General features: G+C 38.3%; 89 protein-coding genes and 1 other annotated feature. Of the genes, 41 read left to right on the top strand and 48 right to left on the bottom strand.

Annotated elements, in window-relative coordinates; translation table 11 throughout:
- Positions 1 to 428 precede the first annotated feature (428 nt).
- From DK857_RS15490 to rlmKL, 6 genes are all read right to left on the bottom strand, one after another.
- Positions 429 to 842 carry an ASCH domain-containing protein gene (locus DK857_RS15490; RefSeq protein ID WP_109393573.1) on the bottom strand — a complete coding sequence of 138 codons (414 nt, stop codon included), beginning with the start codon at positions 840 to 842 and terminating at the stop codon, positions 429 to 431.
- Between the two features lie 96 nt (positions 843 to 938).
- On the bottom strand, positions 939 to 1,511 hold the full coding sequence (gene pqiC, locus DK857_RS15485; RefSeq protein WP_109393707.1) for a membrane integrity-associated transporter subunit PqiC: 573 nt from the start codon (positions 1,509 to 1,511) through the stop codon (positions 939 to 941).
- Entirely contained in the window at positions 1,511 to 3,163 is a 1,653-nt protein-coding gene (gene pqiB, locus DK857_RS15480) for an intermembrane transport protein PqiB (protein WP_109393572.1), read from the bottom strand. Before pqiB ends, pqiC begins: the two co-directional genes overlap by 1 nt.
- Positions 3,156 to 4,445: a membrane integrity-associated transporter subunit PqiA gene (pqiA, locus tag DK857_RS15475; protein WP_109402638.1), complete on the bottom strand. Its 1,290-nt coding sequence runs from the start codon at positions 4,443 to 4,445 to the stop codon at positions 3,156 to 3,158. Before pqiA ends, pqiB begins: the two co-directional genes overlap by 8 nt.
- An 85-nt stretch (positions 4,446 to 4,530) precedes the next feature.
- Positions 4,531 to 6,459 (bottom strand): ABC transporter ATP-binding protein, encoded by a 1,929-nt coding sequence (locus tag DK857_RS15470; RefSeq protein ID WP_109402637.1) that lies wholly within the window; start codon positions 6,457 to 6,459, stop codon positions 4,531 to 4,533.
- Positions 6,460 to 6,465: 6 nt separating this feature from the next.
- Positions 6,466 to 8,580 carry a bifunctional 23S rRNA (guanine(2069)-N(7))-methyltransferase RlmK/23S rRNA (guanine(2445)-N(2))-methyltransferase RlmL gene (rlmKL, locus tag DK857_RS15465; protein WP_109402636.1) on the bottom strand — a complete coding sequence of 705 codons (2,115 nt, stop codon included), beginning with the start codon at positions 8,578 to 8,580 and terminating at the stop codon, positions 6,466 to 6,468.
- 107 nt (positions 8,581 to 8,687) lie between these two features.
- Here rlmKL and DK857_RS15460 point away from each other — a divergent pair, with 107 nt between their 5' ends.
- A complete protein-coding gene (locus tag DK857_RS15460; protein ID WP_109402635.1) occupies positions 8,688 to 9,812 on the top strand; it encodes a YcbX family protein in 1,125 nt (374 codons plus the stop codon).
- A 261-nt stretch (positions 9,813 to 10,073) separates the two neighbouring features.
- Here DK857_RS15460 and DK857_RS15455 read toward each other — a convergent pair whose 3' ends face one another.
- From DK857_RS15455 to pepN, 3 genes are all read right to left on the bottom strand, one after another.
- Positions 10,074 to 10,625 carry a cell division protein ZapC gene (locus DK857_RS15455; RefSeq protein ID WP_109393567.1) on the bottom strand — a complete coding sequence of 184 codons (552 nt, stop codon included), beginning with the start codon at positions 10,623 to 10,625 and terminating at the stop codon, positions 10,074 to 10,076.
- A 218-nt stretch (positions 10,626 to 10,843) separates the two neighbouring features.
- Positions 10,844 to 11,854: a quinone-dependent dihydroorotate dehydrogenase gene (gene pyrD, locus DK857_RS15450; protein ID WP_036912193.1), complete on the bottom strand. Its 1,011-nt coding sequence runs from the start codon at positions 11,852 to 11,854 to the stop codon at positions 10,844 to 10,846.
- 205 nt (positions 11,855 to 12,059) lie between these two features.
- Positions 12,060 to 14,675: an aminopeptidase N gene (gene pepN, locus DK857_RS15445; protein ID WP_109402634.1), complete on the bottom strand. Its 2,616-nt coding sequence runs from the start codon at positions 14,673 to 14,675 to the stop codon at positions 12,060 to 12,062.
- Between the two features lie 340 nt (positions 14,676 to 15,015).
- Here pepN and pncB point away from each other — a divergent pair, with 340 nt between their 5' ends.
- The 4 genes from pncB to DK857_RS15425 all read left to right on the top strand — a co-directional run bounded on the left by pncB (position 15,016) and on the right by DK857_RS15425 (position 20,947).
- Positions 15,016 to 16,230 carry a nicotinate phosphoribosyltransferase gene (gene pncB, locus DK857_RS15440; protein ID WP_109402633.1) on the top strand — a complete coding sequence of 405 codons (1,215 nt, stop codon included), beginning with the start codon at positions 15,016 to 15,018 and terminating at the stop codon, positions 16,228 to 16,230.
- A gap of 257 nt (positions 16,231 to 16,487) precedes the next feature.
- A complete protein-coding gene (asnS, locus tag DK857_RS15435) occupies positions 16,488 to 17,888 on the top strand; it encodes an asparagine--tRNA ligase (RefSeq protein ID WP_109402632.1) in 1,401 nt (466 codons plus the stop codon).
- A 340-nt stretch (positions 17,889 to 18,228) separates the two neighbouring features.
- Positions 18,229 to 19,326: a porin gene (locus DK857_RS15430; RefSeq protein ID WP_109402631.1), complete on the top strand. Its 1,098-nt coding sequence runs from the start codon at positions 18,229 to 18,231 to the stop codon at positions 19,324 to 19,326.
- A 430-nt stretch (positions 19,327 to 19,756) separates the two neighbouring features.
- The gene (locus DK857_RS15425; protein WP_075673126.1) at positions 19,757 to 20,947 is read left to right on the top strand and encodes an amino acid aminotransferase; all 1,191 of its coding nucleotides are present in this window, start codon (positions 19,757 to 19,759) and stop codon (positions 20,945 to 20,947) included.
- Positions 20,948 to 21,101: 154 nt separating this feature from the next.
- Here DK857_RS15425 and DK857_RS15420 read toward each other — a convergent pair whose 3' ends face one another.
- The 8 genes from DK857_RS15420 to cmoM form a co-directional block, all read right to left on the bottom strand.
- The gene (locus DK857_RS15420) at positions 21,102 to 21,752 is read right to left on the bottom strand and encodes an MBL fold metallo-hydrolase (protein WP_109402630.1); all 651 of its coding nucleotides are present in this window, start codon (positions 21,750 to 21,752) and stop codon (positions 21,102 to 21,104) included.
- Positions 21,753 to 21,789: 37 nt separating this feature from the next.
- Complete coding sequence (locus DK857_RS15415) at positions 21,790 to 22,338, bottom strand: YcbK family protein (protein ID WP_099659762.1); 549 nt, start codon at positions 22,336 to 22,338, stop codon at positions 21,790 to 21,792.
- A gap of 329 nt (positions 22,339 to 22,667) precedes the next feature.
- Entirely contained in the window at positions 22,668 to 24,395 is a 1,728-nt protein-coding gene (ldtD, locus tag DK857_RS15410) for a L,D-transpeptidase (RefSeq protein WP_109402629.1), read from the bottom strand.
- 352 nt (positions 24,396 to 24,747) lie between these two features.
- Positions 24,748 to 25,461, bottom strand: coding sequence for an acid phosphatase AphA (gene aphA, locus DK857_RS15405; protein WP_023581332.1), 714 nt, complete (start codon positions 25,459 to 25,461; stop codon positions 24,748 to 24,750).
- Positions 25,462 to 25,686: 225 nt separating this feature from the next.
- Positions 25,687 to 30,147: a chromosome partition protein MukB gene (gene mukB / locus DK857_RS15400; RefSeq protein ID WP_109393561.1), complete on the bottom strand. Its 4,461-nt coding sequence runs from the start codon at positions 30,145 to 30,147 to the stop codon at positions 25,687 to 25,689.
- Positions 30,144 to 30,875 carry a chromosome partition protein MukE gene (gene mukE / locus DK857_RS15395; protein ID WP_023581330.1) on the bottom strand — a complete coding sequence of 244 codons (732 nt, stop codon included), beginning with the start codon at positions 30,873 to 30,875 and terminating at the stop codon, positions 30,144 to 30,146. The genes mukB and mukE overlap by 4 nt, the downstream gene beginning before the upstream one ends.
- Complete coding sequence (gene mukF / locus DK857_RS15390; RefSeq protein WP_109402628.1) at positions 30,856 to 32,178, bottom strand: chromosome partition protein MukF; 1,323 nt, start codon at positions 32,176 to 32,178, stop codon at positions 30,856 to 30,858. Before mukF ends, mukE begins: the two co-directional genes overlap by 20 nt.
- Before the next feature lie 9 nt (positions 32,179 to 32,187).
- Positions 32,188 to 32,961, bottom strand: a complete 774-nt coding sequence (gene cmoM / locus DK857_RS15385; protein WP_109393558.1) for a tRNA uridine 5-oxyacetic acid(34) methyltransferase CmoM — start codon at positions 32,959 to 32,961, stop codon at positions 32,188 to 32,190.
- Positions 32,962 to 33,336: 375 nt separating this feature from the next.
- Here cmoM and elyC point away from each other — a divergent pair, with 375 nt between their 5' ends.
- Positions 33,337 to 34,167 carry an envelope biogenesis factor ElyC gene (elyC, locus tag DK857_RS15380; RefSeq protein ID WP_109402627.1) on the top strand — a complete coding sequence of 277 codons (831 nt, stop codon included), beginning with the start codon at positions 33,337 to 33,339 and terminating at the stop codon, positions 34,165 to 34,167.
- 80 nt (positions 34,168 to 34,247) lie between these two features.
- Here elyC and kdsB read toward each other — a convergent pair whose 3' ends face one another.
- From kdsB to serC, 11 genes are all read right to left on the bottom strand, one after another.
- Positions 34,248 to 35,009: a 3-deoxy-manno-octulosonate cytidylyltransferase gene (kdsB, locus tag DK857_RS15375; RefSeq protein ID WP_109402626.1), complete on the bottom strand. Its 762-nt coding sequence runs from the start codon at positions 35,007 to 35,009 to the stop codon at positions 34,248 to 34,250.
- A gap of 4 nt (positions 35,010 to 35,013) precedes the next feature.
- On the bottom strand, positions 35,014 to 35,193 hold the full coding sequence (locus DK857_RS15370) for a Trm112 family protein (RefSeq protein WP_004244593.1): 180 nt from the start codon (positions 35,191 to 35,193) through the stop codon (positions 35,014 to 35,016).
- A gap of 415 nt (positions 35,194 to 35,608) precedes the next feature.
- Complete coding sequence (locus DK857_RS15365) at positions 35,609 to 35,824, bottom strand: cold-shock protein (protein WP_023581324.1); 216 nt, start codon at positions 35,822 to 35,824, stop codon at positions 35,609 to 35,611.
- Between the two features lie 515 nt (positions 35,825 to 36,339).
- A complete protein-coding gene (gene lpxK, locus DK857_RS15360) occupies positions 36,340 to 37,329 on the bottom strand; it encodes a tetraacyldisaccharide 4'-kinase (protein WP_109402625.1) in 990 nt (329 codons plus the stop codon).
- Entirely contained in the window at positions 37,326 to 39,071 is a 1,746-nt protein-coding gene (gene msbA / locus DK857_RS15355; protein WP_109402624.1) for a lipid A ABC transporter ATP-binding protein/permease MsbA, read from the bottom strand. Before msbA ends, lpxK begins: the two co-directional genes overlap by 4 nt.
- 36 nt (positions 39,072 to 39,107) lie before the next feature.
- Entirely contained in the window at positions 39,108 to 41,351 is a 2,244-nt protein-coding gene (locus DK857_RS15350) for a DNA internalization-related competence protein ComEC/Rec2 (protein WP_227003187.1), read from the bottom strand.
- Between the two features lie 547 nt (positions 41,352 to 41,898).
- Positions 41,899 to 42,186: an integration host factor subunit beta gene (gene ihfB, locus DK857_RS15345; protein WP_006537420.1), complete on the bottom strand. Its 288-nt coding sequence runs from the start codon at positions 42,184 to 42,186 to the stop codon at positions 41,899 to 41,901.
- Between the two features lie 64 nt (positions 42,187 to 42,250).
- Positions 42,251 to 43,924: a 30S ribosomal protein S1 gene (gene rpsA / locus DK857_RS15340; protein WP_006537421.1), complete on the bottom strand. Its 1,674-nt coding sequence runs from the start codon at positions 43,922 to 43,924 to the stop codon at positions 42,251 to 42,253.
- 173 nt (positions 43,925 to 44,097) lie between these two features.
- Positions 44,098 to 44,784 (bottom strand): (d)CMP kinase, encoded by a 687-nt coding sequence (cmk, locus tag DK857_RS15335; protein WP_098943727.1) that lies wholly within the window; start codon positions 44,782 to 44,784, stop codon positions 44,098 to 44,100.
- A 311-nt stretch (positions 44,785 to 45,095) separates the two neighbouring features.
- A complete protein-coding gene (gene aroA, locus DK857_RS15330) occupies positions 45,096 to 46,382 on the bottom strand; it encodes a 3-phosphoshikimate 1-carboxyvinyltransferase (protein ID WP_109402622.1) in 1,287 nt (428 codons plus the stop codon).
- Between the two features lie 200 nt (positions 46,383 to 46,582).
- Positions 46,583 to 47,671: a 3-phosphoserine/phosphohydroxythreonine transaminase gene (gene serC, locus DK857_RS15325; protein WP_109393553.1), complete on the bottom strand. Its 1,089-nt coding sequence runs from the start codon at positions 47,669 to 47,671 to the stop codon at positions 46,583 to 46,585.
- 136 nt (positions 47,672 to 47,807) lie between these two features.
- On the opposite strand from serC, the gene DK857_RS15320 reads away from it, so the two are divergent.
- The gene (locus tag DK857_RS15320; RefSeq protein ID WP_109402621.1) at positions 47,808 to 49,238 is read left to right on the top strand and encodes an MFS transporter; all 1,431 of its coding nucleotides are present in this window, start codon (positions 47,808 to 47,810) and stop codon (positions 49,236 to 49,238) included.
- Positions 49,239 to 49,306: 68 nt separating this feature from the next.
- Here DK857_RS15320 and ansB read toward each other — a convergent pair whose 3' ends face one another.
- Complete coding sequence (ansB, locus tag DK857_RS15315) at positions 49,307 to 50,344, bottom strand: L-asparaginase 2 (RefSeq protein ID WP_109393551.1); 1,038 nt, start codon at positions 50,342 to 50,344, stop codon at positions 49,307 to 49,309.
- 228 nt (positions 50,345 to 50,572) lie between these two features.
- Between ansB and ycaO the strand changes: the two genes are divergently transcribed.
- From ycaO to DK857_RS15290, 5 genes are all read left to right on the top strand, one after another.
- Complete coding sequence (ycaO, locus tag DK857_RS15310) at positions 50,573 to 52,330, top strand: 30S ribosomal protein S12 methylthiotransferase accessory factor YcaO (protein ID WP_109402620.1); 1,758 nt, start codon at positions 50,573 to 50,575, stop codon at positions 52,328 to 52,330.
- Positions 52,331 to 53,002: 672 nt separating this feature from the next.
- Complete coding sequence (gene focA / locus DK857_RS15305) at positions 53,003 to 53,857, top strand: formate transporter FocA (RefSeq protein WP_109393549.1); 855 nt, start codon at positions 53,003 to 53,005, stop codon at positions 53,855 to 53,857.
- Positions 53,858 to 53,911: 54 nt separating this feature from the next.
- On the top strand, positions 53,912 to 56,194 hold the full coding sequence (gene pflB, locus DK857_RS15300) for a formate C-acetyltransferase (protein ID WP_109393548.1): 2,283 nt from the start codon (positions 53,912 to 53,914) through the stop codon (positions 56,192 to 56,194).
- Between the two features lie 108 nt (positions 56,195 to 56,302).
- A complete protein-coding gene (gene pflA, locus DK857_RS15295; RefSeq protein ID WP_036938126.1) occupies positions 56,303 to 57,043 on the top strand; it encodes a pyruvate formate lyase 1-activating protein in 741 nt (246 codons plus the stop codon).
- Positions 57,044 to 57,383: 340 nt separating this feature from the next.
- Entirely contained in the window at positions 57,384 to 58,271 is an 888-nt protein-coding gene (locus DK857_RS15290; RefSeq protein ID WP_109402619.1) for a BPSS1780 family membrane protein, read from the top strand.
- An 86-nt stretch (positions 58,272 to 58,357) separates the two neighbouring features.
- Here DK857_RS15290 and allD read toward each other — a convergent pair whose 3' ends face one another.
- Positions 58,358 to 59,407: an ureidoglycolate dehydrogenase gene (gene allD, locus DK857_RS15285; protein ID WP_109402618.1), complete on the bottom strand. Its 1,050-nt coding sequence runs from the start codon at positions 59,405 to 59,407 to the stop codon at positions 58,358 to 58,360.
- A gap of 406 nt (positions 59,408 to 59,813) precedes the next feature.
- Between allD and DK857_RS15280 the strand changes: the two genes are divergently transcribed.
- Positions 59,814 to 60,146: a hypothetical protein gene (locus DK857_RS15280; RefSeq protein WP_109402617.1), complete on the top strand. Its 333-nt coding sequence runs from the start codon at positions 59,814 to 59,816 to the stop codon at positions 60,144 to 60,146.
- 112 nt (positions 60,147 to 60,258) lie between these two features.
- On the opposite strand, the gene serS is transcribed toward DK857_RS15280, so the two are convergent.
- From serS to lrp, 5 genes are all read right to left on the bottom strand, one after another.
- On the bottom strand, positions 60,259 to 61,548 hold the full coding sequence (gene serS / locus DK857_RS15275; protein WP_109393544.1) for a serine--tRNA ligase: 1,290 nt from the start codon (positions 61,546 to 61,548) through the stop codon (positions 60,259 to 60,261).
- Between the two features lie 119 nt (positions 61,549 to 61,667).
- The gene (locus tag DK857_RS15270) at positions 61,668 to 63,017 is read right to left on the bottom strand and encodes a replication-associated recombination protein A (protein ID WP_109402644.1); all 1,350 of its coding nucleotides are present in this window, start codon (positions 63,015 to 63,017) and stop codon (positions 61,668 to 61,670) included.
- Positions 63,018 to 63,024: 7 nt separating this feature from the next.
- A complete protein-coding gene (gene lolA, locus DK857_RS15265; RefSeq protein ID WP_075672453.1) occupies positions 63,025 to 63,633 on the bottom strand; it encodes an outer membrane lipoprotein chaperone LolA in 609 nt (202 codons plus the stop codon).
- A 113-nt stretch (positions 63,634 to 63,746) separates the two neighbouring features.
- Entirely contained in the window at positions 63,747 to 67,439 is a 3,693-nt protein-coding gene (locus DK857_RS15260; RefSeq protein WP_109402616.1) for a DNA translocase FtsK 4TM domain-containing protein, read from the bottom strand.
- Positions 67,440 to 67,571: 132 nt separating this feature from the next.
- Complete coding sequence (gene lrp, locus DK857_RS15255; RefSeq protein ID WP_004244566.1) at positions 67,572 to 68,066, bottom strand: leucine-responsive transcriptional regulator Lrp; 495 nt, start codon at positions 68,064 to 68,066, stop codon at positions 67,572 to 67,574.
- A 543-nt stretch (positions 68,067 to 68,609) separates the two neighbouring features.
- Here lrp and trxB point away from each other — a divergent pair.
- The 5 genes from trxB to infA all read left to right on the top strand — a co-directional run bounded on the left by trxB (position 68,610) and on the right by infA (position 74,486).
- Complete coding sequence (gene trxB / locus DK857_RS15250) at positions 68,610 to 69,569, top strand: thioredoxin-disulfide reductase (protein ID WP_109402615.1); 960 nt, start codon at positions 68,610 to 68,612, stop codon at positions 69,567 to 69,569.
- Positions 69,570 to 69,710: 141 nt separating this feature from the next.
- Positions 69,711 to 71,480 carry a heme ABC transporter permease/ATP-binding protein CydD gene (cydD, locus tag DK857_RS15245; RefSeq protein ID WP_109402614.1) on the top strand — a complete coding sequence of 590 codons (1,770 nt, stop codon included), beginning with the start codon at positions 69,711 to 69,713 and terminating at the stop codon, positions 71,478 to 71,480.
- A gap of 2 nt (positions 71,481 to 71,482) precedes the next feature.
- Complete coding sequence (gene cydC / locus DK857_RS15240; RefSeq protein WP_109393541.1) at positions 71,483 to 73,234, top strand: heme ABC transporter ATP-binding protein/permease CydC; 1,752 nt, start codon at positions 71,483 to 71,485, stop codon at positions 73,232 to 73,234.
- A 1-nt stretch (position 73,235) separates the two neighbouring features.
- Positions 73,236 to 73,928 (top strand): leucyl/phenylalanyl-tRNA--protein transferase, encoded by a 693-nt coding sequence (aat, locus tag DK857_RS15235; protein WP_109402613.1) that lies wholly within the window; start codon positions 73,236 to 73,238, stop codon positions 73,926 to 73,928.
- Between the two features lie 339 nt (positions 73,929 to 74,267).
- Positions 74,268 to 74,486, top strand: a complete 219-nt coding sequence (gene infA, locus DK857_RS15230; RefSeq protein WP_004244560.1) for a translation initiation factor IF-1 — start codon at positions 74,268 to 74,270, stop codon at positions 74,484 to 74,486.
- Positions 74,487 to 74,609: 123 nt separating this feature from the next.
- Here infA and clpA read toward each other — a convergent pair whose 3' ends face one another.
- Both clpA and clpS read right to left on the bottom strand, forming a co-directional pair.
- Positions 74,610 to 76,901, bottom strand: coding sequence for an ATP-dependent Clp protease ATP-binding subunit ClpA (clpA, locus tag DK857_RS15225; RefSeq protein WP_109402612.1), 2,292 nt, complete (start codon positions 76,899 to 76,901; stop codon positions 74,610 to 74,612).
- Between the two features lie 30 nt (positions 76,902 to 76,931).
- On the bottom strand, positions 76,932 to 77,246 hold the full coding sequence (gene clpS, locus DK857_RS15220) for an ATP-dependent Clp protease adapter ClpS (RefSeq protein WP_075672467.1): 315 nt from the start codon (positions 77,244 to 77,246) through the stop codon (positions 76,932 to 76,934).
- Positions 77,247 to 77,534: 288 nt separating this feature from the next.
- Between clpS and cspD the strand changes: the two genes are divergently transcribed.
- On the top strand, positions 77,535 to 77,744 hold the full coding sequence (gene cspD, locus DK857_RS15215) for a cold shock domain-containing protein CspD (protein WP_023581298.1): 210 nt from the start codon (positions 77,535 to 77,537) through the stop codon (positions 77,742 to 77,744).
- 139 nt (positions 77,745 to 77,883) lie between these two features.
- Here cspD and macB read toward each other — a convergent pair whose 3' ends face one another.
- The 3 genes from macB to DK857_RS15200 all read right to left on the bottom strand — a co-directional run bounded on the left by macB (position 77,884) and on the right by DK857_RS15200 (position 82,745).
- Positions 77,884 to 79,830, bottom strand: coding sequence for a macrolide ABC transporter ATP-binding protein/permease MacB (gene macB, locus DK857_RS15210; RefSeq protein ID WP_109402611.1), 1,947 nt, complete (start codon positions 79,828 to 79,830; stop codon positions 77,884 to 77,886).
- Positions 79,830 to 80,939 (bottom strand): macrolide transporter subunit MacA, encoded by a 1,110-nt coding sequence (gene macA / locus DK857_RS15205; protein ID WP_109402610.1) that lies wholly within the window; start codon positions 80,937 to 80,939, stop codon positions 79,830 to 79,832. The genes macB and macA overlap by 1 nt, the downstream gene beginning before the upstream one ends.
- A gap of 129 nt (positions 80,940 to 81,068) precedes the next feature.
- Positions 81,069 to 82,745 (bottom strand): ATP-dependent nuclease, encoded by a 1,677-nt coding sequence (locus DK857_RS15200; RefSeq protein ID WP_109402609.1) that lies wholly within the window; start codon positions 82,743 to 82,745, stop codon positions 81,069 to 81,071.
- A 342-nt stretch (positions 82,746 to 83,087) separates the two neighbouring features.
- On the opposite strand from DK857_RS15200, the gene DK857_RS15195 reads away from it, so the two are divergent.
- The 6 genes from DK857_RS15195 (at position 83,088) to artM (ending at position 88,480) form a co-directional block, all read left to right on the top strand.
- The gene (locus tag DK857_RS15195) at positions 83,088 to 83,990 is read left to right on the top strand and encodes a lysine exporter LysO family protein (protein WP_075672475.1); all 903 of its coding nucleotides are present in this window, start codon (positions 83,088 to 83,090) and stop codon (positions 83,988 to 83,990) included.
- Positions 83,991 to 84,042: 52 nt separating this feature from the next.
- Complete coding sequence (locus tag DK857_RS15190; protein WP_109393537.1) at positions 84,043 to 85,500, top strand: DUF2867 domain-containing protein; 1,458 nt, start codon at positions 84,043 to 84,045, stop codon at positions 85,498 to 85,500.
- Positions 85,501 to 85,612: 112 nt separating this feature from the next.
- A complete protein-coding gene (artP, locus tag DK857_RS15185) occupies positions 85,613 to 86,341 on the top strand; it encodes an arginine ABC transporter ATP-binding protein ArtP (RefSeq protein ID WP_088493315.1) in 729 nt (242 codons plus the stop codon).
- 14 nt (positions 86,342 to 86,355) lie between these two features.
- Positions 86,356 to 87,090 carry an arginine ABC transporter substrate-binding protein gene (gene artJ, locus DK857_RS15180; protein ID WP_023581291.1) on the top strand — a complete coding sequence of 245 codons (735 nt, stop codon included), beginning with the start codon at positions 86,356 to 86,358 and terminating at the stop codon, positions 87,088 to 87,090.
- A gap of 17 nt (positions 87,091 to 87,107) precedes the next feature.
- Positions 87,108 to 87,812 (top strand): arginine ABC transporter permease ArtQ, encoded by a 705-nt coding sequence (artQ, locus tag DK857_RS15175; RefSeq protein WP_075672479.1) that lies wholly within the window; start codon positions 87,108 to 87,110, stop codon positions 87,810 to 87,812.
- On the top strand, positions 87,812 to 88,480 hold the full coding sequence (artM, locus tag DK857_RS15170) for an arginine ABC transporter permease ArtM (protein ID WP_109393536.1): 669 nt from the start codon (positions 87,812 to 87,814) through the stop codon (positions 88,478 to 88,480). The genes artQ and artM overlap by 1 nt, the downstream gene beginning before the upstream one ends.
- Before the next feature lie 93 nt (positions 88,481 to 88,573).
- Here the strand turns inward: artM and DK857_RS15165 are convergent, their stop codons facing one another.
- The 4 genes from DK857_RS15165 to DK857_RS15150 all read right to left on the bottom strand — a co-directional run bounded on the left by DK857_RS15165 (position 88,574) and on the right by DK857_RS15150 (position 92,027).
- The gene (locus DK857_RS15165) at positions 88,574 to 89,773 is read right to left on the bottom strand and encodes a multidrug effflux MFS transporter (RefSeq protein WP_109402608.1); all 1,200 of its coding nucleotides are present in this window, start codon (positions 89,771 to 89,773) and stop codon (positions 88,574 to 88,576) included.
- 105 nt (positions 89,774 to 89,878) lie between these two features.
- Entirely contained in the window at positions 89,879 to 91,012 is a 1,134-nt protein-coding gene (gene rlmC / locus DK857_RS15160; protein WP_109402607.1) for a 23S rRNA (uracil(747)-C(5))-methyltransferase RlmC, read from the bottom strand.
- 29 nt (positions 91,013 to 91,041) lie between these two features.
- The gene (locus DK857_RS15155) at positions 91,042 to 91,560 is read right to left on the bottom strand and encodes a type III secretion system chaperone family protein (RefSeq protein ID WP_109393533.1); all 519 of its coding nucleotides are present in this window, start codon (positions 91,558 to 91,560) and stop codon (positions 91,042 to 91,044) included.
- A 167-nt stretch (positions 91,561 to 91,727) separates the two neighbouring features.
- On the bottom strand, positions 91,728 to 92,027 hold the full coding sequence (locus tag DK857_RS15150; protein ID WP_075672489.1) for a YbjC family protein: 300 nt from the start codon (positions 92,025 to 92,027) through the stop codon (positions 91,728 to 91,730).
- A gap of 171 nt (positions 92,028 to 92,198) precedes the next feature.
- Between DK857_RS15150 and DK857_RS15145 the strand changes: the two genes are divergently transcribed.
- Positions 92,199 to 92,462 carry a GrxA family glutaredoxin gene (locus DK857_RS15145; RefSeq protein ID WP_109393531.1) on the top strand — a complete coding sequence of 88 codons (264 nt, stop codon included), beginning with the start codon at positions 92,199 to 92,201 and terminating at the stop codon, positions 92,460 to 92,462.
- 241 nt (positions 92,463 to 92,703) lie between these two features.
- On the opposite strand, the gene DK857_RS15140 is transcribed toward DK857_RS15145, so the two are convergent.
- Positions 92,704 to 93,129 carry a secondary thiamine-phosphate synthase enzyme YjbQ gene (locus DK857_RS15140; RefSeq protein ID WP_109393530.1) on the bottom strand — a complete coding sequence of 142 codons (426 nt, stop codon included), beginning with the start codon at positions 93,127 to 93,129 and terminating at the stop codon, positions 92,704 to 92,706.
- Positions 93,130 to 93,368: 239 nt separating this feature from the next.
- On the opposite strand from DK857_RS15140, the gene ybjG reads away from it, so the two are divergent.
- From ybjG to DK857_RS15120, 4 genes are all read left to right on the top strand, one after another.
- The gene (gene ybjG, locus DK857_RS15135) at positions 93,369 to 93,980 is read left to right on the top strand and encodes an undecaprenyl-diphosphate phosphatase (RefSeq protein WP_109393529.1); all 612 of its coding nucleotides are present in this window, start codon (positions 93,369 to 93,371) and stop codon (positions 93,978 to 93,980) included.
- 910 nt (positions 93,981 to 94,890) lie between these two features.
- A complete protein-coding gene (locus DK857_RS15130) occupies positions 94,891 to 96,207 on the top strand; it encodes an HAAAP family serine/threonine permease (protein ID WP_109393528.1) in 1,317 nt (438 codons plus the stop codon).
- A 126-nt stretch (positions 96,208 to 96,333) separates the two neighbouring features.
- Positions 96,334 to 97,698, top strand: a complete 1,365-nt coding sequence (locus DK857_RS15125) for an L-serine ammonia-lyase (RefSeq protein ID WP_109393527.1) — start codon at positions 96,334 to 96,336, stop codon at positions 97,696 to 97,698.
- A 364-nt stretch (positions 97,699 to 98,062) separates the two neighbouring features.
- Positions 98,063 to 99,733: a formate--tetrahydrofolate ligase gene (locus tag DK857_RS15120; protein WP_109402606.1), complete on the top strand. Its 1,671-nt coding sequence runs from the start codon at positions 98,063 to 98,065 to the stop codon at positions 99,731 to 99,733.
- A 150-nt stretch (positions 99,734 to 99,883) separates the two neighbouring features.
- On the opposite strand, the gene DK857_RS15115 is transcribed toward DK857_RS15120, so the two are convergent.
- Positions 99,884 to 101,086, bottom strand: a complete 1,203-nt coding sequence (locus DK857_RS15115; RefSeq protein WP_109393525.1) for a serine hydrolase — start codon at positions 101,084 to 101,086, stop codon at positions 99,884 to 99,886.
- Positions 101,087 to 101,243: 157 nt separating this feature from the next.
- On the opposite strand from DK857_RS15115, the gene DK857_RS15110 reads away from it, so the two are divergent.
- A complete protein-coding gene (locus DK857_RS15110) occupies positions 101,244 to 101,864 on the top strand; it encodes a glutathione S-transferase family protein (RefSeq protein ID WP_109393524.1) in 621 nt (206 codons plus the stop codon).
- A 1-nt stretch (position 101,865) separates the two neighbouring features.
- On the opposite strand, the gene DK857_RS15105 is transcribed toward DK857_RS15110, so the two are convergent.
- Positions 101,866 to 102,687, bottom strand: a complete 822-nt coding sequence (locus DK857_RS15105) for an SDR family oxidoreductase (RefSeq protein WP_109393523.1) — start codon at positions 102,685 to 102,687, stop codon at positions 101,866 to 101,868.
- Positions 102,688 to 103,044: 357 nt separating this feature from the next.
- Positions 103,045 to 103,174: a sequence feature (His leader region), on the top strand.
- 44 nt (positions 103,175 to 103,218) lie between these two features.
- On the opposite strand from DK857_RS15105, the gene hisG reads away from it, so the two are divergent.
- From hisG to hisIE, 8 genes are read left to right on the top strand one after another with little or no spacing between them, the layout of a single operon-like run.
- A complete protein-coding gene (gene hisG / locus DK857_RS15100; protein ID WP_109393522.1) occupies positions 103,219 to 104,118 on the top strand; it encodes an ATP phosphoribosyltransferase in 900 nt (299 codons plus the stop codon).
- A gap of 6 nt (positions 104,119 to 104,124) precedes the next feature.
- Positions 104,125 to 105,453 carry a histidinol dehydrogenase gene (hisD, locus tag DK857_RS15095; protein ID WP_109402605.1) on the top strand — a complete coding sequence of 443 codons (1,329 nt, stop codon included), beginning with the start codon at positions 104,125 to 104,127 and terminating at the stop codon, positions 105,451 to 105,453.
- On the top strand, positions 105,443 to 106,525 hold the full coding sequence (gene hisC, locus DK857_RS15090; protein ID WP_109402604.1) for a histidinol-phosphate transaminase: 1,083 nt from the start codon (positions 105,443 to 105,445) through the stop codon (positions 106,523 to 106,525). The genes hisD and hisC overlap by 11 nt, the downstream gene beginning before the upstream one ends.
- Before the next feature lie 49 nt (positions 106,526 to 106,574).
- Positions 106,575 to 107,642, top strand: a complete 1,068-nt coding sequence (gene hisB / locus DK857_RS15085; RefSeq protein WP_109393519.1) for a bifunctional histidinol-phosphatase/imidazoleglycerol-phosphate dehydratase HisB — start codon at positions 106,575 to 106,577, stop codon at positions 107,640 to 107,642.
- Positions 107,642 to 108,232, top strand: coding sequence for an imidazole glycerol phosphate synthase subunit HisH (hisH, locus tag DK857_RS15080; protein WP_109402603.1), 591 nt, complete (start codon positions 107,642 to 107,644; stop codon positions 108,230 to 108,232). The genes hisB and hisH overlap by 1 nt, the downstream gene beginning before the upstream one ends.
- A 6-nt stretch (positions 108,233 to 108,238) precedes the next feature.
- The gene (gene hisA / locus DK857_RS15075; protein WP_109393517.1) at positions 108,239 to 108,976 is read left to right on the top strand and encodes a 1-(5-phosphoribosyl)-5-[(5-phosphoribosylamino)methylideneamino]imidazole-4-carboxamide isomerase; all 738 of its coding nucleotides are present in this window, start codon (positions 108,239 to 108,241) and stop codon (positions 108,974 to 108,976) included.
- Complete coding sequence (gene hisF, locus DK857_RS15070) at positions 108,958 to 109,731, top strand: imidazole glycerol phosphate synthase subunit HisF (RefSeq protein WP_075672521.1); 774 nt, start codon at positions 108,958 to 108,960, stop codon at positions 109,729 to 109,731. Before hisA ends, hisF begins: the two co-directional genes overlap by 19 nt.
- The gene (gene hisIE / locus DK857_RS15065; protein ID WP_098943783.1) at positions 109,731 to 110,348 is read left to right on the top strand and encodes a bifunctional phosphoribosyl-AMP cyclohydrolase/phosphoribosyl-ATP diphosphatase HisIE; all 618 of its coding nucleotides are present in this window, start codon (positions 109,731 to 109,733) and stop codon (positions 110,346 to 110,348) included. Before hisF ends, hisIE begins: the two co-directional genes overlap by 1 nt.
- Before the next feature lie 145 nt (positions 110,349 to 110,493).
- On the opposite strand, the gene yiaY is transcribed toward hisIE, so the two are convergent.
- On the bottom strand, positions 110,494 to 111,645 hold the full coding sequence (gene yiaY, locus DK857_RS15060) for an L-threonine dehydrogenase (protein WP_109393515.1): 1,152 nt from the start codon (positions 111,643 to 111,645) through the stop codon (positions 110,494 to 110,496).
- A 313-nt stretch (positions 111,646 to 111,958) separates the two neighbouring features.
- On the opposite strand from yiaY, the gene DK857_RS15055 reads away from it, so the two are divergent.
- On the top strand, positions 111,959 to 112,456 hold the full coding sequence (locus DK857_RS15055) for a YbaK/prolyl-tRNA synthetase associated domain-containing protein (RefSeq protein ID WP_109393514.1): 498 nt from the start codon (positions 111,959 to 111,961) through the stop codon (positions 112,454 to 112,456).
- Positions 112,457 to 113,357: 901 nt separating this feature from the next.
- Complete coding sequence (locus DK857_RS15050; protein WP_193528606.1) at positions 113,358 to 114,710, top strand: dicarboxylate/amino acid:cation symporter; 1,353 nt, start codon at positions 113,358 to 113,360, stop codon at positions 114,708 to 114,710.
- The last annotated feature ends 633 nt before the right edge of the window (positions 114,711 to 115,343 follow it).

Genomic DNA, 115,343 nt, shown 5'->3' with positions numbered 1-115,343 from the left:
TGTTTTTTCAACAACCACTATAAATTGATACGCTTTATTGAGCATTTAAGCAAGTAAAGAAGTTAATACAAATGTCATATTTGTGATGTTGAGCCAACCGCAAGTTTAATAACAATAGTTATCATTTATTTTATTTAATGTTTTAATTAAAAATATTAGCTACTTCTTTTAATGAGTTATATTGTGGTGATTATAAGTTATTGATATTTTATAAAGATAGAGGAATAAAAAATAACCTTTTTAGGTTTATCTTATGAAACCAATAAATTAAATAAGATAAAATAATGTTTTTATTTAAATTTATGTCAATATAAGGCTTGGTTTATAAATATAACTTTTTGCTCTATTTTTATTTTTTTGTAGAAAACTCGTTTTAATTACCTTTGTTTTATTAAGGAATTAGCTATTATTGAAAATAAAAGAGGCTATTAACACCTCTTACATACTTCTATTAATTCAAACTCTTCAAATACCAACTCCATATCTTCTGAAAAATGGCCTTCTCGATTAAAGAAATCTTTATGCCCTTCTTGCCAATACGCCAAACTTAAATCTCCTTCCCCCTCTCTCTTAGCCAATTCTTCGGTAACTTCATTAAATCGGATTAGCTGCAAAGAACGTGTTCGAATAACACAAACTGGCTCATTTTGACTGTTTAGAATAATACTAAATCCCCCAATAACAGGAATAACGCTGTCACTAAAAAAGCCATTTAATGAGCTACACGTTGCCGTTTTTTTTCCTTCTACCACCAGCATAGCCAACTCATCCGCTAACTGAGCATTATCACCAAATGACCAACTGATCGCAGTGGGATATTTCTTTTTAAGGATTTCTAACATATTGTTTCCTTTATTTTTTAACAAACAAAACCCAATATTCAACTTAGACACAAATTAAGAGAATATTGGGTTTGAATAAACGTAATACTAAGTCAGTTAATATTGAGCTTGAATTGCTTTCGCTATATCAGAAACAACTTGCTCCCATCCCTGTCCTAATGTACGCACTAAAGCTGGATAACCATCTTCTGTTTGCGTTAAAACTAAAGAAAATGGCTGATTAATCACTTTATTGTTTTCAGTATAAATCCAGTCACCCGAAATAATCACCTGCCCATCATAACGACCTTGAAAGTAATTGACCGTGACTGTTAATTTCGCCAAGTTATCTTCAACAGGTTGATTAGCAACCACTGTACCCGGTAAGGCTTTTGTTAAACCTGAAATAAGGTTCTGTTGTAACTGCTGATCAAGTGGGTTAATCCATAGGTGCTGATTAGCCACGGTATAGTTAATATCCGTCGTTTGATAAACAATTCCAGCATTGACTAACATATTAGATAAACGGATCGGCTGAACCCAAATTTGAGGCTTCTTAGCTGATTGTGTTACTGAGACTTGTTCTGGTACGCTGCCTTGATAAACATCAGGCAACTGATAATACGTTTTATTAGTCTGACTTGAACATGCCGTTAACATCAATACAAATATCCCAATGATGTATTTCATCATTTTTCAGCCCTCTTTGGTTCTGGATCTTTACCTTCCTTCGCTTCAAAAATCAATGCGTTGCTCTTATTGTTTAATGTTTTCAATAAAGGCTGCATCTCTCTTAACACTTGATCAAGCTGTTGCATATTATCAATCATTTTTCCGTATGCAGGAGAGCCTGGTTGGAAGCCTTGCATACTACGATTGATCTCTTTCAATGACTGCTGAATATCATTAGGAAGATTTCTAAATTCATCACTACCAATCATGGCATTCAATGACTTCAATGTTTCTTTAGCTTCACTGACGGCTTTTTGGCTTTCAGATAATGTCGCTGTCATCTCTTTAAGCATTGGTTCAACAGGAAGATTGTTGATCTTGTCCAGTGATGTCATCACTTTTTGCTGAATTTGTGCTAAACCAGAGCCAACTGTCGGAATTTGTTGGAAACCGGCAACTTCTTGTGGGCCTTTCCATTGAGTTTCATCAGGATAGAAATCAAGATCAATATAAAGTGCGCCAGTTAAAAGGTTACCTGATTTCAGTGATGCTCTTAATCCATTATTAGAAGCGGAGGCTATTTCTTTAACGAAGTCGAAACTCTCACCAACATCATTGGCGAAACGTTCAGGTTCAACATGGATAAGTACGGGAATACGAAAATCTTTATCCAGCGATTGTTGCATACCTTTAGTGTAATAAGGTACTTGTACAACTGTTCCCATGCGAATTCCACGGAATTCTACTGGAGCTCCTGCTTGTAATCCTCTTACAGAATCAGAGAAGAACATGATGTAGCTACGATAGTCAGTATACAACGAGTTTTGAATACTCTTTTCATTATCGTAGAGCTTAAATTCTGTTTTAGGTGCAATAGGATCACCCGGGATCCATCCCGCAGGAACATCAAAACTAACACCACCACTAAAGAGTGTAGAAAGTGATGCCATTTCAACGCGAACACCCGATGAAGACATATCAAAAGCGATACCAGAATCTTTCCAGAATCGAACATTCGATGTCACCATTTTGTCATAAGGCGCTTTGATAAAGAGTTGATAATGCATGTCTCGGCTATCAATATTAAATTCACTGGTTTCAACAGAACCGACTTGATAACCTCTGAATAAAACAGGATCACCCGCATTTAATTGGCCAGCTCTTTCACTGACTAAATTGATGCGAATACCTTTTGCATCTGGCGAAGCTAACGGCGGCGAGTCGAGAAGATTAAATTCATCTTCTTCTTTACCTTTCAATCCCGGCTGTAACTCTATGTAAGCACCAGAAAGTAAGGTTCCTAAACCCGTTACACCTTCTTTACCAACTTGAGGTCTTACAACCCAAAATGCAGTATCTGCGCGTAATAACTCTTTCATTCCTTTATCAAGGCGAGCCGTAATAATAACGCGACTAAAATTACTATCGAGAGTGACACTTTCAACTAGACCAATATCTACACTGCGACTTTTAATTTTGGTTTTACCCGCTTCAATGCCATCTGCATTATAGGTAATTAATGTAACTTCTGGACCCTGATGGCTGAAATGATAATAAAGTATCCACGCACCAATCAGTAAGGTGACAAGTGGTATGATCCAAACTGGAGACCAGCTTTTTAGCTTGTTAATTTTTGCTTCAGTTAAAGCAGTTTCATTCTTTTCAGTCACCCTTAGGCTCCTTAATCGTGGGTTTATCATCATCGGTTGTACACTTATCCCACGTCAACCGAGGATCAAACATCATTGCAGAGAACATAGTTAACACTACAACCAATGCAAATAGCACCACTCCAAAATCAGGATAGATGCTCATCAGACGTCCCATTCTGACTAATGAAGCTAAAACAGCAATTACGAAGACGTCAATCATCGACCAACGCCCTACATATTCAACAACTTCATAGAGAAAATGCATTCTAGCAGGATCTCTTTTTCCATTAGATTTGTGTGCATCCCAACACAACCAAGCAATAGCGAGCATTTTTAAACTTGGTACCATAATACTGGCAATAAATATCACCATTGCGACAGGATAAGAGCCATCTTCCCATAACAAAATAACCCCAGCCATAATGGTTGAATAAATGTTATTACCTAAAGATTCAGTGACCATAATGGGTAATAAATTAGCGGGGATATAAAGAATTAATGACGTAATCAACAAAGAGACCGTCCATTGTAAACTTTTAGGTCTTCTTGCATGTCCTTTCACTTCACAACGGCTACATTCATATTGATCTGCAGGTAAAATTGCCGTACATGAACGACATAATCTAACCCCTTGTTTTAACCCAGACTTACCCGATTCAATATCAGGATAATTTGGACGAGGTTCTAATTTTTCCCATAAAGTATGTCTATCAAGGCACTGGAATGCTCGAATCTGAAATAAGCAATAAAGCACATAAGGCAGGAAACTGAGTCCTAGTCCAATATCACCATAAGCCATTAATTTTACAAAGCTAACTAAAATTCCTGCAAGAAAAACCTCTGCCATACACCACGATTTTAATTGGAATAAAATACGTGATAACCAAATTTGTAGCTTTCTAGGTAATTGAATAGGTGTACAAAGAAGTAAGATTGCCACCATACAAAAAGCGGGCACAATTTGGACAAACAGTAGGAAGAATGCGCCTAATTCAACGTAATTCTCGCTAAACATAACCGTTGGAATTTGCATCAATGTGACATTGTTGACAATACCCGCCACTTCCATACTCACAAAGGTAAACTGGCTTGCCATCAGCAACATAAATAATGCACTAATTGCTAATGCAACAGGTTGATAAAAAGGCTGGCGCCAACGTGCAGTTAATACAGTATGACAACGAGGACATGTTGCTTTTGTTCCTTGTGCTAATTGAGGAACACTGACCACCAGATCGCACTGAGGACATAATATTTGCTCATGTTTATGTTCATGACGATGTTGTTGACCAGAGCACACAGCGACACCTCTTATTTAGAATAATCAATAAAAGAATATTTAATCTAGAAAGTAAAACGGGGCGTGATGCCCCGTTTTCGGTTGGCTATTCGCCGTTTTGCATCAATTCTAGCTCTTGCCATCTATCAAAAGCAGTTTCAAGCTCTTGTTCTTTATCTGCAAGCGCTTTTAAGACTTTTTCTGTCTCTTCATGAGGACGCGTAAAGAAATCCGCCCCACTCACTTCTTCTTGTAACGCACTTAACTGCATTTCCAAGCTTTCTAATTTTGCAGGAAGTTGCTCCAGTTCTCGCATCAAATGATAACTTAACTTGTTAGTGCGAGTGTTCTTTTTAGAGCTATCTTTCGCTTTTGCTTCTTTTTCAGTTTTTTCTGGTGTGTTACGTGATTTGTTTGCCTCACCCTTTAGTGAAACCGACTGTGCTCTTTGTTGCTGAGCATCAAAATATCCACCAACGTAGCTGTTAATAACACCATCACCTTCAAAGATCCAACACTCAGTAACACTATTATCAACAAATTCACGGTCATGGCTAACCAGTAAAACAGTGCCTTGGTAAGCATCAACGAGTTCTTCTAGCAATTCCAATGTTTCAACATCGAGATCATTAGTTGGCTCATCAAGAATAAGCAAGTTACTTGGTTTTAAGAATAAACGTGCTAGCAATAGACGGTTTCTCTCACCTCCTGAAAGTGCACGAACAGGTGTCATTGCACGTTTAGGTGGGAATAAAAAGTCTTGCAAATAACCAAGTACATGGCGAGGACGACCATTTACCATTACTTCTTGCTTACCTTCAGCAAGGTTGTCCATCACTGTTTTATCAGGATCAAGTGTTGCACGGTGCTGATCAAAATAAGCAACTTCAAGCTTAGTACCACAATGAACTCGCCCACTGTCTGCTTTTAAATCACCTAGCATAAGTTTCAATAAAGTGGTTTTACCGCAACCATTCGGCCCCACCAGCGCAATTTTATCGCCACGTTGTACTTTGGCAGAAAAATCACGAACTAACTTGCGGGTTCCAATACTATAATTAACATCTTCTAACTCAAATACGATTTTACCAGAACGCGTAGCTTCTTCGACTTGCATACGAGCACTGCCTAACACTTCACGGCGTTCACTACGTTCAACACGTAATGCTTTCAATGCTCTTACACGACCTTCGTTACGAGTACGTCGTGCTTTAATGCCTTGGCGTATCCACGCTTCTTCTTGCGCTAATTTACGATCAAACTCTGCGTTTTGTTGCTCTTCAACACGCAACGCTTCTTCTTTGCTTTCAAGATACTTATCGTAATTTCCCGGCCATGAAGAAAGTTTTCCTCGATCAAGATCGATAATACGCGTTGCCATATTACGAATAAATGAACGGTCATGGGAAATAAATACGATACTTCCTTGAAAATCTTTTAAGAACTTTTCAAGCCAAAGGATCGTTTCAATATCAAGGTGGTTTGTTGGTTCATCTAAAAATAGCACTCTTGGTGCGCTGACTAACGCGCGCCCTAAGGCTGCTTTTCTTAGCCAACCACCTGATAAAGAAGAAAGCTCAGCTTCACCATCTAAACCAAGTTTTTCTAGCACTTCTGCAATTCGGCTATCAAGCAACCACAAATTACGGCTATCAAGTACTTCTTGTAGCTCTGCCATTTTATTGAGATTTTTATCAGAAGGATCTGTCTCAATCAGTTTAGAAATATGGTGATAATCCGTTAGATATTTAGCATCTTCTTCAACACCTTCAGCAACAAAGTCAAAGATAGTGCCTTCAATATCTCTTGGAGGATCTTGCTGTAAGCGAGCAGTCACAAGATCTTGCTCATAAACAACTTGACCGTCATCTAAAGGTTGCTCTTTAGATAACACTCTTAATAGTGTTGATTTACCTGCACCATTACGCCCAACTAAACAAACTCGTTCATTTTCTTCAATAAATAAATCGGTGCTATCTAATAGTGGGGCATCACTGAAAGATAAATAAGCCCCTGTCAAACTAATTAACGGCATTGTAAATTATTCCTCACCAGCATGAGTTAACAGCCAGCAATTATGAATTTGACGGTTACGTGCAAAATCTTGTGATAATGTTTTCTGTGTTATCTCTTTTGCACACAACCCAATTTTTGCTAACTCGTCATGTTCCATTTTGAATCCACGTTTGTTATTTGAGAACATAATTGTTCCGCCTTTTCTTAACAAACGTTTCAGATGCTTCATTAGTTCAATGTGATCACGCTGCACATCAAAGGTGTTTTCCATTCGTTTTGAGTTAGAAAACGTAGGTGGATCGATAAAAATCACATCAAATTGTTCATTACTTTGCATTAACCATTGTAAACAATCAGCTTGCATTAAACGATGTTGTCTACCAGATAAGCCATTTGCTTGGAAGTTTTTCTCAGCCCATTCAAGGTAGGTACGTGACATATCAACTGTCGTCGTACTTTTTGCACCACCAATCCCAGCGTGTACAGATGCAGTACCGGTATAAGCAAAGAGGTTTAAGAAATCTTTTCCATTGCTCATTTCACCTAGCATTTTTCGTGCAATACGGTGATCTAAGAACAATCCTGTATCAAGATAATCTGTTAAGTTCACCCAGAATTTTGCACCAAATTCGTCAACTAAGAAGAAATCACCCTTTTCGGCCATTTTTTCATACTGCTGTTTACCTTTTTGACGTTGGCGGGTTTTTAAAATCAGTTGATCAGAACGTAATGCCAGTACTTCCATTGTTGCGCTAATCACATCGAATAAACGCTGACGGGCTTTGTGTTCATTAACTGTTTTAGGTGGCGCATACTCTTGGATAACCACTTTATCGCCATAGCGATCCACAGCAACATTATATTCAGGTAAATCAGCATCGTATAAGCGATAACATTCAATTTGCTGTTGTTTTGCCCATTTCGCGAGTTTTTTCTCATTTTTACGTAAACGATTTGCAAAATCTTCCGCAAGTCCAGTGTTAATCGTTGATGGTGTCTCAGAAAGTAAATAGTTCTTTTGTACACAATCTAGAGGACCATTTTTTGCTTTGAACTCTCGTTCAGCACGTAATTGAATGCAGCTTAACAACTCAGGTGATGCACTAAATAGTGACAATCTCCACCCTGGGAAGTGTGCTTTTACTGCTCTTCCTAATTGGCTGTGAAGTGCAATTAATGCTGGTTCACTTTCTAAGCGTTCACCATATGGTGGGTTGCTGATAATTGTCCCTTTGATTTCTGCTGAAACAGGGTTTGTCAGTTTAGCCGCATCACCGTGAGCAAATGTGATCAGTTCAGCAACATCGGCTCTGCGTGCGTTGGCTCTTGCCATATCCAATACGCGCTTATCAACATCAAAACCATAGAAACGCGCCGTGGTATTCTTTTTACCTTCACGGAAACGAGCAAAAGCTTCATGGGTCACTTCTTTCCATAACGCTTCATCGTGACCTAGCCAATGACGGAATCCCCAATGCACACGATTTAATGCTGGAGCACAATCAGTCGCCATCATTGCGGCTTCAATTAATAACGTCCCTGAGCCACACATTGGATCGATCAGTGGTGTGTCAATTTTCCAGCCTGAACGCATAATAATTGCGGCAGCTAAGTTCTCTTTTAAAGGTGCTTGCCCTGTTAAGTCGCGGTAGCCGCGCTGATGTAAACCATCACCACTTAAATCTAAAGATAGCGAGGCTTTTTCTTTATGAAGATGAATGGTTAAGCGGATATCAGGAGATTGTTTAGCGACATCTGGACGTTGCCCTATTTTACGTTGGAATGAGTCAACAATGGCATCTTTCGCTTTTAATGCACCATATTGGCTATTACGAATAATGTCATTCGTGCCATTAAAATGTATAGCAAAAGTCTGATCAACAGTAAAAATCTCACTCCAGTCAATTGCCTGCACACCAAGGTATAAGTCTAGATCACTATAAACATTGAACTCATTTAACGGCAACATAATGCGCGACGCTAAACGACTCCAAAGTAAAGACTGATACATGGTTTTATCATCAGCACGAAAATAAACACCGCCTTGAGTTATCTGGCAAGCCTGAGCACCAAGGTGTTCAAGTTCAGATTTTAATAGTTCTTCCAGACCTCGGCCTGTGCTGGCAAACAGAGAGCGCATAATATTGTTACCACCTAAAATAAAATTGTTGGGCATTATAGCTAATTGTATTACGTTGTCATAAAGTTACTGGCTATAAAAAATAATAATGTCTTTTGGGAGCACTGATGATCAACGTTTCACGCCTTTATATACACCCAGTTAAATCAATGAAGGGAATTCGACTTTCTCATGCATTTGCTCGTGAGAGCGGATTCACGTTTGATCGTGATTTTATGATAACCACCCCAGAAGGGACTTTTATCACGGCACGAAAATTTCCCGTTTTGCTGTGTTTTATTCCCACGATCATGGCAAATGGTATTTATATTCAAGCACCTGATGGTGAAGGCATTGCTATCACCTATCAAGATTTTGAGACCACATTGCAACCGACAGAAGTTTGGGGCAACCATTTTACCGCGTATGTGGCACCAGATGAAATAAATCAGTGGTTCAGTCGTTATTTAAAAATGGATGTTCAACTTCGTTGGACAGGCGAAAAATCGACACGCCGAGTGAAAAGAAATCCAGAAACCGCTGTTTCTTTCGCCGATGGTTACCCTTACTTATTAATTAATGAAGCCTCATTTCAATACTTACAACAGCGCTGCCCTGCTTCAATTAATATTGAACAATTTCGAGGTAATATCCTCGTAACAGGTGCAAAGCCTTTTGAAGAAGATACTTGGCAGACTATTCGTGTTGGCTCTGTTGTGATGGATCTGATGAAACCTTGTAGCCGTTGCATCATGACCACAATTAGTATTGATAAAGGCGTTAAGCATCCTAACACAGAACCACTCGCAACACTGCAAACATTCCGTAGTGATGAAACCGGTGATGTCGATTTTGGTCAAAATATCATTATTCGTCAAACGGGTATTATTCGTGTGGGAGATGCTGTTGAGGTATTAGCTTATAAAGAAGCAAAACAATATCTTGTAACAGCACCTGTTGAAACACAATCAGCACCTGTCATTGAAAACACACAAGAACGGACTGTCAGCATTGAATTTAACGGCGAGGTTTTTGAAGGTAATAACCAAGAAGTTCTGTTAGAACAGCTTGAAAATAATGGTTATACCATTCCTTATAGTTGCCGAGCCGGCCTTTGTGGCTCTTGTGTTATCCAATTGGATGAAGGCGATGTTAATGCATTAAAAGCTGGCGCAATTAAACGCTCAGGTAAAATCTTAGCCTGTAGCTGTGTTCCTAACGGTAATGTCAAACTTTCGCTTAATAAAAAATAACACTTATCTTTATCGCAAATTAAAAGAAGGTAATTTGTCCTGACCTTCTTTTTTATTTTAAATAAAACAGTTTATTTAATAAGAATTATCTTATTAAAAACTCAATGATGAATTATCAATAAATTTATTTCTAGAAAAAAGATACAGAAAGAGAGTAATGAGGATTTGATTTTGGGGAGTTTTGTTTAGGGTGAATTTGTTTTTAGAATGTTATAAATAATGAGTAACGATAAAAAGAGTAAGTCCTTTTTACTCTTTTTGTTAAATAACTTTCTCGTACAAAAATGATCCTGACTCTGACTCTTTATGGTAATTGCTTAACCTATCATTCATAATTTTTATTGGGTCACAAAAATTAAGTGTTCTATCAAATAATGTTAACTGTGGTTGAGCTAATAAACATAAACAAGCTTGAGCCCCCACTTCAGTCACTAAAAAAAGAGCTGTTTCGTCTGCTTCCTTTAATGAGGCTTCTACCACTTGAGATAAATAAGGGTTGATTTGATTATTGTTAACTTCAAAATACCAACTCTTAGGCATCAGTGGCTTTAAAAAGCGATGGGCTATTAATGCATTTAAAGCTAATTCAGCTCTTGATTCTGATGGCATATCTATTTGTCGAATTTGCTCATCGTATCCATAATAAAGAGCTGCATCATCGACGGTAAAAGATGCTGATTGTCGAGCACTTTCACTCAACATTTTGCTTGGAAAGCGGGAACGAAAAACCATACCATTTGCTAAATCAAGCATTAATTTTTGTTGCTCAACATCAAAATACCAACGCCAGCGATCATCGGGTTTTATTATCACTAATTAATCCCCCTTCGATTCATTCCCTGTTTTATACTCTGATAAACAATCAAAATTAAATGACCTAAATAAAATATTTAATATCACCTAACAAAAACAGGATTCATTTTACTATTAATTAAGCACAATCAGTGCAATTTAATAAAAAATAACCAACTAGGGGCAATATAAACGAGTTAGGGGCAGAAGAAAAGCCCCTAACTCATTATAAAATGTATTTAGATATGATTAATTATAGATTTGATAAGTGCAGGACCTTGATAAATGAATCCTGAATAGACTTGAATAAGAGAAGCACCTGCATCCATTTTTTCTCTGGCTGCCGTTAATGAATCAATTCCACCAACGCCAATAATAGGTAATGCACCTTTTAATTCTTCATTTAATTGGCGAATTATTTGTGTACTTTTTGATTGTACCGGACGACCACTTAATCCCCCAGCTTCATTACAGTGATCTAACCCACTAACTAATGATTTATCTAATGTGGTATTTGTCGCAATAACACCATCAATATGGTGACGAACTAAGCTATCTGCAACTTGAATTAATTCTTCATGTGTTAAATCAGGTGCAATTTTAACAGCAACAGGAACATATTTTTGATATTTTCCCTGCAACTCTAATTGTTTATTTTTAATTGCTGATAGCAGATCGTCTAATGCTTCACCGTATTGTAGAGTACGCAAACCGGGGGTATTTGGTGATGAGATATTGATTGCGATATAACCGGCATGAGCATAGACTTTTTCCATACAAATCAGATAATCATCTTTACCTTGCTCTACTGGGGTATCTTTATTTTTACCGATATTAATACCCAGTACGCCACCATAACGAGATTGTTTTACATTTTCAATTAAGTTATCGACGCCAAGGTTATTAAAACCCATTCGGTTAATTAAGCCTTCAGCTTCCACTAAGCGAAATAAACGGGGTTTATCATTTCCTACTTGAGGACGAGGTGTCACGGTACCAACTTCAATAAAACCAAATCCCATTGCACCCAATGCATCTATACAATCACCGTTTTTATCAAGACCGGCAGCAAGACCAAGTGGATTTTTAAATGAGAGTCCCATACAGGAAACGGGTTTTGAAGGAAGAGACTGCTGAATAAGAAATTGAAATGGGGAATGAGATAAACGTTTTAACTGACGGAAGGTAAAATCATGGGCACGTTCAGGATCTAGCCGAAACAATGCCTTCCTTACTAAGGAATAATACATACGATCTCCATTGAGAATATCGGGTATTAGGAATGATATGTCTACGACAATTTAAGCGTCGTGCATCATATAGATAAAAGCACGAAAAGTAAACGCTTCAATTTCACAATTTACCATAAAAAAATCCCCAGACTATGCTGGGGATCTAATTATCATGCTGATTTTATACTATTCGCTCACTCATAAAGTGATATAAAACGTAATATTAATCAGCTAAAGCTTTGGTGATTTTCTCATATAAATCACCTGATAAATTCTCAAGTTCTTTCAGTTTTAATAACTCTGTACGCATTTTTTCTTGGCGTGTTGCATCGTAACGTTTAAGGCGGATAAACGGCTCAATAAGACGTGATGCAACTTGTGGATTACGGCTATTTAAGTCAGTCAGAATTTCTGTCAATAATAAGTAACCAGAACCATCTGCAGCGTGGAAAGCAACTGGGTTATTATTTACAAATGCACCAATTAACGCACGAGTACGGTTAGGATTTGCAAGTGTAAATGAACGATGAGATAACAGGCTACGTACTGTCTGTAACACATCTGTTGCTGGGCTCATAGCTTGTAAACTAAACCATTTATCCATCACTAAACCATCTTGATACCATTTATCATCAAATTCTTGTAATAACGCATCTTTGCAAGGTAACTGAGCCATTACAGCCGCGCTAAGTGCGGCAAGTGCGTCGGTCATGTTATCGCTATTGTGATATTGCGCATCAACAAGTTTGTTGCCTGTTTGCTCATTTTCAACTGCTAAATAACCTAAGCAAACATTGCGTAAATCACGTTTTGCAATATCATCATGATTAACACGATAAGCACCAATATGCATTGAATGATAAACAGCAGAAAATTCATCGGCCATTTCAGTTGCCAGTGTTTTACGAATAAAACCAAGCGCTTTATGGATGGCAACAGGATCAATAATACTAAATGATTCACCCGCTTCAACATCTGTTGGTAATGTCAGAATAAGTGCTGCTAATGCAGGATCAATATCTTTATCAAGTAATACTGCGCGGAAAGCATCAACCACCATTTCAGGCAAAATGCAGGTTTCACCTTTTTGAACTCGAGCAACATTTTCTTTTATATAGCGACCTAATAATGCTTGGGCTGCATCCCAACGTGAAAATGCATTACGTGCATATTTCATTAAGAAAGAGAGTTGCTCATCCGTAAATGGGTAGTCAAGTTTTACAGGCGCAGAGAATTCACGTAATAAAGATGGGATCGGTTGTTCTGGTACATCGTCAAAGATAAACTGCTGCTCTTCACGTACCACATTTAATACATTAGAAATAGTTTGACCTTGTGAACGCAGTGGGATCACATTGCCTTTGCTATCATACAACTCAATATCTAATGGAATATGTAATGGCTGTTTTTCAGTTTGATCCGCTGTCGGGGGCGTCATTTGACTAACAGTTAAAGTGTATTGCTTTTTATTAGCATCATAACTATCTCGAACTGTCAGTTGTGGCGTACCTGATTGGCTATACCAACGACGGAATAAAGTCAGATCAACATTAGAAGCATCTTCCATTGCTTGAATAAAATCGTCACAAGTTGCAGCACTACCATCATGACGATGAATATACATTTGAATGCCAGCTTGGAATTGCTCTTCGCCTAATAAGGTGTGGATCATTCGGATCACTTCTGAACCTTTTTCATATACTGTTAAAGTATAGAAGTTGTTCATTTCGATCACGCTATCAGGACGAATTGGATGCGCCATTGGGCTTGCATCTTCTGCAAACTGTGCGGTACGCATCACCCGTACATTATTGATACGATTAACAGAGCGAGAACCTAAATCAGAGCTAAATTCTTGATCACGGAAAACTGTTAAACCTTCTTTTAGGCTTAATTGGAACCAATCACGACAAGTGATGCGGTTACCTGTCCAGTTATGAAAATATTCATGACCAATAACAGACTCAATACCTAAATAATCTTTGTCAGTTGCCGTTTCACTTTTTGCTAGTACATATTTAGAGTTAAAGACATTCAGTCCTTTATTCTCCATCGCACCCATATTAAAGAAGTCAACAGCGACTATCATATAGATATCGAGATCGTATTCTAAATTAAAGCGAGATTGATCCCATGCCATCGCATTTTTCAATGATGTCATTGCCCAATCGGCACGATCTAAATTACCTTTATCAACAAAAAGCTCTAAAGCGACTTCACGACCGCTTTTGGTGATAAAAGTATCTCGTAATACATCAAAGTCACCCGCCACTACCGCAAATAAATAACTTGGTTTTGGATGTGGATCTTCCCATGTTACCCAATGACGACCATCATCAAGTTCACCTTGTGAAATACGGTTACCATTTGACAATAAATAAGGATACTGTTTTTTGTCTGCCGTAATTGTTGTGGTGTAACGAGCTAACACATCCGGCCTATCTAAATAGTAGGTAATATGGCGGAAACCTTCAGCTTCGCACTGTGTACATAACGCATCACCAGAAACATACAGCCCTTCTAATGCTGTATTAGCCGATGGATTAATCTCGTTAACAATTTTTAATGTAAATTGCTCTGGCAATTGTTCAATGATGAGTTTGCCGTTTTCTTCTTTATAGTGTGTCCAAGCAACATCATTTACTGCAATTGATTTTAATGTTAAGTCTTCACCATCTAACTCTAATGCTGTTGCATCTGAGTTTAAGCGTTTACACTGGCTTATCGCCGTAACCTGGGTATTTTCTTTATCTAAGATAAAATCAAGATGTAAATCGGTGATTGTGTAGTCAGGGGCACGATAATCTTTGCGAAATTTCGCGATTCTTTGTTGTGTCATAGAAAAAACCTTTTAGTTAACACGACTATTTAACGGTTATATTACCAAAGCTTACTCGTCAAAAATCTGTTTAGCCAGTCGAATATTCAATTGAAAACATCAAAAGTCAACAGAATGTTAATAGTTTATTAATACATGTAATCAATTTATTTGGTAAATGATGCTAATATACTCCCAAATTATGTTTAACGTGGTAAACTCATCTAAGTTTTACAGCTTGTTTTTATGTCGCAGAGAAATATTGTTGAATAGTGACGCTTTGTCGTCATATTCGGGTATACTCTCCAACCTTAACGATTTAGCAGACATAAAAACGCTCCGTGAGGATGCTTGACGCGCTATGATTTTAGACGCTACACCGATTATTACATCACTGTTGGATACCGATGCATATAAGCTCCACATGCAACAAGCGGTTTACCATCATTATAGTGATATTCCTGTCGTTGCTGAGTTCCGCTGTCGGAGTGATGAACGTCTAGGTGAATATGCAACAACCTTACGCCATCAAGTTAATATGATGGCAGACCTGTCATTAACGAATGAAGAATTTGACTATCTTCAGAGTCTCCCCTTTTTCAAAAATGACTATCTGCAATGGTTTAAGCATTTTCGCTTTAAACCAGAACAAGTCCAAATTTCAGCGACACCTGAAAACCAACTGATGATCAGGATAACAGGCCCTTGGCGTGAAGTTATTCTATGGGAAGTTCCTTTGTTGGCTTTAGTGAGTGAAATTGTACATCGTGCTCGCTCGCCTCAAGTCACTCCTGACGATGCAGTTAATCAACTACGTAAATTAATTGATATCTTCTACCGTGATGCTGCTAAGCAACAGATTGACTTAGCTGATTTCAAATTGATGGATTTTGGTACTCGTCGCCGTTTTTCTTATGATGTGCAGCGTGCCATTGTGGATGAGCTGAAAAATCATTTTCCTTATCTTATTGGTACAAGTAACTATCATTTAGCTGAACGGATGCAATTAGCCCCTGTGGGAACACAAGCTCACGAGTGGTTTCAGGCTCATCAACAGATTAGTCCTGAACTGGCAAACAGCCAACGCGCCGCCTTGCAATCTTGGTTAGATGAATATCCAGATCAATTAGGTATCGCATTAACAGATTGCATTACAATGGATGCATTTTTGCGTGATTTTGATAAAACCTTTGCAGAGAGCTACCAAGGTTTACGTCACGACTCTGGTGATCCTATTGAATGGGGTGAAAAAGCGATCGCGCATTATGAAAAATTGGGCATTGATCCAATGAGTAAAGTATTAGTCTTTTCTGATAGTCTCGATTTTCAAAAGGCATTAGTACTTTATAAACATTTTCATAAACGCATTCGTTTGATCTTTGGTATTGGTACTCGGCTTACTTGCAACATTCCTGAAATCACACCGCTTAATATTGTGATTAAGCTGGTGGAGTGTAATGGCAAGCCCGTTGCTAAATTATCAGATAGCCCAGGCAAAACCATTTGCGAAGACGATGATTTTGTTGACAAGCTACGCAAAGCCTTTGATGTTCCACTTGTCAAACAAGCCTGTTAATTAGCTAAAAATCTTCATTAATAAAAGAAAGGGTAATTATTATCCTTTCTTTTGTCATAACCGCTACTTTCATCAATATTTCATCTATTTTTATCAATTTATTTTATACAAAAGCTTTTCTCTTCTTTATTGACTCTTTAAACTAAAATTTCCTACTTGTTTCCTGCGCTATTGCAAGTAACATAGAAAAACTGTCCGACAGGGGCAGAGTGAACTAACCAAACAATTATTTTAATTAAACGAAGAGAGATTTATTTATGATCGTTGCGCCTGTAGTCGACGTACTGCAAGGCCGTATCGCGGTTGGCGAAGACGTCACCGTTCGCGGTTGGGTACGTACAAGAAGAGATTCAAAAGCTGGTATCTCATTTCTTACCGTCTATGACGGTTCCTGCTTTAATCCAGTACAGGCCATCATTAATAATAATTTACCGAATTATCAAGATGAAGTGCTGCACTTAACCACAGGCTGTTCTGTGGAAGTCACCGGTAAAATTGTTGAATCTCCGGGCCAGGGACAGAACTTTGAAATTCATGCCACCAATGTTGTTGTGGTAGGAATGGTCGATGATCCGGAAACTTATCCGATGGCCGCCAAACGTCATAGTATTGAGTACCTACGTGAAGTTGCTCACCTACGTCCTCGTACTAACTTAATTGGTGCAGTTGCTCGTGTTCGCCACACATTAGCACAAGCACTACATCGTTTCTTCGATGAACAAGGCTTCTTCTGGGTTTCTACTCCACTGATCACAGCAGCTGATACAGAAGGTGCCGGTGAGATGTTTCGTGTCTCTACATTAGATATGAACAATCTGCCACGCACAGATAAAGGCGAAGTCGATTTCAGTGAAGACTTTTTTGGCCGTGAAGCGTTTTTAACTGTTTCTGGTCAGCTAAATGGTGAAACTTACGCTTCTGCATTAAGCAAAGTGTATACTTTCGGTCCAACATTCCGTGCTGAAAACTCAAACACCAGTCGTCACCTTGCTGAATTCTGGATGGTTGAGCCTGAAGTGGCATTTGCTGATCTTAACGATATCGCTGCACTTGCCGAAAAAATGCTGAAATACACCTTTGCGGCAGTGTTAGCAGAGCGTAAAGATGATATGGAATTCTTTGCACAACGTGTCGATAAAGACGCTATCACACGCTTAGAGAACTTTATCACTTCTGATTTTGCTCAAATCGATTATACCGATGCGGTCACTGTGCTTGAAAACTGTGGTGAGAAATTTGAAAACCCAGTTTATTGGGGGGTTGACCTCTCTTCTGAGCATGAGCGTTATCTTGCAGAGAAACACTTTAAAGCGCCTGTTGTTGTGAAAAACTACCCGAAAGATATCAAAGCATTCTATATGCGTATGAATGAAGACGGTAAAACAGTTGCAGCAATGGACGTGTTAGCGCCGGGAATTGGTGAAATCATTGGTGGTTCTCAACGTGAAGAGCGTTTAGATATGTTTGATAAACGTTTAGACGAAATGGGAATGAGCAAAGAAGACTACTGGTGGTATCGTGACCTGCGTCGTTATGGCACCGTACCTCATTCAGGATTTGGTTTAGGTTTTGAACGTTTAGTTGCTTATGTGACCGGTGTCGCAAACGTTCGTGAAGTTATTCCATTCCCACGTACACCAAGAAATGCAGATTTTTAATTTAGTGATTAATTAGTATTCAACTGGAAATTTGCATTGCTGTTTTATTGTACTAGTTTTACTTAAGTGAAGAAGCCAACCTCAAGGTTGGCTTTTTTTATGCATGGCTGTTATTTGATTCAAAAGTTCCCCAAAATACACACTTTGAAATACATAGTTACAATTTGTTACACTTTTTTCGTTTTTGTAGCAAATTGGGGGTAGATAAAATTTTTTACCAATGGAACACTGTCACCCGACACAGACGACACTTAACTCTCATAAATAGTTCCATAAAAATTAAGAAACTATTTCTGGCAGTGGCAAAGGTGTCTGAATAACACCAATGAGGGTAATAATAATGATGAAGCGCAATCTTCTTGCAGTGGTAATCCCAGCTTTAATGTTTGCTGGTGCAGCAAACGCAGCTGAAATGTACAACAAAGACGGCAACAAAGTAGACATCTACGGTAAAGTTGACGTTCGTCATTACTTCGCTGATAAAGACTCAGGTGAAGACGGTGACGGTTCTCGTGCACGTATCGGCTTCAAAGGCGAAACTCAAATCAATAAAGATTTAGTTGGTTTTGGTCGTTTTGAATACGAAATTCGTACTAGCAATGCTGAAGGTGATACTGATTCACGTGCTCGTTTTGCTTACGCAGGTTTTAAATTTGCTGACTACGGTTCTATGGACTATGGTCGTAACTACGGTGTAATTTACGACACCAACGCATGGACAGACGTTCTACCTTTATTTGGTGGCGACTCCATGGCACAAACTGACGTTTACATGACTAGCCGTACTACTGGTGTTTTAACTTACCGTAACACTGATATGTTCGGTTATGTTGATGGTCTGAACTTTGCTCTGCAATACCAAGGCAAAAACAACGAAAATACTATCAACAAGCGTGATGGTAAAAAAGCTAATGGTGACGGCTTCGGTTTCTCTACAGCTTATAACTTAGGCTGGGGCGTAACTCTGGGTGGTGGTTATTCAAACTCTGCTCGTACTTCTTGGCAGCAAGATAACAGCACTGCTAAAGGTTCTCGTGCAGAAGCATGGAACGTTGGTGCTAAATTCGCAGCTAACAATGTTTACTTAGCGGCTATGTACGGTGAAACTCGTAACATGACTAGCTTCAATAAAGGCATTGCTAACAAAACTCAAAACATTGAGTTAACTGCGCAGTATGACTTTGCTGATTTAGGTCTGAAACCATCTTTAGGTTATGTTCAATCTAAAGGTAAAAGTCTGAACCAAACAACAAACACTGGTATTGCTTATGTTGGTGATGAAGATTTAGTTAAATATATCTCTGTAGGTTCTTTCTACAAATTTAACAAAAATATGACTGCAGTTGTTGATTACAAAATCAACCTGCTGAAATCTGATAACAAACTGGGCATCAACGACGACAACGTAGTTGGTTTAGGTCTGACTTATCAGTTCTAATTACTGCTTAGGTAATTAAACAGTCAAGTTAATTGATTTGAAAAGCAACACTTCGGTGTTGCTTTTTTATTCTCAATCTCTTGTTATTTAGTTCGCTTTTTTCTTCTTATTCTCAATGTTTTCTTTCTCTTTATTTTTGCATTTGCAGTAGATCTGTTTATTTATTCACTGAAAAACATTGTAACTTCTTTATTTTTAACAACTTCAAAAAGTTTATCATACTAAACAATTATTATTTTTTAGTGATTATTTTTACATGTTAATGTAATCACAGGATATTCACTTATTTACATCTTGATTTGCTATTTATTCTCACTTAGTTCACAACTTCTTGTTAATTTCTCTACAAACAGTTGGCAAAAAGGCCTCATAGCGTTACTCTTGATACTCATATTTCGGCTTCGTTTTGAGCTTAGGGAACAATTACACTATGTTTGAGAAAATCATTGCTGCACCAGCCGATCCTATTCTGGGTTTAGCTGATAGTTTCCGTTCTGATCCTCGTGAAAACAAAATTAACTTAGGGATTGGTGTTTACAAGGATGAGACAGGTAAAACGCCTGTTTTAACCACAGTTAAGAAAGCAGAAAAATACCTGTTAGAAAACGAAACCACCAAAAATTACCTTCCTATTAGCGGTATCCCTGAATTTGGCAATGTGACCCAAGCACTTTTGTTTGGTGAACAACATCCTATTATCTCTGAAAAACGCGCACGCACAGCTCAAGCCCCAGGTGGTACAGGTGCTTTACGTATTGCTGCTGATTTTATTGCTCAACAAACCACTGCAAAACGTGTTTGGATAAGTAATCCAACTTGGCCTAACCATAATAATATTTTCCAAACTGCGGGTCTTGAGATCTGCAATTATGATTATTACGATGCAGAAAATCATGGGTTAGATTTTGAAGGCATGTTAGCAAGCCTTGCTAAAGCTCAAGCAGGTGATGTTGTTCTGTTCCACGGTTGCTGTCATAACCCAAGCGGTATTGATCCAACTGAAGAACAATGGCGCCAATTAGCTGAACTATCAGCAGAAAAAGGCTGGTTACCTGTTTTTGACTTTGCATATCAAGGTTTTGCTCGTGGTCTAGAAGAAGATGCACAAGGCTTACGCCTCTTTGCAGAAAAAAATCCTGAGCTTATTGTTGCAAGTTCATATTCTAAAAACTTCGGTCTTTACAATGAGCGTGTAGGTGCATGTACCATTGTCACCAAAGACAGTGACACTGCTGAAAAAGCCTTTAGCCAAGCAAAAGCAATTATTCGTGCAAACTACTCAAATCCACCAGCACACGGTGCTTCTGTAGTAACAACTATTCTTTCTAACCCAGAGTTAAAAGAAGAATGGGTTGAAGAGCTAACAACCATGCGTGAACGTATTCAGCGTATGCGTCAACTGTTAGTAACCACGCTACAAGAAAAAGGTGCTAAGCAAGACTTTAGCTTTATTATCGACCAAAATGGTATGTTCTCATTTAGTGGTTTAAATAAAGAGCAAGTTGAGCGTTTACGTGCTGAATACGGTATTTATATCGTGGGATCTGGTCGTATTAACGTTGCTGGTTTAACTCTTGAGAATATGGTTCCACTATGTGAAGCCATTGTTGCAGTACTCTAATTACCTTCTAAAGTGTAATTAAGATAAATGCCACGTTATTAACAACGTGGCATTTTTATTTAAAGTAAGAGAAATACAAATTATATTTTTTACTGATAAAAAAGCTCTTTATAATAAAGAGCTTTCATATTTATTCACTTATATCAGCGCACTATTACCAGATTGGAATTTCATCTTGTAAAAACGGATTGTATTGGCGCTCATGCCCTAAATTAGACATAGGGCCATGTCCCGGAATAAACAGATAATCATCGCCTAAAGGTAAGACTTTATTTTTGATTGAAGCAATAAGATCAGCATGGTTTCCACGTGGGAAATCGGTACGACCAATACTTTCTTTGAATAGCACATCTCCCATAGAGATAATCTTATTCTGATGATTTACAAAAATAATATGTCCCGGTGTATGCCCTGGGCAATGTAAAACAGATAACGAAATTGTTTTACCGATTGTTACGGTATCACCCTCATTTAACCAACTATCTGGTGTAAATGATTTTCCACAAGGAAAATTAAACATACGACACTGCTGTTCTAATTCCTCTAATAAGAAATTATCATCTTTATGAGGACCATAAACAGGAACATTGAAGTGCTCGACAATTTGAGAGGTGCCTGCAATATGATCAAAGTGTCCGTGTGTTAATAATACTTTGGTTAATGTTAATTGGCGTGCCTCGATTTCCGCAATTAGCGTTTCGACATCTCCACCGGGATCAACAATTGCCGCTTCCTTCGTTTCATCGCACCAAATAAGGGTGCAATTTTGCATATAATTTGTCACAGGTACAATGTGATACATCATGAATCACTCCACTCTCTATTAACTAATTCTCAATAGATTACCATGAGCGAACAGGTCCTGTATCAATATGCACAAAATTACTTCTTGGATAATAGCCTACACCACCCGCTTTCATTCTTAATGCGACTTGACGAACTTTAGAAAGATCTGTGCCCACTAAACGAAAATCCATTGCTTGTCCACGTGTATGATAACTTTTCTTTGCTACACCACTACTGTTTTGGCGCAAATTATTATTAGTGACTAATGAACGATAACCAGAAATAAGTTCAACAGGCTTATTGTTATTAAGCATGACTTGCAGTAAATAGATTTGGTCAAACAATGCGGGATCGATGGTTTTGATTTTGTTTTGACGATAATCTCTAAAAAGGTGATTTAATTTAGCAAGCTCATGTTTATTATAGCGTTTTCCATCAAAAAACTCGGCTTTAATAGTTTCACCGGTATTTAAATTATTAAAGCGAAGAATTTTTGGACGAGGTGTTGCTAATGAAGCAAATGCATGAGAAGGCAATAACCCTAACCCCACAGCGGCCATACCAAGCCCCAGCCACTTACGGCGATGCGAATCAATAATATCCATAGTATATGCACTCAACAAATTATTTCAGGAGGAAGAACCTTTATTATGACAATATTTTTCTCGAATTGTTTCTTATCGTTTGTATAGTATTGTAAATAACACTTCATTTCAATTTAACGCCATTAGTAATTTTATAAATTTAGTTATTTATACTAATCTCTATTTTTATCATTCTATTTTTAATAGAAATTTTAAAAATATTTTATAATTTATTATATTTCTAGTTATCTTATTGAAGACCATAAAAAAACATTTTTATCTTATTGATTTATATAAAAATAAAGGACAGCTGAATTAGCTATCCTTTATTCAATTTATATTTATTTATATTAAAAGTATTTCTTAATATTCTCTAAATAAGGTTGTGCATTAGTAATGACTTTGTCATAACCATAAATATCTGCACGATATTGAGGTGCATTTTCCTGAGCCACCCATGCTGTTTGATAATATAAATAAACCGGAATACGTTCAGGAATTGGCGCATATTGTGTTGAACCACGTTTTAATGCTGCATCAATTCTATCTTGTTTCCATCCTGCATCACCCAATAAAATTGAAGCAAGTTCAGACGCTTTATTAACACGAATACAGCCTGAACTTATTGCTCTCATATTTTTTGAGAACAGTGAATGGTTTGGTGTGTCATGCAGATATATCGCATCTGAATTTGGCATATTAAATTTATAACGCCCTAATGAGTTTGTTGGCCCCGGAGCCTGCCAAATTCGGTAAGGGAAGTTATTTGCGCTCATATTTTGCCAATCAATGTCATAAGGGTTAATAGGATAAGCATCATTCCCCCACCCTGAATAAATAGTATATCCCTTACGACTAAAGTAACTAGGATCTGCTTTACCTCTAGGTACAATATCTTTACGAGTCATACTTGTTGGCACATTCCAAGGTGGATTAACCACAACATTATTTAGTGCGCTACTCATAATCGGTGTTTTTCTATCAGGACGACCTACAATGACTTTTGAATCAAGAATAAGCTCGTTATTGGCATAAAAATAGAGTGAGAAATCAGGAATGTTAACCCAAATTCCTGTATCTCCAATGGCAGGTGTCAGGCGAAGACGTTGAATATTTAATGCCATAATACTCGCACGTTGTGCCGGTGTCATATTTAACCACACTCGCGTTTGTCGCCCAATAATCCCATCTGGCTCTAACCCATGCGCAGTTTGAAATAATTTAACAGCCGCAACTAAAGGCGCATCATAAACAGTTGTTGCTATTTCCTGCTCATTAGCTTCTAGTTCAGGAATTAATTTTAAATTACGTAAAATCTGTCTCAGAGGTATAACTTCTTGTGATGATTGATTTGGCTTTAATGATGTTGTTCCTTGCATTTCTGGCCAAACAACTGAGCTATGTAACTGCTTACGCACTTCTTCTTTCATTAAGTTGTAATAAGGATGAGATGGTGCATAAGAAATAACAAAACTACCTAAGGTGTTATTTTGGATATTTTGCTGTAATTCCACGACTGATTTATCAGTGGGTGATGGCAATGTTTGCATCACATTACGATACAGTAAAGATATGCCTGATTTATTCACTTGCTCAACAAAACTGATATAGCCTAAAAAAGCATCTGATAAAATAAGATCACGTGCTTCTTTTGTTAATTCAGGCGTTCCTAATTGTGTTAACCATTGCCCAAATTGGGGCTGAATACCTGAAATAGCGACTTCAGCAATTTGTTGCTGTAATTGCTGTACTATTTTTTCATCTTGCCAGATTAATGCTAAGTTATTCGCTTGGTAAACTTTCACTAGCTGGGCTAAATATAACGGTTCATATCCTGTTGGGATCCACGATTGCAATTTTGTTCTTGCTTCTAACTCGGTCACTTGTGGAATATTCATTGCTACAATTGCAGGTGCTGGCATAGCTTCATTAGCTACAGGAACTAATGTCGCGTTTTCTGTTTCGGGTGCAGATAAAGTCACTGACTCTGTTTCTGTGGCCATTACATAATGTCCAGAAAGGAGTGTACCTATAACAACTGAATATGCGATTGCTCTTTTAATTGGTTGATACGCCATAAATCCTCTACCCTCATTCCTTATTATTATTTTGGTATCCTAGAATATTAGATGAGCTTGGAGAAGAGTTTTATAGGAATAAACTAATATTTTTAAAGTTTTGTAAACCCCTGATAGAAATTTGATTTTATTTAATCAAAAAAAGACCATTTAGTCATTTTTATATTCAAAATATATAATTTAATTAAAGACACAATAACAGAACAAAAAACAGACAAATTAAAAATAGACTATTAATGAATAATAAAGAATTGTGAATGGATAATAAGATTATTTAAATGGAAGGTATTTTAAAATAGAAAAAGGCGCAGTTTCCTACGCCTTACAAATAAAGGTAAACAAAGGGTAAAGATTAGTACTCTGAATTGATAACTACTTCTTCACCAAATTGACCTGCTTTTGGCAGTGGTTGGTAAGAAGAGTTAGCTGCACGCAGAATACGAATACCACGGATGTTCAGCTCATCTGCTGCTGCGATATCTGCATCAGCATCACCGTAGTAAATTTTCAGTTTATGATCACGCATCCAGCTTACTTTGTTATTTGCGCCAGGTTGATCACCAGCAAAAATAACAGGCTGCATTTTATCAGCAGGAATGTTTAAGCCTTCTTGTACATACTTGGTCACAGTCTCAGTTTTAGTCTGAGTACGACCAGTAATGAAATAAACAGTATCACCACGTTTTAAGTGCATTTGAACAAGATCGATACCGACTTGTTTAGGCATACTGAATTTATCCCACTCGTTATTCATTTTTTCCCAGAATTCTGGGTTTTTCAGGTAGCTGAAATCGTTTGGAGAGTATTCCAGTTTACCACGGTAGAAACCTGGGCTTGAGAACAGAACAGTGTCATCAATATCAAAACCAACTGCCATCGGTGCTTGACCTGCAAGGCTTTTTTCAATATCAGCAACAGAAACCCAATGAATTGGTTGTTGTTGTGCAAGTTGTGCAACGGTAACACCTGGGCTAACAACTTCTGGCATATGAACTTTTGCCATTGCTGCGCCATTTAAGCTTAACGCTAAAGCAATTGCACTAAAAGCTAACGTGACTTTACGCATTCTCTTTCCTTTAAATTTTTATATTAATCACATACGGGAGCAATCATAAACATCATGATTACATTTAAATGAGATATGGCGCACGTTATTCCATTTAAAATTTCATTTTTTTGTTAATTTACTTTCATTTTTTGATCTATGTAACACTTTAAAAAAGAAGGCGCTATAAGCATGAGCCCGTAGCGCCTTTATTCTTGCCCTCTTGAGGCTAATAATGGAATAAAATTATTGTGTTATTTCAGCAACATTTGATGATGCAATTTTATCTTTTTCAGCCTGTTGACCAAAACCTTTTAACCCAACAACGTGTACATGTTCAGTACCATTGAACACTTTTCGTACTAATTTATAGGTTGTTCCTTTTTCTGGGCTGATATTTTCTGGTGCCGCAATAATTAATTGCATATCAAGGCGATCACAAAGTTCAAATAACGTCGCGATAGATTTCGCATCTAAACGTGCCGCTTCATCGAGGAAGAGCAAACGACAAGGAGAGATATCTTTTCCTCTTAAGCGTCGTGATTCTTCTTCCCAGCTCTGTACAACCATCACCAGAATTGACATCCCTGTACCAATTGCTTCACCAGTTGATAAAGCGCCACTTTCTGCTTTTAACCAACCTTCTGGTCCACGATTAACCTCAACATCCATTTCAAGGTAATTACGGTAATCTAACAGCTCTTCACCCACAGTTTGTGGCATACGTTGACCAATATCTACTTGAGGGTTTAAACGCTGATAAAGTTTCGCCATTGCTTCAGAGAAAGTCAGATTTTGGTTTTTAAATAGATCTTGATACTGGTTCTCTTCTTCAGATAACACATCCAATAATACTTGATGACTTTCACGGATATTGACGTTGAGTCGGACACCACGCACCTGACCAAATGAAACCGCTTGCAAACCTTGGTTTAGCATACGAATACGGTTTTGCTCACGCTGAATAGTTTTACGAATAATATTCGCGACGCTTCGTGAGCTAATCGCTAATTTTTGCTCACGGCTAGTTAACTCTTCAGTTAAGCGAGCAAGCTCAATTTCCATCTGTTCAATTGCATCAACTGGATCATCCGTTTTAATGATGTCTTGGCGAATACGTTCTCTTAAATGCTGATATACCGCAATAAAGAACTGAACTTTACGATCGGGATATTTTGCATCTTCTGAGCGACGTAGTGCATCACGTAAATATTCATTATCAGCAACCGCTTGGCGTAATGCACCTAACGCTTTATCCGACATTGAACGTAATTCATCAGCAGAAAGATAAGCAAAGTCTCGACGATGTAAACGACGCTCCATTCCATTTTCTTTTACTAATCGCATAACCGCGCACCAACCCGCTTTTGCACTCACAACATGCTCACGAATTTGAATGTAGTCACGTTCAAGTTTACGGATTTTCTTGGTTAGATTATCTCGCTCAGCTTCACTTAGTGCGATATCTCGCTCAAGTTGGCTAATACGCGTGCGGTTTGCACTTACCGCAGAATAGCGTTGATCACGCAGCTCTTTGGCTCTGGCTTCTGCACCAATATCAATATGGATCCCTGTATCACGCATCTCTTGCTCAAGCTCTCTAAGTAATTCAGATTTAGTATCAAAGGAGCTTTTTAATGATGCGAGTACTTGATTAAATTGAGCACATTGTGCTTGTTGCTGACGATAAAGTTCTCTTGCTGTAGCGCGTTCTGTTTCAGCCATTTCTAAGCGGTGACGTAGCTTCTCGTTAAGATCACTATTTTCACTGACAATCTCAACGGCATCGCTATAACTAAAGTGAGGACGACGCTGTACCACTTCCACCAGCAAGAAAGCTTGTTGCTGATAACGTTGCTGTTCTGCTTTTGCTTGTTCGTAATCTTGAGCTAATTGTTCATGCGCTTGTGGATCACTTTGTAAGATTGAAGCGATAGGCTCTAACGTTGCTAATGCTTTTTCATGACGCTGCAAGTGACGCATTGACTCTTCAGCGGTATACAGCTCTTCACGTAACTCTTCAACACGATCAATCAGTGTTTCATCCATCAAGATATTAACTTGAGGAATAAGCTTATTAAGAAGATTTAGAGATTCTTTAGCACGCGCATAATTTTGACGCTGTTGCTGAGTACTCTCTTCGTATTGTGTTAGCGCTCTTTCTAGCTCGTTACGTCTTTGGTTGAGTTGACGAATATCCTCTTCAGGGTCCGCCTCAAATGCCACAGAAATATGTTGTCCCACAAACTGACTAAAAGCATGGTGAGCACGTTGGATCTTCTGTACATCAAAAGCTTGTGTCGCGTAAAGTTCAGAAAGCTCATCGCGCTGGCGAGATAAAATTTCTAACTGATTTTCACGCGCAGCTCGACCAAACAGCGGGATTTCAGGATAGCGAGAATAACGCCATTGTCTATCAGAACTTTTAATAAGAACGGCTTTATCCATCTCTTGCGCATTAAATACACTGTCATCGAAAGATTGTGGATCACCTTCGATAAAATAGAGATCTTCTGGGCAATCATCTAACGTTTCTAATTGTGCCTGAACTTGAGATAGATCTTGTACAACAATCGCATGGCGTGCTGGCCCATATAATGCAGAGAAATAAGGCGCATCGTCTAACGTAATATCATCATAAATTTCTGATAATAAAACACCATTAAAGCGTTCAGCTAACGTAATTAATCGCCCATCTTCAGCGCCACTTGGCTGACTTAAACGTTCAATTTGCGCTTCAATTTGTTGTTTACGGGTTGCTGTTTCATCACGTAATACCGTTGCTTCGCGCTCTTTTTCAAGTAACTGTTGCATATATTCTGTTACTTGATGACCCGTTTCAAAAGATTGACGAGTCTGCTCACATAATTGTGTTAACGCATCTTGTGCCGCAAGCCATGCAGGTGCTCGTTTTTTCAGCTTTTCAATTTGTTGTTTAAGTTGATCTAACTCTTGGCGCATTTGCATGCGCTGTTCGCCTGATTCATTAACGTAATCACTAAGCTCTTCAATTTTTGCTTCTAATTCATCTTGAAGAATTAACAGATCATCAGGCTCCATCGATTTACCATGATGTTTGTTAAACTCTTCAAGTTGGCGTTCTGCATTGTTTCGCTGATGTAAACGCTGTTCTAATTCAGCTAATTGCATACGAATAGGATGAACCCTATCCGCTTGATGTCGATGAGAAGACCACTCACGTAATGCCGTTTTTGCAGCATCCCATGCATTTTGGCGTTCAACTTCACCAACAATTGAACTTACCAGTTTATAGGCTTGATCGAATTGTGTTTTCGCTGCTTCAGAAACATTGAGTTTCTGCTCCATAGAAAGCAATGAATTCGTAATGGTTTGAATTTTTGCTTGGATCCGTTCAGCCCATTGCTCTGCATTAGTTTCATCTAAATCCGTAATATCACATTGTGCTTTAGCACGCTCTAAAGCCTGCACAGCTTGGCGATATTGAATAGCGCGTGTTTGTTGTACGTCTAATGCTTGCTGATAGTCTGCTAACTGATTTTTCAGTTCATCGACTTCTTCTTCTGCCGATTCTACGCGTGCTTCAAGTTCTTCTTTCTTAGATGTAGCTTCTTCAACCACTTCGCTTTGTTCTTCTAAGCGGAAAGTTATCTCTTCAACATCAGCAACATAGCGGTCAATTTTCTCTTGTTGGCGAACTGCATTTTGTACTAAATTTAATCGGTCACTTGCCGCTTGATAATCCGCTTCAAGATCAGAAGATAACGCTTGTTGCTCTTCTAACTCTTTACCCATTTCAACAAAACGATACGCTTCGCTATTAATGGATTTACGCTGGCTCCATAACTCACGGCGCACGGTTAAAGCTTCATCTAAATGAATTCGTCGTTCATTAGCATGACGCATATAGTCAGCAGCAACATAAGATGTCGCTTCTGTAATTAAGTGCTTAAATAAGTCTCGATCAGATTGAGTGACACGAATAGCTTCAAGCGTCATTCGGTTTTCACGCAATGCACCTTCCATATCTTGGAAAGCTTTTCTTACACCGCTATTTTCAGGTAGTAAATAATCACGTAAAGAGCGTGTAATCGCACTTGAAATACCGCCATACAATGAGGCTTCAATTAAACGATAAAATTTGGCGCGATCACTCGCTGAACGTAAACGTTTAGGAATAACCCCTAAATCAAACATCACAGCATGGAAATCAGTGATAGAGTTAAATTGTCTGAAAACAACCCCATCAATGGCTTCAACTTTTTCTTTTAATTCATTCAGCGGTAAAACACGGGCTTGGCGATCCGCAACAGCTTGAGTCAAAATTTCTGTTGGATTTTCTGCCATTGGCAGCCCTTGGATCATAAAGGGTTTGATATCAACTTTCTTATCACGCCCTGCAATTTGTTGTAAACGAACACCGACCACAGCACGTAAGTGACGCGAGTTAATCACATCCAATACGGCATAACACACACCAGGACGCAGTTTCCCGTATAACCCTTTATCACGTGATCCGCTTGTCGATCCTGCTTCTGTGGTATTACGGAAATGAAGTAAAGTAAGATCAGGGATCATGGCTGTGATAAATGCAGCCATCGTGGTTGATTTACCCGCACCATTACCACCTGATAACGTAGTCACCAACTCATCTAAATCAAAAGTACGAGCAAAAAACCCATTCCAGTTGATAAGTGTTAATGAGCGAAATTTTCCCCGTTCAATCATTTATTTTCTCCCTCCGCATCATCTTCACTGGATTGTAATTGCTCATCTTCATTTTCTTCATCATCGTTGAGAGTTTCTGAGCTATCTTCAAGCGCCATTGCTTCACCATCACGGATCATTCGCATTTGAGCTTCAAGTGGAGAATCGCCACTACGCACATCGGCACCAAAGCGGAAAACAGATTCGGTAATAGAAAAACGCTGCATATCATTTAATAAGAATGAGATCATACCTAAACGACGTAAACGATTTAGTGAGGTTCTCATTTTTTCTTGTAATTTTTGCAAATCAAGATCAGAACCTGTTGAGCGCTGATTCACTAAACGTAAAAGCTTGGTTTCATCTGCTAATGTTCTTAATTCATCGAACAGCTCTTGAACGGTGAATATTCCCTGATTCGCTAATCGTTCAGGGCTAAGATAGAGATAGCAAAGAATTTTCCCCACCAACATATCCATTTCAGAGAGAACAGAGCGTGGAATAAGTGTGGTTGAACGAGGTCGCAAATAGAAGAAACCTTCTGGTGCTCGAATTAATTCGACGTTATAACGCGCATAAAAGTCTGATAACTCATCTTGAAAATCCATCAAGAAAGCATGATTATCCAGAGAGTCTATACCGATATGTCGACCTGCACGTAACTGGCTATCCAGTTCAGGAAAAAGTGAGTTCGCTAATGCCTGCGCCAGTTTTGCTGGCATAAATTGTTCAGTATGTATCGATGACATGCGCTTGTACCTTAGCTCCATATTCGTTAATTTCTGACCATTTTGCAGGTAATCCTGCGAGCTCAGCTTTCGCCACACCTAATCGTACTGCTTGATCAATAACAATACGTGCAACATCGAAATGTTTCTGTTGCGGATAACGATTAAGGTATTCAACTAACACTGAACTGAGATCTAATGCTCGTTGTTCCAATTTGTAAGAAGCAAGCTCTTGCTCTACCCATTGCGCTATTTGTTCATTCACTTCACTGAACATTTGATATTCAAGCTCTTCAGGTAACTCACCCGTGACTTCTTCATCACGTAGAACCAGTTCTTCATCACGCATATCAAACAACCTATCCGCATTAGCGTAAGTTAATGCCCATGGGCTGTCGAAATAGTTTTGTACGGATTGACGTAAACGGCGAGAGAAAATACGGTTTTTATCCATATCAATCGCTGTACGAATAAATTTATGGACATGCCTATCGTATCCAATCCATAAATCAATAGATTGCTGACCCCAACTAATAATGCGGTCTAACTTACTTTGAAGTTCAAATACTAATGTATCAATTTGCTCAACATGACCAGAATTCATGTTTGCTTCTTGAATACGTAAGAGATTGGCTTGAAGTTTGTCACCAGCGGCTTCAAGTGTATCTTGTAGCTCTCTTAATGTACCCGAGGTTTCAGATAACAATTGTTCACAGCTTGAAATGGCTGCTTGCCAGTCTTGGTTTAATAGCGCAGCAATATCTTCTTTTACTGTATTTTGCTGCTCATCCATGATCCGCTGAGACAAATCAATGCTATCGAAAATTTCTGCCACTGAATATTTTAAAGGCGCAAAAACGTTACGATGCCAATGATATTCATCACCACCATCTTCAGCGGAACTGGCAGCTGAATCCAACTCACCCGCCACAATGGAAAGTTGCATAGATAAGCGCAATGATGAAAATTCACGTTGGCGAATATAGTAATCACTAATTCCAATACCCAACGGGGTTAAACGGTATATTGCATTACCTTCTACCAATTCACTGGTAAAACGGTTAAAAAGTCGCTGCTTTACCATGTCATTAATGGCATTATTTGCGCGAACTTGTATTGATTCTGCGGGTTGTTCGAAGCCTTTACATACTTCTCGAAAGGCATCAATTAACTCCCCTTCACTGATTTCGCCATCAAGGCGCTCGCTGTTTAATACAGCGACAGCCATCAAAAAAGCTAATCTTTCTGCTGGCAGTGAGATTGAGAAATCATTTTTTCTCGCCCAAGACACTAACTCAGGAACTGTCTGGGTAAAATCACTCATAGTACATCCTTAATTTACACGCTTTTGTGCCATGACATGAATGTAACGCCCCAGACTGATATAGGGCTCTTGCCGACAATATCGTTGCTCTAATGCAAGCAACGATGGAAAATCTTTATTTTGTAACTGACGACTTTGCAAATAATCATGGAAAACACGGACACCCGTTTTTCCTAATATTGTCATTGAAAACTCATCTAACCATTGATAAACATCTTCGGGTTGCAATGGGTTTTGAGGTGATAACGATTTTTTTCTTCTACGTGGGATCTCAGGATTTGCCAGATGAAAATTTCCTAAAATCGCATTTCTCATGACAATACCATTCGCATTGTAAAACATCAGCGATAAGATACCATTAGGTAACAACATATCGGTAAGAACATTTACGGCGTCTTTCTGATCCGTGATCCATTCCAATACTGCATGAAATAGAATTAAATCAACCCCTTCATCTATATGCTCTTTAATCTCTTGAGCTGCACAACAAATAAACGTCATGTTCTCGACAACACCCTCTTCAATCGCAGCCTCTTGTGCGCGATTAAGCATCTCTTGTGATAAATCACATAAGATAATTTGGTGTCCTAATTTAGCAAGCTGGCGAGAGAAATAACCTTCACCGCCACCAGCATCTAAAATACGCAAACTTCGGCTAGGTAAGAGAGTCAATAATTGTTGTAAATCTTCCCAAATCACCGCTTGACGTATTTTACCCTTTGTTGTGCCATAGATATTGCGGGAGAATTTATCTGCAATATCGTCAAAATTACGATCTGACATTAAAACGCCTCATGATAACAACTTACTACTTGCACTCTTTGCGTTCTGATAAATTCAAAAATATGAGACACTGTACATAAATAAAGACGGCAATTTTACCAGTGTTCTATGATACTGACTGTTTTCTCTCAAGAAATAAGTCATGAATCAGATTATTCGCAAAGCGCAGTATAAATATAACGCTTATTAATGAAAAAATTAACGTTCAAACGTTTATCGTTTTATAAATAATTAAACGGTTTTTTATTTCTATTGATGAAAACTTAGTGAAACGTTGTTGTGTTAGCTATTTTGACACAACGTCTTGGAATTCCCCTAGTTTTCACTAAGCTTTCGCTATCAATTGCATGTATTTCACTCAATCTAGGATGATTTATGCTGTTTTTGCTCAAAAAATATGTTGCAGGCTTTCTGATGCCCTTGCCTTTGCTCTTATTAATCGCCTTTTTTGCATTAGCTCTACTTTGGTTTACTCGTTGGCAAAAAACTGGAAAAAGCCTACTCACTGTTGTGCTTGTTCTGTTAACTATTTTAGGCATACAACCTGTTGCCGATACACTATTAATGCCGAGTGAAAAAGAGTATCAAGCTCGTTATGAATTACGAGAAAATTCGCAACAAGATGTGAACTACATTGTTGTTTTAGGTGGTGGATTTACTTATAACCCAGATTGGGCCCCCAGTTCTAATCTTCTTAATAATAGTTTATTTCGTGTTGCTGAAGGTGTAAGACTTTATTATCGCAATCCTAATGCGATAATGATTTTTACAGGTGGTGCTGGTGTTAATCAAATAAGTAGTGCAGAAGTAGCGGCTCAGGTAGCACAATCTTTAGGTGTACCTGCTGAGAGAACTATCGCATTATCAACACCGAAAGATACGGAAGAAGAAGCCTATGAAGTTGATAAATTAATTGGTAAAAAACCATTTTTACTTGTAACGTCTGCCAATCATTTAGCACGTGCGGAGCGTTTCTTTTTAGCCCGAGGCATGAAACCTATCATTGCACCAGCTAACCAACTGGCTATTTCTTCACCATTACATCCTTGGGAAAAATATTTTCCTTCTGCGACTTATTTTCAACACAGTGAACGTGCATGGTATGAGTTTTTAGGGTCGGTATGGCAATCAGTAAAACCTGTCGGACAACCCGCAACTATTCCTGAAAATGAAAGTCACCAATCTGATAAAGAAGAAAACCAATAATTAGAAATATTTTTGCTAACTGATGCAAAAACGGCACTTAATTTAAGTGCCGTTAAAATTTATTTGTTACTGTTAAAAAATCAGAACTCTTGGTTAAGTGCTCGATATGCAGCTCTGGCTGCAATAAGATCATCTTGAGTATCTACACCCACACCAGGAACTTCTAGTGCTTTGGCAACATGGATTTTTTCACCATACCATAGCACACGCAGTTGCTCTAACATTTCAATAGATTCTAATGGGCTTGGCTCCCAAGTAATATATCGACGTATAAAGCCTGCACGATAAGCATAAATCCCAATATGACGAAGATAATGCTCACCAATTTCATCATGTGATAAATTAAAACGATCTCTTTCCCAAGGAATGGTTGCACGAGAAAAATAAAGTGCGAAACCTTTTGCATCCATCACAACTTTCACCGCATTAGGGTTAAAAGCTTCTTTTGAGTCAACAATAGGCACTGCTAATGTTGCCATTCCTGCACCACAACTCGCCAAATTTTCGGCTACTTGAGTAATAATCACAGGGGGAATAAGAGGCTCATCACCTTGTACGTTAACGATTATCTCATCATCCGCAAATTTGTATTTTTCAATGACTTCCGCTAAACGTTCTGTACCCGAATGATGATCTTCGCGAGTCATACAGGCTTCTCCACCCGCTTTTTCAACTGCTGCAACAACATCTAAATTATCAGTTGCAACAATGACACGGTTTGCACCAGAGCGCATAGCTTGTTCCATGACACGAACAATCATAGGTTTGCCATGAATATCCGCGAGGGGTTTACCCGGTAAACGGGTCGATGCATATCGACCAGGGATAATGACCGTGAACATGAAGTTACTTTTCCTCTTCTAGTGATAATTCTCTTGCTTCATTCTCCAGAAGAACGGGGATATTGTCACGAACAGGATAAGCTAAATGATCAATTTTGCAGATAAGCTCTGAATTTTCTTTATCAAAGATAAGTTTACCGTGGCAAACTGGGCAAGCAATAATTTCGAGTAAGCGGTGATCCATTTTGTCCCTCTCAAGGGTTAATCATTTTATATGGCAAAAGGATATCATAAGGAATGATCAGCGTTAATACTCAAAACCTCTCGTTTAGTGATAATTCGAAAATTATTTTAGTAATTAATAAATTTATTATTTTCTCTTTTACTATAAGCAACAAAAAAGCCACATTAATGTGGCTTTTTATCGTTGAGTCTGCAACATCATTAATAAAGAATTACATTCAGCTTTTATTGATAATAATTTAACCTTTTTATTATCTTTATTGCATTCTAATTAACGAAACGACTCTTTTATATTACTTATTCAGCTTGGTGGTAAACTATTGTGGCTTACCTACCTCAAATTAGGCATAAACGATAATTTAATCTTAATGCTAAACTATCGTTTTATCTACATCTTTAACAAGGCTAAGCCTTATTTAAAACCCGATAACATCAGCGGCTTCTAAACCTGCTGCTGTTCTGATAACAGAGAACTCAACGTCTTGACCTTCTGTTAATGCTTTATTTTTTGTATTGGCAATCGCTTTTTTATTGACATAAACTTCTTGTTCAATATCTCTTGCAACAATAAGACCATAACCTTTGTTATTGTCGAACCATTTTACGCGACCCATTCTTAATTGTAATGTCATGATAGATAAACTCCTTTTGTTCTTTGTATAGTTTTATTTTCCTATACAAATGCATCCTACTTTTTATTAAGTCTTCTTATATAAAAACCCCAATTAAATTCTGAACACATTAATTTAAGTAGTGCATTTTATTATTCAATATAAATGTTCAAAACCGTGATAGCTAAGCTTAATAAATATTATAAAGCTCAATAAATATTTACAGTATCAATATGACAAAAAGATGGCATACTGACATTTATTGCGCGCTGATAAAAAAGATAACCGAATATAGAGATAATTAGTCACCATCAAAAATGGTTTTTATCATCCATTGTGCACAAAAGCTGATGCTATTCACTGCACAAAATATTAACCCTACATTCAAGATCCACAAACTCTCCACACAAGGCTTTTGAGTAGATAGGGTAGTGGCGAATTAAATTGAACTACGACAAAAGCGATATGCGACTGTAGGTAGGTAATCTTTTATGTAACGCTATCCTGATTTTCACTATAAATATCATTGTTTCAGATCAGATACAAGTTTTTTTCGAACCGTAAATTAAATTGCTGACTTGTTTTAGCACAAATTGACTATTTAATTCAGCGCTAACGGGTAAATACCACCAATTATCTTGTGCAAAATGCTGACATTTAACAGCATCCTTTTCTGTCATAATAAGGGGTTCTAAGTCAGGTGTTAAATCCTGTAATTCTTGAACACTATAATCACTATGATCACTAAATGCTTTTGTTGTAATTAACTCTATCCCTTTTTCATGTAACGAGTTAAAAAACCTAGGAGGATGACCAATTCCAGCGATAGCAACAGCCTTTTTAATTTGCTGAACTGGTTTTTTTTCTCCTGTTTTAAGATTAACTGCAGTATCACCTTCCAGTGTCATGCCAATCTCATTATTCTGACTTATCCCACCATTAACGATAATTGCATCCACAGAATCTAAGCGCCCTGAACGCTCTCGCATAGGGCCTGCGGGTAACCACCAACCATTGCCGAATCGACGCTGACCATCAATGACAACAATTTCATAATCACGTTGTAATGCGTAATGCTGCAAACCATCATCAGTGATGATCACATCAAGCTCATGTTGAGCTAATAACGCTTTTACTGCATCTCGTCGATTAGGTGCAACCGCAACGGGAGCACCAGTTCGATGATAAATCAATACAGGTTCATCACCTGCCATGGCAGGTGTCGTATCGGATGTCAAAAGCAATGGATAATGATCTGATTTTCCGCCGTAACCACGAGAGACAACACCAGGTTTAAACCCCTGCTGTATTAATTGCTCAACAAGCCATATCACAACAGGTGTTTTGCCATTCCCGCCTGCAGTTAAATTGCCAACAATCACAACAGGAATTGGGGCTTTCCATGACGCTAGCCATCCTTTCTGATATGCAAAACGCCTTAATAATGTAAGTGCGCCATACAACCATGAAAATGGAAGCAGTAGGATATATAACCAAGATTTACCAGACCAAATCCGTTCAATCATTTGCCAAATTGCATCCTGTGAAGTTGTGCATAAATGCCTTGTTTCTCAATCAAATCAAGGTGTGCGCCACGTTCAACAATTTCACCATCTTCAATAACTAATATTTCATCCGCTTTTTCAATAGTTGATAAACGGTGAGCAATCACTAAAGAGGTTCTGTTTTTCTGTAATTCATCAAGTGCTGACTGGATAGCGCGCTCTGATTCTGTATCTAGCGCTGATGTAGCCTCATCAAGAATAAGGATTGGCGAATCTCTTAATAACGCTCTTGCAATTGCAATACGCTGACGTTGTCCACCTGAAAGCAATACACCATTTTCACCAATTTCAGTATCTAAGCCCTTATCCATTTTTTGGATAAAATCCATTGCATGTGCCATCTTCGCCGCTTTTTCAATATCTTCACGGGTATACTGATCTTCACATGCATAGACAATATTGTTTGCTACGGTTTCATTAAAAAGATGCACATTTTGAGAAACCAACGCGACTTGATTACGCAAAGATTTCAATGTGTATTCACGAATATCATGACCATTAATTAATATTTCGCCTTCATTAATGTCATAAAAACGCGTGATCAGATTTGCGATCGTAGACTTACCAGAGCCTGAGCGTCCAACTAATGCAACAGTTTTACCTGCTGGGATAGTAAATGACATATTTTTCAGTGCTGGCGTATCTTTCGTGACATATTGGAAAGTCACATTACGGAATTCAATATCACCAGTTGGTTTTTTTAGTTCAAGCTTACCGGTGTCTTTTTCTTGCTCCATATCGAGTATGGTAAATAGCGTCTGACAAGCAGCCATACCACGCTGGAATTGAGCATTCACATTAGTCAGTGATTTCAATGGACGCATTAATGCAACCATTGAGGAGAATACAACAGTAATTGTACCTGCTGTTAATGTATCCATTATCTCAGGGAAACTTGCTGCATACAGGACAAATGCTAATGCAAGAGAAGCGATTATCTGAATAATAGGATCTGAAATTGATGATGCGACAACCATACGCATACCTTGACGGCGAATATGATTGCTTACATGGTTAAAGCGTTTATTTTCAACTTCTTGGCCATTAAAAATCAGAACTTCTTTATGCCCTTTTAGCATTTGTTCTGCGCTAGTTGTCACTAGCCCCATGCTATTTTGGATACGCTTACTGATTGTTCTAAAACGAGTCGATACTATACGAATAACAACAGCAACAATAGGTGCGATAACGATAAGGATCAGGGATAATTGCCAGCTATAATAAAACATCAAACAAAATAGTCCGATGATATAGGCACCTTCACGTACAACGGTAATTAATGCACCTGATGATGAAGAGGCAACCTGTTCTGAATCATATGTGATACGAGAGAGTAAAGTCCCTGTTGATTGCTGATCAAAAAAGCTCACCGGCATTCCCATAATATGAGAAAACAGTCGACGACGCATATTCATTACAACTTTCCCAGAGACCCAAGAAAGACAGTAACTTGAAATAAAGTTAGATATACCACGCAGAGCTATCAGACCAATAACGGCAAAAGGCATCCATTTTAATACGTCATTACTGGCTTTACCAAAACCTTCATCAAGAAGTGGTTTTAATAAAGAAATCATAAATGCATCCACACCCGCATTGATGATTAATGCAATTGCAGCAGTGATTAAACCCGCTTTGAAAAGCCGAATCATTGGCCATAAGCGGCGGAATGTTTGCCACGTTGATAGATCTATATCATTCATATATATTACCAAACTTTTAATAATTAGCCGGCCATTCTACTCGGGAAACGTCAAAACACCAAACCACTGATGATACCAACGAGGCAAAATATCTCGCCTATAGGTAAATACATCAATATTATCTTGATTAAACTCGATAGAAACTTGCCCACTAATAGAGGTTGTTAGCCAATTAATAGCTTCTTTTTTATAACGATGATGTACTTTATCAGAAGGCAAACGCCAAGGGCTATAACGAGCAGCAGAAACAAGTGCAATTTTTGGTGATACTGCTTGAATAAACATCAATGTGGATGATGTTTGACTACCATGATGAGGAACTTGTAAGACATCTGCTTTTAGCTGATCTTTTTTTACTCTTACCAATTGAGCTTCAACTTCTTTTTCTATATCTCCAGTTAGCAGAATATTGTATTTCCCATCACTAATATTGATCACACAGGATTGATTATTTTTCGGGGAGAGTAATTTATTCAGCGGCCACAATGCATCAAATTGAAGCCCTTTCCACTGCCATGATTTATCACTTAAGCAAGGTAAATGCGAAGGATCGTCAAAACTACTACGAATGCTTAAATTAGGATAAGTTTTTACTAAATCTTCCATTCCCCCTGTATGATCAAGATGATCATGGCTAATGATCAATGCAACTGGCGTAAGTCGATGATGTCTTAAATAAGGAATGATGACATTCTTTGCAATGGAACCTCCATTTTTCCAGCGCATTCCCGTATCATAAATAATCGCTTCCCCTTCTTTTTCAAGAATAACTGCTAAGCCATGCCCAACATCTAACATAGATATTCGCCATTGATAACGTGAAGAGGCGATGAATTCACAGTATAAAATAGTACCAATAGCCACAATGCAAATAAAATGATAACGCCACCATGACATTTTTATGATTAAAATAGTACCAATTCCCAAAAATCCTAATAATAAAGGAATGGCACCACTATTTTGCCAATATGGTAAAAATAAAGGAGCACACCAAAAAGCAAGGCTAATAGAAAGATCAACCCAGTGCCAAATTATTGGTTGCAAAAATGAGAGAAAGAATGTCAATAACCCGAGCATTATTAATGGCACGGTAATAAAAGAAACAATAGGAACCGCCCATAAGTTAACAATAAAGCTAAAAAAATTAGCGCCATTAAATAAATATAATTGGAATGGTAATAAAATAATTAATAAACCAGATTGTAAATGTACCAACCTTAAAATAAACCACCGTTTTTGATGGTTATATTTAGCTTTTAATGGGTACATCCAATACCAAAAGATAATGGCAAACACAGCAGAAAATGAAAGCCAAAAACTAGCTGAAAGTATAGAAAGAGGCTCAACAATAAGAATAAGTGCTGCACTCCAAAGTGCCCATTGCCAAGGCAAAAATAATCGGCTCCCCCAATGTAAAATTACCCAAACAGTTAATCCAATAACAGCTCTTGTTGCTGGTATTCCCCAACCTGATAACGCAGCATAGAAAACACCACATAACCAAGCTATAACTAATGGAAATCTTGGATTAATCCATCTGATAGGGAAAAAAAATTGAATACCTCTTGCAATACCCCAACCAAAAAAGGCAGCTAAACCTATATGTAAACCCGATATCACAATTAAATGAGCAACCCCTGTTTTCATATAGAGATCTTTTTTCTCAGGTTCAATATATCGCTTATCACCTAAGACTAAAGCAATAATTTCACCTTTATTTTTTGCTGTTTGCCAATGAGCTGTGATTGTCTGAATAAGTTGAGTACGTAGTGATATATCATTTCGGATAAACTTGGCTGTCATCACTTTACCCGTTAATGTTTCCTTCACAGAAACGGCATATTTTTGGCTATCAAACCCACCTTCATTTAAATAACTATGTACAGCTCTAAATTGAGTTTTAAACTTCCAATATTGTCCTACAGCTATGTTTTTAGGCGGACTTCGCCAATATACGTTTGCATAAACAGAAGATGAAAAGAGCGTCTTCTTCGTAATGGGTATTTTGATAATAATATTGCCATCTGTTAATTGGCGATACTCCATAACCTTGGTTTCAAATGTTGCCATATTATCAGCAAACTGTTCTGTTCTCGTCATTAATGATGACGCAACCATATTTGAATAAACCCAGAAAATTAGAAATATCGCTGAAAAACGGAATAAGAAAAAAGGAATAAATAATAGAAATAGTGCAACAATAATAATAATAGAATAAATTGTTTGACTAAAAAGCGTATGTTGAACTAATAAAGGTAAGCAACCTAATATTATTGCCAAAGCAATATTGTCTAAAGTTAACTTCGTGAAATAGAGTCTTTGAAAATAGGCTGAATGAATGCACCTTCGTTTTATTGATACCATCTTTAACTCAAAAAACTTTATCATTCGATTCAGTAAAATCATTTCTAGCATCCTTGCCTACAATTATTTTTTAAATATCATAATGTTACCATTTCATTAGAGATAGGCTTTTAGGTCGTTTTTTAGTGATGCTTTATAAAAAGGAAAAGATCTCTTGTTACATACAATAAATTTTGAGAAGAAGCTCGTAAAAAATAAAACAACTAAGTGATACAGGTAATTAAATAGAGAAATTAAAATGAAAGCAGAATAAAGTAATAAAAAAGAAAGGTGCTAGCGAGATAAAATCAAGAAAACGAATCGTTCAATCCAAGATTGGGATTGAAGGTGCAAGATGGGAGATAGAAAAAAATTAGGGAGCAGAAAAATAAACTAAAAGTGATAATAATAGTTAATAAAAAACGGCACCTAAGTACCGTTTTTGAGAAAGTTAACTAACATCGTGCCATTTCGACAGGAGTTATTATTCCGTATAAATATTTACACGGTCACGTAACTCTTTACCTGGCTTAAAGTGTGGAACGTATTTACCTTCCAGATCTACTTTATCACCTGTCTTCGGGTTACGACCCGTACGCGGCGCACGGTAGTGTAGAGAAAAACTGCCGAATCCGCGGACTTCGATACGCTCACCATCAGCTAAAGTATCAGCCATATGATCAAGCATTTCTTTTACAGCTTCTTCAACCGTCTTAGCCGAAAGATGAGATTGTAGGCCTGCAAGTCTCTCGATTAACTCAGACTTGGTCATATTACCTCCCTAAACTACCGATAAATAGGCAACGATTAACGTTGCCTTCCGTTAATAACTTAAATTATTCGCCTTTAGCTGCTTTGAAAGCTTCAGCCATAGCGTTGTTTGAAAAACCAACTTCTTCTTTGTTGTTTACAGAAGCGATAGCGTCTTTCTCATCTGCTTCGTCCTTAGCACGAACAGATAAGTTGATAACGCGGTTTTTACGATCAACGCCGGTGTATTTAGCTTCTACAGCTTCGCCAACATTCAGAACCAGAGTTGCATCTTCAACGCGGTCACGTGAAGCTTCTGAAGCACGCAGGTAACCTTCAACACCGTCAGCTAATTCTACAGTTGCGCCTTTAGCGTCAACAGCAGTTACTTTACCAGAAACAATAGCACCTTTTTTGTGAGCAGACAGGTAATTATTGAATGGATCTTCTGATAATTGTTTAACGCCCAGTGAGATACGTTCACGTTCAGCATCAACTTGCAGAACTACAGCAGCGATTTCGTCGCCTTTTTTGTATTCACGAACTGCTTCTTCACCTGCAACATTCCAAGAAATGTCAGATAAATGAACCAGACCGTCGATACCGCCGTCTAAACCGATGAAGATACCGAAGTCAGTGATAGACTTGATTTTACCTTCAACACGGTCGTTCTTGTTGTGAGTTTCTGCAAACTGCTGCCATGGGTTAGATTTGCACTGTTTCAGACCCAGTGAAATACGACGACGTTCTTCATCGATGTCAAGAACCATAACTTCAACAACATCACCAACGTTAACAACTTTAGATGGGTGAATGTTTTTGTTAGTCCAATCCATTTCAGAAACGTGTACCAGACCTTCAACGCCTTCTTCGATTTCTACGAAGCAACCGTAATCAGTCAGGTTAGTTACACGACCAGTCAGTTTAGTACCTTCTGGATAACGTTTAGCGATAGCTACCCATGGATCTTCGCCCAGTTGTTTCAGACCTAATGATACGCGAGTACGTTCACGGTCGAATTTCAGGACTTTAACAGTGATTTCGTCGCCAACATTGACAATTTCGCTTGGGTGTTTAACACGTTTCCAAGCCATGTCAGTGATGTGCAGTAAGCCGTCAACACCGCCCAGATCAACGAATGCACCGTAGTCAGTAAGGTTCTTAACGATACCTTTAACTTCCATGCCTTCTTGCAGGTTTTCTAATAACTGATCGCGTTCTGCGCTGTTTTCAGATTCGATAACCGCACGACGAGACACAACAACGTTGTTACGTTTTTGGTCTAATTTGATGACTTTGAACTCAAGCTCTTTGTTTTCCAGATGAGTTGTATCGCGAACTGGGCGAACGTCTACCAGTGAACCTGGTAAGAACGCACGAATGCCGTTCAGTTCAACAGTGAAACCACCTTTAACTTTACCGTTGATGATACCAACAACAGTTTCGTTTTCTTCGTAAGCTTTTTCCAGCATCAGCCACGCTTCGTGACGTTTAGCTTTCTCACGAGACAGAACGGTTTCACCGAAGCCATCTTCAACCGCGTCCAGAGCAACATCAATTTCGTCGCCCACTTGGATTTCTAATTCGCCTTGAGCGTTTTTGAATTGTTCTACAGGAATAGCAGATTCTGATTTCAGACCTGCATCAACCAGAACAACGTCTTTATCGATAGCAACTACAACGCCGCGAACGATAGCGCCAGGACGAGTTTCGATTGTTTTTAGGGATTCTTCAAAGAGTTGAGCAAAAGATTCTGTCATGTTAATGATCTTCAAGTAAATTTAATTAACGTCCATTTAGCATCCGGCCGAATGGGGTTGTTTCACATACCTCGTTACATCCTTTGTGACAAGGTCATCGGGCATTGTTGTGTTTTCATTAACACGTCAACCCGATTTTGATAATTACCTAGTATAAACGAAATAAAAATTAATTACGCTGATAATTGCAGATTTTTTTTAGCATAAGTCAACGATTTTTCAATGACTTCGTCAATAGACAAGCTTGTAGAATCGAGAATTAATGCATCTTTCGCCGCAACAAGTGGCGCAACAGCGCGATTCCGGTCACGGTAATCGCGTTCTTTTATCTCGGATAAAAGGCGCTCAAAGTTAACATTAAAGCCCTTTTCCTGCAACTGTAACATGCGACGACGCGCGCGCTCTTCTGCACTCGCTTCTAAAAATATTTTCACTTGAGCATCAGGAAAAACGATTGTGCCCATATCTCGACCATCGGCAATTAAGCCCGGCGCTGTACGAAATGCACGCTGACGACGCAATAATGCTTCTCTTACTCGAGGAAAAGTTGCAGCTTGTGATGCCGTATTCCCAACTGTTTCTGTTCGAATTTCAGTTGAAACATCTTCACCTTCTAGAATGACACTTAAGCCATTCTCATTAGGAATAAAGCGTACATCCAAATTTGCCGCCAAAGGTACTAAAGCGTCTTCGGAAGTAATATCAACATGATGATGTAAAGCTGCTAATGCCAATACACGATAAATAGCGCCAGAATCGAGTAAATGCCAGCCAAATGCTTTCGCTAATGCTTGGCATAATGTTCCTTTACCTGCTCCGCTAGGCCCATCAACAGTTATAACAGGGACGATAACCGCCATGAGTTTCTCCTTTTCGTGGGCACTGCATTTCTGTGTTTGTTGCTCTTATTACATTGATATAATAGGCATAGTGTTCAAACAGAGAAAAACAGTATTAATATATGCGCGACATTATACGCATACAATGTATAGGAAGAAACAAGTAGATAAGCACTAAAAAGTCTTATTTAATATTATTTTTTCTAAGTGGTGTTTTTTTAGAAAAATTAATCTAATTATAATAAAAAATCGGCAGTATTGTTCTCCAAAAGGTTCAATACTGCCGATTTAACTGATTTAGTTTTGACTCATTTTAATTAATGATTTTTACATTAATTATTACGTTGAGAAAGTGTTTCTAATTTCTCAAAATAATCAGGGAAGGTTTTTGCGGTACATCCCGGGTCAAGAATAGTAATTGGTGTATCAGAAAGTGCCACCAGCGAAAAACACATCGCAATACGATGATCGTTATAAGTTTCAATATCCGCAGTGGTTAACTGTTTTGGTGGTGTTACTTTTAGGTAGTCGTGACCTTCTTCAACAATCGCACCCACTTTTTGTAACTCTGTTGCCATTGCCGCTAATCGGTCAGTTTCTTTTACACGCCAGTTATAAATATTGCGGATAGCCGTTTCGCCTTCAGCAAAAAGTGCCGTGGTAGCAATGGTCATTGCAGCATCAGGGATAGTATTCATATCCATATCAATGCCTTTTAACGTTCCACGCTCACACTCAATATAGTCCTCACCCCAGCGTACTTTTGCGCCCATCTTTTCAAGCACAGAAGCAAAATGAATATCCCCTTGTAAGCTATTTTTACCGATACCTGTAACTCGTACAGTACCGCCTTTAATGGCAGCCGCTGCTAAAAAGTAAGATGCAGATGAAGCATCACCTTCTACAAGGTACTTTTCTGGTGATTGATATTGTTGGCCACCTTTTATAACAAAGCGCTGGTAGTCTTGGTTTTCGATTTTCCCACCAAAGGTATTAATTAATGCTAAGGTAATATCAATGTAAGGTTTTGATACTAATTCGCCTTTAATGGTGATAATCGTATCTTGCTCTGCCAAAGGTGCCATCATTAATAAAGCAGTCAAAAACTGGCTAGAAACACTACCATCAACCTCAACATTACCACCTAAAAAACCACCATGTAAGCGAATTGGTGGGTAATCAGTCTGTTCAAGATAGTCAATTTTTGCACCACCTTGGCGTAAAGCGTCAACTAAATGCCCAATTGGACGCTCTTTCATACGAGGTTCACCAGTAAGAATAATATCATGCTGACCGAGATTTAATGCAGCCGCTAATGGGCGCATTGCTGTACCTGCATTACCTAAGAAGAGCTCTAATGGCGAATTTGTTTTAAATTCACCGCCTAGTCCTTCAATATCACATACCGTATTGTTATTTGATAATTGATATTGCACCCCTAAGGCTTTTAATGCATTAAGCATATGGCGAATATCATCACTATCTAATAAGTTGGTTAGACGAGTTTTACCTTTAGCTAAAGCCGCTAATAACAACGCACGGTTAGAGACACTTTTTGACCCTGGTAAATTAATAACACCTTCGATATGAGCAATAGGTTGTAATGTTAACGATTCCATAAACAGGTAAAAACTCCAATAAACAAGTAAATTAAGCGGGGGGATGCTATTTAATTAAATATAAAATTATTTAGGTACTTATCTTTTTATTTATTTTGTACTTAGTAACTCAATTTTAATTATTAACATCTTAAAAATTGAATAATAAGAAAACCTGTATTTTAAGCAGGCTTTCTTATTCTAGTTCTAGATTTTATTTATTACGCATGGCGTCGTTCAAAATCAGCCATAAAGTCGACTAATGCTTGAACACCTTCCAATGGCATTGCGTTATAAATTGAAGCACGCATACCACCTGATACACGGTGACCTTTTAATGCGACCAAACCTTGAGCTTCTGCCTCTTTTAAGAATACGGAATCCAGTTCAGGAGAAGACATTTGGAAAGGCACATTCATTAGTGAACGATTTTCTGTGGCAATACGATTGATATAAAAATCACTATTATCAATTGCACTATAAAGAAGCGTTGCTTTTTCATAGTTGCGTTTTGCCATCTCTTGCAAACCACCTTGCTCTTTCAGCCATTTAAAGACCATGCCTGATAAATACCAAGCAAAGGTAGGTGGTGTATTAAACATGGAGTCATTCTCAGCAAGCACTGTGTAATCAAACACAGAAGGTGTTTCTTTGCGCGCTTTACCTAATAGATCTTCACGAATAATAACAATCGTTAAACCCGCAGGACCAATATTCTTTTGTGCACCCGCATAGATAACACCAAAACGGCTAACATCTATCGGTTGAGATAAAATCGAAGATGAGTAGTCAGCAATAACAATTTTGCTATCATCAAAATCTGGCTCTTCATGAATGGCAATACCATCAATGGTTTCATTTGGGCAATAATGCACATAAGCTGCATCAGCGCTTAATTGCCACTCTTTCATTGGCTTAACACCAATTTTGCCATCAACTTCTGTTTTAATTTTAATTATATTTGGCGAACAATATTTTTCAGCTTCTTCGGCTGCACTTTTAGCCCAATAACCACCATCAATATAATCAGCGCTTGCTTTATCGCCTAATAAATTGAGAGGTAAAGCAGCAAAATGACCTCGAGCACCACCGTGGCAAAAAAGAATTTTGTAGTTTTCTGGCACATTGAGAAGATCACGAAGATCTTGTTCTGCCTGATGAGCAACTTCAAGAAACTCTTTACTGCGGTGGCTAATTTCCATAACCGAACGCCCAAGTTCATGCCAGTTGCATAATTCTAGTTCTGCACGACGAAGGACTTCTGCCGGTAACATAGCCGGACCTGCACTAAAGTTATATACCTGACTCATTCAAATTCACCCTATCTGAATATGTTTTTACAAAATGACCTTTATCGGTTGTATCATTCCCGCTAAATTGGCGCAATGATTATTGTGAACTAACGCATAATATGCAGAGCATAAAAATAATGGCTAGGAGTGTTTTATGTCGGGGAGTGTAAATAAAAAAGAAGAAGCAAGCTGGGGAATGCTTCTTCATGGAAAAAATAGTCTAAAATCGCTCGCTTTAGCAGGAGGTGTCGCATTACACGCAATTAATGTCTATATTACGATCACAACGCTACCTTCAATTGTACGTGATATCGGTGGGCTTAATTTATATGCATGGAACACCACAGTTTTTATTCTGGCGTCAATTCTCTCTTCTGCATTAACTTCACGATTACTGAGTGCATTAGCCCCTCGCAATAGTTATCTTTTTGCCACTATTTGCTTTTTAGCAGGCTCTGTTATTTGTGCAACAGCACCTTCAATGCAGATATTACTTTTAGGGCGATTTATTCAAGGGGCTGGCGGAGGAATGTTGCTGGCACTTGCTTACTCTTTAGTCAGAGTCATGTTCCCTCAACCACTTTGGTCCAGAGCTATGGCGTTAATGTCTAGTATGTGGGGAATATCGACACTATTAGGCCCCGCACTAGGCGGAATATTTGCTGAATATAATGTTTGGCGAGGTGCATTTTGGTCTATTTTATTTGTAGGCATCCCTTACGCTATTTTATTATTTACTATTCTTCCTACCGAGAATAATGCTGATAATATTGTCGCCAAAGCGCCGCTACCTTATCAACAGCTTATTTTATTAATGCTCGCTGTATTATCTATTTCTATTGGTAGTCTTTATAACGTTATTTTATATAACATCTTATCTATTATATTTGCGGTGATCTTTATTTTACTGTTAGTCAATATTGATAAAAAATCAAATGATGGTTTATTTCCTAAAGGGACATTTTCTTTTTCTGCACCATTAGCACCAATATATCTCACTATGGCTTTATTAGGGATAAGTGTACAAACAGAAGTTTTCGTGCCCTACTTCTTGCAAATTATCCATCATATTACCCCTTTGCTTTCGGGTTATTTAGCAGCATTGGTGGGTGCAGGTTGGTCTTTCTCTGCTATTGTGTCTTCATCAAGTAAACAATCTACTGCTCAGAGATTAATGCATTTTGGTCCAATGATTAACTTTTCAGCCATTGTGATCCTTGGCTTATTTATCTCTAATGTTCTAACCATACCTTATGGGCAAATTATCATTATTTGTATAGCCCTCTTTTTTACAGGTGCTGGTATTGGTATGGCGTGGCCTCATTATTTAACTCGTGTATTGCATGTCTCTCAAGGGCAAGAAGCTCAAAAAGCAGCAACATCTATTACCACAATTCAATTGTTTTCAACGGCTGTTGGTGCCTCTATTTCAGGGACGGTGGTTAATATGGCAGGGTTAACAGATCCAGGTGGCATAATAGGCGCTCAAAATGCGGCACATTGGCTCTTTCTTATTTTTGCAATAACGCCATTAATTGCTTTTTTTACCGCAAGAGTTGTTGTCTCTCGAGCCAAAACCAATTAGCCATTTCACTCTTTAAAAATAACAAGGCCTCATAAATGAGGCCTTGTTATTATTCAAACTCTTTTAAATTAATACTTTTCGAAATTCTCTTGGATCTTCGCAGGCTCTTGCGTTTGTGTTAAAGATAATTGTAACAATACTCTCGCTTTTTGTGGGTTTAAGCGCTCTGATGCAACAAAGTTATATTTTGCATCATCAACTTCACCATTTTGTGTAGTAAAGCCTACTGGTACACGGCTTGAACGCACAACAACTACACCTTTTTTAGCGCCATCAGCTAAAGTATCAAAAATATCAGTATATAAATTGCCATTACCAACACCAGCGCTGACAATACCTTTATAGCCGTTATCAATAAAGGCTTTTGCTGGTAAATTAGAGGCATTTGAGTAGTTATAAACAATACCAACTTTTGGTAATTCAGTCAGTTTACTGACATCAAATGCGGGTTTATCTGCACGAGGTAATGCGGCAGTGTAATAATGAACCTTACCATTATGCACATAACCTTGGGCACCAGCGTTAACAGGTTGGAATGCTTGAACTTCAGTCGTATTCATTTTTACAACATCTTTACCACTGATAACCGCATTATTCATGGTTACTAACACACCACGATTTTCAGAAGCTTTATCACTCGCAATCACAACCGCATTAAATAGATTTAAAGGGCCTTCAGCACCTAATGCGGTTGCAGGACGCATTGCACCCACCATAACGACAGGTTTTTTACATGCAGTGGTTAAATCAAGAAAATAGGCTGTTTCTTCCATGGTATCTGTACCATGAGTGATCACAAAGCCGTCTGTTTTATCGCAGTCTGCATTAATTTTATTAGCCAGCTTAAGCCATACTTGGTCATTCATATCTTGAGAGCCGATATTCACGACTTGCTCGCCTTTTAAATTAGCGACTTTTTTAGCCTCAGGTACTGCATTAATCAATGTATCAATGCCTAATTTACCTGCTGTATAGCTTGATGTTGTTGCTGAATCGCCACCACCAGCAATTGTGCCACCTGTTGCTAAAATGGTGACATTAGGTAAGGCAAAAGCAGAACCACTGATTATAGCTAACAGGCTGGCGAGCAATGTTTTTTTCATCATCGAACTGATCCCTTATGAGTTTATAAATAAATCCAATTATGATGATTTAAAATTATTAATTCCGTGATAAATCGAACGAATTTATTAAAAAAACTCATATATCAAATAAATTATGAGTGATGAATATAGTTAGCCTTGGGTAAATGAGAGAAATTATTAGTGCATTACAGGGGATTTCAGTATCATGTGCCCCTAACTATCACCAGCAAAATATTGATGAAACCTGCCATGTCACAAACATTTATTCCTGGCAAAGATGCCGCACTGGAAGATTCTATCGCTAGCTTTCAGCAAAAATTGACCGACTTAGGATTTAATATTGAAGAAGCTTCTTGGTTAAACCCTGTTCCTAACGTTTGGTCTGTTCATATTCGCGATAAAGATTGCCCTTTATGTTTCACCAACGGTAAAGGTGCCAGTAAAAAAGCAGCATTAGCTTCCGCATTAGGCGAATACTTTGAACGTCTCTCAACCAATTATTTCTTCTCTGATTTCTGGCTAGGTGCTGATATTGCAGAAGGTGAATTTGTTCACTATCCAAGTGAAAAGTGGTTCCCTCTAACAGAAGATGATTCTGTTCCTGTGGGCCTATTAGATGCACGTTTACGTGAATTTTATGATCCTGAAGGTGAGTTATGCGGTAGTGAGTTAGTTGATTTACAATCAAGTAATCATGATCGCGGAATTTGCGCACTACCATTTATACGTCAGTCTGATAAAAAACCTGTTTATATTCCTGTAAACATTATTGCTAACTTATATGCATCTAATGGTATGTCAGCAGGAAATACAAAGAATGAAGCGCGTGTTCAAGGATTATCTGAAGTTTTTGAACGTTATGTAAAAAATCGCATTATCACTGAAAGAATTAGCTTACCTGAAATTCCTAAAGAAGTTTTAGCTCGCTACCCTGCTGTTATTGAAGCGATTGAAACATTAGAGCAAGAAGGTTTCCCAATCTTTAGCTTTGACGCATCTTTAGGGGGACAATTCCCTGTTATTTGTGTCGTGTTATTCAATCCACAAAATGACACATGCTTTGCCTCTTTTGGCGCTCACCCTGATTTTGGTGTAGCTTTAGAGCGTACTGTCACTGAACTATTACAAGGCCGTAGTCTTAAAGATCTCGATGTCTTTAATCCGCCAAGCTTTGATGATGAAGAAGTCGGTGATCACACTAATCTTGAAACACACTTTATTGATTCAAGTGGTTTAATTAGTTGGGATCTCTTTAAGAAAGATGCCGATTATACATTTGTTGATTGGAACTTCAGTGGTACGACAGAAGAAGAGTTCCACACCTTAATGTCACTTTGCCAACAATGTGATGCAGAAGTCTATATCATGGACTACTCACACTTAGGTGTTTACGCTTGTCGTATTTTAGTACCTGGTTTATCAGATATTTATCCTGCTGAAGATTTACAGTTAGCCAATAATATTATGGGTGTACATTGGCGTGACACGATCCTTTCTCTACCAACAAGCCAAGGCACTCAAGAAGAGTACCTTTCACTTATTGGTCAATTTGATGAAGATGGCTTAGACGACTTTACACGAATCAGAGAGATGATTGGTATTGCTCCGGGTAAAGATAATGGTTGGAGCCATTTACGTGTAGGCGAATTAAAATCAATGCTAGCGCTTGCAGGTGGCGATCTGGATCAAGCGCTTGTTTGGGTTGAATGGACTCAAGATTTTAATGCTTCTTTATTTACGCCAGAGCGTCAAAACTATTATCGCTGTTTACACAATCTCTTATTATTACAACAAGAGACTGAACGTGAACCAGCACAATATATGCACGCATTTTCTCGTATGTATGGCGAAAAAACATTACAAGCAGCCTTAAACGCATTACAAGGTAAACAAGCATTTTACGGATTACAAACTATTGATCCTGATTTATCTAATTTACCTGTTCATCAGTCGTTGCTTGCAGCCTATGAGAAATTACAGAAAGCAAAACGTCAATCGGCTAAATAAGCCTATTTTGTTTAAGGTTATTTATTAAATAATAACTAATTTTAACTGAATAATAAGTGTGTATTTAAATTGAAACACTCTATTGAAAAGTAGAGTGTTTTATTTTGTTGAAAATAAAATATTGACAGATTTGTCAATATGACAAATTTGCCATCTGACAAAATTGTCAAAATATGGCAAAAGTGACGATTCAAGGAATTTAATATGACACTATAAATACATATTGAATTTTTAAACTAAGAATATTACTTAATTATAGTTTAAATTGCTATTTGTTTAACCAGGTCTCAAAAATTAAAAAACCTTATTTTTATAATGGATATATGTCTGGAGTAATCAATAAAGATTAACCACAAATAAAGTAATGTTTATATTTATGACAAAAGTAAATAAGGCGTTAAATTTGATTTTTAATTCTTAACATACGGGGTTTAAATAATACTTTATATTTACTTTTTACTTTATTTATCCAGCTAGTCTAAAATTTTTTGATAATTTTTAAAAAATTTTTTTATTTTATTAATCAAATAGTTATAGCTAAAATAGCGGGTTTTTACGCACTAAAAACGGGATTCTAATGAGCGACCATGATCCATATCAATTTTAGAAGTAAGCCCCTTTGCTACTATTATTGCGTGCTATAATTATTCCAACATATAAGAGAGTGTTAGTATGAAAGCTGACAGCCCTTTTAATTTATTATCACCTGCTGATATGGCAAAAGTTGCCGATGACGCATGTTGTTATAAAGCAAATAAACAGATCCCAATGACTTACTTATCTGCATTTACTGCGGGAATGTTTATATCAATTGCTTTTGTTTTTTATATTACTGCTACTACAGGTACCGCATCTGTTCCTTTTGGGCTGGCTAAATTAGTCGGTGGGATCTGCTTCTCTCTGGGGTTAATGCTCGTTGTCGTTTGTGGCGCGGACTTATTCACCTCAACTGTTCTTACTATTATACCTAAAGCAACCAGACGTATATCTTGGGGCAAAATGTTTGCTAACTGGATAAATGTCTATCTTGGTAACTTTGTTGGCGCACTCTTTTTTGTCGCCTTAATGTGGTTTGCTGGTCAACATATGGCAGCAAATGGGCTTTGGGGGCTAAATGTTTTACAAACTGCGCAACATAAATTAGAGCACACGTTTATTGAAGCGGTTTGTTTAGGTATTCTAGCTAATTTAATGGTTTGTCTTGCAGTATGGATGAGCTATGCAGGACGTACGCTGATTGATAAGCTTTTTGCACTAATTTTACCTATCGGTATGTTCGTTGCTAGTGGTTTTGAGCACAGTATCGCTAACATGTTCCTTATTCCTTTAGGTATTGTTATTAAGAATTTTGCACCAGCAGAATTCTGGACTAAAGTAGGTGCATCATCCGAACAATTTTCAAATTTAACTGTATCAAATTTTCTCTCTAATAATTTATTACCTGTCACTATCGGTAACATTATTGGCGGAGCAGTCCTAGTCGGTCTGGTATACTGGTTAATGCATCTGCGCGGTGACAAACATTAATCCGTGCAGGTATGACTGATTTCTTAAGTTCCATTGTAAAAAGGTAGAAGTATCATGTCTGATTTAAATGAAAAATTTGCTGAAGCATGGAAAGGTTTTTCTGAAGGTGAATGGCAGAACGGTGTTAACGTTCGTGACTTTATTCAAAAAAACTACACTCCATATGAAGGCGACGAATCTTTCCTAGCAGGTTCCACTAAAGCAACTGATACACTTTGGGAACAAGTTATGGAAGGCATCAAAATCGAAAACCGCACGCATGCGCCGGTTGATTTTGATACTTCTGTTGCTTCAACTATCACATCTCACGATGCGGGTTACATCACTAAAGATTTAGAACAAATCGTAGGTTTACAGACTGATGCACCTCTGAAACGTGCGATCATCCCGTTCGGTGGTATCCGTATGGTTGAAAGTTCTTGCCATGCTTACAACCGTGAGCTGGATCCAGAACTGAAAAAAATCTTTACTGATTACCGTAAAACTCACAACCAAGGCGTTTTCGATGTTTATACTCCAGACATCTTAAAATGCCGTAAATCTGGTATTTTAACAGGTTTACCAGATGCATATGGTCGTGGCCGTATCATCGGTGACTACCGTCGTGTTGCACTGTACGGTATTGAGTTCCTGCGTAAAGATAAATTTGCCCAATTCACCTCTTTACAAGAAAGAATGGAAAAAGGCGAAGATCTGGAAATGACTATCCAACTGCGTGAAGAAATCGCAGAGCAGCACGCTGCTTTAGGTCAAATCCAAGAAATGGCTGCGAAATACGGTTACGATATTTCTCGTCCAGCTCAAAACGCTAAAGAAGCAGTACAATGGACTTACTTCGGTTACTTAGCCGCTGTTAAATCTCAAAACGGTGCTGCAATGTCATTTGGTCGTGTATCTACTTTCTTAGATATCTACATCCAACGTGATATTGATGCAGGTTTACTGACAGAAGAACAAGCTCAGGAATTAATTGACCACTTAGTCATGAAATTACGTATGGTTCGTTTCCTACGTACTCCTGAATATGATGAGCTGTTCTCTGGTGACCCAATCTGGGCAACAGAATCTTTAGCAGGTATGGGTTTAGATGGCCGTACTCTGGTAACTAAGAATACTTTCCGTTTCTTAAATACCCTGTACACAATGGGTCCATCACCAGAACCAAATATGACCATCCTGTGGTCAGAACAACTGCCTATCAACTTTAAAAAATACGCCGCGAAAGTCTCAATCGATACTTCTTCAATCCAGTACGAAAATGATGACTTAATGCGTCCTGACTTCGACAGCGATGACTATGCAATCGCATGTTGTGTTAGCCCAATGGTTGTTGGTAAACAAATGCAGTTCTTCGGTGCTCGTGCAAACTTAGCGAAAACCTTACTGTATACCATCAATGGTGGTGTTGACGAAAAACTGAAAATCCAAGTAGGTCCAAAACATGCTCCAATCATGGACGAAGTATTAAACTTCGATACCGTGATGAACCAAATGGATCACTTTATGGATTGGTTAGCAACTCAGTACGTCACTGCGCTGAACGTTATCCACTACATGCACGATAAATACAGCTATGAAGCAGCTCTGATGGCACTTCATGACCGTGATGTATATCGTACAATGGCATGTGGTATCGCAGGTCTGTCTGTTGCTGCTGACTCACTGTCTGCAATCAAATATGCAAAAGTTTCTCCAATCCGTGATGAAAACGGCTTAGCAGTTGACTTCAAAATTGACGGCGAATACCCACAATTCGGTAACAACGATTCTCGTGTAGATGACATCGCTTGTGACTTAGTTGAACGTTTCATGAAGAAAATTCAGAAACTGCGTACATACCGTAATGCGGTACCTACACAGTCAATCCTAACTATTACTTCAAACGTTGTTTACGGTAAGAAAACAGGTAACACTCCAGACGGTCGTCGTGCAGGCGCACCATTCGGACCAGGTGCTAACCCAATGCACGGCCGTGACCAAAAAGGTGCGGTAGCTTCTCTGACTTCTGTTGCGAAACTGCCATTTGCTTATGCAAAAGATGGTATTTCTTACACCTTCTCAATCGTACCTAATGCATTAGGTAAAGATGATGATGTTCGTAAAGCGAACCTTGCTGGTCTGATGGATGGTTACTTCCATCACGAAGCAGGCATCGAAGGTGGTCAACACTTGAACGTCAACGTGATGAACCGTGAAATGCTGTTAGAAGCAATGGAAGATCCTGAGAAATACCCTCAGTTAACTATCCGTGTTTCTGGCTATGCCGTTCGCTTTAACTCACTGACTAAAGAGCAACAGCAAGACGTTATCACTCGTACATTTACACAAACAATGTAATAAAGATAACTATATGCATTTATTTACTGAGAAAGTAGATAAAATCGCTTAGAATAAAGGCCCCTACTTTGGGGCCTTTTTATTAGACAGTTTTGGAGTAACCCTGTTATGTCCGTACTTGGTCGTATCCACTCATTTGAATCCTGCGGTACTGTTGACGGTCCCGGAATACGTTTCATTGTTTTCTTTCAAGGATGCCTAATGAGATGCCTCTATTGTCACAACCGTGATACATGGGATACTCATGGTGGGCAGATCGTCACAGTTGATGAACTAATGAAAGAAGCGGTTACCTATCGTCATTTTATGAATGCTTCTGGTGGCGGTGTGACTGCTTCTGGTGGCGAAGCAATTTTACAAGCAGAATTTGTGCGTGATTGGTTCCGTGCTTGCCAGAAAGAAAATATCCATACTTGTTTAGATACTAACGGCTTTGTTCGTCGTTATGATCCTGTGATTGATGAATTAATGGATGCCACTGACTTAGTGATGCTCGATCTAAAACAAGTCAATGATGAGATCCATCAGAAACTGGTTGGTGTATCAAACCAGCGTACACTTGAATTCGCACGTTATTTAGCAAAACGAGGCCAAAAAACATGGGTTCGTTATGTTGTTGTACCCGGTTGGTCTGATGACGACGATTCTGCTCATCGTTTGGGCGAGTTTATTAAAGATATGAAAAATATCGAGAAAGTAGAACTTCTTCCTTACCACGAACTCGGCAAACATAAATGGGTAGCTTTAGGAGAAGAATACAAACTAGATGGTATTCATCCACCGTCAAAAGAGACGATGGAAAATGTAAAATCAATTCTTGAATCTTACGGCCATAAGGTCATGTATTAAGTTTTTCTATTTGAAATTAATTTAAGAAGCAGCGATTTTAAGCGCTGCTTTTTTGTTTATAAAGTAACATTATATTGATACTAAAAAGTACGTTTTTCATTCTTCTCATCTTATACTCCCTTACCTTTAAAAGACGATCTCAGAAATAATATTTTTTATGAAACTAATATTTTTACGCTATTTTTTATTATTAAATACAATTATCAATAAACTTAAATTGTCTTTATAAGATTATCCTTAACCTATATTAGCTTTAATACAGTTGATTAATAACAAAACTAAAAGATATTATAGAAGGCTTATATTTATAAACAAAGACATTGGGATTAAGGTACAGGAAATGGAACAAGACAACAATTCATCGCAAACAGAGCCACAAGAGGTATTCACGCCTATTCCTCAAGCTCGAGGTGCTTCAGGTGGTGTTCGCTGGTTAGGACTAGGGTGGGATTTAATAAAAGAACGTTTTTGGATGTGGATAGGTGTTATTATTATCTACTTTATTGTTAGCCTTATTATATCAACCATTCTTGGATTTATTCCGCTAATTGGCCCAATCATCTCACCTTTTGTTACTACTGTATTGGCTGCAGGTGTCGTGGCAATTGCTCATCAGCAGTATGAAACTCAACGTATTGATGTTGATTCCTTATTTGTTGGTTTCTATAACAAACGTTATCTTAGTTTGATGGGGGCTTACGGTATTAGTTTTCTCATTTTACTTGTGGGCTTTATTCTTGCTTTTATAGTCAGCAGTGCCGCCATGATGGATGTTTTTTATGCTATCAATAGCGATTATCCTGAAGAGATTATTGTTGAAATGTTGATGGATAACTCATCTGGATTTATATTATTTTTTGTTATTATTGCTATTTTTGGCGCATTGAGTACCGCAGCTTATTGGTTTGTCCCTGCTCTTGTATTGGTTAATGGTTACAAGGCACTCCCTGCGGTTAAAGCAAGCCTTTCAGCAGTAAAAATAAATTTAGCGGGTGGGTTCTTCTTCTTTATTTTACTGTTCTTTATTATCGCTATTAGTGTTATTCCATTTGGTTTAGGATTATTAATCACTATTCCTCTTTCTTACACAGCCATGTATGGCTCTTATCGTGATATTTTTTATCACCATAATGTAGGTAGCCAAGGAAATAATGGTGGAATTGGTGGAAATGGAACAATTTCTCTTAATAAAACCGCTGAATCTAATATTGGTAAATTAGTAAGTTAATTCTTAGCATTAACTTACTTAAATAAAACAGCAGTAGAGTGTAAATTCTACTGCTTTTTATTGTCTAGAATAAATAGCTATTATCATTAACCCGCAAATGGGTCTTTATTGTTATAGGATTTGTTATACAGTACATCAGATATTAAATAATCATAAATTTCATTAACAATTTCAATACCTTCCTTCTCGCTTCTTTGCTCTTCTATTTGACTATTCTCACCAGGATAGAGAACTTTATCTACATTCGGTGCAGGTTTAATTGCATTTAATTCGCCCATAACCTGTGAGATATGTTCTCTAAATAGAGTGGCATCAGTAAAGAAAGCGGGATTAATCACAATATGTAATTGGCCCAATTCTCGCCCTTGCGTTAAATCGTGATACATCGAACTGACATGTTTACCAAAAGGAAGCCCAAGTAAAATACCAGACAACACATCAACCATCATCATTAAGCCATAGCCTTTAGGGCCTGCAATAGGCAATAGCCCTTTTACTGCAAAGGGATCGGTTGTAGATTTTCCGCTTTCATCTACCGCCCAAGTATCAGGAATATCGACATGACGTGAACGAGCATCAAGCACTTTGCCCCACGCCTGTACTGTTGTCGCCATATCAAATGTAATATGTTTATCACCTACGCTTGGAGCAGAAAATGCGATAGGATTTGTGCCGTAATACACCTCTGAGCCACCAAAAGGAACAACCATTGGATCAGATTGGCACAACGAAATACCTACCATACCCGCTTGTGATGCTTGTTCAACAAAGTAAGACAATGCGCCGCTATGACCAATTCGCCTTACACCAACAACAGCAACTCCCTTCTCCTGGGCCATTTTAATTGCACGTTCCATTGCGTCTTTCGCTGCAACATGTCCAGCTCCATTATCACCATCAAATACGGCGCTACAGGGTCCTGTTTCAGTATAAGTAAAATCAGGAGCTATATTTGTACCGCCTTTACTGATCCGTTCTGCATAATACTCTACACGTACAGCACCATGAGAATGAATGCCTTTGGCATCAGCATGGACTAAGACATCAGCCACCGTATCAGCATGAGACTCACTCAATCCTGCATGATGTAATTTGTTTTTTATTAATTGATGTAACTGCTGTTTAGAAACTATCATAGAATAAGCTCTTTTGTAGGGTTCTAATGAAATAGAAACGTCATAAAGTAACTGAGGTAAATTCGGGCGATAGGTCTAATTTAACAGCATAAATAAGATCTGCCGTGATCGGTTTAACCAATGACGGATTGCATTATATTTTTATTTAATCCCACTTTATTTAGTAAGAATATTTTAATAATCATCTGCTTTCTACATTTTATAACTATATTTAGATAACATTAAGAAGATTAGAAAGTCTCTTATTAAGAGTAAATGGCGAGAACTCAGCTATCATTTTTTATTTAATTACAATATTATCCTCCCCTTTTTATGTTAAAAGGTCTAAGTTCTTATACATTCCTTTTGATCATTTAAATCTATTTCAGTAGTCTGTGAAACAATTAAAATTTGTGGAATAAATAAAATGATAAATAAAGAAATATTAAAAAACTTAAAATATTTTGAAAAAAAACCATTAATTCATTATATTAATTATTCTCTAACAGAAGAAGCAGAAAAAAATATATTAAATGGTTGGTTGCCTTCATGCATGGAAGATAAATGGCTTTCTTATAGTATAGAAAACTGTGTCTATGTTCACCGTAGTTGGAGTGGACATTTAATGTATAAATTTACTATTCATAATAAAACCATTGATTATATAGAAATTGCTATGGACGATTTTGTTAGTATGGAAAATGAAAGAAAAATAGAAATATTTTTTTCTCTACTACCTTATTTATCTAAACCTCATTGAAATGTTGTGTATTAAATAAAAATATAATTTTTGATTTCTTTCTATATCATAAAAAAAACCCCCTGCCTAAGCAGAGGGTTAAATTATTAATACTCAATTAATTAAAGAATAATTAACCGATATATTCTAAACCGTTCATGTATGGACGTAATACTTCTGGAATTTCAATACGGCCATCAGCCATTTGATAGTTTTCCATAATTGCAACTAAAGTACGACCTACTGCTAAGCCTGAGCCATTTAAGGTATGAACAAGTTGAGTTTTCTTGTCACCTTTAGAACGGAAGCGTGCTTGCATACGACGTGCTTGGAAATCCCAGCAGTTAGAGCATGAAGAAATTTCACGGTAAGTATTTTGAGCAGGAACCCATACTTCTAAGTCATATGTTTTACGAGCGCCAAAACCGATATCACCAGTGCAAAGCACAACTTTACGATATGGTAGATTCAGTAGTTGCAGCACTTTCTCAGCGTGACCCGTTAGCTCTTCTAATGCTTCCATTGATTTTTCAGGATGAACGATTTGAACCAGTTCAACTTTATCAAATTGGTGCATACGAATAAGGCCGCGAGTATCACGTCCATAAGAACCCGCTTCTGAACGGAAGCAAGGCGTATGCGCAGTCATTCGCAATGGTAGATCGTCTTCTTCGAGAATGACATCTCTTACCATATTTGTCACAGGTACTTCCGCTGTTGGAATAAGCGCGTATTGGCTTTCTGCTTCTTCTTCTAACGGTTTAGTGTGGAATAAGTCTTCACTAAATTTAGGTAACTGGCCTGTACCGTACAGAGTTGCGTGGTTAACCAAGTAAGGAACATACATTTCTTGGTAGCCATGCTCTTCTGTATGCAGATTCAGCATAAATTGTGCGATAGCACGGTGTAGACGTGCAATTTGACCTTTCATTACAACAAAACGTGAGCCGGTGATTTTAACCGCAGAAGCAAAATCTAAACCATCTGTTAGTTCACCTAAAGTCACATGATCTTTTAATTCAAAATCATAAGTCTTTGGTGTGCCCCAACGAGAAACTTCAACGTTTTCGCTGTCATCTTTGCCATTTGGAACAGCATCGTCTGGCATGTTTGGAATAGTTAAAACGTAATCACGAATTTCCGCTTGAAGCACTTCAAGTTCGGCTTTTGCAGCTTCAAGTTTTTCACCTAACAGGTTAACTTCTTGACGAAGTGGCTCAATATCTTCACCACGCGCTTTTGCCGCACCAATGGACTTCGATCGAGAATTACGTTCTGCTTGCAGGGATTCAGTTTCAACCTGTAACACCTTACGGCGTTCTTCTTGTTGACGGATTTTTTCCACATCGAGGGTGAACCCCCTGCGAGCCAGTTTTTCGGCGACCGCGTCTAGCTCATTACGCAGTAGATTTGGATCGAGCATGCTTATCCTGTGCTTATTGATAGATTAATAAAAAACCTTCTCTCCTATCTTATAAAAAAGATATCTGAGACAAGGCATAGTTAAGAAATTAATGATAATTTAATAACCTTACCGCATCTTTACATTTTGCGATAGCGTTTTGTAACACTATTTTGATCTTGTTGAGATAGCCAGTCTAATTTCTCTGCAACCTTGATCTCTAACCCTCTTTTTACTGGGTAATAGTACTGCGTATTTGCCATTTCTTTAGGGAAATAGACCTCTCCAGCAGCATAACCATTAGGCTCATCATGAACATAACGATATTCAGCACCAAGCCCCATTTCTTTCATTAATTTTGTTGGTGCATTACGTAAATGCCCAGGTACATCATAATCTGGCTTACTTTTTGCATCGGCAATAGCTGCTTTAAATGCGGTATAAACGGCATTACTTTTGGGTGCACAAGCCAAATATACAATTGCTTGAGCAATAGCGCGCTCACCTTCTGCGGGACCCACTCGAGTAAAGCAATCCCAGGCAGCAATTGCCACTTGCATGGCGCGAGGATCGGCATTCCCCACATCTTCTGACGCAATCGCCAATAAGCGACGAGCCACATAAAGCGGATCGCCACCTGCTGTTATGATCCTTGCATACCAATAAAGAGCAGCATCAGGCGCAGACCCCCTTACTGACTTATGTAATGCAGAAATAAGATCGTAAAAGCGATCACCTTTATTATCAAAACGAGCACTACGCTCACCACTGATTTCTGTCAGTAATGCCGACGTTAATACTCGTATTCCTTGATTATCAACCTCAGCAATATCCGCCATCATTTCAAGTAAATTTAATGAACGACGTGCATCACCATTAACCAGTTGTGCAATCATTTTACGCGTATCATCTGGTAAGATAATATTACGCCCGCCTAAACCTCGTTCTGGATCGTCTAGCGCTTGTTGTAGCACTTGCTCAATATCAGCTTCGGTTAATGAACGTAATAGATAAACTCTTGCTCTGGATAGCAACGCGGAATTTAATTCAAAAGAGGGATTTTCTGTTGTTGCACCAATAAAAGTGATCGTACCGTCTTCAATATGAGGCAAAAAAGCATCTTGTTGACTCTTATTGAAACGGTGGACCTCATCAACAAACAAGATCGTTCTGCGCCCAGCATTGCGGTTTTGACGCGCGATTTCAATAGATTCTCTGATTTCTTTAATACCCGATGTCACCGCAGATAAACGTTCTATATCGGCTTGCGCATAGCGACCAATGATCTCAGCAAGGGTTGTTTTACCCGTGCCAGGAGGCCCCCATAAGATCATGGAATGCAATTGACCCGCTTTAATCGCTCGAGGTAATGGTTTACCTTCAGCAAGTAAATGAGTTTGTCCGATATATTGTTCCAACGTTTCAGGTCGCATTCTTGCAGCTAAAGGTTGAAACTCATTGCGTGAAAAATCGAGTGATAAATTACTCAAAATATCCTCACTGACGTTGGTCATCCACAGTCACACCCGCAGGAGGTGTAAAGCGAAACGCGGAAGCATCGATTGGCGCAGCAGTCTGTGCAGTCAATTGATAATTACTGACTTGACCGTCTTGTTCTGTGGCAGCGAATTGCTGAATTTGTCCATTAGGTAATACAGTTATCGTAAAATGTTTTAAGTTATTTTCTACTTTAGGTGTTAGCTCAAAACGATCACCAGACTGTTTTACATCATAGTTTTGCCATTCTTTGCTGTCATTACGGGCGATCAGCATAAAAGGCGTATTGGTTGTAGCACTTTCAAGCCAAGTTGCAGTGACTTGCTCGACAAAAGGGTTATAAAACCACAATGTTTTACCATCGGAGATTAACGTACTCTCATCAGGTGCAGTCATTTGCCAATTAAACAAATCAGGGCGTTGTACTTTTAAACTACCTTCCCCTTTTTGGATAAGCGAGCCTTCATTGCTGGTCACAGTTTGACTAAAGTTTGCTTGAAAACTATTTACTTTATTTAATCGTTGTTGCAAATCCTGACGTGCATCAGCCCAAGCGGCTTGGCTACTTATTAATGTCATCGCACACACTGCAAATAATACTTTTTTCATTCTACAAGCCTCGGCATGAGATAACGCCGACATAATGTCGGCGTATAAATTATTGATGATATTGTGCAGATTACCATGCTATCTCATTAGCTGATAACTGTGTTTTCAAGATATTACATATCTGAAGGTGGTGGCGAAAGTACATCACGAGTATTGTTGTGGTTTGGCGCACTTACAATACCTTGCATTTCCATCTGTTCCACAATTCTTGCCGCGCGGTTATAACCAATTCTAAATTGGCGTTGTACACCAGAAATAGAAACACGTTGTTTTTCAACTACAAATTCTACGGCTTGGTCAAACAACGGATCAAGCTCTTCACCATCATCATATCCACCACCACTATTGCCTTCACCTTCTTCGCTACATTTTGTGATGGCTTCAATATATTGAGGACGACCTCGAGCTTTCCAGTCAGTTGCTACGGCATGGACTTCATCATCACTAACAAAAGCGCCATGAACACGTTCAGGCACAAAGCCATTCGGTGCATAAAGCATATCACCCATGCCTAGTAATGACTCTGCACCACCTTGGTCTAAAATAGTTCGAGAGTCGATTTTACTCGATACAGTAAATGCGATACGGCTCGGAATATTAGCTTTAATTAAGCCTGTAATAATATCAACAGAAGGCCTTTGTGTCGCAAGCACAAGGTGAATACCCGCAGCACGTGCTTTTTGCGCTAAGCGAGCAATCAACTCTTCAACTTTTTTACCTGCTGTCATCATCAAATCAGCAAATTCATCAACAACAACAACAATATAAGGTTCTTTTTCTAACGTTGGTATTTCTGTTGCCATACTGTCGCTTGGTTTCCAGAATGGATCAGGAATAGGACGTGCCATTGCTTCAGCTTCTTTAATTTTTTCGTTATAACCTGCAAGATTACGCACACCTAATGCTGACATTAGTTTATAACGACGTTCCATTTCAGCCACACTCCAACGCAGAGCACTTGCGGCATCTTTCATATCAGTAACAACTTCAGTTAAAAGATGTGGAATACCTTCATAAACCGAAAGCTCAAGCATTTTAGGGTCAATCATAATAAAGCGAACATCTTCTGGTTTCGCTTTATAGAGAATGCTGATGATCATCGCATTGACACCGACAGATTTACCTGAACCCGTTGTACCAGCAACAAGTAAGTGAGGCATTTTAGCTAGATTGGCAACAACTGGCTGACCGCCAATATCTTTACCTAAAACAACGGTTAATGGAGAACGGCTATCTCTGAATGCCTCGCTATCTAACAATTCACGCATATATACGGTTTGACGTTTTTTGTTAGGTAATTCCAGTCCTACATAAGGTTTCCCCGGAATAACTTCAACAATACGTACCGCAATAGCAGACAATGAACGCGCTAAGTCGCGCGATAAATTTGATATACGTGCAGCTTTTACACCCGGAGCAAGTTCAAGTTCAAAACGAGTGATAACAGGCCCCGGTGAAATACCAACAACCTTGGCTTTAACACGATAATCATTAAGACGCGCTTCAATAAGTTTACCAATACGCTCAAGCTCAAACATATCAACAGGCTCATCTTCTACTGGCGGTGTTGTTAGTAAATCCAGAGAAGGCATTGGTGTTGTTGGCTTTTGCAACGGCCTATCATTACGCATCAACAATGGATGAATTAAAGATTGTTGCTGTTGCTGTTGCTGTTGCTGTTGCTGTTGCTGTTGCTGTTGCTGTGCAAAATGCTGCGCCATATTAGACTGTGGTTCAATACGTGATTGAGGTGCAGCTTGTGGTGTAACAGGTTCAGAAACAATTGGTGTAAATACTGGCTCTATCGGATCTTCATCCAATAGATCATCAATTGGTGAGAATGCCTCTAATGCAGTGAGCTCTCTTTCTAGCTCAATTTTAGGGCTGTACTCTTCCTCTTCTTCATCTCGAGGTGAAATTTGTAAAAATGCATTGCTGGCTGGGTATTCAACTTTTTTCTCAATAGTTTGTGTCGGTTGCGCTGATTGTGAGGCAAACGAATGTTGAATATGAGGTTGATAACCCGTTGTTGCTTGTAATGAAGGCACTGGTGTTGATATTTGAGGTAAAACCTCATCTTCGTCATCATCTAACGAAATATTATCGCCATAACGATCCTGCAATTGTTGCTTAAATTGTGCTGCCAACTGTTGCTGATATTGCTCATCTTCATCAATATCGTTGTTATTTTCTTCTGTAGAAGAGAATGTATTCGCGGTAACTGTTGGCTCATCACGATAATCATCTTGTTGATGACTAAATGAAGATATTGGTGTTGTAATACTTGGCTGATGAGGCTCAATAATATCTTCAGGATCAGTACTATCGTTTTCACCATAACGTTCACGTTGCTGTTCGAGGAATTGCTGGCGCAACTCTTGTTCGAAATTAGCTTGTTCTTGAATATCAGCTAAGTCATCTTCAGGTTCAGACTGAATAGCCTCTTCACGACGACGTAATTCAGCTTCGCGTTGTGAAGGAATATGAATGCCATAAAGCTCACGACGTGTAGGCAACCGCACTGGATTTGGGCGAGGTAATTCAGGGCCTAACCCTTGTTTAACTTGAGAACCATGGCTAACAAGAGCACTAGTCGCTACACCAGCTCCCACCGTAGCTGCTTGCGTTAAAGAATCTGTATCAGGCGCTAGCGAGAATGTAGGTTCAGCTCCTCTGCCAGCAGGCATAAAACTATCTGTTGATACAGATGATGGCTGTGCCATAGGTTCATTTTCAACAAACGGCATTACAGAAGGTGTACTTTCTTCTGGTATTGAGGAATAAGCAGGACGTTGAGGAGCATTGATTTCCGATTGAGCTTCTTTTTTCAAGAATGCTTCTGGAATATCAAAACGATAATGTTCTGGTTCTTTCGTATCAGTTGGTTGCGAAGCTGGGGCTGACACAAGAGGAGCTGGTTGTGTCAATGTTTGTGCATGTTCATCCGCTATATCATTTGTTGCAGAGAAAGATGGCAAATCATCTTCTTGTTCTGCTTTAGATTGCAACGTGTCTATCTCTTGCTGACGAGCTAGTTCAAGTGCTGAAGGTGCAGAAAATAAAATATCATCACTCTCTTCTGTTGCTAATTCAGATTGCTGATTTTCTTTTTGATTTGAATTTTCAGCTAGTTCTGTAACAACGTCTTGAGTGTCATCTTCCTCTTCTTCTGCGTAATCAGCTTCATTTTGGCCTCTATTGGTAATAAAACCAACACTTCCCAAAATAACGGCACCAATTTTTTCTGTGATTGTTAACCAAGACCAACCGGTAAACAGAGTAAAACCAATAGCCCAAACAGATAACAGGGCAAGAGTAGCGCCTAAAACATTAAACCATGGTAATAGAGCTTTGCTAAACAAGCTTCCAATTACACCACCAGAGCTGAAATTATAGATATCATCAAAATTAAGATCAGCTAATGCACAAGAGGTAAAGATCAGAGCTAAGGCACCAATCGTGCGAAGTGCAAGAGAGAAGAAGTCGGTGTATTCACGGTTTTGTTGGTAACGCAGAGAATTCCAGCACCCAAAAACCACGACAACAGGAATTGCATAGGCAAGTAAACCAAATGCAGAAAATAGAATATCAGCTAACCATGCTCCGATACTACCGCCTAAATTCTGGATAGGCTCATTCCAAGTGGTTTGTGACCAGCTAGGATCAGAGGGATGAAAGCTAAATAAAGAAACCATTAAAAAGACAGCGCCAATACCGATAAGGATGAGAATAGCCTCCCAAATACGGCGACGGTTGCTTATCTTTGTTAAACGAATATTTTTATCTTCTGTATATTCCTGGCTCAAAGAGGGCTCTCCAGGTTTAACTTAGGGTGAATTAAAACGGAACAACGCTGAGATGTCCCAGCGTTGAAACTGTATGCATAAACAGGAGTGTACCTAACTTTTTCCTGCTTTGCACCAACCTATTAAGTTGGCTTAGCGAGTTTTAATTACAAGGCGGTTGCTTTGTTTAACTTCTTCCATAACCACGTATGTACGTGTGTCATTAACACCCGGAAGACGTAACAGTGTTTCACCTAGTAATTTACGGTAAGCGGACATATCAGGTACACGAGTTTTCAACAGATAGTCAAAATCACCAGAAACTAAATGACATTCTTGGATTTCTTCAAGTTTCTGAACAGCCATATTGAATTGTTCAAAAACATCTGGTGCCCCACGGTTTAGTGTGATTTCCACAAATACTAATAATGATGCATCTAAGTAATGTGGGTTTAACAGTGCTGTATAACCAGAAATAAATCCTTGGCGCTCTAAACGACGTACACGCTCTAAACAAGGTGTTGGTGATAAACCTACACGTTTAGATAGCTCAACGTTTGAAATACGACCATCTTTTTGAAGCTCATTTAGAATATTCCGGTCTATTCTATCAAGATCTTTACCCGGACGTTTTTTATTATCAATCATCTCTATACTCTCTTTCTCTTTTTCTCTTACTTTATTTTCCTATACCCATACCTGTACACCATCAGCATCACTGTCGAAACTTCGGTATCAAACGGTCAGAGCAAACTACCAATCTATTTTCTTTTAATGCCGGATAAAAGTTCTATTTTATCCAAATACTCATTAGCAAATATCGTAAAGTAACTATCCTATACCCTGTCTGTCTAAAAATATTGCGTATAACATCCGAGGATAATTATCTTTAACAATTATGTTTTCGCAAATGTACAGCGGATTGTCAAAGCAAATGAGTAAAAATCAGAACAAGGCGCTATGTTATTCTCTATATACGCAAGATAAACATCAATTGTAAAGCAAAATGTTTCAGGTTAATTCGATGATGTTAGCCCAATATAACTCTATAATTATTAAACTATATTAGTATTAACTATTGCTAAAATAGCTAAAATATTATGTCTATTTCTCGTCATTGGCTTTTTTTAACGTCTTATTTCTCCTACAATCCCTCAATTCGCATCACGCCTAATCAGAGATGAGGTATACATGAGCACCATCAAACATAGCAAACTTATTATTTTAGGTTCAGGCCCTGCGGGTTATACCGCCGCCGTTTATGCTGCAAGAGCAAACTTAGAACCAGTACTGATTACGGGTGTTGAAAAAGGCGGTCAGCTGACAACAACAACAGAAGTCGAAAACTGGCCCGGAGACCCTGAGGGGCTAACAGGTCCTGGCTTAATGGACCGCATGTTTCAGCACGCTGAGAAATTTAATACAGAGATTATCTCTGACCATATTAATAAAGTCGATCTGAAAAACCGTCCATTCCGCCTATTTGGTGATGAACAAGAATACACTTGTGACGCATTAATTATTGCAACAGGTGCTTCTGCACGCTATATCGGTTTACCTTCAGAAGAATCTTTTAAAGGCCGAGGCGTTTCTGCTTGTGCAACCTGTGATGGATTTTTCTATCGTAACCAAAAAGTCGCTGTTGTCGGTGGCGGAAATACAGCGGTAGAAGAAGCTCTTTATTTAGCTAATATTGCATCAGAAGTTCATCTGATCCACCGTCGTGATTCTTTCCGTTCTGAAAAGATCTTAATTAACCGTTTAATGGATAAAGTAAACAGTGGCAATATTATTTTGCATACTGATCGTACCTTAGACGAAGTTCTTGGCGACGATATGGGTGTAACGAAGGTTCGCTTAAAAGACACTAAGAGTGATAAAACCGAAGAATTAGATGTTATGGGTGTCTTTATTGCAATTGGACATAGCCCTAACACCGCTATTTTTGACGGTCAATTAGAATTAGACAACGGTTACATCAAAGTACAATCAGGTACTCAAGGTAATGCAACACAAACCTCTGTCGAGGGTGTTTTTGCAGCTGGTGACGTAATGGATCACATTTATCGTCAAGCAATTACCTCTGCTGGCACAGGCTGTATGGCTGCTTTAGATGCAGAACGTTACTTAGACGCACTAAAATCCAACTAAAATCATCACTTCCTTTCAAGGCGCTATTTCAGTAGCGCCCTTTACCATGTAACATACTAGCCTGGTTGCCAAAGCGTATAACTACTTACCCTTGGCCTTTCTGATACTTTGTATCTCACCTGCAGATTTGAATCTTTTCTTATGGATAAAACTAAACAAAGTGAATTGGTTCGATGGCTGAAACAGCAAAGTGCTCCAGCCCGTAGATGGCTACGGCTATCAATGATCCTAGGTGTTGTAAGCGGTTTATTAATTATTGCGCAAGCATGGTTATTAGCTGTTTTACTTCAAGCATTTATCATGGACAGTCTAAGTCGTGATACGCATATACCTACCTTTCTCACCCTTATTGGTATTTTTATCTTACGAGCTGTGGTGATGGCAATACGAGAGCGTGTAGGTTATCGCTGTGGTATGGCGGTCAGGCAACAAATTCGTAAAATTGTTCTTGATAGACTTGAAGAGCTAGGCCCTGTTTGGGTTAAAGGTAAACCTGCGGGAAGTTGGGCAACAATTATTCTAGAACAAATAGAAGATATGCAAGATTACTATGCGCGTTATATTCCGCAAATGTATCTTTCTACTATTGTGCCTATTCTTATCCTTATCACCATCTTCCCTGTTAACTGGGCTGCTGGCTTGATCCTATTTTTCACCGCCCCACTGATCCCGTTGTTTATGGCATTAGTTGGATTAGGAGCAGCAGATGCTAACCGTAGAAACTTCCTCGCATTAAGTCGTTTAAGTGGTAACTTCCTCGATAGATTAAGAGGATTAGATACATTACGGTTATTTAACCGTGGTAATGCAGAAGTTAAACAGATAACTGAAGCAACAGAAGATTTCCGTAAACGGACAATGGAAGTGCTAAGAATGGCATTCCTTTCATCAGGCGTATTGGAATTCTTTACCGCTGTTTCTATCGCAGTTGTGGCGGTTTACTTTGGTTTTTCTTACTTAGGTGAACTTAATTTCGGTAGTTATGGTTTTGGTGTTACCCTTTTCTCAGGATTTTTGGCGTTGATCTTAGCCCCTGAATTTTTCCAACCATTGCGTGATTTAGGAACATACTATCATGCAAAAGCACAAGCGATTGGTGCGGCTGAATCTTTGGTTGAATTTTTAGAAACTGAAGGTGAAAAACCACAATTCACAGGCAATGAGCGTATCAATACAACAGACAGTATTGAGATAATAGCTCATGAGCTAGAAATTCTATCTCATCAAGGTGTCAAACTGGCGGGCCCATTAAACTTTACCATTAATCCTAATCAGCGAATTGCGATTGTGGGTCTTAGTGGTGCAGGCAAAAGCTCGTTGTTAAATGCGCTACTCGGTTTTTTACCTTATCGTGGCTCATTAAAAGTTAATGGTATTGAATTAACACAGCTCTCTCCTGAAGCTTGGCGTCAATGTTTAAGTTGGGTTGGTCAAAATCCTAATTTACCAGAACAAACCTTGTTGGATAATATTCGCTTAAGCAATCCTAATGCCAGCAATGAACAAATCAATCTTGCCATGGAAAAAGCCTATGTCAGCGATTTTATCAATGAATTACCTGACGGCTTAAATACGATTATTGGCGATAGTGCTGCACGCCTTTCTGTTGGTCAAGCTCAGCGTATTGCTGTTGCTCGTGCTTTATTGTCACCTTGTCAATTTTTGTTATTAGATGAACCTGCAGCAAGCCTTGATTCTCATAGTGAACAACGTGTGATGCATGCGCTTAATAATGCCTCATTAAATCAAACGACCTTGCTTATTACTCATCTACTTGAAGAAACTTTAGGTTATGACCAAATTTGGGTGATGGAAAAAGGCCAAATTATTGAAACTGGTACTTATGCATCGTTAAGCCAACAGAATGGCACTTTTGCTCGCCTTCTTGCTCATCGTAAAGAGGAACTTTAATCATGAGAGTATTGCTTCCTTTTCTTGCACTCTATCGTCGTCACTGGTTTATGTTATTGCTGGGGATTATTCTTGCTATTCTGACTTTACTGGCGAGTATTGGTCTTTTAACACTATCAGGCTGGTTTTTAGCGGGTACATCTCTTGCTGGTTTTGCTGGTATTTATAGCTTTAACTATATGCTACCTGCAGCGGGTGTTCGAGGTGCGGCAATTTTTCGTACTGCGGGTCGTTATTTTGAAAGGCTTGTCAGTCATGACGCCACGTTTCGCGTATTATCACACTTGCGCGTATTCACCTTTAAAAAGATCCTCCCTCTTTCACCGGGGGGAATAGCTCGTTTTCGTCAAGGTGAGTTACTTAACCGCTTAGTTGCTGATGTTGAAACACTAGATCACCTCTATATTCGCGTTATCTCCCCTATCATTGCCGCTTTTGTTGTCATTATGGCAATTATGTTTGGCCTTGGTTTAATTGATGCACGTTTAGCCAATACGCTAGGTGGCATTATGCTTACCTTGCTGATTGTTTTACCTTTCGTATTCTATTATGCAGGTAAACCTATTGGCCGTGATCTTACTGATTTACGTGGTCAATATCGCACAGTGTTAACCAGCATGTTGCAAGGACAAGCTGAGCTAACTGTTTTTGGCGCATTACCTCGTTTTAGACAAAATTTAGCGCAACTTGAAGCTAAATGGCTACGCAGACAAGCACAACAGGCAAACTTAACCGGTTTATCGCAATCATTGATGATCCTCGCATCAGGGCTAACAGCGACATTAATTTTGTGGCTAGCAGCTGGCGGTATAGACAATAGCTTTATGCCTGAAGCGTTAATTGCCTTATTTACATTTTGTGCATTGGCAGCATTTGAGTCATTAGCCCCTGTTACTGTTGCTTTCCAGCATTTAGGACAAGTGATGACATCAGCAACACGTATTTCTCATTTAATTGAGCAAAAACCTGATGTCACTTTTCCTGAAAATGGGGGAGAAAAAAATAATAGCGCCACACTTACAATGCACAATATTTGCTTTACTTATCCAAAGCAACCAATGCAAGTCATCAATCACGTAGATTTAACGATTGAAGCAGGTCAACACATTGCCCTATTAGGGAAAACAGGTTGTGGTAAATCGACACTATTGCAGTTGATCAATCGCGCTTTTGATCCGACTCACGGCACTATCAGCTTAAATAATTTACCTATTGCTGATTATGATGAAGCAACATTACGCTCGATGATGTCCGTTGTTCCTCAACGCGTTCATGTCTTTAGCCATACATTAAGAGAAAATTTATTGATGGCAAAAGAACAGGCAACAGATGAAGAGCTTAAACATGTTCTTCAGCAAGTCGGTCTTGGGCAATTACTTGAAAATGATGAAGGCTTAAATGCATGGATGGGCGATGGTGGTAGACAGCTCTCTGGTGGCGAACAGCGACGTTTAGGACTTGCAAGAGCCCTACTCCACAATGCGCCTCTTGTATTGCTTGATGAGCCAACAGAAGGCCTTGATGCTGATACAGAACAGCAGATCCTCGCACTCTTGCATCAGCATTGCCAAGGTAAAGCTGTATTAATGATCACTCACAGACTTCACGGTTTAGATAAAATGGATAAAATCTGCGTTATGGATGGCGGAAAAATCGTTGAAACAGGCACTCATGCTTCGTTGTTACAACAACAGGGGCATTATGCTAAATTTCATCAAAGACAGGCTCTATTAACACCAGCTCACGAGGCATAATATGCCGTTGTTTCAATTAGATGATTGTGATTTGGATTTTCCAGAGCCTCATTTAGCTTTAAAAGAGCCCAACGGCTTATTAGCGATAGGGGGAGAAATCTCCCTTTCGCGATTACGTGTTGCGTATCAATCGGGTATTTTTCCTTGGTACTTCCCTAATGAAGAACCATTATGGTGGTCTCCCGATCCAAGAGCCGTTTTACCCACTGGTGATTTGCATATTGGGCGTAGTTTACGTAAATTTATTCGTCATCAGCCTTATAAAATTACACTTAATTATGCCTTTGCTTCGGTGATTGAAGCGTGTTCTGTACGTGAAGAAGGAACATGGATAGGCCCTGATATAAAAGCAGGTTATGAATCCCTCCATCAACAAGGTGAGGCTCACTCTGTTGAGGTTTGGGAAGGTGATGAACTCGTTGGAGGGTTATATGGAGTAAATATAGGTGCTGTTTTCTGTGGCGAATCTATGTTTAGCCGTAGAGATAACGCCTCTAAATGTGCCTTTATTGCTTTTTATAACCATTTTCTTCGTTATGGGGGTCAACTATTTGATTGTCAGGTGCTAAACTCTCATACTGCCTCGTTAGGCGCCTCTGAGATTTCACGTGAACATTATTTAGTTGAGTTATCTCGTTGGAAAAAAGTGATTATTGATAAAAAGTGTTGGTATCAGCAATCGTTGGAATTATAATCACTGCTTGTTTTTGTAAAGCCCTTCTTATTTAAGACAGAATTAAGAGTGTCATTCTGTTATTTATGCAAAAAGGTTTATACAAAAATTTTATCTTACACACCCATTATGTGGTTAGGGTGCTGTTATTTTATTGCTACAAATACCACAAAATAAAGAATTACGACTTCTGTTATTACTTTTACTTTAGCAAAGTAAAACGCAAGTTGCGGTAAGGATGTTAAGTGCAGTAGCAAGGTGAACACCATTGCTATCCAATAACATTCCTTTACATAGGACAATATTTTCGGCATTATCTTGCCGTTTAAAAAATATGGTTATTAAAACTTAGAGGATTAGATGGCCAAAGAAGACAACATTGAAATGCAAGGCACAGTACTGGATACTCTGCCAAACACGATGTTCCGCGTAGAATTAGAAAACGGACACGTCGTTACCGCTCATATCTCAGGAAAAATGCGTAAAAACTATATTCGTATCCTGACAGGCGACAAGGTTACCGTTGAGCTGACCCCATATGACCTGAGCAAAGGCCGTATCATCTTCCGTAGCCGTTGATCCCAATCTGTTCTCTCCCGTTATTGTCATATAACAGGTGAAAAAAAACACCACAGGCAAGGCATGTATTGATGCTCACCTGTGGTGTATGCTTTTATAGCTTAGTGAAATTAACCGCTATCCTTAGATAACGGCATCTTCATTCTTGGCCAGTTTTTCTTGGCTAACAAACTCATAATTCAATTTGCCTGCCTGTTTATCTAGTGTCACAGAAACCGAGCCACCATTAACAAGAGAACCGAATAAAATCTCGTTAGCTAATGGTTTTTTCAAGTTTTCTTGAATAACACGCGCCATTGGTCTTGCGCCCATCGCTTTATCATAGCCTTTATCACACAACCATTGGCGTGCTTCTTGGCTTACTTCTAGCGATACCCCTTTATCATCTAACTGCACTTGTAGTTCGACAATAAATTTATCCACGACCATAGAGATAATTTCTGGCGATAATGCATTAAACCAAATAATACTATCTAAACGGTTACGGAATTCAGGTGAGAAGGCTTTTTTGATTTCAACCATCGCATCAGTGCTGTTATCTTGCTCTGTAAACCCAATTGATTTACGTTGCGTTTCACGCACACCCGCATTGGTTGTCATCACTAAAATGACATTACGAAAATCTGCTTTACGACCGTTGTTATCCGTTAATGTACCGTTATCCATTACCTGTAACAGGATATTGAACACATCCGGATGTGCTTTCTCAATTTCATCAAGTAACACTACGGAATATGGATTTTTAATGACAGCATCTGTTAATAATCCACCTTGATCAAAACCAACATAACCAGGAGGAGCACCAATTAGACGGCTGACCGTATGTCTTTCCATATATTCAGACATATCAAAGCGTAGCAACTTCACATTCAACGCTTTCGCTAGCTGTACTGTAACTTCCGTTTTACCTACCCCAGTAGGGCCCGCAAATAAGAATGAACCCACTGGTTTATTATCTTGGCTTAATCCTGCTCGACTCATCTTAATCGATTCAGACAAGGCGTGGATCGCTTGATCCTGACCGAATACCAACATTTTTAATTGGTTATCGAGATTTTTTAGCATTGATTTATCACTGCTAGAAACTGTTTTTTCAGGAATACGTGCAATTTTAGCTACGACTGATTCAATATCTGAGACATTAATGGTTTTTTTACGTTTACTTGGTGCAACTAAACGTGTTTTTGCACCTGCTTCATCAATAACATCAATAGCTTTATCAGGTAGGTGTCTATCTGTGATGTATTTAACCGATAAGTCCACCGCTGCCTGGATGGCTTTATTCGTATAACGTACATCATGGTGTGCTTCGTATTTTTGGCGCAATCCTTTGATGATCAAGACTGTCTCATCTGGGGATGGTTCAGTTACATCAATTTTTTGGAAGCGACGCGCAAGCGCTCTGTCTTTTTCAAAGATATTGCTAAATTCTTGATAAGTCGTAGAGCCTATAACGCGAATTCGACCACCAGATAACAATGGTTTAATTAAGTTTGCCGCATCAACTTGCCCACCTGATGCAGCTCCTGCGCCGATAATGGTGTGGATCTCATCAATAAATAAGATGCTTTTTTCATCTTTTTCTAGGGTTTTCAGTAACGCTTTAAAACGTTTTTCGAAATCACCGCGGTATTTAGTTCCCGCTAAGAGCGAACCAATATCGAGTGAATAAATAGTGTAGCTTTTCATCACATCAGGAACGTCGTCTTGCTCAATACGCCATGCAAGCCCTTCTGCGATAGCTGTTTTACCGACACCTGATTCGCCCACTAATAATGGATTATTTTTGCGACGACGGCATAACACTTGGATTGTTCTTTCTAATTCAGCTTGACGCCCAATTAGGGGATCAATTTTACCTTGGCGCGCTAACTGATTAAGGTTAGTGGTAAAATTATCCATATGATCGTCGCCTTGTGGCATCTCTTGTTGAGATTGCGCATTCATATCATTCATGTCAGAAAGATCTTCGTTTTTTTGATCTTCTTTCGAAATGCCATGAGAAATAAAGTTAACGACATCAAGGCGGCTAACGTCATGTTTACGTAATAAGTAAGCTGCGTGAGATTCTTGTTCACTAAAAATAGCCACCAGCACATTAGCGCCAGAGACTTCATTTTTGCCTGATGATTGAACGTGAAAAACAGCGCGCTGTAATACACGCTGAAAACTCAGCGTTGGCTGTGTTTCTCTGTCCACATTTTCAGGCAAAATTGGGGTTGTTTTACGAATAAAGACTTCAAGTTCTTCGCGTAAGACTGCCAGATCGACTTTACAAGCTTCCAATGCTTCGCGTGCCGATTTATTACTTAATAGCGCCAACAACAGGTGCTCTACAGTCATAAATTCGTGTCTGTTATCACGGGCTTTCGCGAATGCAACATTAAGACTCAGCTCTAATTCGTGATTAAGCATAAGCACCTCCTCCTTAAAAGACTAACCGGATTATGCCTGTTCAAGAGTACACAAAAGTGGGTATTCGTTTTCTCTCGCATACAGATTAACTTGAGCCACTTTTGTTTCGGCAATATCCGCACTATAAACCCCACAAACTCCTTTTCCTTTATGATGAACGTCCAACATAATTTGCGTTGCTTTTTCCTCGCTAAGGAAAAAATACATCGTAAGCACTTCTACAACAAAATCCATGGGGGTGTAATCATCATTATTCAAGATCACCTTATACATTGCTGGTGGCTCATTTTTCTGATGAACATCTTCCCTTAACGTGGTTTCTGTTAAAAAATCAAACTGACCCATTGTTTTGCATTACTCATAGTTTTGTTAAACGTCACTTTCAATTATGACATTTAGTTTACCATCTCACAGGAAAGTCTGCCTATCAACGCTTTTTTATTCCTTCTTTTTACATTCAAAAAATTACAAAGCGTTAGCTACATCAAAATTTCACCTACTCGAAACACTTTCTATCCCCTTCACCTCTTGACGATTGAAACAATAAAATAGAGTATGTTTTATGAACAGCTCAGTAAATATACTGAAAGTGATGTTAAACAAATAAATACAAGTATATGAGAGAAGCTAAGTATGGAGACAGGTACAGTAAAGTGGTTCAATAATGCTAAGGGCTTTGGTTTTATTACCCCAGCAAAAGGTGGCGATGATATTTTTGCCCACTATTCAACAATCAGAATGGAAGGTTACCGTACACTTAAGGCGGGGCAGAAAGTCAATTATAGTACGATAAAAGGGCCTAAAGGTGATCACGCTGACCTTATCATTCCTATTATTGAATAGAAGATAATTTACAGTATAGATAAACCCGATAAAAATACCAATTACTCTCAATAGTTGGGTATTTTTAGTTAAATAGAATGCCTAATTCATTCAAATAAAAGCCCTTTATATTTTAAGGGCTTTTATCTTACAGTTTGGATTATTCTCTCGCTAGGGCATCTATTGGATTCATTTTTGCCGCACTTCTTGCCGGTAAAAATCCAAAAATAACCCCAATGGCCGTTGAACAGATAAAAGCACTCACTAATGCAATAGGCTGGAATACAAAATGCCAATCAGGCAACATAATACTTGCCACCATAGCGATACCAAATGAAAGACCAATTCCCAGTAATCCGCCGACTAAACAAACTAATACAGACTCTATAAGGAATTGTTGCATCACATCACTCGCTCTAGCACCAACCGCCATTCTAATACCAATTTCTCGCGTTCTTTCTGTTACTGAAACCAGCATAATATTCATTACGCCAATCCCACCTACCACTAATGAAATAACGGCCACTAAAGTGAGAAACAGTTGCATTGTTTGAGTGGTACTTTCAGCTGCCTTAATAAAGCTATCAAGGTTATAAGTAAAAATATCTTTTTTACCGTGCCTAATCGTTAATAAACGAATAATTTGTTGTTCTGCAACACTGGCGTCATAACCTTCAGTTGCTCTTACTGTAATACTATCAAGATAGCTTCGATTTAAAATACGGCTATTTAATGTGCTGTAAGGCACCCATACTTTGAGGGATTGACCATTACCAAAAGCCGATTTTTTCTCAGCAATGACTCCAACAATCGTAGAGGGAATATTGCGAATAATGATTTGTTCACCAATAACCTCTTTTTTGGTAGGAAAGAACCGCTGACGCGTATTTTCATCAATAACAACAACTTGAGCTTGTCGCTGGATCATATCAGGTGTAAACGAGCGGCCTTGCGAAAACTTCATGGCATACACAGTGAAATAGTCGTCACTAACGCCCGCAACAGATGCCGGTGAATCTTGGTTTCCACGGCGTAACCGAGTACTAAATTGAACTTGTGGTGTAACAGCTTGTACATAAGATTGTTGCTTTAAAGCGAAGACATCTTGCAGTGTTAACGATTGTCTATCTTCCGGTGAATCACTCCCAAAATCTTTCCCGGGATAGATATCAATAGTATTAGAGCCAATCGCTTTTATATCTGCCAGCACCATACTTTTAGCTGCATCACCGATCACAATAATCGTGACGACAGAAGCAATACCAATAATAATGCCAAGCATCGTTAGCAGAGTGCGTACTTTGTTCACCACCATTGCACGCCAAGCCATATCTAATGCTTGTGTAAAACGCCCAAATATTTGCTCCAAATAAGAAGAAGTTAAAACAGGTGTTGTCTCTTTTTTAACTTTACTTGCCATTGTTTGATGGCAATTATCATTAATAATTTTACCATCTTTTATCTCTATAATGCGCTTAGCCTGTGCCGCAATTAAAGGATCATGGGTTACGATAATCACCGTATGCCCTTGCTCATTGAGTTGCTTAAGAATAGACATAACTTCTTTACCAGAATGGCTATCCAATGCACCTGTTGGCTCATCAGCAAGAATGACCTCGCCACCATTCATCAACGCTCTCGCAATACTTACACGCTGTTGCTGGCCACCAGAAAGTTGATTAGGACGATAATCAACGCGATCACCTAATCCTAAGCGCGTTAATAATTCGCGAGCCCTTTCTTTTCTTTGGGTAGCATTTTTATCTGCGTAAATCGCAGGAATTTCGACATTCTGCTCTGCAGTTAAATGTGTCATTAAATGGTAGCGCTGGAAGATAAAACCAAAATGCTCACGGCGTAATGCAGCAAGTTGGTCGCCTTCCATTTTCGCAACACTTTGACCTGCAACTTTATATTCACCACTACTTGGTTTATCTAAGCAGCCTAGAATATTCATCAACGTCGATTTACCAGAGCCAGAAGCCCCAATAATCGCCACCATTTCCCCTGCATTAATCGTTAGTGAGACTTTATTGAGAACAATGGTTTCCTCTTCACCATTGGTATATAAACGACTAACCTCATTGAGCTCTAATAATGCAGGCATCATGCTTCTCCTGACGTTTCACCCAGAATAACCTCATCATTTTCTTTTAATCCGCTGAGAACTTCTGCATAAACATCAGTACGCATGCCTATTTTCACTGTGCGTTTTTCTGGCTGACCATTAACTAATACATCAACATAATATTCATTAATACCTGCATCATCACCTAATACAGAAAGCGGAACAAGAAGCACATCTTTCTTATTTTCGATAAGAATTTTAACTTGCGCTGTCATTTGTAAACGTAATAAATGCTGTTCATTAGGTACTTCAAAACGGGCATAGTAAAAAATAGCGTCATTAATTTTTTCGGGTGTAGGTAGGATATCTTTCAACTTACCGCTGAAAGCTTTATCAGGCGCACCTAAAACCGTAAAAGAAGCGCTAAGCTCAGGCTTTAAATAAATAACATCAGCTTCTGATACTTCTGCTTTTACCAGCATCGTGTCTAAGTCAGCTAATGTTAAAATAGTCGGTGCTTCTTGCGCTGCAATTACCGTCTGGCCTTCAAGGGTTTTAATAAAAGTGACAACCCCATCCATAGGCGCGGTTATCCGTGTATATTGCAGGTTGGTTCTCGCCGTATCTAGTGTAGCTTGGTTCTTTTTAATTTGTGCTTGATAAGTAATGATGCGTGCTTTTTTTACTTCAACATCCGTTTTAGTACGATCAAGTTCATCTTGTGCAATCGCATGAGTACCAATAAGCTTTAATTGGCGTTGATAAGTTAATTGAGCTAAACGCAATTCTGCCTGTGCTTGTTGAAGATTGGCTTTAAGCTCATTATTTGTTTCTTGAGATTCAGTCACGTCATTTTGTGCTTTTTTCGGATCGATAATGGCGAGCAAATCCCCTTTTTTAACCACATCCCCCTCTTTGACAAGTAACGATTGTAACTGGCCACTGACCTGCGCACCCACATCAACTTTACGCACAGCATCAAGCTTACCCGTTGCGGTGACTTCTTTCGACAGATCACCTCTTGTGATCTGCTGTGTTTGATATATTGGAGCCTTCTCTTTTGGCCAAACAAAATACGTAGCAATTACGACAACAACTAAAATAAGGGTGAGCATTCTCCCTCGCTTTTTTAAAGATAAAAAAGCCATAAAATTTCCTTCTTAAACATAAAGATGCAATAAATCATATAAAGCATTAGCTATGAGGCTTTATTCTCATAGCTAAATAAAATAAATGTAGGTCTCGTGAATTTATCTTGCTTATACAAGTGTTGCGAATTAATTCGCCTTACCTCTTGCAAGCCATGCCACACGAGAAAACATACTTTTTAGTATGGAAGGGATGGACTCTACTCCACGTTGAGCTGCATTGTTAGCCACCGTTAGTGCTAGATCAGGCTTGGATGAACGTTGAATAGCTTTAATGATCACGCGTCGAGTTGGCCATTTTTCATTATCTGGTACACCTGCAACATCATGATATACATTACGAAAGCCTTCTTTATATAAAAAGTGTTCCATATCTAATGCAGGAAGCTTCGTTAATCTATCACGTTCTGTGTCATTGCTTTTTAACGCAAAATCCTTAACGGTAGCGGCATATTTCTTACCTGCTTCATCACCATCCACTAAGGTATGCCATTCTATGCCCATATAGGTTGCGTACTTTAATAATGGCTTAAGTCCACATTGAGCAAACTCAATGACTTTTATTCCTTCCGCTTCAAAGAAATAATTACATTGCCTTGCCAATTCGTTCATTAACCAAATCTCTGTTTCACCTTCAACCAATAACCAACAACGCGCAAATAACGCAGACGGTCGGTTATAACGAATATGAAAAGAAATACGTCGCTCCTCATCAGAATGCAGTTGCTGATCCCCTACGCGGTAAGCAGCGACTTTATCGGTATCACGTACTAAACGGCAAACGCTCTCTAATGGAGCGAGTGACAGCAACTCACCTGAGTTTGTGGTTGTGATCCGTTGTAATGAGAAAAGATTGAGTAATCCCCAAGCCACCGAAAGCATAATAGGATGCAAACGCGTTTCTGGGTTTTCAACAATCACGATAGGTCTTGCATAAGGATCAAGTGCGACACTACCACGAGACTGCAAGATAGAAGAAAACATTCCCAAGATAATTAATCGAATACTTCTCTGATTGGGTTTTGCCAACACTTTATTAATATTTTCTAAAGCATGCCAGCCACGAACATGAGGCTCATTGACTTTTCGATGACGAGAGCGAGATTTAAACAGTAACGAACCGTGATCTGCAAAATAGTGCCCTAACAGTTGTTGCATTGCATCAAGACCTTCACGTAAATCATCATCTGATAACTCATCAGGATTTTTGACTAACGCTTTGGTTAACTCGCTCATTTTATTATTAAACGCTTCTCGATGAGGATTATTATGAGAATCGATAACATCAGAGGTAAGATCACGAACAAAACGCGCATCTTGTAAGCGAAGCACAGGATAAAGCCTAACAATCTCTGCAATAATTTCTTGAGTTTGTCCATTAGGTAAGCGAATTTGCTTTCCTTCTTTATCAAGGAAATAGCGAAATGTTTTTACATTCTTCTGCTCATCTAATTCAGCACTTATCCGGTAATAGATATGTTTAAGATCATCTCCATTTTCGACCCACACAGGCGCTATTTTATGGAAACGGTAAGATCGATGACGTCCGGGGCGAGATTCGGTAAACGTTAAAATAATTTGTAGGCTTTTTTTACCATTTTCTTCCGGCTCATTCGGCAAACGATGGAAATCATCAGGTGTAAATGCATATTGATAGGTTTCAATACCCAAACTGAGTGTTAACGCATCAAGTAATGAGCTTTTACCCCACGCATTTTCACCCACTAAGACTGTATTCATATCAAGAGGTAATGAAAGACGATTAAGTCCACGGAATCCAACTATTTCCACTCTTTCTAAATACATAAATTCCCTCGTTAGTTACGACTAAGCTATGGTTTTATTTTATTCTTCCTATCTTCATTTTCTGCTTAATCAGCTAATAATTTCACTTAATGGCTATTTTCATTAAATCACAGTTCAAGATAGCCGTAATAAAATTTACTCAACTATTCGATATATACCCATTTTGTTCGCTTTTCAATCAATTAAAGCCTCTTACACCTAAACGTGGTAGGCTCGTTACCTTTAATAAATATTTTAGACTTATCTTAATTTCTGTATCCACAACATCATAAGTAAATGTTATAATCTTAATCACGTTATTAGTTTATTTTATAATTTGAGCACACTCAGTAAGGAATAGAAATGCTATCAGGGTTATTGATTATCCTACTTCCGCTTTTTGTAGGGTATTTGATTAAGTTAAACAATCGCCCATTACTTCATTTGGCAAACCGCCTGCTTAGCGCGATGGTTTACGTTATCCTATTTCTAATGGGCGTAAGTTTAGCCATGCTAGATAATATCGGTGAAAACTTAGTCTCAATTCTTTCTTATGCCAGTGTTTTCTTTTTATGTACCTTTGGCGCCAATTTACTATTTTTATGGCTACTGGATAAAAAAGATCCTTGGCATGTCCCTGCCCATAAACAGTCCAAGCCTCCTTCTCGCATAAAAATGGTACTTGAATCACTACAGTTATGCGGTGTCGTTGTTGTAGGTTTCTTTGTCGGTTTAACAGGCTGGTCAATTTTTCATTATGCCTCTCATGCCAGCCAAGGCGCGCTTATCTTCTTACTTTGGTTGGTCGGTTTACAATTACGCAATAGCGGAATGAGCCCAAAGCAAATTCTTATCAACCGTCGTGGAACAACTGTTGCCGTCGTTATGGGGGTTAGCGCACTGGCTGGAGGAGCTTTAGCGGCTTACTTACTAGGATTACCGATGAAAATGGGATTAGCCATTGCATCCGGTTATGGTTGGTATTCATTATCAGGTATTGTGCTTACCGATGCATTTGGCCCCGTTATTGGTAGTACTGCATTTTTCAATGACTTAATGCGTGAGTTAGCAGCAATTATGCTTATTCCTATTATTGTTAATCGTTATAGAAATACAGCATTAGGGATTTGTGGTTCAACATCTATGGACTTTACCTTGCCTGTTTTACAAAGAAGTGGTGGTGTATCCATCGTTCCTGCCGCTATTGTGCATGGATTCGTTTTAAGTTTAATCACACCAATCTTGATGGCGTTCTTTACTTCATAGAAAAATCAGTAACAATAGAACGATAACGTTCTCTTTTTACTATGGATTAACAATGAATCAACAGCGTGTATTAGTACTTGGTGCAAGTGGACATATTGGTCAAAATCTTATTCCAGCTCTGATAAAACAAGGTCATCAGGTCACCGCAGGTGCCCGTAGAGTTGACTGGATGATGTCTCAAGGTTGGGAAAATACACGCTGTATCTTTGTCGATTTGCATGATCCAGAAACCTTAAACAAAGTAATGCATGATACTGATATCGTTTATTACCTTGTTCATAGCATGGGTGATGCACGTAATTTAGTTGAACAAGAGCGTAAAGCGGCAATTAACGTTGTAGAAGCGTTAGAAGGTACTGACGTTAAACAAATTATCTTTTTAAGTGCCTTACAGCATGAAGATCAACAATATTCACCTCATCTTATTGCCCGAAAACTTACGGGTGAAGTGTTAAGAACCAGCACTGTTCCTGTGACTGAGATCCGTACCTCAATGATTGTAGGGCCCGGCTCTGCTGCCTTTGAGATTATGCGTGATATGGTTTATAACCTTCCCATTCTTACACCACCACGTTGGGTTCGTTCTAAATCCTCCCCTATTGCTCTCAAAAATTTAATTCACTATTTAACTGAAATTATTCATCATCCCACTCATCAACATCGTATTTTTGATGCTGGTGGTCCTGAATACATTAGCTATCAAACTCTTTTTGAACGCTTTATTAAAATCTCAGGTAAAAAGCGAGTGCTGATCCCGTTACCTATGCCGGGTAGTCTTATTTCTGCGGGCTTTATCAGTATGATAACCTCTGTACCAACCTCTATTGCTAAAGAGCTTATTCAAGGGCTTAAATACGACCTCCCTGCCAACGATGAGCCATTACGTAAACTTATTCCTCAAACTCTCATTAAATTTGATGAGGCAGTAAAAGAAACACTCGCAGATGAAGAAGCCGCTTTAGACAACCAAGACTGGGGTTACTCTCCGGCTGTTCGTAGTCGCTGGAAACCCGGTTATGGTTATTACCCCAAAAATGCAGGTTGTACAGTATCTACACCCGCAAGCGCGGCATCTCTTTGGCATACAGTGCAACAAATCGGTGGAGAACAAGGATATTTTTATGGTAATGCGCTATGGAAAACTCGCGCCATTATGGACGATATTGCTGGAAATAAAGTCACTTACGGACGCCCTTCTAGAGAAACGTTAGAACTTGGCGATATGATTGATGGTTGGCGAGTAATCAAACTAGAGCCTGAAAAACAGCTCACACTATTATTTGGAATGAAAGCTCCCGGTTTAGGTAGACTCTCTTTCACGATCCACGACAGTGGTAATCTTCGCTCAATAGATGTTCGCGCTTGGTGGCACCCAGCAGGATTTAGTGGATTGCTTTATTGGTTTGCCATGATGCCTGCGCACTTATTTATTTTCAAAGGTATGGCTAAAACAATAAGTACTAACGCTTACAAACTGGATAAAAATTCACCTGACAGTGAAAAAAAATAGCCGAATTACCCATTTTTACGTAAAAAAACCACTTTATTATGCAGTTTTAGTTGCATAATTATTCTTACCGTTTTATTATTTGAACCAGTTAATGACTATTCAGAAAAAACGCATGAGTATTCAATTAAAAAACATAAATTGTTTCTACGGTTCGCACCAAGCACTCTATGATATTAATCTGGAATGCTCTGCTGGTGAAACAATGGTTCTATTAGGACCAAGTGGTGCAGGTAAGAGCTCACTAATGAGAGTTCTTAATTTATTAGAAATGCCACGTTCAGGCGAATTAGAAATTGCGGGTCTACATTTTGACTTTAGCCAACAGCCTAACGCAAAGGCAATTCGTTCATTACGCCAAAATGTGGGCATGGTATTTCAACAATACAATTTATGGCCACATTTAACGGTTCTTGATAATTTAATTGAAGCACCTTGCCGTGTATTAGGTTTATCAAAACCGCAAGCCAAAGAAAAAGCGATGAAATTGCTTGAGCGTTTACGTTTGAGTGATTACGCAGGACGTTTTCCTCTGCATTTATCTGGAGGACAACAACAACGTGTTGCTATTGCAAGAGCATTAATGATGGAGCCTCAAGTTCTCTTATTTGATGAACCTACGGCAGCATTAGATCCTGAAATTACAGCTCAAGTTGTTGATATTATTAAAGAGCTATCTGAAACGGGTATTACACAAGTCATTGTGACCCATGAAGTTGAAATTGCACGCAAAGCCGCGAGCAAAGTTGTATATATGGAAAACGGCCGTATTATAGAGCAAGGTGATAACTATCATTTCACTGCTCCACAAACGGAAGCTTTTGCTAATTACTTGTCACACTAAATCAGGATCAGACAATGAAAAAAATATTATTTGCAGCACTTCTGACCAGTATTACACTTTCTGCAACTGCGGCTGAGAAAGAGACAATTCGTTTTGCAACTGAAGCAACATATCCTCCATTTGAAATGATTGATGCGAATAATCAAATTGTGGGATTTGATGTTGATTTAGCAAATGCAATGTGTGCAAAAATTAATGCTGATTGTACCTTTACCAATCAGTCATTTGATAGTTTAATTCCTAGTCTGAAATTCCGTCGCTTTGAAGCGTTAATGGCGGGTATTGATATTACGCCAGAGCGTCAAAAACAAGTTGATTTCACCGATTCTTACTATGATAACTCAGCAGTATTTATCACAGTAACCGGTAAAATCTCTGATGTAGCGAGCCTAAAAGGCAAACAAATTGGTGTTCAAAATGGGACAACCCATCAGAAATTCATCAATGAACAACACAAAGAGATGAAAACTGTTCCTTATGACAGTTATCAAAATGCGGTATTAGATCTTAAAAATGGTCGTATCGAAGCTATCTTTGGTGACACTGCGGTTGTTAATGAATGGCTGAAAAAAAATCCTGAATTAGGTATTGTAGGCGACAAAGTTGCAGATCCTAACTACTTTGGTACAGGCCTTGCGATCGCAGTAAGAAAAGGTAATGCTGATTTACAAGATAAATTAAACAAAGCATTAGCTGAAGTAAAAGCTGATGGCACCTATGATGTCATTTATAAAAAATGGTTTGAATAACAATAATAGCTTAATAAATGAATGAAATAACAACTCTAGCAGGTGCGGCCGTCACAACGGTCTCACTTGCTATTTCTGCTCTTATCCTCGGATTAATTCTAGCCATGCTCTTTACAGCTTGGGAATCCGCGAGATGGAAAGCCTTTGCTTTCTTAGGAACATGTTGGGTAACACTAATTAGAGGACTACCAGAAATGCTGGTGGTTCTTTTTGTCTATTATGGCACCCTACAAGGTGTCATGATGCTAATGGATGGAATTGATCTCGGTGCTTTCACCTTACAAGTTGATTTTGGTGATACTGAATCATTACCTTTCTATTGCGGTGTTATCGCCCTTTCACTTCTTTATGCTTCTTATGCATCGCAAACTTTACGTGGTGCATTAAAAGCAGTACCAACAGGACAATGGGAAGCCGGCCAAGCATTAGGTATGGGCCGTATTACTATTTTCTTCCGCTTTATCATGCCTCAAATGTGGCGTCACGCTTTACCAGGTTTAGGTAATCAGTGGTTAGTTTTATTAAAAGATACCGCTTTAGTCTCATTAATCAGTGTTAATGATTTAATGTTACAAACACAAAGTATCGCTAACCGTACTCAAGAGCCTTTTACTTGGTATAGCATTGTTGCATTGATTTATTTGGCAATTACTTTGGTCAGTCAATATATCCTGAAATGGCTAGAAATGAGAACGACTCGATTTGAACGGAGTGCCTCATAATGTGGGATTATATTGTTGATATTTTACCTGGATTACCAACAAGCCTGTCTTTAACAGCCGTGGCTCTATTGGTTGCATTTACACTTTCAGTTTTAATGACTTTTGTTTTGGCACTCAAAACACCTGTCATTAGCCAAATAGTCAAAGCCTATATTACCTTATTTACGGGTACGCCTTTATTGGTGCAGTTCTTCTTAATCTATTATGGCCCAGGGCAATTTCCTGTGTTGAAAAACTTTCCAACGATGTGGGAGTTATTATCAACGCCGTGGTTCTGTGCGATGGTCACATTAGCATTAAATAGTGCAGCTTATTCAACCTTGCTTTTTTATGGTGCTGTAAGAGCTATTCCTTCTGGACAATGGCAATCTTGCCAAGCGTTAGGAATGTCACCAGTACAAACAGCAAGAGTGATATTACCTTACGCATTTAAGCGTGCGCTTTCATCATATTCAAACGAAGTAGTTTTGATATTCAAAAGTACCTCACTTGCCAGTACTATCACCTTACTTGAATTAACAGGTTATAGCCGACAAGTCTTTGGTCAAAGCTATGATGTGATGGTTTTTGTTGCCGCAGGTATTATTTATCTGTGTATCAACGGAATACTGACACTCTTAATGCGATTAATAGAGAAGAAAGCCTTAGAGTTTGAGCATCGTAATTAAAAACGAGCAAGCCAAACTGTCAATGTAAAAACACCCCAGCAGTTTTTACTCCGGGGTGTTTTTTTATGTTTGAATAAACAACAAATACATGTTCTATTCTTGCGTAGCCTGTTTTTCTATTAGCGCTTCTTTGTGGCTTACTCGATAAGCATTCAATGCTAATAAACTGCCCAATAACATCACAATTGCTAACGCTAATTTAGGTTGCACTGCTGAAGCCAGTGCTGTTAAACCAAAAGCAGCCCCTCCTGCCATTTGAATAAAGCCCACTAATGCAGAGGCAATACCTGCTGTTTGTGAATAAGGCTCAAGAGCATAACTTGTCGCAGGCCCCATAATAAAAGCAAGACCAGCGCAAGCACTTGCCACAGGCAGCATATAAATCAACCAATGATTTTGTAATTCAGCAGGAATAAATATCAAGCTACCTAACAAGCTCACACAGCCCAATCCCATTAACCCGCCCCCTAAGATCAAACAAATAGGTCTACCAACACGGTGAATAACCCGGTTTGCATAAAAACTGACAAACATTATCCAAAAACCATTTACACCGAAAACAATAGAAAAAATCAGTGCTGATAATTTTGCATCATTCATTAATACAATTGGGGCAAATGACACATAAGTTAATGCCATTCCCATAGTACCTGCATTCACTAAAGCAAAAGTTAAAAAGCGTTTACTGCATAAAATCTCAAGGTATGTTTTACCTAATTTTTGTTTTGATTGAGCTGTATTTTCAGGTTTTGTTTCTGGTAAAAAACGAGTGATCAAGATTAATACAAGCACTGAATAGAAAATTAAGAACCCGAAAGGTGCACGCCATCCCCAATATTCAGCCAATAATCCACCTAATAGCGGCGCCAATGCAGGGATAATATTTAACGTGCCATTTAAAAAACCGAAAACGCGAGCGGCTTCATTACCATTAAAACAGTCACGAACGCAGGTAAAGGCCACAACGGAAGTACAGCACACCGCTGAAGCTTGTAATAATCGTGAAATAATAAAAAGCGTTGAATCTGTCGAAATCGTTGCAATGATAGAACCCACAATATAGATAAGGATCCCAGCGATAGCGATTGGTTTACGACCGAACTTATCCACCAAAGGCCCCGATATAAGTTGCCCTACACCTAAGACTAAAATAAATAAAGCAATAGTAGATTGAATAAGGGATACGCTACTCCCTAAATCTTGAGCAATCGCAGGTATTGTCGGTAAATAGAGATCGATCCCCAAAGGCCCCAATAACACCATCACTAATAACAACGCTTTTAAATTCTGCATAAAATAGAATGCCCATCTAATAAAAAAGAAAACGCCCGATGTTATCCATCGAGCGTTAAATGCTGATTTATACTAACACTCAATCTCTATTTTGTAATAAATATCTTAGCTGTCTTGTAATACCAATAACGTAAGAACTTCATAGTGAGAAGTATGAGGAAACATATCAAACAACTGCACTCTATCTATTCGATAGTGAGAAAGTTGCTGAATATCTTTTGCCATCGTTTGAGCATTACAACTTGAGTAAAGGATAAAGCGAGGTTTCATTTTATTGAGATAACCGCACAATGCCTCACCAATACCTCGCCTTGGTGGATTAACAAGCACTAACTCAGGAACAGACTCTTTAGCTAATGCATAACCTGTTGAATCTAATGCTTGAAACTCGACATACTCTAACCCTAATTCCTGAGCTGATAAACGTGCACATTCAATAGCTTCAGGGCTAATTTCAATACCTGTTAATTGGGTTGATTTGTCTACACAATGCAACCCAAAGCCCCCTGAGCCACAAAACATATCCCATAAATGCGTGATATTTAATTCTCTTACCCAACGACCAGCTGTGGCATACAGTGATGAAGCCACCGCTGGATTAGTTTGAAAAAAACCTCTAGGCCGAATATGCAATGGAATTTGGTTAAATGATTCATCCATGAATGTTTTTTCTGTCAGAATAATTTCTTGTTCACCTTCCAAAATAGCCATATGCACAGGTTGAATATTAACAGAGATAACCGCTAATTGAGGCAATTGCTCTTGTAACCAAGGAAGTGTTTTACGAAGTTGTTCTAGTTTTTTTTCTGAACGCAAAACAAAGCGCAACATCATGGTGTTATTACTTCGACTCTCAGTTAATAAAATAAACTTGAGTTCACCACGGCGGCGTTCAATGTCGTAAGGTACTAGCCCTGCTTTTGCAATAAATGTTTTCAAAATAGAAAACACGGGTGCAAAAGAAACTGGATACAGTGGACATTCGCATAAATCGACAGCGACACCTTCTTTAGTTTTTAAGCCCAAAACGGGTCTTTCAACACTCCCGCTGACGACCATCTTTGCTTTATTACGAAACTGCGCTTGTTGGCTTTCAATAGGCGCTAATTTATCAAAAGCATAATCTTCTGGCAGTAATGCTAATAGGTTGTGCTGTTTTTTCTTGATTTGTTCAGGATAAGCAAGAGAAAGCCATTCACAAGAATGACATTCACCCGCACTAAATCGTGCGCATTGCATAAGATTTGTGACCGTTATGGAGATTAATATTAATGTACAGTATAGGAGGAGTCAGTTGATGCGCTATTTATCTCAACATCTTCGTCTTCATCATCTTCTTCATTTTCACTTTCTTGTTTTTCACCATACAAGAAACCGTTATTAAAAATTTCGCTAACGACTTCAGCAGATTGCTCTTCTGCTTTTTGTAAGAACAGATCGAATTGATTCAGTGAGATACCTGCAGCAACCGGAAATGATTGGCAAAAAACTAATTTTGGTAAGTTCTCATCACTAATTTCTAGAAATGTTTTAATAAATAAAGAGCTTGCATTAATTTGGCTTAGATTTGCCATTAATGGCACTATTGCTGACGGCTTTAGCTCAGCGATAGCGGTAAATACAAGTACATCTTCAAGAATATCAATTTTGGCATCAAAAATACCACTGATATATTGAAGATGTGGTAAATGTAACGCCTGACAAGAGTCACATTCATAGTAAGCAATCTGTAGTTCATCAAGCCAAGACTTTAGCTGATCCAGATCGGTAGTCACAACAGCGTTCATTCAAATAACCTTTACGCGCAAAAAAAAGAGTGCCTGTTGGCATTGATGCTATTTTGCCACTTTTTCTATCTTGAAGGCACTAATAAATAGAAAAACTAAGAAAATTAAGCCAATTTACATATTGGATTTTCTTAGTTTCTAATGCATTTTTGAGAAAAAACAGTTAACTATTCTTCGTTATTCTCTTTTTTCTTACTCTTTGTGGATTTATGATCAATCCCTAAAAAAGTTAATCGATAAATAGCACGCCATACAATATGGATAGCAGGCGGGATCATGCAGATAACGCCCAAAACAACTAACGTTAATTGTCCTGTATACGTTCCTAACCACTGCGGAGAAGTCATATATTGGTTGATATAAAGATAAGCAACCACTAATAAAATAATACCGATTATCTCAATGATGATAATGGGTTTTGGCATATCTGACAGTGATTTCATATCTCGATTTGAAGGCTTTTCCATTGTTTCTCCGCTAAATGCTGTATCGCAGTCCTATCTCATTATTCGGCAAATTGGTATAATTTATCACACTAAAAGGCAATAACTGTTTTTGTTTAGCCTAATAAAAGGGCATAGTAACAACCAATAGAAACTATTATGCCTGAATTTTATTTCTTCAATAAGGAGTGTCGTATGTTTGTTGTTATTTTTGGTCGTCCAGGTTGCCCATATTGTGTACGTGCTAAACAACTGGCTGAAAAACTATCTGAACAACTTGATGATTTCGATTTCCGCTATGTAGATATTCATGCTGAAGGAATTACAAAAGCTGATTTATCTAAAACTGTCGGAAAAGAAGTTGAAACTGTGCCACAAATTTTTATTGATGAAAAACACATTGGTGGTTGCACAGATTTTGAAGCTTATGTTAAAGAAAATTTAGGCATCCACAACTAATTCAAAAGCGCTAAAACAGTTTATTTATCAATATGTTTTAGCGCTTTCTCTTTTTTATCTCTCATCTTTTCTCTCTTTCTAAAAAAAAATTCTATTTTTTTTCATTAGTTAGCGAACTTTCTTTCTAACCCGGAGTCTGAATTAGTGCCACTGCTTTTCTTTGATGTCCCCAAATATTGAGGAGCCCGATAGTTTCAACCCTTTTGGTGAAATAACTGTCGGGTTTTTTATTGTCTGAAATTTAGTAACACTCACCTTGCAAGGTTACGATAATACGACGACTACCGCCGTGATTTCGATGTTCACCAAGATAAATCCCCTGCCAAGTTCCTAAATTCAACTCACCTTGACTAATAGGAACCGTAACACTTTGTCCAAGTAAGCTACTTTTAATATGCGCTGGCATATCATCACTGCCTTCATAGGTGTGAAGATAGTAATCTTCGTCCTCTTTTACGCTTTGATTAAAGAAGCTTTCAAAGTCACTTCGCACTGTTGGATCCGCATTTTCATTAATCGTTAATGAAGCCGATGTATGTTGAATAAAAAAATGAGCAATTCCGATTTTGTATTGTCTTAGCTCTGGTAATTCTTGAATCAATGCTTGTGTAATTAAGTGAAATCCTCTTGGCCTTGAATTAAGGACAATATTTTTCTGGAACCACATAAAGTTATACCTCGTTGAAGATAAGAAAAAGAATGATGTGAGAGCAATAACATAAGCGCAATACTCTTTTTAAGAATGCTTTAGCTCAGTTTGATATAAAACTGACAAATCTTTTAAAAAAAGCACAATTAAATAAGAAAAAAACACTTTACCCCTATTACTCCCTCATTTACCCTTAAAAACTTGCGTATTATGTATCATAAACATCGCTTATCAGTACGACATGTATGGAGCCTAATTTGCTGGAACAATTCAATTTAGCCGTATTTTCAATGATGAATGCAACACCTACGGCATCTCCTTTAGAAATCGGTGCGGCGATAGTTATTGCTAAGTACCTTGTCTATCTTTTTCCGTTATCTTTAGTGTTCTATTGGTTATGGGGTAATGAAAAACATCTTAGTCAGCAAAGAACATTAGTGTGCAAAGCTGCCGTCTCTTTAGGTATTGCACTTTCTATCTCTTGGATGATTGGTGCAATTGCGCCTCATGAGCGCCCTTTTGCGGCTAATATTGGTTACAACTTTCTCGACCATGATGCAACACCTTCATTCCCAAGTAACCATGGTACGTTTGTTTTCACCATTGCTTTAGCTTATCTCTTTTGGCATAACAGCAAACGTATTGGCTATATTATGCTCGGCTTAGGACTTGCGATTGCTTGGGCGCGTATCTATCTTGGCGTGCATTGGCCAATCGATATGATTGGTGCTTTTATCGTTGCTCTACTTTCTTGTGGCCTTTGCCAGATCTTCTGGTCTAAAGGTGGCGATATACTCCAAAAATGGGTACAAAGGCTCTATCAACTCTGTTTTGCCTATCCTATTCGTAAAGGTTGGACAAAGGCCTAACCTTTCTAATACCGAAAAAGACCACATTTATTGTGGTCTTTTTTATATTTAGCTTAAATAACATTGCCCTTCAATATATTAATATATAAATAAAAATATTCTCTATTATTATATTATTTGTCTAGAAAATAAATGTGTTGTTATTTTAATCAAAATGAAACTTTTATATTCGTTATATAACGACCTACCAAACTCATTTATTAACAAATTCACTGTCGTATTTATAAACAATATTCTACTTATAAACGAAATATAACTATATTCATTTCATAAAATAAAAGAAATTCATTAATAAATAATCATATCACATCGTTTCTATATTCTTTTGTCTACTTTTAAACATTAATTAAAGAAAATTATTTATTGTTTTATTTCAATCGGATACAAGGTTAATATAATGTTTTAATTGTAAATAAAAATAACCAAATTGATTTTAATCATTTATTTTCCAGATAATAAAAATACCTAAAAACAATCATTAACATATGAACATTTAATTATTTAGCTTTATTTTACACTTACTTTAAAATTGGAAAATTATTTCAAAATATTTTAAAACCCCCTCTAAAAACACAAAATATAAAAAATGTTACATTTTCAGGTTTTTCAGTTATATTTAGCATTTGAGATGGTGATCACGGTAGTTTATCCTGAAAAACACTATATTCTGCACCTCTTAAGTCTGGATATAAACTTATTGAATATTTTTTCAAATTTTGAAAGAGCTTAATTCTTTTGAAATTTAAAGATTTTTATCTGTGGTAATTGAAGATATTGAGATAACACCAGGTACTCAATGCACTCATTTATTCATAATTAAATTTATGCCGTGATTGTTTCTAAAAAGAAATACAATCGCGCCCTTATTTTTTATTCATTATTTTTTTACCGCGTTATTTCGGAGAGTATTATGGATACAACCAAAGTTGGTTCTATCGCGTCGGGTAACACCCAAGGTGATTACAAAGCATGGCGTAAGTCAGATACAGTATGGATGTTAGGTTTATACGGTACGGCTATCGGTGCTGGCGTTCTATTTTTACCTATCAACGCAGGGATTGGGGGTTTAATTCCTCTGTTGATTATGTTAGTACTTGCATTCCCAATGACCTTCTTTGCACACCGTGGTATGTGCCGCTTTGTATTATCAGGTAAAAACCCAGGTGAAGATATCACTGAAGTTGTTGAAGAACACTTTGGTAAAACAGCAGGTAAATTAATCACTCTGCTCTATTTCTTCGCAATTTATCCTATTCTATTGGTTTATAGTGTTGCTATCACCAATACAGTAGAAAGCTTTATTGTGAACCAAATGCACATGGCTGCACCACCTCGCGCAATTTTATCACTGGTACTTATTGTTGGTATCATGTCGATTATTCGCTTTGGTGAACAAGCTATCGTTAAAGCAATGAGCGTATTAGTATTCCCATTTGTTGCAGTTCTAATGGTCTTAGCACTGTATCTGATCCCTGAGTGGAATGGTGCGATTCTTGAGACTCTCTCTTTTGATCACGCAACAACATCAGGTATGGGTCAAGGTCTATTAGTAACCTTATGGTTAGCTATCCCTGTAATGGTGTTCTCTTTTAACCACTCTCCAATCATTTCTGCGTTTGCTGTGGCGAAACGTGAAGAATACGGCGAAAACGCTGAGAAAAAATGTTCACGCATTTTAGCTTATGCGCACATCATGATGGTTATCACTGTAATGTTCTTCGTGTTTAGCTGTGTATTTAGCTTAACACCAGAAAACTTAGCAGAAGCAAAAGCACAAAATATCAGTATCCTGTCTTACCTTGCTAACCATTTTGAAGCGCCAGTTATTGCATATATCGCTCCATTTATTGCTTTCGTTGCGATTACTAAATCTTTCTTAGGTCACTACTTAGGTGCTCGTGAAGGCTTCAACGGTTTAATCATCAAATCACTGCGTGAAAAAGGTAAAACAATCGAGAAAGATCGTTTAAACAAAATCACTGCACTGTTTATGCTGATTACAACTTGGATTGTTGCAACATTAAACCCAAGCATTTTAGGTATGATTGAAACCTTAGGTGGCCCAATTATCGCAATGTTACTGTTCCTGATGCCAATGTATGCAATCCGTAAAGTACCAGCGATGAAGAAATATGAAGGCCACATCAGCAACGTATTTGTTGTAATTATGGGTCTTATCGCAATCTCAGCTGTTTTCTATAGCTTAGTTAACTCTTTCATGAGCTAAATAAGACATCTAATGGCTACTTCCTTAATCGGAAGTAGCCATTACAGCTTTAGGTTTCAAAACTGACACTTAACACTCTAATAATCACACAGTTGCGCCTTTAAATTAATTAGGGAGGCGAATATTATGGTTAGCGTCTTTGATATTTTTAAAATTGGTATCGGTCCTTCAAGCTCTCACACTGTAGGTCCAATGAAAGCAGGTAAGGAATTCGTTGATTTACTTGCTGAAAAAAATCTCCTCACTTCTGTTTCCCGCGTTATCGTTGATGTTTATGGCTCTTTATCTTTAACAGGTAAAGGTCACGCAACTGATATTGCTATTATTATGGGACTCGCAGGAAATTTACCTGATACTGTCGATATTGATTCTATCGCCCCGTTTATCAAACAAGTAGAAACAACCGGTCGCTTAATGCTGGCAAATGGCATAAAAGAAGTCGATTTTCCGGTTGAAGGCGGTATGAATTTTCATAAAACCAATCTACCCCTCCATGAAAATGGCATGACCATTACCGCTTATAACGGTGAACAGGTTTTATTGAAGAAAACCTACTATTCAATTGGTGGCGGTTTTATTGTTGATGAAGAGCATTTTGGTCAACCTGAAGAAAATGTGGTTCAAGTTCCTTATCCTTATCAATATGCGGCTGATTTACGTCGCCATTGCAAAGAAACAGGGCTTTCTTTATCTGCATTAGTGATGCAAAACGAATTAGCATTACGTAGTAAAGAAGAGATTTCGGCTCATTTCGCGGCTGTTTGGGAAGTAATGAAGTCAGGTATTGAGCGCGGTGTAAATACTGAAGGCTTATTACCGGGGCCTTTACGCGTACCTCGTCGTGCTTCTGCATTACGCCGTATGTTAGTAACCGAAGATAAAACCACAACCGATCCAATGACAGTTGTTGATTGGATTAACATGTTTGCCCTTGCTGTGAATGAAGAAAATGCAGCTGGTGGACGTGTTGTAACAGCACCAACAAACGGTGCTTGTGGCATTATTCCAGCAGTCTTATCTTACTATGATAAATTTATTCGCCCTGTGAATGAAAACTCTTACACCCGCTTTTTCTTAGTTGCTGGTGTTATTGGTTCACTTTACAAAATGAATGCATCTATCTCAGGTGCGGAAGTGGGTTGTCAAGGCGAAGTCGGTGTTGCTTGCTCAATGGCTGCAGGCGCATTAACTGAACTTTTAGGCGGTAGCCCAGAACAAGTTTGTATTGCGGCAGAAATTGCGATGGAGCATAACTTAGGACTTACCTGCGACCCAGTGGCAGGACAAGTACAAGTTCCTTGTATTGAACGTAATGCTATCGCAGCCGTACAAGCCGTAAACTCATCTCGTATGGCTTTACGTCGTGTCAGTGATCCTCGTATTTGTTTAGATAAAGTCATTGAAACAATGTACGAAACAGGTAAAGACATTAACGCTAAATATCGTGAAACCTCTCAAGGCGGATTAGCTATTAAAATTTCTTGTGACTAAACCTGAGAGTCTCAATACAGATATTTATGATAGATAAGGCGCTGATATCAGCGCCTTTTTTGTTTATTAATATCAATCTCAATACCCTTCTTTATTAATATCATCTTTTTTGTATGAGATTAAATTGTCATCCTTAGTTAAACTATGTTTTTTCAAAAAAGCAAAGCATCACTCAATAGTGATAATTTAAAGAAAAAGTAGGAGCTAACAACAAAAATTATTTAAATGGCATGACGATGAACGCGCTATCTAAAGTAAATAACTACAGATTAATCAATCTATTGGCCATATTTAGATTATTGTCTAAAGTTGATAAGTAAAGATCACTAGAGACATTAATAAGCGGGATAAAAAGAGAACTAAAATGAAATCAGATATTCAAATCTCCCAAGAAGCACACCTCTTACCTATTCAGGACATTGCTAAAAATTTAAATATTGATCAAGACGATATCGAGTTTTATGGCAAACACAAAGCCAAATTTAGCCACAGTATTTGGTCAAAAGTTACAACAAAAAAGCCCGGAAAGTTAGTTTTAGTTACAGCCATTAACCCAACACCTGCTGGTGAAGGTAAAACAACGGTCACTGTTGGATTAGGGCAAGCACTTAATCATCTTGGAAAGAATGCCATTATTGCACTTCGTGAACCCTCTTTAGGTCCTTGCTTTGGTATTAAAGGTGGTGCAACGGGAGGTGGTTATTCGCAAGTTGTTCCAATGGAAGATCTCAATCTTCATTTTACTGGCGATTTTCATGCTATAACCTCTGCCAATAACTTACTTGCAGCCATGCTTGATAATTCAATTTATCAAGGCAACCCTTTAAATATCGATCCTAAAAAAATCGTGTTTAAACGTTGTATGGATATGAACGATCGCGCTTTACGTAATATTGTTGTGGGATTAGGTGGCGAAAAAGACGGTATAACAAGAGAAGATAATTTTGTTATTACTGTTGCTTCTGAAATTATGTCTATCCTATGTTTGGCGATGGATATTGATGATTTAAAACAGAGACTTTCTCGCATCATTGTTGCCTATTCTTATAATGGTGATCCTGTTACAGCAAACGATCTGCAAGCTGTTGGAGCAATGGCAAGTTTATTAAAAGATGCAATTAATCCTAATTTAGTACAAACACTTGAAAATACGCCAGCCATTATTCATGGAGGCCCTTTCGCTAATATTGCTCATGGATGCAATAGCGTAAGAGCAACAAAATTGGCACTTCAACTTGCAGATATTACCGTAACAGAAGCCGGTTTTGGTGCCGACTTAGGTGCTGAAAAATTCTTTGATATAAAATGTAGGATCAGTGGATTACGCCCTGATTGTGCCGTCATTGTTGTAACCACTAAAGCGCTAAAATATAACGGTGGTTTAGGTAAAGGCGAATGGAATAATGAAGATCTAATTGCCCTTGAAAAAGGGATTGTGAATCTTGAAAAGCACATTGAAAACCTTAAAAAATATGGCTTACCGGTGATTGTCTCTCTTAACGCTTATGTCACTGATAGTATTGCAGAGCACAAGTTTATCGAACAATTTTGCCAAGATAGAGGTTGCCGATTTGCAATTACCAAAGTGTGGGAAAAAGGAGGCGAAGGTGGTATTGAATTAGCTAAGCAAGTGATTGATACACTTGAAAATGAACAGAGCCAATTTCAATTAATTTATCCTAATGATATCTCACTTAGCCAAAAAATCGATATCGTTGCCAAAGAAATTTATGGGGCAAATAGTGTGACCTATAGCCAACATGCTAGCAAAATGTTGGAAAAAATAGAAAGTATGGGCTTTTCTCATTTTCCTGTTTGTATGGCAAAAACTCAATATTCACTTTCAGATAACCCCACCTTATTGGGTCGCCCAACTGATTTTACAATCAACGTTCGTGAAGTATATGTTTCTGCTGGTGCTGGTTTTGTTGTCGCTTTAACAGGTTCTATCACAACAATGCCAGGATTACCGAAAACTCCTGCAGCTATTACTGTAAATGTTGATAATCAAGGTAAAATCGATGGGCTTATTTAAGTTCTAAACTAGAGATATTCCCTGACTTTATTGAATATAAAAAAATCCGTAATCATTAAATAATTACGGATTTTTTCTATAAAAATAACAACTAGTCTTTCTTTTTGGGTGAAAAACTCAGTAACGCTTTGATAGAACCATTATTGGGAATTAGCCAAAAATAGCATTAAACCAACCGGATACTGTTTTAACTACAAAATCCCAGATACGACTAAAGATCCCACCTTCTTCAACCGCTTCTTTTACAACCAATGGGCGCTGTTCAATCACTTCATCATTTAATAAAAAGTTAACTGTACCAACAACCTGATTTTGAGTTAACGGCGCTTCTAATACAGGATTGGTTAAAGTAAAAGAGGCTTTCAGGTTTTTCAATTCACCTTTAGGAATAGTAATTGAGGCATCATTAGCAACCCCTAACGCCACTTCGCCTTTATTGCCGTACCATACTTTTTGCGTTGTCAGTGGTGTATCTGCCTTTACTGGTGTTACCGTTTCAAAAAAACGGAAGCCCCAACCTAATAATTTTTCACTTTCAGCAAAACGCACTTTATCTGATGGTGTTCCTAAAACAACAGCAATTAAGCGCATGTCACCTTCCGTTGCCGAAGAAACAAGATTGTATCCTGCTCCATTGGTGTGACCTGTTTTCACGCCATCGACATTCATATTCTTATTCCACAATAAACGGTTACGATTTGGCTGACGAATATTGTTGAATGTAAATTCTTTTTCTTTATGAATTTCATACTCTGAAGGTACATCGCGGATCATGGCTACCGTGAGTAATGCCATATCCTGCGCAGTAGTATATTGTCCCTCAGAATCTAACCCATGAACGGTTTTAAAGTGTGTGTTTTTTAAACCGAGATTGTTAGCGTAGGAATTCATTAAATCAACAAAGGTTTCCTGACTACCTGCAACATGTTCTGCTAAAGCAATGCTGGCATCATTGCCTGATTGAATAACCATGCCTCGGTTTAAATCAATTACTTTGACCTGATCACCCGGTTTTAAGAACATCAATGACGATCCCTTTAATACCGGATTTCCTGTTGCCCATGCATTGCGCCCTACAATCACCGTATCGTCAGGTGACATACGGCCTTCTTTGATAGCTTGTCCAACAACATAGCTACTCATAATTTTTGTAAGACTGGCAGGATCTAAACGCTCATCAGGTTTTTCTGATGCCAGAATTTTTCCGCTGTTGTAATCCATTAATACATAAGATTTTGCCTCTATTTGAGGAGGCACTGGATTATTTACCGCAAATGAAGGACTAGAAATAATTAGCAGTAAACCCATTCCCGCGGTAACCTTACCCAGAACAGATGGAATATTTTTTTTCATTACCGATCACCCTTTTATATCAATTTGTTAAAGCTTTCCTACTATATGGCTTTCTGGAATAAGACGCCAACATTGATATACAGAGATTTATCTTATATTCATATTTAGCGCCCTATAGAGGGAAATTTTATTACTTATCGTGGTTTAGGAGACCTTTATGTTAAAAGTCTGGGGTAGAAAAAACTCATCTAACGTTAAAAAAGTTCTTTGGTGTTTAAAGGAACTAAATGTTCCTTACGAACAAATCGATGTTGGAGGCCCTTTTGGTGGACTCAATGAAGCAAATTATTTAGCTATGAATCCCAACGCTTCAATTCCAACCTTACAAGATGATGACTTTGCTTTATGGGAGTCTAACACCATTATTCGTTATTTATGTGCAAAATATGAAAATAACACACTCTATCCCATTGATCCTAAACAACGAGCAAATGTAGAAAAATGGATGGATTGGTCAAATGGCAGCCTATTTTCTCCCATTCAACAAATGATGATCATGATTGTTCGTACACCTAAAGAGCAACAAAACCCTGAGATTGTTAACGCATTGAAAGAGAAGCTTAATAAATTAATTAAAATTGCTGACGACCAACTTGCAAAAACCACTCACTTTGCAGGAGATTCATTCTCTCTTGCTGATATGGCGATCGCACCATTGGTCTATCCATGGTTAGAAGTTTGCAAAGATAGACCACACTTCCCTCACATTGAGCGTTGGTTTGCACAATTAAGTGAAAGACCTATTTTCCGTGATATCGTGCTACTGCCTGTAAATTAAGTTAATTCATTGGCATTTTGTCGGGATCTGGATAATGGTAATGAAATCCAAGATCTCGACAAATCTCCTGACCATCAATCTCTCGTATTAAAGGTTTCTCTTCCTCAACAAATTCTGGCGGAATAAGTTCGAGTTGATTTGATGCTCTTGAGTAAAAATCTTTCTTTTTAGGGTGAATTGGGGCGCATAAATTATATAAATGGCCACCTTCATTCTGCGCAAGAAGTTGTTCAACAGCAAAAATTACATCATCCAAGTGGACTAAATTAACGCATTGATGAGCGCCTTTGACCTGTTTTTTACCTGATAAAAAACGTCCTGCATGACGCCCCGGCCCGACTAATCCAGCTAATCGAAGAATATCAACTGTGGTCAACGGTAAACGATGTAGCCAATTCTCAACTTCTGCTAACATTTTGGCTGATTGTGTTTCTGGTCGAATATCCATTTCTTCCGTGATATTACCTGTTTGATTGCCATATACAGAAGTAGAGCTAATGTAAATAACTCTAGTAACATGGCGAGACATTGCGCTATCCACCAGCGTTTGAATGGCTTCAACATAATCATAACCACCACCAGCTGCACTTGGCGGTAACGTGATAATCAGGACGTCCGTTTCCATTAAGTAATCAAAATCATCTCTATCACATTCAATTGCGGGTGTTAAATTCACTAAACAGCAGTCAACGCCACTCATTCTTGCTGCTTCTACGCCATCTTCGGTGGTTTTAGTCCCTTTAACTTGATAGCCTGCATCACGCAACGCAACGGCAAGTGGTAAACCTAACCAACCTAATCCTACGATGGTTATTCGTTTCATTTTGCTCCCCTACTTAAATGGCTTAGTCAAAGTATGATATAAAATTTTCGTTTCGCCATTACTTATAAATACTACTTATATTTCGTAAACGTTTAGCATCTCCCTATATACTCGCCTACTTGTTCCATTAAGTAAATAAGAGAAATATTAAAATTACATTAAAAACAAAAGGTTACAAAATAATTAAATTATTATTAAAAAATAGGTTGCTTTCTGCTTTGTAAATCATGTAGGTTGAAAGGCAGACAAATTCTAAATGCAGGTTACTAAATACAGATTAACAGTAACGGGCATTATTAAATAACAAATAGTGTTATTAGCTAGGAAAATAATTATGTATAGCATTCAACTAAGCCACCATCATCACCATCACCCTGACTAGTCTTTCAGGCGATGAGTGCTGGAAGACGTTTAAGAAACGCTTCCGGTGGTCTGAATGCAGATAACAACTAAAACCCCGGAAGGCAACTTCCGGGGTTTTTTTATAGCTAATTTTCATCACAAAAATACGGACAATGATAGGGTAATATTATGTTAGATAAAGCAAGATTAAGAATCGCAATGCAAAAATCAGGACGTTTAAGCGATGATTCCCGTGCTCTTTTAGCGCGTTGTGGCATCAAAATTAACTTAAATCAACAGCGTCTGATTGCTTACGCTGAAAATATGCCAATCGATATTTTACGTGTTAGAGATGACGATATTCCGGGATTGGTAATGGATGGTGTTGTTGATTTAGGGATCATCGGTGAAAACGTTTTAGAAGAAGAATTATTAAAACGTCGTTCTCAAGGTGAAAACCCAAGTTACCTGACGCTACGCCGTCTTGATTTCGGTGGCTGCCGTTTATCTCTGGCAACCCCTGTCGATTTCGATTATCAAAGTGCGGAATGTTTAAATAATACTCGTATAGCAACCTCCTATCCAAATCTGCTCAAACGTTATTTAGATCAAAAAGGCATCAAGTTTAAATCGTGTTTATTAAATGGCTCTGTTGAAGTCGCACCTCGTGCAGGCCTTGCTGACTCTATCTGCGACTTAGTTTCTACTGGCGCAACATTAGAAGCGAATGGATTAAAAGAAGTTGAAGTGATTTATCGCTCAAAAGCATGCTTAATCCAACGCGATGGTGAAATGGAAGCTGATAAACAAGCACTTATCGACCGATTACTGACACGTATCCAAGGTGTTATTCAAGCTCGAGAATCAAAATACATAATGTTACACGCACCAAGTGATTGCCTTGATGATGTGATTGCATTACTTCCGGGAGCTGAAAGGCCGACTATTTTACCTCTGGCGGGTGACCAAAATCGTGTTGCAATGCACATGGTAAGTAGCGAAACCCTATTCTGGGAAACAATGGAAAAGCTAAAAGCATTAGGTGCAAGTTCAATTCTTGTTTTACCAATTGAAAAAATGATGGAATAAGGTGAAATGATGAAAACGGGTTTTAATACATTAACTTACTGGAATAAATGCACTAAAGAACAGCAACAAGTGCTATTAACTCGCCCTGCTATTTCTGCATCAGGTTCAATTACAGAACAAGTTGCTAGCATCATTTCACAGGTACGCAATGATGGGGATAAAGCGCTTAAAACACTTAGCCAAAAATTCGATAAGGCAGCGCCGGAAAGTGTTTTGGTGTCAAAATCGCAAATCGATGAAGCCTCATCAAGACTTGATAGCAAAATAAAACAGGCAATAGCACAAGCGATGAATAATATTCGTCGCTTTCATGAGGCGCAAATTCCTAACACTATTAACGTGGAAACGCAGCCCGGTGTATTTTGTCAGCAAGTCAGCAGGCCCATTGATGCAGTAGGGCTTTATATTCCCGGAGGTTCAGCGCCATTATTGTCAACGGTAATGATGTTAGGTATTCCAGCCCGTATTGCTGGTTGTCGTAAAGTTATTCTTTGCTCACCGCCCCCTATTGCTGATGAAATTTTATATATTGCTCAACAAATTGGTATTGATGAAATCTTCCAAGTCGGTGGCGCGCAGGCGATTGCAGCCATGGCATTTGGTACGGAATCTATTCCTAAAGTTGATAAAATTTTTGGCCCCGGTAATGCTTATGTAACTGAAGCAAAGCGCCAAGTAAGTCAATCGCTACAAGGTGCAGCAATCGATATGCCAGCGGGGCCATCTGAAGTGCTAGTGATTGCTGATGCAGACGCAAATCCTGCATTTATTGCTGCTGACTTACTTTCACAAGCTGAACATGGCCCTGATTCACAGGTTGTATTATTAACACCGGATGAAACACTCGCCAAAGCCGTTATAGCTGAAACTGAAACACAACTGGCACTATTAAGCCGTGCTGAAATAGCGAAACAAGCACTTGCAGAAAGCCGTGTCATTATTACTTGTGATCTCGACCAGTGTATTGAAATCAGTAACAGTTATGGCCCAGAACACTTAATTATTCAAACCAATGATGCTGATGCTCGTGTTGATAGCATTACCAGTGCTGGCTCTGTTTTCCTTGGTGCTTGGTCGCCTGAATCAGCAGGAGATTATGCTTCTGGTACTAATCACGTTCTGCCGACTTATGGTTATACAGCAACCTACTCAAGCTTGGGCTTAGCTGATTTTATGAAACGCATGACAGTACAGAAACTAACCGCACAGGGATTATCTGATTTGGCACAGACAATTGAAATATTAGCGCAAGCAGAACAACTCACCGCACACAAAAATGCAGTCACACTTCGTGTTAACGCTTTAGCTCAGGGGAAAAAGAGTGATGAAAACTGAATTTGATATCAATACACTTGCAAGAAAAAATGTACGTGAATTAACACCTTATCAGTCTGCTCGACGCTTAGGAGGAAATGGTTCTGTTTGGTTAAATGCAAATGAATACCCTCTTGCACCTGACTTTACTTTTAATGAAAAAAACTTAAACCGTTACCCTGAATGTCAGCCTGTTAACGTCATAAATCGTTACGCAAAATATGCAGGTGTAGAGAGTAATCAAGTCTTAGTGAGCCGTGGCGCAGATGAGGCGATTGAGCTCCTTATTCGTGCGTTTTGTGAACCGGGTAAAGACGCCGTGCTTTATTGCCCACCGACATATGGAATGTATAGCGTTAGTGCTGAAACCTTCGGTATAGAACAGCGTGTTGTCCCTACACTTGCTAATTGGAGTCCAGATGTCAAAGCCATCGCATCACAGCTTGATAATGTAAAACTTATCTATCTGTGCAGCCCTAACAACCCGACAGGAAATCTTGTTGATCCTTCGCTTATTCGTGATGTATTAGCGTTGGCTAAAGACAAAGCCATTGTTGCAGTAGATGAAGCCTATATTGAATTTTGCCCACAAGCATCAATTGTTTCATGGCTTGAAGATTATCCGAATTTAGTTATTTTGCGAACCTTATCGAAAGCTTTTGCTTTAGCAGGGCTTCGTTGTGGTTTTACGCTTGCCAACCCACCTGTCATTGAATTATTACTAAAAGTGATCGCACCATACCCACTTTCAACACCTGTTGCAGATATTGCTGCGCAAGCGCTTACAGATGCAGGTATTGAGATAATGAAAAAACGAGTGGCAGAAATTTCACGCAACAGAGCTATTTTATCTGATTCGTTAAAAAAACTGCCTAATGTTGAACAGGTTTATAACAGTGAAACCAACTATATTTTAGTGAAATTCACTGATGCGGCTCTAGTTTTCCGTACTTTATGGGAACGAGGGATTATTTTACGCGATCAACAGCGTCAATATGGGCTTAATGGCTGTTTGCGTATTTCTATCGGTACCGCAGAAGAATGTGATAGCGTGATTAATGCCATAAAAGATATTCAAACTGCAAACGTATAAAACATTAAAAACGATAACAACAAAAAATCGCAACTGAGGGATCTCAACCATGAGCCAAAAAATTCTTTTTATTGACCGTGATGGTACTTTAATCACTGAGCCACCAACAGATTACCAAGTTGATAGACTTGATAAACTCGCCTTTGAAAATGGCGTGATCCCCGCACTTACTGCTCTGCAAAAAGCGGGTTATAAACTCATTATGATCACAAATCAGGACGGATTAGGCACAGAAAGTTTTCCTCAAGCAGATTTCGATCCGCCTCATAATTTAATGATGCAAATTTTTTCATCTCAAGGGATCTCATTTGATGATGTTTTAATTTGTCCTCATAAACCTGAAGACAACTGCCCTTGTCGCAAACCAGAAACAGGGCTTGTCACCCAGTATTTAGTTGATGGCGCACTAGATAAAAATAATAGCTATGTCATTGGCGATAGACAAACTGATATTCAGTTAGCTGAAAATATAGGTATCAAAGGCCTGCTTTATAATGCCAATGAGCTTAACTGGGCTGTTATCACAGAGCAGCTAACGAAAAAAGATCGCTATGCCAAAGTTGAGCGAAAAACTAAAGAAACACAAATTGCGATCGATGTTTGGCTTGATCGTGAAGGTGATAGCCAGATCAGCACTGGTGTCGGTTTCTTTGATCACATGCTTGATCAAATTGCCACACACGGTGGCTTTCGTATGAACATCAACGTTAAAGGTGACTTAGTTATTGATGATCACCATACGGTGGAAGACACTGGCCTTGCTTTGGGTGAAGCATTACGTGAAGCATTAGGTGATAAACGAGGTATTGCTCGTTTCGGTTTTACATTACCAATGGATGAATGTCTTGCAAGTTGTGCGTTAGATATTTCTGGTCGTCCACATCTTGAATACAAAGCCGAATTTAAATATCAACGTGTCGGTGATTTAAGTACAGAGATGATTGAACACTTTTTCCGTTCACTCTCTTACACCATGGGATGCACATTACACCTGAAATCGAAAGGCAAAAACGATCACCATAAAGCTGAAAGCTTATTTAAAGTCTTTGGCCGTACATTACGCCAAGCCATTCGTGTCGAAGGCAATACATTACCAAGTTCAAAAGGTGTTCTGTGATGAAAGTGGTTATTCTTGATACGGGTTGTGCCAATTTAGCCTCTGTCGCTTACGCCGTTAAGCGACTTGGCTATGATCCAATTATTTCCTATGAAAAAAATATTGTGTTATCTGCGGATAAACTCTTTTTACCCGGTGTAGGAACAGCTAAAGCCGCGATGGAACAACTCAAAGCACGCGAGCTAATTCCTTTAATTAAAGCGTTAACTCAACCTGTTTTAGGGATCTGTTTGGGTATGCAAATTTTAGCCTCACTAAGTGAAGAAGGAAAAGGTATTCCTTTATTAGGTTTAGTTGATGGCACCATAGATAAGCTTGATACGGCAGGATTACCATTACCTCATATGGGTTGGAACCAAGTGTTAGCAAAACCAGGACATCCTCTTTTTCGTGATCTGGGTGATGATGCTTGGTTCTATTTTGTTCATAGCTACGCTTTAGCACTCAATGAATCAACGATTGCTGAAACTGAATACGGCTCGCGTTTTAGTAGTGCAATTCAAAAAGATAATTTTTATGGAGTGCAATTTCACCCAGAGCGTTCAGGAAAAGCTGGTGCTCAACTTATCAAGAACTTTTTGGAGATGTAACCCGTTATGATTATTCCAGCATTAGATTTAATTGATGGAAAAGTAGTTCGTTTACATCAGGGTGATTATGCAAAACAGCGTGATTATGATGATAATCCACTGACTCGCTACCAACAATATGAGAAAGATGGCGCAAAATTACTTCACTTAGTGGATTTAACAGGTGCAAAAGATCCTTCAGCTCGCCAAATTCCGTTGTTAAAAGAGCTTGTTGCTTGTGTCACTGTTCCAGTACAAGTGGGTGGTGGCATTCGCACAGAAGATGATGTGAAATCACTACTCGATGCTGGGGCAAGTCGAGTTGTTATTGGCTCAACCGCAGTCAGCCAACCTGAAATGGTAAAAACATGGTTTAAGCGTTATGGTGCAGATGCCATTGTGTTAGCCCTCGATGTTCGTATTGATAAACAAGGTAAAAAATGGGTAGCCGTGAGTGGCTGGCAAGAGAACTCCCCCTATACTCTTGAAGAGATCATCGAACTTTATCAAAGTGTCGGATTAAAACATGTGTTGTGTACCGATATCTCTCGTGATGGCACATTAGCCGGTTCTAATGTCGAACTGTATAAAGAAATTAGCCAACGTTTTCCCGATATTTTATTCCAAGCATCGGGCGGTATTGGTGATTTACAAGATATCGCAGCTCTTCCAGCATCAGGTGTTGCTGGTATTATTGTTGGTAGAGCATTATTAGAAGGTAAATTTACATTAAAAGAGGCGATATCATGTTGGCAAAACGCATAATTCCTTGTCTTGATGTCCGAGATGGACAAGTTGTTAAAGGTGTTCAATTTCGTAATCATGAAATCATTGGTGATATTGTTCCTCTCGCTGAACGCTATGCTAAAGAAGGTGCGGATGAACTGGTATTTTATGATATTACAGCATCTTCTGATGGTCGTGTTGTTGATAAAAGCTGGGTATCGCGTGTCGCTGAAGTGATTGATATTCCTTTTTGTGTTGCTGGTGGTATTCGCTCTGTTGAAGATGCAGGGAAAATTCTCTCATTTGGTGCAGATAAAATTTCAATTAACTCCCCTGCACTTTCCGATCCTTCACTGATATCTCGTTTAGCAGATCGCTACGGTGTGCAGTGTGTTGTTGTGGGTATTGACACTTGGTTTGATGAAAAAACCGGTGAATATTTAGTTTATCAATTCACTGGCGATGAAAAACGAACACAACAAACGCACTGGAAAACCCTCGATTGGGTACGTGAAGTTCAGAAGCTAGGCGCGGGTGAAATTGTTTTAAATATGATGAACCAAGACGGCGTGAGACAAGGTTATGACCTAAAACAACTTGCTCTAGTACGCCAAGTTGCAGATGTTCCTATTATCGCATCAGGGGGAGCTGGCGAAATGTCACACTTTCTTGATGCATTTAAACTAGCCAATGTTGATGGCGCTCTTGCAGCCTCTGTTTTTCATAAACAAATAATTAATATCAACGAATTAAAACAGTATCTTGCAAAGAATGACGTTAAGGTAAGAATATAATGAATAATGAAACATTAGCGCAATTAGATTGGGAAAAAGTCGATAACCTCATGCCTGTGGTTATCCAAAATGCCATTTCAGGCGATGTATTAATGCTAGGTTATATGAATAAAGAAGCATTAAATGTCACCCTAGAAAGTGGAAATGTTACCTTCTATTCACGTACTAAACAGCGTTTATGGACAAAAGGTGAAACCTCAGGCAACTTCCTAAAGTTAGTCAATATTTATCCTGACTGTGATAACGATACTTTACTTATTTTAGCTAATCCTATCGGCCCTACTTGCCATAACGGCACTGAAAGTTGTTTTGCCCCAGCACAAAGCCAATGGGGATTTCTCTATGAACTTGAGAATTTATTACGTGACCGCAAAAATGCCTCACCAGATAGCTCTTATACTGCCCGCCTTTATGCCAGTGGTACAAAACGTATAGCCCAAAAAGTGGGAGAAGAAGGTGTAGAAACCGCGTTAGCTGCCACTGTTAATGACCGAGAAGAGCTAAAGAATGAAGCCTCAGATTTGCTCTATCACTTAATGGTGCTATTACAAGATCAATCACTATCACTCTCTGATGTAATAGGTTGCCTGCAAGAGCGCCATAAAAAAGCCGAATAATTTCCAGTTAATCAACATCCTCTAGAGCTACCAGACGAAAAAGCGATACATAAAAAAAAAGCACCTCATGAGAAATTCGGAGGTGCTTTTATTACGCAGTAAGACATAAAATAACAAGTATCTGTTATTATTTATTTCTTAAGCATTACATTGCTTGGCGGAATAACTCTATAACATCACTTTCAGAACCCTGAACTGGGTTAGTGATTGCACAAGCATCTTTCAACGCATTTTCAGCTAATGTTTTGAAGTCATCTTCTTTCACGCCTAATTCTTTCAGGCCTGCAGGAATACCGACATCTTTAGCCATTTTGCGAATTTCTTCGATACACGCTTTAGCACCTTGCTCATCGCTCATTGCAGAAACATCAACACCCATTGCTTGTGCGATATCTTTTAAACGACCTGCGGCTGCTTGAATGTTATAAGCTTGAACATGAGGTAATAAAACCGCATTACACACACCATGAGGTAAGTTATAGAAACCACCTAATTGGTGAGCCATAGCATGCACATAACCTAAAGAAGCATTATTAAATGCCATACCTGCTAAGAACTGAGCGTAAGCCATGTTTTCACGAGCTTGTGCATCACCGCCATTATCAACAACTTTACGTAAAGATTCGCTGATCATAGTGACTGCTTTTAATGCACACGCATCAGTAATTGGGTTTGCAGCAATTGAAACATACGCTTCAACCGCATGAGTTAATGCATCCATACCTGTTGCAGCGGTTAAACCTTTTGGCATACCAATCATTAATTCTGAATCATTTACAGATAAGAGTGGTGTAACGTTTTTATCAACGATAGCCATTTTGATATGACGCGCAGTATCTGTGATGATACAAAAACGTGTCATTTCTGATGCTGTACCTGCTGTGGTATTAATAGAAATAAGTGGTAATTGAGGTTTTTCAGAGCGGTCAACACCTTCATAATCCGCAATTTTTCCACCGTTAGAAGCGACTAACGCAATGCCCTTTGCGCAGTCATGTGGAGAACCACCACCTAAAGAAATTACACAATCACATTGATTTTCTTTCAGCAGAGCTAAACCCGCTTCTACGTTTTCAACAGTAGGGTTTGGTGCAGTTCCGTCATAAGTTACGCTAGAAATACCAGCTTCTGTCAGTAACTTACTGACTTTATCAACAACACCCAGTTGATTTAAAATGCTATCAGTGACGATCAACGCTTTATGAAAACCGAAGTCTTTCATTGAACTTACAGCATCAGCAAGGCAACCAGCACCAATTTTATTTACAGAAGGGATATAGAATGTTGAAACTGCCATTATTGACTTCCTTTTTAGTAATTAAATCTACGTTTTAATATGTTCTATTCTTTTTGTTCTTAAATTGATCATCATCAAAATAATGAATAAATATCAATTTGTTTATCATGTTAGTACAGGTAATTAAATAAAGAAGTCCAATTACCCTATTAATTCAATAGGATAATACTATTAACATATTATCATTTGTAACAAAATAATTTGAAAAGCTTATCAAAATAATCAAAACCAGCCGTGAACATCACAGCAGAATATTTTTTTTAAAGTCGTATAATGACCCTAAATAAATAACTTATTAAATCAGGAGTCATTGATGTCTTTGACTATTTTTGAGCAACTTACTACTTTATTAGATAACAACCACGCTACTTATCGTGTAATGGAACACCCTACCGCAGGTCGTTCTGAGGAAGTTGCAAAAATCAGAGGAACACAATTAGGACAGGGAGCAAAAGGACTTGTTTGCCATATAAAAGGTAACGGTATTAAACAACATGTTCTTGCAATATTACCCGCCGATAAACAAGCCGATCTATCAAAACTTGCTCACCAAATTGGTGGAACAAGGGCATCTCTAGCAAGCCCTAAAGAAGTGGATGATCTTACTCAATGCGTATTTGGTGCCATCCCTCCTTTTAGTTTCCACCCTTCATTAAAACTTGTGGCTGACCCTCTACTTTTTGAACGTTTTGATGAACTTGCTTTTAATGCGGGTACATTAGAGCGCTCAATTATTCTTAATACGCAAGATTACAAACGTATTGCACAACCTGAATTAATCTCTTTTATCCGAGATGAAGAAAACGAGTAATAAAAGAGCTCATTTATTATTCACAATTACCCTGACCATAAATTTAACTAAGGGTAATTGTTATCATGGCAGTTATTATTATGTTTTTTTCTTATTGATTCTCCTCTGCTTACTCCTATAATTTATCGAATTCATAGATGAGAAATAAGGTTTTGAATAAATTAAAAGAGCTAATAACAAACCAATATTCTCTAAAACTTTTCTTTTTTTAAATATTAGTTCGTGAGTTCTATCATAATAATTGTTAGTAGTATTGTTCTTTTTTATCTTGTTGTTGTGCCACTTATTCAAATCGAAGTACTTTCTTTATATATCGCTATTTATTTTGTTGCATTTGCTTTAACAATAAAAATTCTGTTTTCTGCGATTATGGTACTTCGTTTTTATCTTAGTGAGAGATACTTCAGAATTTCCCTCGATACTCACCTTTATTATTGTTCTTTCTGAATGCTTATTTGTTTGTTGGCTAGAGTTTGTTTATATTGAGGAGTTTATCAGTGGTTCATTTTTCCCGTAACAACAAATGTAATAAAAACAAGTAATTGTAACCCCCCTCTCCCGACCTCTTCTTATCCATATTTTTTTACATTTAAATCATTTTATTCACCAAAAAACAAAGCTAAAAACACATAATTTTAAAGAAATATAATGAATTAAAACAAATCATAATTTCATTAACCTATTGATTTAAGAAAAATAAATTTCACAAATAACGATAAATTGAAATTAAATCTAATTTTTTAGATGAAGAGCACAATATTTGATAAAATCAACTTTATTTTATTGACCTGATTTACGCATACCTTTAAGTTACCTATCACAACAAAATAAATGTAAATAATAATTTACATCATAATTTCTTTTTTATTTAGTCAATATCTTTCAGTTACAGGGAATTTTTATGCAGACTTCATCCCGCAAGCTCCCCTTTTATCGTGTGTTATATATCCAAGTTATTATTGCTATCATTTTCGGTATTCTATTAGGACATTTTTACCCTGATATTGGTGAGTCATTCAAACCTTTGGGTGATGGATTTATCAAAATAGTAAAAATGATCATCGCACCTGTTATCTTTCTAACCGTAGTGACAGGCATTGCTGGTATGAGCAATATGAAAGCCGTTGGAAAAGTAGCGGGTAAATCGATGATTTACTTTCTCACATTTTCTACGATTGCGCTCATCATTGGATTAATCACTGCCAATGTTATTCGTCCTGGTGATGGTTTAAATATCTCACCTGAATCATTAGATAGTAGCCGAGTAGAAATGTATGTCACACAGGCACATAACTCTTCTCTTATTGATTTTTTCATGAATATCATCCCTGATACCATCGTTAGCCCACTAGTAAACGGTAATATCTTACAAGTGCTGTTTGTTTCTGTGGTTTTTGGTTTGGCGTTGGCGTCAATAGGCTCACGAGGCGAACCTGTATTAAAATTCTTACAGCACCTTTGTGACCCCGTCTTTAAGATGGTTGGTATGCTAATGAAATTAGCACCAATTGGTGCCTTTGGCGCAATGGCTTTTACAATAGGCAAATATGGTATTTCTTCCATTGGCAATTTAATGTTGTTGGTAATTACTTTTTATTTAACAGCATTACTTTTTGTGTTAGTGGTTTTGGGTGCGGTTGCTAAATATAATGGCTTTTCTATCCTCTCTTTAATTAAGTACATAAAAGATGAGCTCTGGCTTGTATTAGGTACTTCTTCATCTGAAGCAGCATTACCCACATTAATGAGTAAAATGGAGCAACTTGGCTGTAAAAAATCAGTCGTCGGCTTAGTTATTCCTACTGGTTATTCCTTTAATTTAGATGGTACTAATATTTATATGACTATGGCAGCCCTGTTTATTGCGCAAGCAACGGGCGTGGATTTGTCATTAACTGAACAAATTACATTACTCTTTGTTGCCATGATTAGCTCAAAAGGCGCGGCAGGTGTGACTGGTGCTGGTTTTATTACTTTAGCGGCGACCTTATCGGTTGTGCCTAGCGTTCCCGTTGCAGGTATGGCGCTAATCCTTGGTATCGACCGTTTTATGTCAGAATGTCGTGCATTAACCAATCTTGTCGGTAATGCTTGCGCCTGTATTGTTGTTGCTCGTTGGGAAAATGCCTTAGATAAAGAGAGAATGAATGATGTTTTTAGTGGGAATATATCCAAAGAGGCTCACTTAGATAGTGATTTTACATCAGATAAAATAAATGAAAAAACACATTATATAAAAGCATCTGAACAATAGTTTTTATATTTCGCAATAAAAAACAAATAAAAAGAGAGTATTTAAGCACTCTCTTTTTATTAAATAATCGCCGTATACTTTTCCAATGATTTGACTGTCATAGGTAAACTTTGTCGTAATAGAGATTCAAAATATTACTGTATATTCATTGTTGGCTTTTTCATATTTTTTCTTTGGGTAAAACTAATCCATCAATAAGCTCTTCATAACCATTTATCATTGCACTTGGTATTGCTTTATCCATTAGCGTAGCAATATGTTCTATTTGTTTTGATGTTAAGTCAGGTCTATTATTAAAAGATTACGTTGCCATTCATTATGAATAGTTTCAGTCTATTGTGGTTGATAGAGTTCTGCTATCCCTAAACGTATTAATAAACCTCGTAATAATGATGGATATAAAACACATGCATCTAATATGACAGGATAAGGAGAATGATTCATTAATATAATTCTAAATAGATATTACTGAGCTTATTAAACAACGATAATCATTAACTAAAATAAAAGCTATAATCATAACCACCCGTAAAACGGGTGGTTTGCTCTTGCCCTATAAGGGCTTATTACCGACTGCGCCTAAATGACGCTGCTTTCTCTTCGTTCAAGCTAAGTGTCTTTGCTACTTTGGCT

Origin of the sequence: Proteus terrae (assembly GCF_003144325.1) — a bacterium.
In the GTDB taxonomy this organism is placed as follows: domain Bacteria; phylum Pseudomonadota; class Gammaproteobacteria; order Enterobacterales; family Enterobacteriaceae; genus Proteus; species Proteus terrae.
Note: the sequence above shows the minus strand (reverse complement) of the source record. Positions and strands in the feature narration are given on the sequence as shown.

What these genes read in the sequence shown, in the direction of transcription:
- DK857_RS15200 (WP_109402609.1), bottom strand. Translation starts at nt 82,745, where the DNA reads ATGTATTTAGAAAGAGTGGAAATAGTTGGATTCCGTGGACTTAATCGT.
- serS (WP_109393544.1), bottom strand. Translation starts at nt 61,548, where the DNA reads ATGCTCGATCCAAATCTACTGCGTAATGAGCTAGACGCGGTCGCCGAA.
- hisF (WP_075672521.1), top strand. Translation starts at nt 108,958, where the DNA reads ATGTTGGCAAAACGCATAATTCCTTGTCTTGATGTCCGAGATGGACAA.
- hisH (WP_109402603.1), top strand. Translation starts at nt 107,642, where the DNA reads ATGAAAGTGGTTATTCTTGATACGGGTTGTGCCAATTTAGCCTCTGTC.
- mukF (WP_109402628.1), bottom strand. Translation starts at nt 32,178, where the DNA reads ATGAGTGATTTTACCCAGACAGTTCCTGAGTTAGTGTCTTGGGCGAGA.
- DK857_RS15190 (WP_109393537.1), top strand. Translation starts at nt 84,043, where the DNA reads ATGAATCAACAGCGTGTATTAGTACTTGGTGCAAGTGGACATATTGGT.
- DK857_RS15290 (WP_109402619.1), top strand. Translation starts at nt 57,384, where the DNA reads ATGGAACAAGACAACAATTCATCGCAAACAGAGCCACAAGAGGTATTC.
- hisA (WP_109393517.1), top strand. Translation starts at nt 108,239, where the DNA reads ATGATTATTCCAGCATTAGATTTAATTGATGGAAAAGTAGTTCGTTTA.
- artJ (WP_023581291.1), top strand. Translation starts at nt 86,356, where the DNA reads ATGAAAAAAATATTATTTGCAGCACTTCTGACCAGTATTACACTTTCT.
- artQ (WP_075672479.1), top strand. Translation starts at nt 87,108, where the DNA reads ATGAATGAAATAACAACTCTAGCAGGTGCGGCCGTCACAACGGTCTCA.
- cydD (WP_109402614.1), top strand. Translation starts at nt 69,711, where the DNA reads ATGGATAAAACTAAACAAAGTGAATTGGTTCGATGGCTGAAACAGCAA.
- cspD (WP_023581298.1), top strand. Translation starts at nt 77,535, where the DNA reads ATGGAGACAGGTACAGTAAAGTGGTTCAATAATGCTAAGGGCTTTGGT.
- DK857_RS15470 (WP_109402637.1), bottom strand. Translation starts at nt 6,459, where the DNA reads ATGCCGTTAATTAGTTTGACAGGGGCTTATTTATCTTTCAGTGATGCC.
- DK857_RS15125 (WP_109393527.1), top strand. Translation starts at nt 96,334, where the DNA reads ATGGTTAGCGTCTTTGATATTTTTAAAATTGGTATCGGTCCTTCAAGC.
- pflB (WP_109393548.1), top strand. Translation starts at nt 53,912, where the DNA reads ATGTCTGATTTAAATGAAAAATTTGCTGAAGCATGGAAAGGTTTTTCT.
- DK857_RS15165 (WP_109402608.1), bottom strand. Translation starts at nt 89,773, where the DNA reads ATGCAGAATTTAAAAGCGTTGTTATTAGTGATGGTGTTATTGGGGCCT.
- DK857_RS15280 (WP_109402617.1), top strand. Translation starts at nt 59,814, where the DNA reads ATGATAAATAAAGAAATATTAAAAAACTTAAAATATTTTGAAAAAAAA.
- pflA (WP_036938126.1), top strand. Translation starts at nt 56,303, where the DNA reads ATGTCCGTACTTGGTCGTATCCACTCATTTGAATCCTGCGGTACTGTT.
- ihfB (WP_006537420.1), bottom strand. Translation starts at nt 42,186, where the DNA reads ATGACCAAGTCTGAGTTAATCGAGAGACTTGCAGGCCTACAATCTCAT.
- yiaY (WP_109393515.1), bottom strand. Translation starts at nt 111,645, where the DNA reads ATGGCAGTTTCAACATTCTATATCCCTTCTGTAAATAAAATTGGTGCT.
- DK857_RS15490 (WP_109393573.1), bottom strand. Translation starts at nt 842, where the DNA reads ATGTTAGAAATCCTTAAAAAGAAATATCCCACTGCGATCAGTTGGTCA.
- DK857_RS15105 (WP_109393523.1), bottom strand. Translation starts at nt 102,687, where the DNA reads ATGAAACGAATAACCATCGTAGGATTAGGTTGGTTAGGTTTACCACTT.
- aroA (WP_109402622.1), bottom strand. Translation starts at nt 46,382, where the DNA reads ATGGAATCGTTAACATTACAACCTATTGCTCATATCGAAGGTGTTATT.
- DK857_RS15155 (WP_109393533.1), bottom strand. Translation starts at nt 91,560, where the DNA reads ATGAACGCTGTTGTGACTACCGATCTGGATCAGCTAAAGTCTTGGCTT.
- clpA (WP_109402612.1), bottom strand. Translation starts at nt 76,901, where the DNA reads ATGCTTAATCACGAATTAGAGCTGAGTCTTAATGTTGCATTCGCGAAA.
- rlmKL (WP_109402636.1), bottom strand. Translation starts at nt 8,580, where the DNA reads ATGCGCTCTCTGTTTGCCAGCACAGGCCGAGGTCTGGAAGAACTATTA.
- DK857_RS15055 (WP_109393514.1), top strand. Translation starts at nt 111,959, where the DNA reads ATGTCTTTGACTATTTTTGAGCAACTTACTACTTTATTAGATAACAAC.
- pepN (WP_109402634.1), bottom strand. Translation starts at nt 14,675, where the DNA reads ATGACACAACAAAGAATCGCGAAATTTCGCAAAGATTATCGTGCCCCT.
- mukE (WP_023581330.1), bottom strand. Translation starts at nt 30,875, where the DNA reads ATGTCATCGATACATACTGAACAATTTATGCCAGCAAAACTGGCGCAG.
- DK857_RS15120 (WP_109402606.1), top strand. Translation starts at nt 98,063, where the DNA reads ATGAAATCAGATATTCAAATCTCCCAAGAAGCACACCTCTTACCTATT.
- DK857_RS15050 (WP_193528606.1), top strand. Translation starts at nt 113,358, where the DNA reads ATGCAGACTTCATCCCGCAAGCTCCCCTTTTATCGTGTGTTATATATC.
- DK857_RS15140 (WP_109393530.1), bottom strand. Translation starts at nt 93,129, where the DNA reads ATGTGGTTCCAGAAAAATATTGTCCTTAATTCAAGGCCAAGAGGATTT.
- DK857_RS15115 (WP_109393525.1), bottom strand. Translation starts at nt 101,086, where the DNA reads ATGAAAAAAAATATTCCATCTGTTCTGGGTAAGGTTACCGCGGGAATG.
- DK857_RS15195 (WP_075672475.1), top strand. Translation starts at nt 83,088, where the DNA reads ATGCTATCAGGGTTATTGATTATCCTACTTCCGCTTTTTGTAGGGTAT.
- ycaO (WP_109402620.1), top strand. Translation starts at nt 50,573, where the DNA reads ATGTCACAAACATTTATTCCTGGCAAAGATGCCGCACTGGAAGATTCT.
- ldtD (WP_109402629.1), bottom strand. Translation starts at nt 24,395, where the DNA reads ATGGCGTATCAACCAATTAAAAGAGCAATCGCATATTCAGTTGTTATA.
- msbA (WP_109402624.1), bottom strand. Translation starts at nt 39,071, where the DNA reads ATGAATGATATAGATCTATCAACGTGGCAAACATTCCGCCGCTTATGG.
- DK857_RS15430 (WP_109402631.1), top strand. Translation starts at nt 18,229, where the DNA reads ATGATGAAGCGCAATCTTCTTGCAGTGGTAATCCCAGCTTTAATGTTT.
- DK857_RS15425 (WP_075673126.1), top strand. Translation starts at nt 19,757, where the DNA reads ATGTTTGAGAAAATCATTGCTGCACCAGCCGATCCTATTCTGGGTTTA.
- DK857_RS15415 (WP_099659762.1), bottom strand. Translation starts at nt 22,338, where the DNA reads ATGGATATTATTGATTCGCATCGCCGTAAGTGGCTGGGGCTTGGTATG.
- allD (WP_109402618.1), bottom strand. Translation starts at nt 59,407, where the DNA reads ATGATAGTTTCTAAACAGCAGTTACATCAATTAATAAAAAACAAATTA.
- serC (WP_109393553.1), bottom strand. Translation starts at nt 47,671, where the DNA reads ATGAGTCAGGTATATAACTTTAGTGCAGGTCCGGCTATGTTACCGGCA.
- hisB (WP_109393519.1), top strand. Translation starts at nt 106,575, where the DNA reads ATGAGCCAAAAAATTCTTTTTATTGACCGTGATGGTACTTTAATCACT.
- lolA (WP_075672453.1), bottom strand. Translation starts at nt 63,633, where the DNA reads ATGAAAAAAGTATTATTTGCAGTGTGTGCGATGACATTAATAAGTAGC.
- elyC (WP_109402627.1), top strand. Translation starts at nt 33,337, where the DNA reads ATGCTGTTTTTGCTCAAAAAATATGTTGCAGGCTTTCTGATGCCCTTG.
- cmk (WP_098943727.1), bottom strand. Translation starts at nt 44,784, where the DNA reads ATGGCGGTTATCGTCCCTGTTATAACTGTTGATGGGCCTAGCGGAGCA.
- mukB (WP_109393561.1), bottom strand. Translation starts at nt 30,147, where the DNA reads ATGATTGAACGGGGAAAATTTCGCTCATTAACACTTATCAACTGGAAT.
- DK857_RS15420 (WP_109402630.1), bottom strand. Translation starts at nt 21,752, where the DNA reads ATGATGTATCACATTGTACCTGTGACAAATTATATGCAAAATTGCACC.
- pyrD (WP_036912193.1), bottom strand. Translation starts at nt 11,854, where the DNA reads ATGTATTATTCCTTAGTAAGGAAGGCATTGTTTCGGCTAGATCCTGAA.
- DK857_RS15320 (WP_109402621.1), top strand. Translation starts at nt 47,808, where the DNA reads ATGTCGGGGAGTGTAAATAAAAAAGAAGAAGCAAGCTGGGGAATGCTT.
- DK857_RS15365 (WP_023581324.1), bottom strand. Translation starts at nt 35,824, where the DNA reads ATGACATTACAATTAAGAATGGGTCGCGTAAAATGGTTCGACAATAAC.
- DK857_RS15460 (WP_109402635.1), top strand. Translation starts at nt 8,688, where the DNA reads ATGATCAACGTTTCACGCCTTTATATACACCCAGTTAAATCAATGAAG.
- macA (WP_109402610.1), bottom strand. Translation starts at nt 80,939, where the DNA reads ATGGCTTTTTTATCTTTAAAAAAGCGAGGGAGAATGCTCACCCTTATT.
- cmoM (WP_109393558.1), bottom strand. Translation starts at nt 32,961, where the DNA reads ATGTCAGATCGTAATTTTGACGATATTGCAGATAAATTCTCCCGCAAT.
- trxB (WP_109402615.1), top strand. Translation starts at nt 68,610, where the DNA reads ATGAGCACCATCAAACATAGCAAACTTATTATTTTAGGTTCAGGCCCT.
- clpS (WP_075672467.1), bottom strand. Translation starts at nt 77,246, where the DNA reads ATGGGTCAGTTTGATTTTTTAACAGAAACCACGTTAAGGGAAGATGTT.
- hisD (WP_109402605.1), top strand. Translation starts at nt 104,125, where the DNA reads ATGATGAAAACGGGTTTTAATACATTAACTTACTGGAATAAATGCACT.
- pncB (WP_109402633.1), top strand. Translation starts at nt 15,016, where the DNA reads ATGATTTTAGACGCTACACCGATTATTACATCACTGTTGGATACCGAT.
- DK857_RS15145 (WP_109393531.1), top strand. Translation starts at nt 92,199, where the DNA reads ATGTTTGTTGTTATTTTTGGTCGTCCAGGTTGCCCATATTGTGTACGT.
- DK857_RS15370 (WP_004244593.1), bottom strand. Translation starts at nt 35,193, where the DNA reads ATGGATCACCGCTTACTCGAAATTATTGCTTGCCCAGTTTGCCACGGT.
- aat (WP_109402613.1), top strand. Translation starts at nt 73,236, where the DNA reads ATGCCGTTGTTTCAATTAGATGATTGTGATTTGGATTTTCCAGAGCCT.
- artP (WP_088493315.1), top strand. Translation starts at nt 85,613, where the DNA reads ATGAGTATTCAATTAAAAAACATAAATTGTTTCTACGGTTCGCACCAA.
- pqiC (WP_109393707.1), bottom strand. Translation starts at nt 1,511, where the DNA reads ATGAAATACATCATTGGGATATTTGTATTGATGTTAACGGCATGTTCA.
- rlmC (WP_109402607.1), bottom strand. Translation starts at nt 91,012, where the DNA reads ATGCAATGCGCACGATTTAGTGCGGGTGAATGTCATTCTTGTGAATGG.
- cydC (WP_109393541.1), top strand. Translation starts at nt 71,483, where the DNA reads ATGAGAGTATTGCTTCCTTTTCTTGCACTCTATCGTCGTCACTGGTTT.
- lpxK (WP_109402625.1), bottom strand. Translation starts at nt 37,329, where the DNA reads ATGATTGAACGGATTTGGTCTGGTAAATCTTGGTTATATATCCTACTG.
- DK857_RS15130 (WP_109393528.1), top strand. Translation starts at nt 94,891, where the DNA reads ATGGATACAACCAAAGTTGGTTCTATCGCGTCGGGTAACACCCAAGGT.
- DK857_RS15110 (WP_109393524.1), top strand. Translation starts at nt 101,244, where the DNA reads ATGTTAAAAGTCTGGGGTAGAAAAAACTCATCTAACGTTAAAAAAGTT.
- infA (WP_004244560.1), top strand. Translation starts at nt 74,268, where the DNA reads ATGGCCAAAGAAGACAACATTGAAATGCAAGGCACAGTACTGGATACT.
- artM (WP_109393536.1), top strand. Translation starts at nt 87,812, where the DNA reads ATGTGGGATTATATTGTTGATATTTTACCTGGATTACCAACAAGCCTG.
- DK857_RS15150 (WP_075672489.1), bottom strand. Translation starts at nt 92,027, where the DNA reads ATGGAAAAGCCTTCAAATCGAGATATGAAATCACTGTCAGATATGCCA.
- rpsA (WP_006537421.1), bottom strand. Translation starts at nt 43,924, where the DNA reads ATGACAGAATCTTTTGCTCAACTCTTTGAAGAATCCCTAAAAACAATC.
- hisC (WP_109402604.1), top strand. Translation starts at nt 105,443, where the DNA reads ATGAAAACTGAATTTGATATCAATACACTTGCAAGAAAAAATGTACGT.
- lrp (WP_004244566.1), bottom strand. Translation starts at nt 68,066, where the DNA reads ATGATTGATAATAAAAAACGTCCGGGTAAAGATCTTGATAGAATAGAC.
- kdsB (WP_109402626.1), bottom strand. Translation starts at nt 35,009, where the DNA reads ATGTTCACGGTCATTATCCCTGGTCGATATGCATCGACCCGTTTACCG.
- macB (WP_109402611.1), bottom strand. Translation starts at nt 79,830, where the DNA reads ATGCCTGCATTATTAGAGCTCAATGAGGTTAGTCGTTTATATACCAAT.
- asnS (WP_109402632.1), top strand. Translation starts at nt 16,488, where the DNA reads ATGATCGTTGCGCCTGTAGTCGACGTACTGCAAGGCCGTATCGCGGTT.
- hisIE (WP_098943783.1), top strand. Translation starts at nt 109,731, where the DNA reads ATGAATAATGAAACATTAGCGCAATTAGATTGGGAAAAAGTCGATAAC.
- ansB (WP_109393551.1), bottom strand. Translation starts at nt 50,344, where the DNA reads ATGATGAAAAAAACATTGCTCGCCAGCCTGTTAGCTATAATCAGTGGT.
- aphA (WP_023581332.1), bottom strand. Translation starts at nt 25,461, where the DNA reads ATGCGTAAAGTCACGTTAGCTTTTAGTGCAATTGCTTTAGCGTTAAGC.
- focA (WP_109393549.1), top strand. Translation starts at nt 53,003, where the DNA reads ATGAAAGCTGACAGCCCTTTTAATTTATTATCACCTGCTGATATGGCA.
- hisG (WP_109393522.1), top strand. Translation starts at nt 103,219, where the DNA reads ATGTTAGATAAAGCAAGATTAAGAATCGCAATGCAAAAATCAGGACGT.